This is a genomic window from Kitasatospora sp. NPDC030952 (genome assembly GCF_055571335.1).
Genome location: NZ_JBVIFM010000014.1, coordinates 1 through 112,601, shown reverse-complemented (window position 1 = coordinate 112,601; position 112,601 = coordinate 1). Strand labels below are relative to the sequence as shown.

The window sequence follows — 112,601 nt, the reverse complement described above, 5'->3', positions numbered from 1 at the left end:
CGGGTTGACCGTCATCGAGTAGAAGCCGCCGGAGTTCACCCGCTTGCCGTCGTCCCCGAAGTAGCCGCCGGTCTCGGTCCAACCACCCACCGAGATCAGGGTCTTGACGTTCGGGTACTGCTTCTTGAACTTCGTCAGCAGGTTGAAGTGGCCCTTGTACGGCAGCGTCGGGTCCAGCTGGGCGGCCGGCACCCCCGGGAAGTCGATCCCGGTGGCCTCGTTGGTCGGGCCGTCCGCACCGACGGACAGCTTGTTGTCGCCGCCGACGTGCCCGAAGGCGTAGTTGAGGTGGGTGACCTTGTCCCAGGGGATGTCGCTCACCAGGTAGGGCTGGTCGCCGTTCTTGCCGGTGCGCCAGCCGGTGAAGTACCCGATGATGCGGCGCTGGTGGTCCGCGCCCATCTTCTCGCGCCCGCCGGTGTCGTAGACCGAGCAGTACGGCACGTCCACCCCGGGCGTCCGGTACAGCCCGTCCGGACGACAGGCCGAGTTGTCGACGGCCGACGACGCCTCCGAGGGCGCCGCACCCAGCGTCGCCATCACCAGCCCGGCCAACGCGGCCGCCGCCAACGAGGCGGCACCCGCCCGGGCGGCGGAGCTCTTACGGATCAACACTCGGTCCTCCAGGAGAGAGTGTCGGCGCGTGCCCGTGGGGGAGCACGCACGTGGGGGATTCCAATTGGCGCCGAAGCTATGTGGTCTGAACCACATAGGTCAATAGGTCTGTACCAATTGGTCATCACTCGGCAAACCCGCGACCACCCGTGACCAAACCGCCGCCCGCTCGTTCTCACCGCGGGAGGAAGGGGCACGACAACTGCCCTAAGGAGACCGCCATGCCGGTCAAGTACACCCGCGAACTGCTGGCGAGCGCCGCTGCCACAGCCGACTCGCTCGACGAAACGCTGACCGCACTCGGCCGGGAGCCGAACCGTGACCGGCGCAAGTACCTGCGCCGCAAGCTCACCGAATACGGGATCGACACCTCGCACTTCCGCTCAGCCGGAACCGTCTACACCCGCGAACTCCTTCAGGAGGCCGTGGCGGCGTCCCACAGCGTGGCCGGGGTCGTGCGATACCTCCACCAGCGTCAGGCCGGCGGAACGCAGGCCCACATCGGGCGCCGCATCAAGGCGCTCGGCATCGACACGTCGCACTTCACCGGACAGGCCCACGCCCGAGGCAAATGGCTTCCCACTCGCATCCCGGCCGCACAGCTCCTCATCCAGCGCCCTACGGAAGCCAAGCGCCTCCCGGGCTCGCGGATCCGCAGCGCGCTGGCCGAACTCGGCCGACCCGAGCTGTGCGAGGAGTGCGGCACGGGCCCCGAGTGGCGCGGACGGCCGATGACCCTGGAGGTCGACCACATCAACGGCGACTGGTCGGACAACCAGCCGGACAACCTCAGGTTGCTCTGTCCGAACTGCCACGCCATCACCCCGACCTACTGCAGGCAGAAGAAGAGCGGCCCCACCGCTCGGCAACAAGCGAAACGAAGGTGCCAGCCGTTCGGCGCGCCCAGTAACATGATGGCCAGCAGGACAGGCGGCCGTGGCGCAGAGGCGACGCAGACGGTTTAGGTCCGTTGGCCCGTGAGGGCTTGAGGGTTCGAATCCCTTCGGCCGCACTGGTTCTACCTTCAAATCGAAGGCCGCGACCGGACATATTTCGGTCGCGGCCTTCGCCCTTCTCAGCCGATGAGCTCCTTGACCACCGGCACCAGCCCCCGGAACGCCTGGCCCCGGTGGCTGATGGCGTTCTTCTCCTCCGCCGTCAGCTCCGCGCACGTCCGGGTCTCGCCGAGCGGCTGGAGGATCGGGTCGTAGCCGAAGCCGCCGTCGCCCGCCGGGGCGGTCCGCAGGGTGCCGAGGAGGCGGCCCTCGACGACGCGCTCGGTGCCGTCCGGCAGGGCGAGGGCGGCGGCGCAGAAGAAGTGGGCGCCGCGGTGCGGTTCGGCGATGTCGGAGAGCTGGGCGAGCAGCAGGTTGAGGTTGGCGAGGTCGTCGCCGTGCTTGCCGGCCCAGCGGGCGGAGAAGATGCCGGGGGCGCCGTTGAGGACGTCCACGCAGAGGCCGGAGTCGTCGGCGACGGCGGGCAGGCCGGTGGCGCGGGCCAGGGCGTGGGCCTTGAGGAGGGCGTTCTCGGCGAAGGTGACGCCGGTCTCGGGGACGTCCGGGATCTCAGGGTAGGCGTCGGCGCCGACGAGTTCGACGTCGAGGCCGGCGTCGGTGAGGATGGCGCGCAGTTCGGCGACCTTGTGCCGGTTGCGGGTGGCGAGGATCAGACGGGTGGACATATCACCCACCCTATCCAGAGGCCGGAGGCCACAACCGGCTAGCCGGTGCAGACCGAGGTGAGGTTGCCGGCCGCGTCGCCGAGCGGCTTGAGGTCGGGGGCCTGCTTGCGGTCGACGGCCTGCTGGACCTTGTCTCCCTGCTTCTGGAGGTCGGTCACGGCCTTGGCGACGTCGGTGTTCTTGGCGTTCTTGCCGACCTGGTCGAGGTCGCCCTTGAGCTTCTGCAGTGCCTTGCCGGCGGCCACCGAGTCGTTGCTGGAGTCGTCGTAGGCCTTGGTGAGGTCGGCGAGGTCGCCGGTGATCTTCACGGCGGTGTTGCCGCAGTCGACGGCCTTCTGGGCGGCGGAGCAACTCACCATGCTGAGCGGGAGGATCGCGATCAGTGCGGCCGCGGCGAGGGCGGCGGGGCGGGCGATGCTCGAGGCCATCCGGTCCTCCTGGGGGCGCGGGTTCCGCTTGGGGGGACGCGCGCCGCCGGGGGCGCGGTTCCCGCAGCGGGGTGCTGCGGGAACCGTACGGGCTGGGGGCCGGGCGTGTACAGCGGGCCGCCCGGATGTCCGGGGAGGGGTCAGCCCTCCAGCACCTTGCGCTGGATCTCGTCGAGTTCGGCGCAGCCGAGGGTGCCGAGGTCGAGCAGCCGGTTGAGCAGGTCGCGGTCGAAGGGGGCGCCCTCGGCGGTGCCCTGGACCTCGACGAAGCGGCCGTCGGAGGTGCAGACGATGTTCATGTCGGTCTCGGCGCGGACGTCCTCCTCGTACTGGAGGTCGAGCATCGGGACGCCGTCGATGATGCCGACGCTGACGGCGCTGACGCCGCCGGTGATCGGCTGGCCCTTGGCGCGCAGCAGTTTGCGGTCGCGGGCCCAGGAGACGGCGTCGACGAGGGCGACGTAGGCGCCGGTGATGGCGGCGGTGCGGGTGCCGCCGTCGGCCTGGAGGACGTCGCAGTCGAGGACGATGGTGTTCTCGGCGAGGGCGCGGTGGTCGATGACGGCGCGCAGCGAGCGGCCGATGAGCCGGCTGATCTCGTGGGTGCGTCCGCCGATGCGGCCCTTGACGGACTCTCGGTCGCCGCGGGTGTTGGTGGCGCGCGGGAGCATGGAGTATTCGGCGGTGACCCAGCCTTCGCCGCTGCCCTTGCGCCAGCGGGGGACGCCTTCGGTGACGCTGGCGGTGCACAGCACCTTGGTGTCGCCGTAGGAGACGAGGACGGAGCCTTCGGCGTGCTTGCTCCAGCCCCGTTCGATGGTGATGGGGCGGAGCTGGTCGGGGGTGCGGCCGTCGATACGTGACATAGCCACTGAGCGTAGCCGCTCGGGTGGGTGGCTTCCGGATGTGCCTCGGCCCGCCGTCCCCCTGAGCGGGTCGGCGGGCCGTGGGTGTTCGAGCCCGGGTGGCTCAGCTCACATCATGTCCTCGATGTCGGCGGCGATCGGGTCGGCGTCGGTGCCGATGACGACCTGGATCGCGGTGCCCATCTTGACGACGCCGTGGGCGCCGGCGGCCTTGAGGGCGGCCTCGTCGACCAGGGCGGCGTCCTTGACCTCGGTGCGCAGGCGGGTGATGCAGCCCTCGACCTCTTCGATGTTGTCGATGCCGCCCAGACCGGCGACGATCTTCTCAGCCTTGCTGGCCATCTGGTTCTCTCCCTCTGTCTCGGCCCTTCGGCGGCTCTGCCGGGTGCCGTCGTGCGCTGTGCTGGGTGGGTCCTCGACCGTCGGGTGGTGAGGTCCGTGCCGGTGGCTGACGCGGGTTCAGCTGTGGTTGCGCTGCCGGGCAGCGCGACCAGCATGACCCGAGCCGGTCCGGTCTGCCACGTTAGTCCACTTTTGGCCCATTCCGACGCGCAGGCTCCCGACCGCCACCCGAGGATGACGATCAGCGGGGGCTCGCGTCCCGGCGTCCGGCCTGCGTCCCGAAAAGTGGTCTACACCAATATATGTGTACTCCGATGAACGCAGGAAGGACCCCGGGTGTTCCTGTACCCCGCCCGAGGGTCCCGCAGGGGCTCGCCGGTCGGCAACTGCTCTCGGAGGGCGAAGGATGAGTTCGGCAGGCGCCACGGCCCCGCAGACCACGTGGTGGCACACCTTCTACGGCGGCCTCCAGAAGATGGGCCGCTCGCTGCAGCTGCCGGTCGCGGTGCTCCCCGCGGCGGGCATCCTCAATCGGCTCGGCCAGCCGGACGTCTTCGGCAAGGACGGCCTGGGCTGGAACAACGTCGCCAAGGTCTTCGCGGCGGCCGGCGGCGCACTGCTCGACTCCTCGCTCGGCCTGCCGCTGCTGTTCTGCATCGGTGTGGCGATCGGCATGGCGAAGAAGGCGGACGGCTCGACGGCGCTGGCGGCGGTGGTCGGCTTCCTCGTCTACTACAAGGTGCTGCACGCCTTCCCGGAGCACTGCAAGGCGGGCACCGTGCAGGTCCCGGACGCCTGGACCGCCCAGTGCGTGGACTACTCCTCGGCGAAGGTCGCGGCGGCGACGTACCAGAACCCGGGGGTGCTGGGCGGCATCCTGATCGGCCTGATGTCGGCCTGGCTCTGGGTGCGGTTCCACCGCGTCAGGCTGGTCGACTGGCTGGGCTTCTTCAACGGCCGCCGCCTGGTGCCGATGATCACCGCCGTGGTCGGCCTGGCCACGGCCTGCGTCGCGCTGTGGGTGTGGCCGCCGATCGGCCGCGGCCTGAACGACTTCTCGCAGAACCTGGCCGATCTGGGCGCGGGCGGCGCGGGCATCTTCGGCCTGTTCAACCGCGCACTGCTGCTGATCGGTATGCACCAGTTGCTGAACACCTTCGTCTGGTTCCAGTTCGGCGAGTTCACGAAGCCGGACGGCAGCATCGTGCACGGCGACATCCCGCGTTTCCTCGCGGGCGACCCGACGGCCGGCCAGTTCCAGTCCGGATTCTTCCCGATCATGATGTTCGCGCTGCCCGCCGCGGCGCTCGCGATCGCCCACTCGGCCAAGCCGCACCGCCGCAAGGAGATCTACGGCCTGATGCTCTCGGTCGGCCTGACCTCCTTCGTCACCGGTGTCACCGAGCCGATCGAGTACTCCTTCGCCTACATCGCCCCGGCCCTGTACGGCGTGCACGCGCTGCTGACCGGCGCCTCGATGGCCGTCACCTGGGGGCTGGGGGTGCACGACGGCTTCAGCTTCTCGGCCGGCCTGATCGACTACGTGATCAACTGGGGGCTCGCCACCAAGCCGTGGCTGATCATCGTCATCGGGCTCTGCTTCGCCGTGGTGTACTACGCGCTCTTCCGGTTCATCATCGTCAAATTCGACCTGAAAACGCCGGGCCGGGAGGACGAGGCCGAAGTGGAGGACGTCAGCAAAGCCTGATTCACCCACCGCCCGGAAAACCACCCTTGAGACCGCCCGGAACACCGCCCACAAAAGGCCCTCGGACCCACCGGTCCGCGGGCCTTCGGCATTTCCGGAAAGGACGCAATTCCCTACCCGGGAGTCACCGAAAAGGTCATTCGGTCGTGATCCGGCCGGACGACCGGCGCTCGGAACGGGCCCCGACCGCGGGTGGGGACCGTCCCGCCGGGCACGTCCGCGACCCTCCGGTCACTCTCAGCAGCCGCCGCAGACGCCCGGGAGCGGCCGGATCGTCCGGGCCCGACCCGGTCGGCACCCCCGGCACCGACCTCGACCCGGGCGCCCCAAGGGCTCCGCGCTTTTTGTTGCGCAAATAGCCAAAATCCCAATCGCGACTGAAATCATGATCGTCGTTCCGCATCCAGGTTTCGATTTCATAGCGCTTCCCGGCGGCAGCGCTATCCGGGGTTCCCCGACTTCTCCACCCGTGCTACAAAACTGGTCTACACCACGTGTGGTGTAGACCAGTTCGCGGTTGGCCCCCTGTGCCTTCCCCCGACCGACCGCCATGCCGTTAGGAACCCACCCCCATGAGTCAGTCTGCGCAGGCACCGGCGCCCGCCAAGGCTCCGACGCCGATCAAGAAGTTCGGCAACAGCGTCCTTCCCGGACTCCAGAAGGTCGGCCGCAGCCTCCAGCTGCCCATCGCCGTGCTTCCGGCGGCCGGTCTGCTGGCGCGTCTGGGCCAGCCCGACGTCCATGAGAAGTGGCACTTCCCCGCGAAGCTCGTCGAGGTCTTCGGCGCCGCGGGTACCGCCATCACCGGCGCGCTGCCGCTGCTGTTCTGCGTCGGCATCGCGATCGGCTACGCCAAGAAGGCGGACGGTTCCACGGCGCTGGCAGCGCTGGTCGGCTACCTCGTGTTCAAGAACGTGCTGACCGCCTTCCCGGCGGACGGCACCGTCACCGCCGCCCTCCCCGCGGGCAAGCCGCAGGACCCGGGCGTCCTCGGCGGCATCGTGGTCGGTCTGCTCGCGGCCATCCTGTGGCAGCGGTTCCACCGCACCAAGCTGGTCGACTGGCTGGGCTTCTTCAACGGCCGCCGCCTGGTGCCGATCATCATGGCCTTCGTCGGCACCGGCCTGGGCGTCCTGTTCGGCCTCGGCTGGCAGCCGGTCGGCGACGCGATCTCGCACGTCAACAACAGCCTGGTGGGCGCGGGCGCGGTCGGCGCCGGCATCTTCGGCCTGATCAACCGCGCGCTGATCCCGATCGGCATGCACCAGTTCGTCAACACCTACGCCTGGTTCCAGACCGGTGACTTCACCAAGCCGGACGGCACCATCGTGCACGGTGACATCAACCGCTTCCTGGCGGGCGACCCGACGGCCGGTCAGTTCCAGGCCGGCTTCTTCCCGATCATGATGTTCGCGCTGCCGGCCGCCGCCCTCGCGATCGCCCACTGCGCCCGCCCCGAGCGCCGCAAGGCCGTCATGGGCATGATGATCTCGATCGCGTTGACCAGCTTCGTCACCGGCGTGACCGAGCCGATCGAGTTCACCTTCCTCTTCATCGCCCCGGTCCTGTACGCGATCCACGCGGTGCTGACCGCCGTCTCGATGGCCGTCACCTGGGGCCTCGGCGTCCACCACGGCTTCAGCTTCTCGGCCGGCCTGATCGACTACACGATCAACTTCAGCCTGGCCAAGAACCCGCTGCTGATCATCCCGATCGGCCTGGTCTTCGCGGCGATCTACTACTTCACGTTCCGCTTCGCGATCACCAAGTTCAACCTCAAGACCCCCGGTCGCGAGGACGACAGCGAGATCGAGGACGTGACCAAGGCCTGAGGCCCCGTCCGTCCCGTCGTCGAAGGCCCCGCCCGGCCGCTGCTCCCCCAGCGGCCGGGCGGGGCCTTCGGCGTGCCCGGCCCACGACGACGACGGTTGACGAACCGCCGGAACCCCTGGTCAACTGAAGTCGTGTACCCCTCGTGCCCGCTGGTGACCCGCAGCCACATCGACTTCGGTCGCGTGTGGTCCGCGGCGTGTCGCGGCTGAGCCGACCCCTCCCCCCGCCGCCGCCCGGCTGAGTCCCCGCCCGGCGCCGGCCGCCCTCTCCCCGCCCGTCGCGGGCCTCCGCCTGCCCACGGGCCGTCACCGCGCACCCGCGTGCGACCGCGCACCGCCGTACCCGTACGGCGCCGGCCGTCCGCGTCCGTCCGCACGAGGAAAGCCAGGCTCGCCATGCCCCGCCCGTTGCACCTCTCCGCCGCCATCGACACCGCCATAGACGCCGCCACCGGCCTCGCCGCCGACAGTTCCGACAGTTCCGACCGCCTCGACGCCGCCCACTACGCCGGCCTCGCCCGCCTCGCCGAGCGGGCCGGCCTGGACTTCGTCACCCTCGACGACTCCTTCGCCGCCGAGCCGCGCCGCCCCGACGCGCTCGCCACCCTCGCCCGGATCGCCCCACTGACCGAGCGGATCGGGCTGGTGCCCACCGTCACCACCACCCACACCGAGCCCTTCCACACCTCGATCTCGCTCAACACCCTGGACTGGGTGAGCGAGGGCCGGGCCGGCTGGCTGGTCGGCGTCTCCGGGACCGAGGCCGAGGCCCGGGCGTTCGGCCGCCGCCCGGTCGCCCCCGAGGACGAGCTGTGGGCCGAGGCCGCCGACGCCGCCGAGGTGGCCGCCCGGCTCTGGGACAGCTGGGAGGACGACGCGGAGATCCGCTCCACCGCCACCGGCCGGTTCATCGACCGCGACAAGCTGCACTACGTCGACTTCGCGGGCCGGCACTTCTCGGTCCGCGGCCCGTCCATCACCCCGCGCCCGCCGCAGGGCCGCCCGGTGGTCGTGGTGCCGGTGGCCGCCGCCGACCTCGCCCGGGACGCCTCCCCCGGCGGACGGGCCCGGGTCGCCACCGCGATCCGGTACGCCGACGTCGTCCTGCTGGACGCCCCCGACCGGGCCACCCGGCTGACCGCCGCCACCGAACTGCGGCTGCGCTCCGGCGAGCAGCTGCGCATCCTGGCCCGGCTCGCCACCGACCTGCCCGACCGCGCCGCCGAACAGCGGCTGCTCGCCGAACTCACCGCCATCGGCAGCGGCGTGGACGGCTTCCACCTCGTGCCCGCCGTCCCCGAGCGCGACCTCGCCGCCCTCGCCGAGCGGATCGCCCCGGCCCTGCGCGCCACCGGGCTGCTGCGCACCGGCTACCGCGGCCGGACCCTGCGCGACCACCTCGGCCTGGCCCGCCCGGCCGGCCGCTACGCCGCCGTGCCCGTCCCCACCGCCGACGCCCCCACCACTGACTCCCCCGCCGCCGACGCCCCCACCACTGACTTCCCCGCCACCGACTCCCCCGCCCTCGCCGAGGTGACCCGATGACGGACCGTCCGCTCAAGCAGATCCACCTCGCCGCCCACTTCCCCGGCGTCAACAACACCACGGTGTGGAGCGACCCGGCCTCCGGCAGCCACATCGAGTTCGCGTCCTTCCGCCACCTCGCGCAGACCGCCGAGCGCGGGAAGTTCGACTTCTTCTTCCTCGCCGAGGGCCTGCGGCTGCGCGAGACCAAGGGCCGCATCCACGACCTGGACGTGGTCGGCCGCCCCGAGTCGATCACCGTGCTGAGCGCCCTGGCCGCCGTCACCGAACGGATCGGCCTGGCCGCCACGGTGAACGCCACCTTCAACGAGCCGTACGAACTCGCCCGCCGCTTCGCCTCCCTGGACCACCTGTCCGACGGCCGGGCGGCCTGGAACGTGGTCACCTCCTCGGACGCCTTCACCGGCGAGAACTTCCGCCGCGGCGGCTACCTGGCGCACGCCGACCGCTACACCCGGGCCGCCGAATTCGTCGAACTGGCACGGAAGTTCTGGGACTCCGGGGACGACCCGGTGGAGCACTCCGGCCCGCAGTTCACCGTCCGGGGGCGGCTCTCCCTGCCCCGCCCGCCGCAGGGCCACCCGGTGGTCATCCAGGCCGGCGACTCCGATGAGGGCCGCGAGTTCGCCGCGGCCGCCGCCGACGTCATCTTCAGTCGGCACTCCACGCTCGCCGACGGCCGGGCCTTCCACGCCGACGTCAAGCGCCGACTGGCCGCCCACGGCCGCAAACCGGACGAGCTGAAGATCATGCCGGCCGCCACCTTCGCCCTCGGCGACACCGACGCCGACGCCCAGGAGCGCGCCGCCGAGGTCCGCCGGGCCCAGGTCGGACCGCACACCGCGATCCACTTCCTGGAGCAGGTCTGGGGCATCGACCTGTCCGACCACGACCCGGACGGTCCGCTGCCCACCGTCGATCCCGACCCGGACGGCGCGCTGGTCCAGGGGCGGGTCCGGTTCGGCGACCCGCTGGCCGTCGCCGAACGGTGGCGGGCGGTGGCCGCCGAGAAGAACCTGACCAGCCGCGAACTGGTCATCGAGGTGACCGGCCGGCAGTCCTTCATCGGCTCCCCCGCCACCGTCGCCGGGCAGATCGACCACTTCGTGCAGAGCGACGCCGCCGACGGCTTCGTCCTCGTCCCCCACCTCACCCCGGGCGGCCTGGACGAGTTCGTCGACCGGGTCGTCCCCCTGCTCCAGGAACGCGGCGTCTTCCGCACCGACTACAGCGGCCCCACCCTGCGCGACCACCTCGGACTGCCGGTCCCCGGCCGGCGCTGAGCCGACGGGGCGTCAGGAGCGGCTCAGAGCTCGTAAACGGCGCCGGCGCGGGCCAGTTCGACCGGGCCGGGGTAGGCGGCGGCGGCGTCACGGCGGTTGCGCTCGGCGTCGGTCCACGGCGGGATGTGGGTGAGGACGAGCCGGCGGGCGCCGGCGGCGGCCGCGTGCTCGCCGGCCTCCCGTCCGTTGAGGTGGACGGCCTGGTAGGTGTCGCGGCCGTCCAGGTACGCGGCCTCGCAGAGGAACAGGTCGGCTTCGCGGGCGAGTTCGACCAGTTCGGGGCTCTCACCGGTGTCGCCGGAGTAGACCAGCGAGCGGCCGTCGTGTTCCAGCCGGAAGGCGAAGGCGTCGACCGGGTGGTTGACCTGCGCGACGGAGACCCGGAACGGTCCGAGCCGGAAGCTGCCCGGGGTGAGCGTGCGGAACTCGAACACCTCCTTCATTCCGGGGTTCTCCGGCATGTCGTACGCGCGGGCCAGCCGCTCGGCGGTGCCGGCCGGGCCGTACACCGGCAGCAGCTCGGGGCAGCCCTCGGCGCGGTAGTTGCGGGCGACCCAGTAGGCGCACAGGTCGACGCAGTGGTCCGCGTGCAGGTGGCTGAGCAGGACGGCGTCGACCTCGTACAGGCTGGTGTACTTCTGCAGCGCGCCGAGCGCGCCGTTGCCGAGGTCCAGCACCACGCGGTAGCCGTCGGCCTCGACCAGGTAGCTGGAGCACGGCGAGTCGGCGGACGGGAAGCTCCCCGAGCACCCCACCACGGTCAGTTTCATCCGAGCCCCTCCGCCCCGACACGTCCTGGCTGCTGTTGGAAAACGGCATCGAAAACAGCATGGAAACAGCATGGAAAACCGCAGGCCGGGCCGGTGGACCGGCCGGTGGTACTGCGTTGGTGTGTTGAGGGTAAGGGCGAACCGGCACTTTGCCCCCGTCCCCGTGCCGGGCTGTGGCTGGAATCACCCAGACCGCCGGGGCGGGGGCAGCGCCGTGGGATCAGCGGTGCCGGGGCCGGTTGCGGGCCCAGGTCCGGATGGTCCCGGGGTACCAGCGGGGGTGTCCGCTGCCGTCGATCACGTCCGGTTCCGGCAGCAGCCCGTGCCGCCGGTAGTTGCGCACGGTCTCGGGCTGGACGTTGATGTGCCGGGCGATCTCGGCGTACGACCAGAGTTCGTTCCCGCTCACGAAAGCACCTCCGGGGGGACGGGGGCGGACGTTCGTGAGGCAGCCTTTACGGGCGGCACCGGGGCGCAGGCCGCAGAACGGGCGTCGTGGCGGATCCGTGACGAACCGGGAGCAACATACGGACAAATGCTCAACTGTCACAGCCGCCACGGTGGTGGCGTTCACCCCCGGGCCGGTACGGTTCGCCGCATGACTGGCATCTGGGTTGTCCTCCTGGTGGCGGCCGTCGCCGTGCTGGCCGCCGTCGCGGGCGCGCTGCTGCGGCGCACCCGTCCGGCGCCGCGCCCGACGAGCCCGACCGGCCCCACCGGGCCGCGGCCGCGCCCGAGCACCAAGGCCGGCCCGGAGCCGCAGGAGATCTGGTGGGCCGAGGTGCCGTTCGAGGACGGTCCGGGCTCCAAGGACCGCCCCTGCCTGGTGCTGCGGGTGCACGGCCGGACGGCCACCGTCGCGAAGATCACCAGCAAGCACCACGCCGAGCGCCCGGGCGTGCTGCCGCTGCCGCCCGGTTCGGTGGGCGACCGGCAGGGCCGGGCCAGCTGGCTGGAGACCGACGAGTTGCGCGAGGTGCCGCTGTCGGCCTTCCGCCGCCGGACCGGCACCGTGGACCGGCAGGTCTGGGCCCGGACCCAGCGTGCGGTGCAGGGCAGCTAGGCCCAGAGCTGGCCCTGCAGGGCCTCGACCGCCGCCTCGGTGGACTCGGCGGTGTAGATGCCGGTGGAGAGGTACTTCCAGCCGCCGTCCGCGACCACGAAGACGATGTCCGCGCGTTCCCCGGCGGCCGCCGCCTTGCGGCCGACCCCGATCGCGGCGTGCAGGATGGCGCCGGTGGACACGCCCGCGAAGACGCCCTCCTGCTGGAGGAGTTCGCGGGTGCGGCGGACGGCGTCCGCGGAGCCGACCGAGAAGCGGGTGGTGAGCACCTCGGCGTCGTAGAGCTCGGGCACGAAGCCCTCGTCGAGGTTGCGCAGCCCGTACACCAGGTCGTCGTAGCGCGGCTCGGCGGCGACGATCCGCACGCCGGGGACCTTCTCGCGCAGGTAGCGGCCGACGCCCATCAGGGTGCCGGTGGTGCCGAGGCCGGCCACGAAGTGGGTGACGGTCGGGAGGTCGGCGAGGATCTCGGGGCCGGTGGTGGTGTAGTGGGCGCCCGCGTTGTCGGGGTTGCCGTACTGGTAGAGCATGACCCAGTCCGGGTGCTCGGCGGCGATCTCCTTGGCCATCCGGACGGCGGTGTTGGAGCCGCCGGCCGCCGGGGAGGAGATGATCTCGGCGCCCCACATCCGGAGCAGTTCGCGCCGTTCCTCGCTGGTGTTCTCGGGCATCACGCAGACCATCCGGTAGCCCTTGAGCTTGGCGGCCATGGCGAGCGAGATGCCGGTGTTGCCGCTGGTGGGCTCCAGGATGGTGCAGCCGGGGGTGAGCCGGCCGTCGGCCTCGGCGCGCTCGATCATGTGCAGCGCCGGGCGGTCCTTGATGGAGCCGGTCGGGTTGCGGTCCTCCAGCTTCGCCCAGAGGGTCACCAGGCCGCCGTCGTTGCCCGGTACGGCGGCGGACAGCCGGGGCAGGCGGACCAGCGGGGTGTTGCCGACGGCTTCGAGCGGACTGTCGTATCGCAAGGGAGGCCTCCGGCCACGGCGGTGAGGGTGAAGAGGGCGGCTCCCGCGCCCCCGCCGCCTGACAGCAGGGGCGGGGGAGCCGGGAGCCCAGGGCGTCCTAGCGGGCGCCGCCGGCCACGGCGGGCAGGATGGTGACGCTGTCGCCGTCGGCGAGGGCGGTGGAGATGCCCTCCAGGAAGCGGACGTCCTCGTCGTTCAGGTAGACGTTGACGAAGCGGCGCAGCTCGCCGCCGTCGAGCAGCCGGGCGGCGATGCCGGGGTGGCGGGCGTCGAGGTCGGTGAAGAGTTCCCCGAGGTTGCTGCCGTTGCCCTCGACGGCCTTGGCGCCGTCGGTGTAGGTGCGGAGGATGGTCGGGATGCGGACCTCGATGGCCATGGGTGCGCTCCTGTGCGAGTCGTGGAGATGGGTGGGCCGCAGCGGGCGCGGCGGGGCGGAGGGTGTCCGGGGCTCGGCGCCGCCGGGGAGGTGGCGGGGCCCGGGTGGGGCGGGGCGGCTCTCAGCGGGAGCGCGCGGGCGTGCCGGGACAGATCGCGCCGGCGTGCCGGCACAGGTCGATGTGCAGGCGCGCCACGAGGCGGGTGCCCGGGGCCTGGTTGCTCACATCGACGGAACGCATGGGCTCATCGTATAGATTCCCGGGCCCGCTTCGACATGCCCGTCTCGGGATCCGGATGTTGTTGTTTCGGGTGTTGGGATTCCGCCGGGACGGCACGGGCCCGCCGACCGCTCGCGGCGGGTCGGCGGGCCGCGCCCAGGTGGGTGCCGGTCAGGCCGGGTAGGCCTCGACGACCTGGACGTCTTCCTCTGTGATCGCTCCGTCCACGATGCGGAACGAGCGGAACTGGTAGGGGTCGTCCTCGCCGTTGCCCTCGGCGGTGGAGACCAGGACGTAGTGGGCGAACGGCTCGGAGGCGTAGCTCACGTCGGTGCGCGAGGGATAGGCCTCGGTGGCGGTGTGCGAGTGGTAGACGATCACCGGCTCCTCGTCCAGGTCGTCCATCTCGCGGTAGAGCTTGAGCAGGTCGCCCGAGTCGAACTCGTAGAAGGTGGGCGAGCGGGCCGCGTTGAGCATCGGGATGAACCGCTCGGGCCGGCCGCTGCCGGCCGGTCCGGCGACCACGCCGCAGGCCTCGTCCGGGTGGTCGGCGCGGGCGTGGGCCACGATCCGGTCGCGGAGTTCTCGGGTGATGGTCAGCATGGTGGTCAGGATGCCACGCCCCGGCAGGCGTCCGCCGGGGCGTCCGAGGCCCGGTCACCGGGTGTCCGCCACCCGGTCGCGGGCCCGGGGTTCAGCCGCCGCTGCCCGCGTGCAGGTGGTCGTGGGCGGGGCCGTGGACGGACTGCGGATTGCGGCGCTTGAGGACCTGGTAGCCGATCACCAGCGCCAGCGCCCAGACCGGGAAGACGTACAGCGAGATCCGGTTGTCCTTGTCGAGGGCGATCAGCACCACGACCATGGCCAGGAAGGCGAGGGCGGCCCAGCTGACCCAGGCGCCGCCGGGGGCCTTGAAGGTGGGCGGCGGCAGGTGGCCGGCCCGCCAGGCCCTGCGGTAGCGGATCTGGGAGATCAGGATCATCGCCCAGGTCCACAGCCCGCAGACCGTGGCGACCGAGGTGATGTACTCGAACGCCCGTGCCGGGACGAGGTAGTTGAGCACCACGCCGGCGCCCATCAGCAGGCAGGAGAAGGTGATCGCGACGGCCGGGGTGCGGCGGGTGTTGAGCTTGGTGAGCCGCCCGGGGGCCTGGCCGCGCAGGGCGAGGTCGCGCAGCATGCGGCCGGTGGAGTACATCCCGGAGTTGCAGGAGGAGAGGGCGGCGGTGAGCACCACGAAGTTGATGATGCCGGCCGCGGCCGGGATGCCGATCTTGCCGAAGGCGGCGACGAACGGGCTGACGCCGGGCTGGAACTCCCGCCACGGGACCAGCGACAGGATGATGACCAGGGCGCCGATGTAGAACAGCGCGATGCGCCAGGGCAGGGTGTTGATGGCGCGCGGCAGGGTCTTCTCGGGGTTCTCGCTCTCGCCCGCGGTGACGCCGACGAGTTCGACACCCAGGTAGGCGAACATGACGATCTGCAGGGTCATCACGGTGGCGCCGATGCCCTTGGGGAAGAAGCCGCCGTCCTGCCACAGGTTGGTGATCGACGCGGTGTCACCGGCCTTGCTGAAGCCCAGGGTGAGCACGCCGATGCCGATCAGGATCATGCCGATGATGGCGGTGACCTTGACCATGGAGAACCAGAACTCGATCTCGCCGAACAGCTTCACCGAGATCAGGTTGGCCGCGTAGAGGATGACCAGGAAGGTCAGCGCGCTGGCCCACTGCGGGATGCCGGGCGCCCAGAACTTGACGTACACGGCGGCGGCGGTGGTCTCCGCCATGCCGGTGACGACCCAGAACAGCCAGTACGTCCAGCCGGTGACATAGCCGGCGAAGGGGCCGAGGAACTCCCGGGCGTACTCGGCGAAGCTGCCGGAGACCGGGCGGTAGGTGAGTAGTTCGCCGAGGGCGCGCATGATCGCGAAGATCACCAGGCCGGCCACCGCGTAGGAGAGGATCAGGCTCGGTCCGGACTTGGAGATCGCGGTGCCGGCGCCGAGGAAGAGGCCGGTGCCGATCGCGCCGCCGATCGCGATCATCTGGATCTGGCGGCTGCCCAGCCCCCGTTCGTAGCCCTCTTCGTCCGGTTTCGCGTCGACCACCTGGTCGTATATCTGCTCGGCCATGGTCACCGTCCTGGGTGGGTCTCGTTTGTGGGGAGAAGTCGTACCACGCCCGATCCGGATACCGGTGTTCATCTGAGCGATATTTGAGCATGTCCTGCTAGCTTTTGCCCGTTTTATGGAAAAATGCCCCGGCCGATCGTCCACATACTGGACGGAGTGGCCGGGGCTTGCCCGAAAGCGGGCAGGATCGACGGGCAGGGCACGCCGGGCGGGGCGCACGGGCAGAGCACGCCGAGCGGAGCGCACGGACGGAGCACGCCGGGCAGGACGGTGGAAGCCGCCCGCGGTCAGTCGGTGATCGCCTCCAGCAGCGACTCCTGGAGCGCCCCCAGCCACAGGTAGGCCATCACCAGCGGCTTGCGCTCGTCGCCGTCCGGCAGCCCGTAGAGGCTCTGCTCGTCCTCCTCGGCGATCTCCAGCCGCGCCCCGAGGGTCAGCCGCAGGTCGTTGAGCGCGCCCAGCCAGCGCAGGCAGTCGGGGGCGGCCAGCTTGAGCACCCCGCCGCCGCCGAGGCCGTCCAGGCTCCGGACCACCTGCAGCGCGTCGTCCCGCTTGCGGGCCCGCAGGTCCAGCTCGGTGTAGCGGCGGAACTCGGCGGCCGCGGCCCGCGTCTCGTCGTCCTCCGGCGCGCCCGGGCCGCCGTAGGCGTCCGGGAAGAGCCGGGCCAGCGCCGGATCGGCGGGGGCCTCGGACGGGCCCTCGGCGAACAGCGCCGCCAACGGGTCGTCGCCCGTCCCGCCCGGGCCGGGGCCGATCAGCTCCAGCATCTGCACTTCCAGCGAGCGCAGGATGGAGGCCTCCACCTCGTCCAGCGCGATCGCCGCGCCACCATCGCCGGTGCTCTCGAACAACCCAGCCATCTGTATCGGTCAGCCCGTCTTCGTCGTCTTCGGCCGCGCCGCCGGGCCGGCGGGCGGTCAGTCAGCTGTGCACCGCTGGGCGGTCAGTCGTGCTGCAGCGTCGCCCACAGGCCGTAGCCGTGCATCGCCTGGACGTCCCGCTCCATCTCCTCGCGGGAGCCGCTGGAGACCACCGCCCGGCCCTTGGTGTGCACGTCCATCATCAGCTTCCGGGCCTTGTCCTTCGGGTAGCCGAAGTAGGCCTGGAAGACGTACTGGACATAGCTCATGAGGTTGACCGGGTCGTTGTGCACGATGGTCACCCACGGCGTGTCCGGTTCCGTCACCGGCTGTCCTTCGACCTCCGGGCGCTCGATCTCCACGGGCGCGACACTCACCGCGGGGCCTCCTCGCTGCACACTCGTCCGTTGCTCCTCAAGCCCCATGCTGCCATCCGGGGGACACCCGGGCGATTCCGACCCGGGTCACACCGCGAGAAATCGTCACTCTGACGCTAAGTGGTAGTAGCATCATCCGCATGGACGCCACTTCAGTGCGCGCGGCCGGTTCGACCGCGCTCCTCACCGACCGCTACGAGCTCACCATGCTGCAGGCCGCCCTGCGCAGCGGGGCCGCGCACCGCCGCTCCGTCTTCGAGGTGTTCACCCGGCGCCTGCCCAGCGGCCGCCGCTACGGCGTCATGGCCGGCACCGGCCGGGTGCTGGACGCCGTCGAGAACTTCCGCTTCGACACCGCCCAGCTGGACTGGCTGTCCGACCAGGGCGTGATCGACGAGGACACCCTGCGGTTCCTCGCCGACTACCGCTTCCGCGGCGACATCCACGGCTACCCCGAGGGCGAGGTCTACTTCCCCGGCTCGCCGGTGCTCACCGTCGAGGGCAGCTTCGCCGAGACGGTGATCCTGGAGACGGTGATCCTCTCGATCCTCAACTTCGACTCCGCCGTCGCGGCCGCCGCCTCCCGGATGACCGCCGCGGCCGGCGGTCGACCGGTGATCGAACTGGGCGCCCGCCGGGCCCACGAGCAGGCCGCCGTCGCCGCCGCCCGGGCCGCCTACGTGGCCGGCTTCGCCGCCACCTCCGACCTGGAGGCCGGCTACCTCCACGGCATCCCCACCACCGGCACCTCCGCGCACGCCTTCACCCTGGTTCACGACAGCGAGCGGGACGCCTTCCGGGCCCAGGTCGAGTCGATGGGCAAGGGCACCACCCTGCTGATCGACACCTTCGACCTGCGCGAGGCCGTCCGCACCGCCGTCGAGGTCGCCGGGCCCGAACTGGGCGCGGTCCGGATCGACTCCGGCGACCTCATCCTGGCGGCCCACCGGGTCCGCCGTCAGCTGGACGAACTGGGCGCCGACCAGACCAGGATCATCGTCACCTCCGACCTCGACGAGTACGCGATCGCCGCCCTCGCCGCCGCCCCGGTGGACGGCTACGGCGTCGGCACCAGCCTGGTCACCGGCAGCGGCCACCCGACCTGCGCGATGGTCTACAAACTGGTCGCCCGCGCCGAGACCCCGGACGGCCCGCTGGTGCCGGTGGCCAAGCGCGCGGCCGGCGGCAAGACCAGCATCGGCGGCCGCAAGTGGGCCGCCCGCCGGCCCGACGCCGAGGGCGTGGCCGAGGCCGAGGTGGTCGGCACCGGGCCGGTCCCCGAGGAGCTGCGGCCGCACCTGGTGCAGGTGCCGCTGGTGCTGGCCGGCGAGGCCGTCGGCCGCGAGCCGCTGGCCGCCGCCCGCGACCGGCACGTCCGGGCCCGGGCCGCGCTGCCGCTGTCGGCCACCCAGCTCTCCAAGGGGGACCCGGTCATCCCCACCGAGCTGATCGACTGATCCGCCCGGGGCCGGGCCGGGCCGCCCCGGGCCGGGCCGCCCCGGGCCGGGCCGCGCCGCTCCGATGCACCCTGCTCCGGTCCGCCCCGGGCCGCCGTCCGCGCCGGCCGGCGGCGGTCCGCGCGGCCCGTCCCGGACTCCCGTCGCACCCGCCGCGTCGGGAGTCCGAAGACGGACCCCAAGCCTTCCGCACCCGCGCGCCACTCCCTAGAGTCAGCCGTAGAGTTCCCCTGGAGTTCCTCCCGAGCCATCCGGCGTTCGCGAGGACCCCGCCACCGGGGCGCACCGCCCCCACAACCGAGGATGCGAGCCATGCACCGGGCACTGATCGTCGTCGACGTGCAGAACGACTTCTGCGAGGGCGGCAGCCTGGCCGTCGCCGGCGGCGCCGAGGTGGCCGCCGCCATCACCGACCTGATCGCCGAGTCCTCCCCCGGCTACCAGCACATCCTCGCCACCCGCGACCACCACATCGACCCGGGCGGGCACTTCTCCACCGAGCCGGACTACGTCACCAGTTGGCCGGTGCACTGCGTGGCCGGGACGGAGGGGGTGGGCTTCCACCCCAACTTCGCGCCCGCGGTGATCTCCGGGGCGGTCGAGGCGGTCTTCGACAAGGGCGCCTACTCGGCGGCCTACAGCGGCTTCGAGGGACTGGACGAGAACGACCGCGGGCCGGTGGAGTGGCTGCGCGAGCGCAAGGTCGACGAGGTCGACGTGGTCGGCATCGCCACCGACCACTGCGTACGGGCCACCGCCCTGGACGCCGCCCGGGCCGGCTTCACCACCCGGGTGCTGCTGGACCTCACCGCCGGCGTCGCGCCGGAGACCACCGCCGCCGCGCTGGAGGAGCTCCGGGCGGCCGGGGTCGAGCTGGTCGGCGCGCCGGTGGTCCGTCCCACCTGAGCGTTCGTACGGAATGCGGAGCGCGGACGAGCGTTCAGCAAAGGCCCGGACGCACGTTCATCCGGAGCGCGGACGAGCGTTCGTACGGAGCGCGGACCGACCTCAGGCCACCATCAGCTCCACCACGTCCGTCCCGCCGACCCGGTAGGCCTCGCGCAGCTCGCCACCGACCGCGTCCGGGTCGGCGGCCAGCCGGGCCCCGGAGACGTACACCACCCGGATGCCCAGGTACTCCATCCGGTGCTGGCCGCCCCGCACCCAGGCGGCCTCGCCCTCGCTGACACAGCGAAGGTCCGAGTCCACCTCGACCGCGACGCCCTGCTCCGGCCAGTAGAGGTCCGGGACGCCGATGTAGGTGCCGCCGCGCATCCGCAGCTCCGGGGTGGCCAGCGGGGCGGGCAGCAGCCACTCGTCCACCAACCGGTCCACCTGCTCCAGCACGAAGTCCCGCTCGGCGGCGAGGAGTTCGTCCAGCGCGGCGCGCACCCGGGGCTCCCCGGTCAGCCCGGACTCGACCAGCTCGGTGGCCAACTCCCGTACCGTGCACCGGGCGTCCGGTCGGGACACGGCCTCCCGCAGCAGCTCACGGACCGGCACCGGGGCGCCCGCCGGAGCGCCGTCCACCGTCCACTCGGCCAGCGCGTCGGCAACCGCCCGGGCGACCGGCGCGCAGGCCAGGCCGTGCACCGAGCGGGCCTCCAACTCCCGTTCGGTGCGCCGGATCCGCACCTCGCCGGCGTCCTTGAGCCGGCGCTGCCGGGGCACCAGGACGTCCACCCCGGTCACCGCGGGCAGCCGGGGCACGGCCGCGAAGCCGTACAGCGCCAGCGCGGCGGCGCCGGTGATCACCGCGCCCTCCCGGCGGCCCTCCTCCCGGCCGTTCTGCGCCGCGTACAGCAGCGCGGCCCACATCCGCTGCTCCGGGGTGGGCTCGCCGGACTGCAGCAGGTAGACCCGGGGCAGCAACCGCTGCCAGGGGCCGCCCCGGCGGCAGTGCTCGGTGATGACCCGGGCCGGCACGCCCCGGGCGCGCAGCTGGCTCGCGGTGACGACGTTCTGCTGACGCTGCGCCAACTCCTCGAGGGACGGCGGCGGCGAGGGGATCCGGTAGCTCATGCGCTCACCATCCCCAACCCCCGCGACCCGCGTGCGGCAGCCTGACGCACCGTTACTCAACCGTCGCCAAAGCGGGATCAGCCTGCACTAAAGTCCTCATACCCTCACTCATTTGGAGTAAATGACGTTCATATGGCTATCGGATCTGATCGAAAACGACTGCCGACCTGGCCGCCTGACCCAGAGTGATCAAGGGCATACGGCGAGGGACCCTCCGGGCGTCAATCACACCTCTCGGATTGCCTAGGCTTACGTCATGTCACGTGACGAGACCGCCGGCCTCCGCGCGGCCCAGCTCCGCCTCGGCCGTCTGCCCGGATACGTCCGCCGCCCGGACCCGGCCCGCCGTAGCGGTGAGAAGGGCCATACGTACAAGAAGGGCTGGGAGGTCCGCTTCACCGCCCGGAGCGAGGCCGAGATAGCAGAAATCCGCGACCTCGTGGTCGCCGCCGGGTTCGCCCCGGCCAGACCCTTCTTCAAGGGGCACCAGCTCATCCAGCCGGTCTACGGCATGGCCGCCGTGCAGGCCTACCTGGCCGCTAGACAGGCGGCCGAGGAACACGCCGAGCGGGTCGAGCTCGGCCGCCGGCGGCGCGCGGCCGGGGCGCGCTCCGGCGCGACGCACACCGGAGGGGCGCACCCGGGCGGCGGGCACGCCGCTGGGGGGCACGCGACCGGCCCGCACACCACCGGCCTGCACGCGACCGGTGGCCATGCCGCGGGCACGCACCCGGGCGGCGGGCACACCACGACCGCCCACGCACCCGGAACGCCCGGCACCCACCGGTGCGAGCGCGAGGAGGCCGCCGCAGGAGCCGCCGCGGCGGCGGCGGCCGCGGCCGCCGCGGCCGCCCAACTCGCCCGGCGGCGGGCCGTCGAGGCCTTCCCCGCCCAGGTCGAACGCGGCCACACCGCCGACGACCGGATCTCCCCGACGGAGGCGCTCCCGAACTCCTGACCGGGCGGCCCCGCGCCGCCCCGCCCCGCGCCCCGGTCGCCGCAGGCCGCCGGGGCGCGTTCGACGCCCCCACTCCCACCCGCCCCGGCGCAACCCCCGCCGTGAGTGCGGTTGCACAGGTGGTAGTGCGGACGCGACTTCGCGCCCTGGGCGTGGACGCCGGACCCGGCAGGCCCTACGGTGGCACCTCAACTGCCGTGCGACCACCGCCGTCCCACACCCTCTGACCAGCCGCGACACGCTCCGAGCCGCACTCCCGGTCGCATCCCAGCCACGCCCCCAGCAGCACTGCGCAGCACTCCCCCGACCGGTCCCGACCGGCAGTACCGCCGCCACACCGCACCGACCGCCACCGGAACCGGACGAGCGGCGGCGGGTTCCGGGCATTCCATCAGATTGGTCACCCAGCGCACCGAGGGCCTACCGTAGAGTGAGCACAGACGATCGACCGTCAGAAACCCATCTCCCTTGCCGAGAAGACGAGATGACCAACCGTCAAACGAGCGCCGCCGACCCTCCCCCGATGGTCGACGAACCGGAGGACGTACCGCTGGAGTTCGCGGCCTTCTGCGAACTCCACCGCCCCCGGTACCTCAGCTACGCCCGGGTGTGGCTGACCGAGCACGCCGACGCGGCCATCGCCGTCCAACACGCCTTCGCGGAAATCGCCGTCCAATGGCGGGAGTTGCTCACCAGTCCGAACCCCACCGCGCTCGCCTGGCAGATCCTGCGCGGCACCGTCGCCGACCACACCCGGCAGGCGGCCGCCGCCGAACCCGACCACCACCCCGCCGACGACGACCTGGCGATCCTCCACTACGTCGTCGGCCTCGCCGCCCCCGAGATCGCCGACGTCATCGGCACCGACACCGCCAGCGTCGCCGGCCGGCTCCGCCGCACCATGCTCCGCGAGGCCTCCGGCTGGTGAGCCGCGGCGCCAGGCCCGGAGGCGGCCCCGGAGCCGGTCTCAGTCCCGGCATCAGACCCGGCCTCAGGCCCGCCCGCCGGTCACATCGACCAGGTGGTGCACCGGGTCGTGGATCAGGTAGCGGGCGAAGGACTCGACGGTGAACCGCGCCCCGTCGCTACGGGCCCCGGTCCGCCGCCACTGCTCCCCCGACACCCCCTCGAACGCCACCGCCAGCGCCTCCCCGGCCTCCGCCAGCTCCACCGCCACAAGCTGCGGCCGCTGCTCGCGGTAGCGCTCGGCGACCGCCGTCTCGTCCTGGTCCCAGTTCGGGAACAGCGGGCCGTCCTGATCGAGCATCAGCCGCAGCCGGACCAGGAAAAGCCGGAAGACGTCCCGGACGTGGCAGGCGTACTCCAGATCCGACCAGACCTCCGGCCGCGGCCGGCGCCGCAGCCCGTCCTCGTCGCCCGCCAGCACCGTCAGCCAGGCCGCCGCATTGGCCCGGATCATCCCGGCGACGTCCGCGGGCACCACCCCGGGGGTGTCCAACCCGCAGTCGACGCAGGGGCGTTCCAGCACCCAGGTCCAGTCCTTGGTGTCGGGGGCGATCGCGTCGGCGGGGCTCACGAGGTGCTCAGGAGTGCTCATGGGCCCAGCATGGCCGCCCCGTGGACCGGCCCACCAGCGGCAAGGGCGCCAGCGAGCGCCGAAATGCTGCCAGGCCGGGCCGTCCTCGCGGTCAGGCCTGTCGCCCTGGTCAGGCCGGTCGGTCAGGCAGGTCAGGCCGGTCAGGCCGAGTCGCGCTCGTACTCCGGCCGGGCCGCCAGCAGACCGCCCAGGTTCTCGCGGCTCCACTCGCACACCGCGTCCATCGGCCCGAGCAGCGTCCGCCCCAACGGCGTCAGCGCGTACTCGACCCGCGGCGGATTCCCCGGGTACTCGGTGCGGACCACCGCGCCGTCCCGCTCCATCGAACGCAAGGACTCCGTCAGCACCTTCGCGGTGATGCCCGCCAACGGCACCCGCAGCTCCGAGAACCGGCGCGGCCCGCCCTCCAGACAACGGATGATCCGCCACGCCCACTTCCGGCTGCCCAGCACCGGCACCGACCGCACCGGACAGTCGGCCGGGAAGAAGTCCGCCGGCAGCGGCGGCGGCACGGTCTGCGTCATGCTACCGACCGTACCCGGGCGACCGGGTACGGCGAGGACGGTTCCGTTGAAGTAACCGGCACCCTCCGGTCTACCGTCACCGCACCGGCGGACGACAACGCCCGCCACCGGCCCACCGGAGACCCCCATGAACAGCACCGCACCCCAGCAGCACCGCGCGGACGTCATCGTCTACGGCGCCGGCGGACAGGTCGGCCGCGCCGTCGTCGCCGAAGCCCGCCGACGCGGCCTCACCGTCACCGCCGCCGTCCGCGACCCCGAACGCCACGCCGACCTCGCCGCCGACGGCGTCACCCTGGTGCGCTGCGACGTCACCGACCCGTCCGCCGTCGCCGCCACCGCCCCCGGACACCCCGCCGCCGTCAGCTCCGTCTACGCCCCCGACACCCCCTCCGCCGAGTTCTACCGCGCCGCCACCAGCGCCCTCGTCACCGGCCTCGGCCGGGCCGGCGTACCGCGCCTGCTCAGCGTCGGCGTCGCCACCACCCTGCAGACCGCCCCCGGCGTCGCCGTCCACGACGACCCCGAGTTCCCCGAGGCCTACCGCACCTTCTCACTCGGCCACACCGCCGCCCTCGACCTGCTGCACGCCTCCCCCGCCACCCTCGACTGGGTCGTCGTCACCCCGCCGATGGACCTCGACCGCACCGCCCCCGGCACCGGTCACTACCGGGTCAGCGGCCCCCGCGTCCTCGGCCCCCGGATCGCCCAGGCCGACCTCGCCCTCGCCATCGTCGACGAACTCACCACCCCCACCCACCACCGGGAGCAGATCGCCGTCGCCGAATAGGCCCCGCGCCGAAAGTCCCGGCACCCTGGGCGCCCGCCAGGCCCACCACTGGGACGACCGCCACCGGGACGTCCCCCACTTGACCGCCGCCTTACGCGACGACCGGCTCGGCACCACTCACCGACCCGGCCCCCCGTAGGGCGGCTGCGGCGGATACGGCGGCGCCGCGGCCACCGCCCGCTTCCGCCGCCGCGACATCACCACCGCAGCCGCCGACGCCCCCACCACCACGGCCCCGGCCGCCACCGCCGCGACCACCAGCCCGGTCACGTCACCACCCCCACCACCGGACCCGGCCTCGGGGGCCGGTGGCACGGACGGCTGGTCCGTCGCATCGGTGTCGTCGTCGCTCGGCGGCGTGCCGTGCGATTCCACCCGCTTCAGCAGCGGATTCTCACGGGGTCCGTCGTCCACGGCCGGGTTCGCCGCCAGCGCCTTCGCGGGCGAGACGGTCCCGTAGCCGTAGTGGTTGTTGGGCACCACCGTCCCGTTGGTGGGAGGGGTAGCCGTCTTGATCATCCGATTGATCACCTGCCCGGCAGACAGGTTCGGGTACTTGGAGCGGATGAGCGCGGCGGTCGCGGAGACGTACGCGGTGGCTTCGGACGTACCGTCTCCAGCGCCATAACTCGTCGACGATTTGGCCGTGGCGAGGTAGATGTCCACACCAGGCGCGACGAGTGTGGTCTCCGGACCTGGGGTGGAACGGTCCCATACACCCCCATTGGAGTCCACGGCTCCTACGGCCACAACCCCTGGGAAGGCTGCCGGGTACCGAATGCCGTCCAAGTCCTCGCCGAAGTTTCCGACGGCGGCGATCAGCACGACGTCCTTCGAGACTGCGTAGTTGACGACCTTTCGCAACTCCGAATCGAGGCGGAACTTCCCTCCGAGAGACAAGTTGACGACCTTCGCACCATGGTCGACCGCAAAACGGATCGCGTCCGCGAACCCGGTCTGCTGGGGGTTGGAGCCATCGTCTTCCGTCCCCACCTTCACCGGAAGGATCTTGGCCTTCGGGGCCAACCCCATGACCCCTGCTTGCGTCCCGTGCCCGTGCCCCGCAATCAGGCTCGCAATTCCGGTGCCGTGGCCCTTGTTGTCCACGCGACCGTCAGAATTTCCACCCGAGTAGTCGGCTCCGGGCAGGACCTGCCCGGTCAGATCCTGGTGATCCTGATTCACCCCGGAGTCGATCACTCCGACGACAACCCCGTCGCCCTCACTGACCGACCAGATGTCCGACTCAGCGCCGAAGGTCTTCAGTGCCCACTGATGGTCTCTGATCTGATCAGCTGACGCTCCTGGTGCGGCAGCGGCCCAGACCAATGCCCCCGCGGCGAGAACCGCAGTGCCGCGCGCCAACAGGCGGCTCGTCAAACCCGGTCACCCCAACTCAACATTCAGATCACCAGTCCGTCTACGGACCGGCTTCATTCCACCACGTTCGGGTTGGCCGGCTTGTCCGACGCCCAGGTCGCCTCGTCCTCGACGAGGAAGTCCGGGCGCTTGCCGCCGTTCCCCCGTTCCTTCTTGCGGCGCTGCGCTTCACTCATCGGGATGCCAGGAGACATGACGCCAGTCCCGCGGGCCCCCGGTTCGGCGCCGACCCGGCTACGAGCCCCCAGCCCGGACCCGCCTTCGGTGAAGGACTGTTTGCCGGCTCCAGCGCCCGGCGGCATCGTCTCCCGGACAGCGCCACCGGGCCGGGCCATGGAGCCGCCTGCCTGCTGGGCTCCGGACACTTCACGGCCACCGGAGCCGATGCCCGGATACGCGCCGACGGGAAGCTCCTTGCCACCGAAGCCGGTCTTGCTCTGACCGAAGTCAGGCCCGATCAGGGTGCTCTGCACGGTCGGCGCCGCAGGAGTGGCGAGCGGCTGACCCCCGCCGGCCGCTATCGGCCCGTTCGAAGGGCCCGTAAGCGCGGTGGCACTCAGGCCGGACGTCTGGGTCCCGGAGGTGACGGGAGCAGACTCGCTTCCGCCGGGACGAGAGGCCGGAGTTCCTGAGATACCCGTACCGGGGGCACCGCTTGTCATCGTCGACGACTTCTGCGGGGCTTGTGCCGTCCCGCCCTTGATCCCGGAATCCGTCGGGGCAGCTGCGCTCCTCGGCGAAGAGCCGGAAATCGCCGATGGCGTGGAGGACCTCGACCGCTGCGACGCAGGACCGGACACCGACCTCACCGACGTTCCCCCAGCGCCGAACGAGGTTCCCGAAATCACCGCAGCTGCCATGGCCGCCGCCCCGCTCGGGTCGTTCTGTGTTCCGACGTCACGGGTGTCGTCCCCGTACACTCCCGGCTTCGCCGGCGGCTTGGAGCCCGGCGGCGTCGGAGCCTTCAGGGCCGGCGTCGCGATGCGGTAGTGCATCGCGAGGGTCTGCATGACCGCCGCCGCCTCGGCCTTCTTGCGGTCGGTGATCTGGATGTGGTCGTCCTCGCTGCTGAAGAAGTCGCCGACCTTGTCCTTGAACTGGTCCCAGTTGCCGGGTTCTTCGGGCATGTCGCGCTTGGCCTTGGCCATCGCCTCGGACATGTTGTGCAGCGTGTTGGCCGCGTCGTTGGCGTAGGCGGCGGCCTCGTTGATGTTGCCGGCGAGGGTGAGCATCGCGGTGTGGAAGGAGTCGCTGGAGGTGCCGTCCCAGGAGGTGGCGGCCTCGGTGCTGGCGTTGGTGAGGGTCTTGCGGATCTCCTTGAGGGTGGTCGCGGCCTTGCGCCAGGGGTCGCCGGCGGCCATCACCGCGCCGGGGTCGAGGGCCTGTGCCATCTTGCGGAGATCGGCGTGGCTGTACTTGGTGAAGTCGGTGTAGACCACGGGTGGTTCACCTCCGGTCGGTGGTGGGTCAGATGGTGGCGTTGCCGCGCTTGGCCGGGACCTGGTTCGCCTGGTAGGCGACTTCGCTGGTGGCGGAGGGCTGGGCGACGGACCAGCCGTCGCCGGACAGCGTGAGCTTGCGGCTCACGTGCTGGTCGTGCTCCTCGTAGTTGGTCGCGGTGAGGTCGGCCTTCTTCTGGGCCTCGTCGATCGCCTGTTGGAGTTGGTTGAGCACGTCGCGCAGGGCGTCCCGCATGGTGCTGTAGCGGCCGTGGATCTCGGTGGCCTCGGCGAAGGTGCCGAAGGCGGTCTTGCCGAGGCCGCTGCGTCCGTGGGTGGCGCTGCCGTTCGCGTCCTTCTCGAATTCCTTGAGCAGGATCCGTACTTGGCCGGCGAAGGTGCGCAGTTGCTCGATCTCGACCCGGTAGCCCTGGTTGGCTCCCCCGGTCGATCCGGTCCCTGATCCCATGGCGGCGCCCCCCGTGCGTCCGTTCCTGGCGGTCGGGGCCGGGCCCCGGTTGTCTCATGTCTAACACACCGGGCCCGGATCCCGCCGGGGGCGGGGTCAGTTCGCAGGCGTCCCGGCGTCGAGGGCGGCGGTGAGGGCGCGGCGGCAGAGGGAGTCGGCGTGCCGGGTGGTTTCGGGCAGCCGGTAGCGGTCGGCGAGGTCGAGGGTGGTGCGGACGGCGGTGTCGAGGCCGATGCGGTGGCCGACGGAGACGTAGACGGGTTTGACGCCGGGCCGGGTGCGGACGGCGCGGCCGACCTCCTCGCCGGTGGCGGGGTCGGTGAGCGGGGTCCAGGAGCCGCGTTCCGGGGCGGGGTCGTGGTGGTCGAAGGTGAAGGGGGTCTTGGCGACGCCGAGGGTGCGCAGTCCGGTGAGGACGCCGAGGTGGCTGGCGAGGCCGAGGCGGCGCGGGTGGGCGAGGCCGTAGCCGTCGCAGACGACGGTGTCGGGGGTGCGGGTGAGGGCGGCCAACGCGTCGAGGACGGCGGGGAGTTCGCGGAAGGCGAGCAGTCCGGGGACGTAGGGGAAGGCGATCCGGCCGACGGCGGTGGCCTCTTCGACGACGGCCAGGGTGTCCCGGTCGAGCAGGACGGCCGCGGCGGCGACGAGGTCGTGGTCGTCGTCGTAGGCGACGTCGACGCCGGCGATCAGCCGGTACGGGGTGTCGTCGTCCTGGGCGCGGACGAGCGGCCGCAGCCGTTCCTGTTCGGCGAGCGCCTGGGCCTCGGCGGTGGGCCAGTCGGCGGGGATGGGCACGGTCGGTTTCCCCCGGTCTGCTTGGTGTGGGTCGGGCTCCACCGTACCGAGGGGTGTGGACGACCCCGGGGTGAGTCCGTGCGCCCCCTGTGCCCCCGGGCTCGCGGTCTAGCCTGGTCGTACCGAACTCCCTTGCCGGGTACGACTTCTGGCAATCGGCACCATTCCCGCCCGTTTCCCCCGACGTGCGAAGGACCCCCGCCATGCCGCGTCCGTCCGCTGCCCAGTTCTGCCTCGGCTCGTTCACCGTCGTCGCCACCACGGTGGCACTGCTGGCCGTTTCCGGCGCCTCGGGCGTCCTGGAGGTCGCGGTGCTGGTCGGGTTCGCGCTGGCGCTCGGCACCGTGGTGACGGTGCTCTCGGTGTCGGTCTCGGCCCGTTCGGCCGCGCCGGCCGGCCGGTCCGGAGCCTCCCCGCCGGCGGCCGGGCGCGAGTACGCCCGGCAGCGCTGATCCGCCGCCGGGCGCCGTCCCGCTGCCGGGTTCAGATCTCGGTGGTGACGACCACGGTCTTCGCCGCCTTGTCGTGGATGCACTGCCGGTAGGGCTTGTCGAAGACGCCGAACAGGCCGTCGACGACCCACCACAGGGCGGCGCAGCACACGACGGCCGGGAGGATGTAGACGGCGGCCCTGGTCCAGGCCGCGGCCGGGGTGGGCGGGTTGCCGTCGATCAGCATGGCGACGCGGATCTTCATCGCCTTCTTGCCGAGGGTCTGGCCGTCCCGGCTGAGCATCAGGGCCTCGTAGACGAGGTAGATGGCGCAGCCGAGCCAGAAGGCCTCGGTGGTGCCCTGGCGGGTGCTGAGGTCGACGAAGGGGCCGACGATGATGACGCCGACGGCCTGCATGAGGGCATAGTCGATGAGGCGGGCGAGGATCCGCTTGGGCCAGGTGCCGATCGGCGGCATGCCGGGGACGGGCCCGCCGCCGGGGGTGTCGTACGCGCCGGGGCCGTAGCCGGGCGGGGGCTGGTCGTACGGCTGGTGGCCGCCGTAGGGGTTCTGACCGGGGGTCGGCCCGCCGTAGCTTCCCCGGTAGGCGCCGGGGCCTTCGGTGGGGGTGCCGGACGGGGTGGGGCCCGGCGGTTCGCCTTCCGGTGTGCTGCCGCCCGGGGGCGGGGGCTGCTTGTCGAAGGAGGGCTGACCGCCCCCCTCCGACTGGGGGCCTGAGGGGTCGTGGGTGCTCATCCCCCGAGTAGAACATCACACATTCGCAAGGTTTGGGACATTTTGTCCCGTTTTGAGCCTTGGCCGACGGTCGGCCTCGGTCGCGACCCGCCTCGGTCGCGGCCCGCCTCGGTCGCGGCCCGCCTCAGCTGCGGACCACCCGGGTGCGAGCCGCCCGGTCCTGCCAGCCGCGCCGCGCCGGACGGTCGAACAGCGGCCAGACCAGGCCGAGCAGCAGCACCACGCCGAGCTGCCGGACCACCCACCGCAGCAGTGAACGGCCGAGGCTCAGCCCGCTCCGGGCGCCGGCGGCACCGGCGTCCACCACCCGGATCCGGGCCAGCCGCTTGCCGAAGGTCTGGCCGGTCCGGGCGATCGGCAGCACCTCGTAGACCAGGCTGACGAACACCAGGATGCCGATCAGGGCGGCGAGCTTGCCCAGCACCACGTCGTCCACCAGCCAGACCTGGACGTGACGGCGGGTGAGGGAGCTGGCCATCCTGGCCTGGTCGAGCTTCTGCTGGAGGTGCTCGGAGACCGAGCTGCCGAGCGGGATCCCGGCCGCGACGGCGACCACCAGCAGCGCTCCGGTGTCCACCGCCCGGGCAGCGAGTCGCCGCCCCAGCCCGGCGGGCACCGGGGCCGCGGCCCGGCGGCGGGCGGGGGCCTCCCGGGCCGGCCGCACCACGGGCAGCGCGGCAGCGGAGGACGCGACCGTCGGCACCGGCGTCGGTGCCGGCCGGGGCGCCGTACGGGCCGGGGCGGGCGCGACCTCGGCCTCCGGTGCGGCCACGACCTCCACGGGCGCGGGCACCTCCCGAACCGCCACCGCCACAGCGGGCGCGACGGCCACGGCAACCTCGGCGGCGGCCCCCACGACGCCCTCCGCGACGGCCTCTGCCGAAACCTCCGGGGCAACCTCCACAGCAATCGCAGCGCGCTCCCCCTCCGCACGCCCCTCCTCGTCTTCGAGCGCCTCCGGAAGCGCCCCCCAGGAGACCCAGCGCTGCGCCCCGCCCGTCTCCATCAGCCCGCGCTGCGCCTGCGGATCGACCTGCCAGCCGGACGCCTCGGCCGCCCCCGGCACCCCGGGCGCCTCCTCCACCGCGGGCTCGACGGTCCGGAAGACCGGCCCGCCGATCGCCTCCGCCACCCTCGGCCCGATCACGAAGGACGCCCCGCCCGTGGTCTGGTCGAGGTACACCGGCCCGGTGTCCCCGCCACCCGGCGCCTCCCCCGCCTCCCGGAGCTCGACCGCGGCCACCGGCACCGGCATCGACACCGACAAAGGCACCGGCACCGGCATCGACAGAGGCGCCAGCACCGGCGACTCCGAACGCGCGGGCGGCACCGGCACCACCGCCGGTGGCACCGTCCGCGCCGCCGCCACGTCGGGGGCGGCCCGCCGGGTGGCGAACCGGGGCGGCTGCAGCGCCTCGCCCTCGGCGGGCGCGGGCCGGCTGGTACCGGGGACCCAGGCCGAGCCGCCCCAGTACCGGACGAACCCGGGGATGGAGGGGTCGGGGTAGTAGCCGGGCTCGGCTGCGACGGCCGGGTCGCCGTCGACGGCGAAGGGGCGGTCCGTCATGGGGGTCTTCTCCTGTCAGGTCCCGACGAGGACCGGTGGGGGGCGGGCCGGGCCTCGGCGGGTCGAAACGGGTTCGCAACGGGTCGGCCCTGTCGGGCCGGGTCTGGGCAGGTCGGAACAGCTCGGAACGGTTCGGACGTCGGGCTCACGGCGGGCCGCTACGGCGCGCCCGCGCACGCCCCGGAGCGCTCGGCGCGCGTGGGGGCAGCACCGAAGGCGGACAGTCGTCGGACAGTCACAAAGGGTAGTGCCTCGCCGGAGTGCCGACGGGAAGTTGGCGATTCCCCGGACAGCGGACGGCCGCCCGGGGTAAAGAACCGGGCGCGCGACAGGTGGTCGCGCGCCGCAGTCCCGGCCGTTCACCACCCCACCCGAAACTTCCGGGAGAAGTCCCGGAAACGTGTGTAAGAACCCGCGTGGACCGCCCTCTCAAAGGTCATCGGGCCCGGAACCGGGCACGAACCGAAGGCAGAGAGGAAGACGATCATGGACCGCCCCGTCAGCGTCGTGGAGCACGAGCTGGAGCTGAACCTGGTGCTCTCCCCCGAGCACAGCGTCCCCGTCCCGGCCCGGCTGACCTACGGCAGCCACGACCCGTACGCGGTGTACATCACCTTCCACCTGGACAGCGGCTCCCCGGTGACCTGGGTGTTCGCCCGCGAGCTGCTGGTCGAGGGCACCTTCCGCCCGTGCGGCCAGGGCGACGTGCGGATCTGGCCGACCCGCTCGGGCCGGCGCAGCGTGCTGTGCATGGCGCTGAGCTCGCCCGCCGGGGACGCGCTGCTGGAGGCGCCGCTGCCGGTGGTCGCCGCCTGGCTGGAGCGGGCGCACCGGCTGGTCCCCCCGGGCAGCGAGCTGGCCGCCCTGGACATGGACGGCTCGCTCGCCGAGCTGCTCGCGTAGGCGTGCGGGTCGTGCGCCGCAGCGTGCACTGGGCCGTCCAGCAGCACCGGACCGACCAGCGGCACAAGGACGGACGGACCGACCGGCGGCACGAGGAGGGACGGGACCACGGGACGCCGGAGGGCGGGCCCGCGCGGGAGCGCGAGCAGGCCCGGGACCGGATGACCCAGGAGAGCAGGAGCGACGGCGCCCCCGCCGGCTCAGCGGGCCGCGGGGGCCTGCTGACGACCGCGGGCGGCATCGGGGCCGCCGCCGTCGCGCTGTCCGGGCAGCCGGACCAGCGGGGCGCCGGCGGAGAGCCGCCGGGCCCTTATCCGGATGGCGGCGGCGAGCAGGAAGCAGATTCCGACCCACGGATAGATCGAGGTCGGCAGCTGGCGCAGGGCCGACATGTGGAGCACCGCCGCGCCGACCGGCTTCGCCGCCCACATCGCGAAGGACAGGAAGGCCAGCAGGGTGGCCCAGAACGCGGCCCGCCAGCGCAGCCGGCGGACGCCCGCCGGGCGGGCGTGCTCGACGGAGGCCTCGGCGGCGAGCAGCACCAGCACCGGTACGCACCAGACCCAGTGGTGGGTCCAGCTGATCGGCGAGATCAGCACGGCGGTCACGGCCGTGACGCAGAAGCCCCAGGCCTCGGCCCGGGGCAGCCAGCGGCCGCTGCGGGCGGCCCAGGCCGCGATGGCGAGGCCGGCCAGCGCGGCCAGCCCGGCGCCGAGGGTGGCCAGGGTGCCGGGGTCGGAGCTGTGCAGCAGTCGGGCGAAGGCGCCGCGGAGCGACTGGTTGTCGACGATCTCGGTCTTGCCGACCCGGGAGGAGTCGTAGAGGTACTTGGTCCAGAAGCCCCAGGTGGCGTCGGGCAGGAAGAGCGTGCCGATCAGGAAGGTGCCGAGGAAGGTGAGGCCGGCCGTGAAGGCGGCCCGGACCCTGCCGGTGATCAGCAGGTAGACGGCGAACAGGCCGGGGGTGAGCTTGATGCCGGCGGCGATGCCGATCGCGATGCCCTTGCTGCGGTGGCCGTCCGAGCGGGTGAGGTCCCAGAGGACCAGGCAGGCGAGCGCGAGGTTGATCTGGCCGTACCGGAGCGTGGTGAAGACGGGTTCGAGCCAGACGCCGAGGCCGGTGATCAGGACGACGCCGATCGGCCGCAGTTCGCGGCGCGGCCAGCCGACCAGCTTGAAGGACAGGTGGGCCAGCAGGGCGAGCAGTCCGAGGTTGCCGAGAGTGATCACCACCCGGAGGACGGGGATCGGGAGCCAGGTGGTCGGGACGAACAGCATCGCCGCGAACGGCGGGTAGGTCGCGGGCAGGTTCCACTCGGTGACGCGCAGCGCGTACAGGTCGGTGCCGTTGGCCACGGCGGCGCCCTCGGCCCGGTAGACGACCATGTCGACCATCGAGGTGTGCACGAAGTGGCGGACCACCGCGTACACGAGCAGTGACAGCAGCGCCACGGACGAGGCGACCAGCATCGGTCGGCGGGGGGCCTCACGCAGTGCGCGCACCGGGGCCCCGACCGCGATCCGCACCCGGTCCGACAGGGGGGCGGGCGAAGGGGCGGGTACGGTCCCCACCGGGCTGCGCTCGTCTTGCACCGCTGTCACTGTCCACTCCGTCCACCGCTCGGCCAACCAGCGACGATACCGGATGCGGCCCGTCCCGGCCTGGGCACGTTCGACTACGTACGGTGACGAAGGGGCCCCGGCCGACCGTGCTCGGCTGCGGGCTGAGCACGGGCGGTCGGGGCGGTCGGGGGCCCGCGGGCGGGTTCGGGCCCTCGGGCGGGCGCGGGGCCCTGGCCCGGTGAGCCGGTACGGTCTCGGCCTGTGGAAGCCACGGCCTCGGCCGGCGGGCCCGGTACGGCCTCAGCCGGTGTAGCTCCCGAGGGCCCGGGTGAACTCCAGCGGCTGCTGGACGATGCTGCTGCAACTGGCGTCCGCGGAACCCTTGGCCCCGCCCTCGCAGGCCTTGTCCCGGGTGCCGGACCACATGGCCAGCCAGGCGAGGTGCCGTCCCGCCGCGAAGTCGGCGAGTTGCTTGGCGTCGGCCACCGTGAAGACCTCGCTGGCGACGTCGTTGACGCCGATCATCGGGGTGACCGCGACCTTGCGCCAGGCGGCCGCGTCGTCCAGCCCCAGGACGCTCTTGACCTGGGCCTGGGTGGCGGTGGCCGCGGCGATCGCGTACGTGCCCATCCGCCCCTGCGGGTCGGGGGCGACGCCGTCGCCGAAGTCCATGGCCATGATGTTGACGGCGCCGATCGCGACACCGTTCGCCTTGGCGCCGGCGACCAGGTCGACGCCGTCCTGGGTCAGGCCGGAGGGCAGCGCGGGCAGGGTGAAGGAGACGTCGAGGGCCTTGCCCTTGGCGGCGGCGGCGCGCTGCAGCTGGGCGATCGCCTGGGCCCGCCGGGTGTTGGCGGCGGTGTCGGCGGTCGCGGCGCCCTCGACGTCGAAGTCGAGCCTGGTCACCCCGTACGCGTCGACGACCTTCTGGTACGCGGCGGCCAGGTCGGCGGTCGAGCCGCAGGTGAGGGCCAGCTCGCTGCCGTTGGCGCCGCCGAAGGAGACCCGGACGTCGCCGCCGACCGCCCGCAGCGCGCCGATCTGGGCGGCCACCGCGTCGCTGGAGAGGTCGCTGACCCCGCCCCACTTGGGCACGCAGCCGCCGCCGGAGACCACGAAGGCGAGGGTGAAGTTCTTCACGCCGGTGGCCTTGGCGGTGGCGACCAGGTCGTAGGGCGGGTAGAGCGAGGTGTCCACGTACGGCGCGAAGCCGCCCCCGGCGCCGACCGGCGGTACGGGCACACCGGTCGCCGTGGGGGTGGCGGGCTGGCCGGGGCCGGTCGTCACAGGGGTCGGCGCCGGGGTGGTCGGCTTCGCGGTGGTGGTCGGGCTGGGCGCCGCGGTGGCGGTCGCCGTGGCCGTGGCGGTGGCGGTGGCGGTCGGCGAGGCGGTGCCCGTCGGCGCCACCGTCGGCCGCCCGGAGGGGGTGGGCGCGGGGCCTTCGCCGGCCTTGCAGGAGGTGTCGTTGATCAGGCAGTTGCCCGGCTCGGCCTGCGCCGCGCCCGCGCCGTGGGCGACGAAGCCGACGACCACGCTCCGGCCCGGTTCCAGCCGCTTGTTCCAGGACTCCGGCTTGACGGTGACGTGCTGCCCGTCGGCGGTGAAGGTGGCGTTCCAGAGCGAGTCGATCTTCGCATCGGCCGGGAGGTCGAAGCTGAGCGTCCAGTCGTCGATCGGGTCGGCGGCCGGGTTGGTGACCAGGTACTGGCCGGTGTAGCCGGCGTCCCAGCTGCTGGTCCGGCTGTAGACGGCTCCGAGCGAGGCGGCGCTGGCCGAGGAGGCGAGCACCACGACCCCGCCCGCGACCAGCACGGCGGCGACCGCCGAGGCCCCGATGATCGTCCCCTTGCGACTGCGCCGGCGGTGGCCGGAACGGCGGGTGGGCTGGGTGGTCATGGCGCGTTACCTCCGCGGCTGCCTGCGGTCGGCACCGGTGCGGTGCCGTCAGTCGGCCGCCGTCGGACGGGCTTCGTACAGACCTCGTACGGCTTCGTACCGCTTCGTACGAGTGGGTACGAGTGGGTACGGGTGGGTACGGACGTCCCGGGCGGCCGGCCCGGCTCGGTCGGGTGACCGGCGCGACCGACGCTAGCGGCGCCCGGGGGGCCGGACGGGCGGGCTGAGCGAGGGGTGAACCTCCCTTAGGCCGCCGTTAAGGAAAGAGCCCCCGACGCGCCGTCACCTCCGGCGGGCGGGACCGTCCCGGCCCGCCGTCACTTCGGGAACAGCGCGCCCCGCGTCCGCCGGCGGCCCGTGCGCGCGGGCGGGGCCTCGTCCGGGCGGGTGCGCAGTCGCAGCCGGGTCTCCGCGCCGCCGAGCACGGCGGAGCGGCCGAGGGCGAGGTCCCCGCCGGTGGACTCGGCGAGTTTGCGGACGATGTCCAGTCCGAGGCCGGTGGAGCCCTCCCCGCCGTGGCCCTCGCCGCGTCTGAGCGCGGCGCTCGGGTCGCTGTAGCCCGGTCCGGCGTCGCCGACCAGCACGATCACCGAGCTGTCGGTGGCCAGGACGTCCACCGAGAAGGCGGTGCCGATGGCGGTGTGCCGGAAGACGTTGCCGAGCAGCGCGTCGACGGCGGCGGCGAGGTCGCCGCGCTGGACGGGCACCGGTGCGGCGCCCTCGGCGCCGGCCAGTTGCCAGCGGCGGCCCTCGTCCTCGGCGAGCGCGGACCAGAAGCCGACCCGTTCGCGGATTACCTCGGCGGCGTCGCAGCCGACCGTGACGGCGGGCGCGTCCTCGGGGGCGCGGCGGGCGGAGCGGATGATCTGGTCGACCTCGCGCTCGAGTTGGGCCACCGCGTGCCGGGTGGCGTCGGCCGCGTCGCCGTTGCCGAGGGAGGCCGCGTTGAGGCGCAGCACGGTCAGCGGGGTGCGCAGCCGGTGCGACAGATCGGCGGCCAACTCACGTTCTGCGGCAAGGAGTTGGACGACCCGGTCGGCCATGGTGTTGAACGCCTGTCCGGCTTCGCGCAGTTCCTCGGGACTGCCGTCGACCTGCTTGCCCTCCACCGGGACGCGCACCGCGAGGTTCCCGGCGCCGAGCGAGCGGGCGGCCGTGGCGAGCCGGCGGGCGGAGGCGACGATCCGGCCGCCCATCCGGTCGGCGACCAGCACCGAGATGGCGACCAGGCCGAGCGCGACCGCGGAGAGCACCAGCCAGGCGGTGGAGACGCCCCGGGTGAGGTCGCTCTCGGCGACGAACACCTCGACCACGGCGCTCCGCCCGGTGTCCACCGCGACCGGCTGGAGCAGCGCGTAGCCGCCGGGCACCGCGACGGTGAAGGCCCGGCCCTGGCCGCCGGCCGTGGCCACGTCGGCCGCGGTGGCGCGGGCCTCCCCGAGGGTCGGACCGTCGGGGGCCGCTCCGCCGGCGGCCGGTGCTCCCACGGCGGCCGGTGCTCCTCCCCCGGCAGCCGGACCCGCGTCGGCGGCCGGCGCCGCGCCGGCCGGAGCCCCCGCGGCCGCCGGCAGGTGCACCGCCATCCGCCCCTGCGTCCCCGCGTCGGTGCTGGCCAGCGCCCGGTTGACGGCGTCCTGGTCCGTGGTGATCGCCAGCGCCGGCCCGAGCGCCGCGGCCTGCCGTTCGGCGGCGGTGAACGCCCGGTCCCGGGCGGTCTGTTGGACCATCAGGCCGAGCGGGATGAGGAAGGCCAGCGCGACCATCGTGGTCCCGGCCACCGCGGCCTTGATCATGGCCCAGCGCAGCGAGTGCGCGAACCGCTTCATGTCCGGTGCTCCGCGGGCCCCGCGGTGGCCTCCAGCCGGACCCCGACGCCCCGGACGGTGTGCAGGTAGCGGGGGTTGGAGGCGGTCTCGCCGAGTTTGCGGCGCAGCCAGGAGAGGTGGACGTCGATGGTCTGGTCGCCGCCGTAGGTCTGCTGCCAGACCTCGGCGAGGATCTCCTTGCGCGGCACCACCACGCCGGGCCGGGCCGCCAGGAAGGCCAGCAGGTCGAACTCACGCCGGGTCAGGTCGAGCAGCCGCCCGTCCAGGACGGCCTCGCGTCGCTGGAGGTCGATGGCCAGGCCGCCGACCCGCAGCACCTGGGCGACGGGGGCGGCGCCACTGCCGAACCGGCGCAGCACGGCGGCCATCCGGGCGCTCAGGTGTTCTCCGGAGAAAGGTTTCACCAGATAGTCGTCGGCCCCGTCGTTCAGCAGCCGGACGATCTCCGCCTCGTCGTCCCGCGCGGTGGAGATGATCACCGGGACGTCGGTCAGGCCACGGATCATCTTCAGCGCCTCGCTGCCGTCCAGATCGGGCAGGCCCAGGTCCAGGATCACCAGGTCACAGCCGACCTGGGCGACCTCCCGCAGCGCCTCCAGGGCCGTGCCCACACTGCGGACCGCGTGACCGGTGTCGGTCAGGTGGCGGATGAGCGCGGACCGTACGAAGGGGTCGTCCTCGACCACGAGCACTGTTGCCATGGCCCTGCACGGTACGCCATCGGCGGGCAGTGGTCTGTACCTCGGGGGTCGGTCCGGGCGGGGCCCGGACATCGGGCAACTGCCCTGCCGAACACCAGGGGTGCCGGTCCCCGCCGACCGGGAAGTACGGCAGGATGTGCGGACGATGCGGAACGGACTGGTACAGCTCTGCGCCTGGGCGGCGGCCACCGGGGCGGCGGTGGCGCTGTCCTGGCTCGGCGTGCACGCGGTGCTCACCGGAGCCGCGTTCGAGCAGCCCACCGCGCTGCCGCTGCCCTCCCCGAAGGCCGGGAGCACCCCGTACGGCACGAGCGCCACCCCCGGCCGGACGCCGACGACCGACACCCCGGACCTGCCGCCCGCACCGTCCCCGACCACGAGCGCCACCGCCACCACCACCGCGGCGCACGCCCCGGCCGGCCCACCGGCCGCCACCCCGCCCAAGCGGCCCGCGCCCACCGCCACCACCACGTCCACGGTGCGGAGCTACCCGATCCCCGGCGGCCGGGTCGCCCTCGACATCCGGGCCGACAGCGCCTCACTGGTCTCCGCCACCCCGGACCCGGGCTGGCAGATGCAGGTGTGGGACGGCGACCGCTGGTTGCGGGTGGACTTCACCAAGGACGACCAGGCCAACTCGGTGTTCGTCTACTGGAACGGCCACCCGCCGATCGTGGAGACGGCGATCCGCTGAGCCGGGCCCGTCACCAACGGACGGCTCGGCCGGCGACACCGCGCCCCGGTCGACGGCGTAGTCGTACGCGTTCCGTTTCCTCCTGGTCAAGGTGCGCCCCGGGGCGGGAGAATCGGCGGCACCGCTGTACAGAATGCCCACCGGAGGACGGCCCCGCGATGCCCCCCGCCCACGCCCCGAGCTCCCCCGGCTCCCCCGATTCGCCCGCGCCCCAGGGCGCCCCCCACGGCACTCCCCAGGGCACTCCCCCGGCCCCGGCCGGCGGCGGGAACGACACCATCGACGCCCTGGACGGCCGGCTGATCCGGCTGCTGGCGGAGGAGCCCCGGATCGGCGTGCTGGAGTGCTCGCGCCGGCTGCAGGTCGCCCGGGGCACCGTGCAGGCCCGGCTGGACCGGCTGCAGGCCAAGGGGGTGATCAGCGGCTTCGGCCCGGAGGTGGACCCGGCCGCGATCGGCTACCCGGTGACGGCCTTCGCCACCCTGGAGATCTCCCAGGGCCAGGGCGCGGACGTACGGGCGCACCTGGCGCGGGTGCCGGAGGTGCTGGAGCTGCACACGATCACCGGGATCGGGGACATGCTGGTGCGGATCGTGGCCCGCTCCAACGCGGACCTCCAGCGGGTGATCGACCGGGTGGTGGGCTTCGACGGGATCGTCCGCTCCTCCACCGCGATCGTGCTGGAGAACCCGGTGCCCTACCGGATCCTGCCGCTGGTGGACCAGGCGGCCGCCGAGTAGGACGGTCCGTCCGGCACGATGTGCCGATTCGGCATAGGCATGAGGCCCCGTCAGCCCCAAGATCTATACATGAACGTTCCACCACTGCCCGCGCCGCGCGTCGGTCCGCCGATACCCGCGTGCCACCCCCGTCCTCCCCCAGAACGGCCCTCGGGACGGCCCTCGGACCGGCCCCCGGGACGGCCCCCGCATGACGACCTCGGTCGCGGCCGACGGCACCGCCCCCACCCTCATCGCCTCCGCCCAGCGCGCCCTGCGCCTGCTGGAGGCGGCCGCCCGCTACCCCAAGGGCGCCACCGCCAAGCAGCTCGCCCGGGACATCGGTCTCGCCCTGGGCACCGCCTACCACCTGCTGCGCACCCTGGTGCACGACCACTACCTGGAGCGGCGCTCCGGGCACTACCTGACCGGCCCGGCGGTGGCCGGGCTGGTCCGGCCGGACGCTCCGGAGCCGGGCCGGGTCCGGCTGAAGACGCTGCTGGACACCCTCGCCGAGGAGCTCTCGGCCGCCGTCTACTTCACCTGGTACCGCCACGGCGAGGTGGAGCTGGTCGGCGCCGCCGAGGCTCCCGGCGCGCCGCTGATCGACCGGCACCGGTGGCGGACCGGCTCCCACGCCCACTCGGCCGGCAAGACCCTGCTGGCCCTGATGACCGCCGAGGAGCGCCGGGACCACCTGGCCCGCTACCCGATGGTGCCGTTCACCGGCCCCACCCTGCGGGACCCGGCCGACCTGCCGCTGCTGCCGCGCCAGGGCCAGCGGCGCGCCGTCCCGATCACCCAGTTCCTGGGGGCACCTCCCGGCCGAAGGCTGGGGGAGAGTACTCGCTCGGGACCGCGGGCGCGGCGGTGCCGATCGTCGCGGGCGACGGCATCGGCGCGGTCTCGATCTCACTGCCGATGGCCCAGGCCCACCGGCTGGCCGGGGTCGCCGCCCAGCTGCGGACCAGGCTGGGCGACGACTTCGCCTCGGTGGCCTTCGGCCTCTGAGCCGCAGGGCTGGCGGCTCAGGACGGCCCAGGGCGGCCTACCCCGGCGGGCGGCCCAGGGCGCGAGGGCGGCCCGAACCGGATGGGGGTCAGCAGCTGGGAACGCTACCGCCGCTCCGCAGCGCGTCCAGCGCGGCGACCGACTCGGCGAGCGTGCCCACCGGCACCAGCCGCAGTGTCTTGGGGGTGTTCACCTTGGCGTCCGCGCACTCGTCCTTGGGGAGCAGGAAGACCGTCGCGCCGTCCCGGGCCGCCGCCTGGGTCTTCAGCGGGACGCCGCCGACCGGGCCGACGGTGCCCTTGTCGTCGATGGTGCCGGTGCCGGCGATCTTGAGCCCACCGGTGAGGTCTCCGCCCTTGCCGTCGCCGGCGAGCTTGTCGACGATGCCCAGCGCCAGCATCTGTCCGGCGCTCGGGCCGCCCACGTCGCCCAGGTCGACCTTGACCTTCACCTGGTCCGGCGAGAGGTGGAGGTAGCCGAGCGCGGCCGCGGTGGCGCTGTCCTGCGACTCGGCCATCTGCTGGGCCGTCACCTGCTCGGCCCTGGTCGGGTTGCTCTGCGGGTACACCGTCTCGGTCGGGCGGACGGCCTCGTCCGGGTCGAACCAGGCCCGCAGCGCCCGCCAGAAGGTGGTCTTCTGCCCCGGGTTGGTGGCCGAGATGGTGACCATCCGCAGCTCTCCGTCGGTGCTGCGCAGCGGCGCCCCGGTGATGGTGAGCACCGGCCGGTCCTGGTACGTGCCGAGGGTGTCCGCGGTCAGGCCCGGCCAGGTGATCGTGTACGGCAGCGGGACGAAGGCCGCCACGCCGAACAGCGCGGCGACCAGCACCCCGCAGAGCGCGAGCGAGCGGGTCCGCGGGGACGGGAGGGCCTTGGGCAGCTTGGTGTCGGACACAAGGGGAATCCAAACACACCGGGCGCCGTGATTCGCCCGCTCGTCCCCGGGCGCTCCGGTCCGGGCCCTACCTCAGCGCGTCGGCCACCTCGGTGGCCGCCTCCACCACCCGCGGGCCGACCCGCTCGGGCACCAGCCCGTTGAGCATCACCACACCGACGCTGCCCTCGATGCCGCTCAGTCCGAGCAGCGCGGCCGCGGCCCCACTGGCCCCGGACTGCTCCTCCGCACGGGTGATGACGAACCCCTGCTCGGGCCGCCGCTGGCTGGGGAAGGCACGGGCCTCCAGGATCGCCCGCCCGGCCGCGCTCTCGCCGAGCGGGTGGCGCAGGCCGGTGCGGTAGGCGACGTGGAAGTCGGTCCAGCTGGGCTCGACCACGGCGACGGCCAGCGCCTCGTTGCCGTCCACCAGGGTCAGGTGGGCGGTGGCGCCGAGGTCCTCGGCGAGGCTGCGCAGGGCGGGCAGCGCGGCCTCGCGCAGCAGCGGGTGCACCCGGTGGGCCAGCCGCAGCACGCCCAGGCCGACCCGGGCCCGGCCGCCGATGTCGCGGCGGACCAGGCCGTGCTGTTCCAGGGTGGCGAGCAGCCGGTAGACCACGGTGCGGTTGACGGCCAGCCGGGCGGCCAGCTCGGTGACGGTGAGCCCGCGCTCGGAGTCGGCGAGGAGCTTGAGGACGCGGACGCCGCGGTCCAACGTCTGGGAGGTCTCTGCAGTCACGACGGGCAGTCCTTTCCGCGGCGCTCGCGGGGCGGGCGGCGCCGGGCCAGAAGGTCGGTGTCGCGCGCAGGTGGGGGTGGCCGCGCTCGGGCCGCGCGGCGTCGTCCTTGACGACCGCACGGTCCTGCGGAGCCCGTCCCTCGGGGGTTGCCCGGCGGAAGAGCGTGGGGGAAAGGTAGTGAAGGAAATGTCGCGGCGGAAGTGGTTGTCCAAAATTCGGTCGTGATCGTCATCGGCGCCGCCGGGAAATCCGGACGAAACCCATCAATCCACCGGGCGGGTTCGGGCGTCGGTTCGAGCCCGGTCCGAAGTCCGGACACCCCGGGCGGGCGGGGTCCGGGCCGGTCGGCCCGGATCCGCCCGCCGGACCGTTACTTCGCCCACTCCCGGATCTTGGCGATCCGCGCCTTCAGCTGGTTGGCGGTGGCCTGGGCGGTCAGCGGCCCGCCGCACTGGCGGCGCAGCTCGTTGTGGACGGTGCCGTGCGGCTGGTTGGTGCGGTGGTGCCAGGCGGCGACCAGCGCGTTCAGCTCCTTGCGCAGCTCCCGGAGCTCCTGGTGGGTGACCACCGGCCGCTGCTCGGCCGGCAGCTCCAGCAGGTCGGCCTCCTCGGCGGGCTTGGTCTTGCTGCGCTGGATCTGCCGGTGCTGGCGCTTCTGCAGCAGCATCTGCACCTGGTCCGGCTCCAGCAGGCCCGGGATGCCGAGGTAGTCCTCCTCCTCCTCGCTCCCCGGGTGGGCCTGCATGCCGAACTCCATGGCGTTGTACAGCACCCGGTCGAAGACCGCCTCGGAGCCCAGCGCCTCGTAGGAGAACTCCTCGCCGCCCGCGCCGTCCGGCCCGTCGTTGGCCCGCTCGGCCTCGGCGAGCAGCCGGTCCTCCTCGTCGAAGAGGCCGTCGCCCTCCTTCTTCGGCCGGTCCAGCACGTGGTCGCGCTGGAGCTCCATCTCGTTGGCGAAGCCCAGCAGCATCGGGATGGTGGGCAGGAACACCGAGGCCGTCTCGCCGCGCTTGCGGGCACGCACGAAGCGGCCGACGGCCTGGGCGAAGAACAGCGGGGTGGAGATCGAGGTGGCGTACACCCCGACGCACAGCCGGGGCACGTCGACGCCCTCGGACACCATGCGGACCGCGACCATCCAGCGTGAGGTGCCCTCCGCGTAGTCGGAGATCCGCTGGGAGGCCTCGGCCTCGTCGGAGAGCACCAGGGTGACCTTCTCGCCGCTGATCTCGCGCAGCATCTTGGCGTAGGCGCGGGCCACGTTCTGGTCGGTGGCGATCACCAGTCCGCCGGCGTCCGGGATGGCCTTGCGGACCTCGGTCAGCCGCCGGTCGGCGGCCTGGAGGACGGACGGGATCCACTCGCCCTGCGGGGACAGCGCGGTGCGCCAGGCCTGGGCGATCAGGTCCTTGGTCATCGGCTCGCCGAGCCGGGCCTCCAGCTCGTCGCCGGACTTGGTGCGCCAGCGCATGTTGCCGCTGTAGCTGAGGAAGATCACCGGGCGGACGACGTGGTCGGCGAGCGCGTGCCCGTAGCCGTAGGTGTAGTCGGCGATGGACTTGCGGATGCCGTCGCTGCCGGCGTCGTAGGCGACGAACGGGATCGGGTTGGTGTCCGAGCGGAACGGCGTCCCGGTCAGCGCGAGCCGGCGGGCGGCCGGCTCGAAGGCCTCGAAGCAGGCCTCGCCCCAGGACTTGGAGTCACCGGCGTGGTGGATCTCGTCCATGATCACGAGGGTCTTGCGGGCCTCGGTCCGGTTCCGGTGCAGCATCGGGTTGACCCCGACGCCCGCGTAGGTGACCACGATGCCGTGGTAGTCCCGGGACAGCGGACCGGAGGAGTACGCCGGGTCCAGCCGGATGCCTATCCGCGCGGCGGCCTCGGCCCACTGCTTCTTCAGGTGCTCGGTCGGTGCGACGACCGTCACCTGCTGCACCAGGTGGTTGTGCAGCAGGTACGAGGCCAGGGTGAGGGCGAAGGTGGTCTTGCCTGCGCCCGGGGTGGCGACCGCGAGGAAGTCGCGCGGCTGGGTCTCGATGTACTTGTCCAGCGCACCCTGCTGCCAGGCCCGCAGCTTGCCCGCGGTGCCCCAGGGGGCACGGCCGGGGAAGGCCGGGGAGAGGTGGTGCGAGGCGGCGGGCGCGGCATGGCCGACGGCCCGGACGGGCTCCTGCGGCTCCGGTGTGTCGGAGAACAGCGGCATCGAGGAGGCGGCGGCAGTACTCACGGTCTCCGAGGGGGATCATCGCAGGTCAGGGGCGGTTTTGCGGCCCCGTCCCGCGGTCGGGCGGCGATCGGACAACCCGCCCAGCCTACCGGCCCGGGGCCGTTCGGGCCTCCAGGACGGGCCCCGCGCCGGGCCCGGACGGCCGGAAATCGATGTGACGCAGGTCACGTCGTTTCACTCGCGTAACCGGGTAATCCCCACCGGTCACGGGACTCTCACCAGGGTGAGGCCGCCCCAACCCCACCTGCCGTCGGGCGGCCGCCGAACGAAGGGCCCACCCTTGCACTCCGTCGTCGAAGAGACCGTCCAGGCCCGCCTGATCCTCTCCCCGCACCGCTCCGCCCGGCTGCGCGTGGTGCTGTCCTACCTGCCGGAGGACCCGTTCGCGGTCCGGATGGCGTTCCCCGCCGAGTTCTCGCTGGACGACGCCGCGGACGGCCAGGACGCCGAGTCCATCGTCTGGGTGTTCGCCCGCCGGCTGCTCTCCTCCGGCCTGGAGCTGCCGGCCGGCGTCGGCGACGTGCACGTCCGGCCCGCGCCCGGCCGGCGCACCATGGTCGAGCTGCGGGCCCCGGAGGGCACCGCGCTGCTCCGGTTCGACAGCGCCGACCTGCGGCGCTTCCTGTGGCGCAGCCGGCTGGTCGTCCCGGAGGGCGAGGAGCACCTGTACCTGGACGCCGACCGCGCGCTCGCCCAGCTGCTCGGCTGACGGCGCTGACCACACAGGCCCCCCGGACCCCGCGAACCGCACCGACCGCACCGACCGCACCGACCACGCGGAGGGCGTCCGGAAGCGCCCCCGCGCCTCCGGGGCCCGCGGGATCAGCCGGACAGCTTGCGCATCAGCCGGACGCCCTGCGCCGCCGTGAGGTGCGGCAGGTACGCCTTGCCGATCGCCCTGGTGATGCCGGGCAGCGCGGCCGGGTCGGGGTAGGCCATGTACATCGGCCGGTACTCCGGCTGGAACTTCGCCTTGAACGCCAGCAGCGAGCGGAAGCCGTACACCGGCTCCATCACCTTGCCCATCCAGTCCAGCATCCGCTGCAACCCGGTGGGCTCCTCGTCCTGCCGGGCGCGGGCCAGCGGCGCCCCCGACAGCGAGAGGAAGCGGGCGCCCTCGCCCTTGAAGCCGAGCGCGGCCGAGGCGATCAGGAACTCGTTCACGCCGCGGAAGCCGTCCGAGCGCCGGCGCATGAAGTCCAGCGTCCAGCCGACCGGCTCGCCGTCCTCGTACACCGGCATCCAGCTGGTCAGCCCGTGCACCACCCGGTCCTGGTCCACCGCGACCAGCACCCGCACCGCCGGGTCGTCCAGCTCCTCCAGCCCGCCGAGGGTGAAGCCCATCTCGGGCAGGCCCTTCTCGGAGACCCACTCCTCGGAGATCGCCCGGATCTGCTCGCGCAGCGCGAGCGGCGCCTCGTGGTACGCCCACCACTCGGCGGTGATGCCCTGCTTTCCGGCCTTGTTCAGGGCGGTGCGGATGTCCTGCCACTTGCGGCCGGTGAAGGCCAGCTCGGGCAGCGGCACCACGGTGTCCTCGGCGACCTGCACCGAGCGCCAGCCCAGCTGGGCGGTCGCCGCCCGGGTGTCGGCGCAGACGCTGTAGAAGCACGGCGTCCAGCCCCGGGCGTCGCAGTACCGGGCGAAGCCGGCCACCGCCCGGGCCCGGTCCTCCGGGGCGCCGAACGGGTCGCCGGTGGTCAGCGCGACGGTGCCGACCACCCGGTAGGCGACGGCCGCGCGGCCCCCCTCGTCGAACCAGTAGTGGTTGCCGTCCCAGGTGGTGATGAAGGACAGCGTCCCGCCGCCGTGCTCGGCCAGCAGCGCCCGGGCCCGGGCGACCGCGGCCGGGTCGGTGCGCAGCACCGGCCGCCGGAACGCCGTCAGCAGCGCGACCAGCGCGACCGCCCAGAACGCCAGCCCGCAGTACGTCTCCAGGAACAGCGCCACCGGGCCGACCGCTATCGGGTAGTCCGGCAGCAGGTCGTTGTACGCGGGCGGCAGGAACTGGGCCGGCAGCCCGTTCACCAGCCCGCGCAGGCCCGCGCCCGGCTCGAACTGCCCGGCCACCACCCGCCCGAGGCCCACGTACGCCGCCGAGGCCACCAGCGCGGCCCCGCCGACCACCGCGGCCAGTCGGCGCACCGCCCGGCCGGACAACCGCAGCCGGAACCGCTGCCGGGTGGCCAGCAGCAGCGCGGTGGTCAGCAGCGGCAGCAGCATCGCCTCGACGAAGTACTGCACGACGTCCCCGCTGACCGGCCCGGCCTCGAAGTACAGCCAGGCCAGCAGCACGGCCCAGAGGAGCTCGGTGGCGACGCTGATCCGCCAGGCGAACCGCAGGCCCCGGCGCAGCCCCTCGGCGAGCACCAGCAGCAGCGCCGGGAACAGCGCGGCCATCAGCCGGCCGGGGGTGTCGAATATCCGCTCGACGGCGTGCGCCCGGGCGCAGTCGTGCGCCGAGACGGCGCAGAAGTCGGCCACCTCCTCCGGGCTGAGCCGGTGCGAGAAGTACAGCTCGGAGAAGGTGTTGAACGGCCCGCTGGCGTTGTCGTACAGCGAGGCGATCAGCGGCCCGCAGGCGGCGGCGACCAGGCAGAGCGCGACCAGCACCCGGGTCTCGGTGTGCGAGGAGCGGTGGCTGCGCAGGTACGGCCGCCCGCGGCTGAGCAGCGCGCCCAGGCCGAGGCCGACCAGCGCGGCGGCGCACCGCTGGACGCTCTGCAGGTGGCCGACGTACAGCGTCATGACCAGCGGGACGAGCAGCACCAGCAGGTGCAGCCGGCGGCGCCAGAGCACGGTGAGCCGGTAGCCGAGCACGCCGGCCAGGGCGAACAGCCCGATGGCGGGCCCGACCGCGGTCTGGTCGGCCACCGAGGCGGTCCACTGCTCCCCGGCCGAGGAGCCGATGGCCACCAGCGCGGTGCCCAGCAGGGTGCCGGCCAGCTGCCCGCCGGCCAGCACCGCGAGGGTGCGCAGTCGGCCGAGCCGGCGCTCGGCGCCCGGGCCGACCAGGAGCAGCAGCAGGCTGGTGAAGACGTACGAACCGATGCCCGAGCACCAGAACAGCGAGGTGACCGGCGTCCACCAGCGGCCCTCGCCGAGGGTGCCCAGGCCGACGCCGACGCGGGCGAGCAGCCGGGCGGACGGCCCGCCGGACAGGCTCCCGGTGGCCGCGCCGAGCGTCCAGAGCCCGGCCAGCATCGCCAGGGTCAGCGGCGCCGAGCGCAGCCGGTCGCGGAGCGCCCGGGCGGCCCGGCGGATCCGCTGGGGGCCGGGTTCCGGCGTCCGGGTGACCGGGGCGAGGTCGCCGCCCGGCCCGGCCTCGGCGGCCGGCGGTGGTGCGGTCGGGGCCGCGAGCAGTCGGGTCACCGGATCAGGCCCATCTGCTGGGAGAGCCAGGGCAGGTTCTGCTCCAGGGCCTGCCGGAACACCACCCAGCTGTGCCAGCCGGGGATGGTCTGGAAGCCGACCTTCATCCCGGCCTCCTGGGCGGCGGCGTGGATCTTCTCCTGGCCCGGCCGGAACCACGGGTCGTCGGCGCCGACCACGATCATGCCGGCGGTGTCGGGGAACTTCTTGCGGGCCATCACGTGCACCGGGTCGACGGCGGCGAAGGCCGCCTCGTCGCCCCCGAAGGCCTTGGCGACGGTCTCCTGGTGGCTGCCCAAGGTCGGCTCCTCCTGTCCGGAGATGTCCAGGAAGGTCCCGTACACCTCGGGCGCGTTGACGGCCAGCTGCAGCGCGCACGTCCCGCCGAGCGAGAGCCCGCCGATGGCGAGGGCACCGCGGCCGGTGGCGGTCTGCAGGTTGTGGTGGATCCAGTCCGGGATGTCGTCGGCCAGGTAGGTCTGCGACTTGGCGATCTGGGAGTCCATGCAGAGCGGGTTGGCGAAGTTGCCGCCGGTCTGGTCGGCGACCAGCACGATCGGCGCGAGGCCCTGGTGCCGGGCGGCGAAGGCGTCCAGGGTCTCCCGGACCGCGCCGGAGTTCACCCAGTCCTCGGGCGCGCCGGGCTGGCCGGGCAGCAGCACCACGACGGGCAGCAGCGGCCGGGGGTTGGCCCGGTAGGCGGGCGGCAGGTAGACGTACCCGGGGCGCGGCGAGAAGCCGGACTTGGTACCGGGGACGGTCACGGTGGACAGGGTGCCCTTGGCCGGCAGGCCGGGCGGCGCGTGCCAGACCTCGGCGAGCGGGCGGTCGGGCGTGCCCTGGACGGTGGCGGCCGCCCGTCCGGTGGTCAGTTCGTCGGTCTGCGGCGCCAGCATGGCCCGGGCCGTCGGGTACTGGTCGAAGCCCCGGTTGACCTGCGAGGCGGCCATCAGCACCACCAGGACCAGGCCGCCGACCGCGAACAGCCGGCGGCGGACGGTCAGCAGCGGGGCGCGGAAGCAGAGCAGGGCGATGGCGAACAGCGCGACGCCGATCCAGCGCAGCACGAAGTCCGGGGTGCCCTCCGGGAAGGGGCGCCACCAGTCGTCGACGGCGATCTTCACCAGGACGGTCAGCACCCCGCCGAGCAGCAGGGCGCCGAGCATGCGCGGGGCGCGCCAGCGCTCGTGCCGGGAGAACGCCAGCAGGGCCAGCGCCCCCCAGCCCGCGGCGAGCACGGCGTACGGGATCGGGCCGTGGGTGAGCGGCCAGTCGATCGGGTTCCAGCGGGTGGCGAGGGTGAGCGTGGTCATGCGGCTTTGCCCGGCGGTGTGGTGTCGGCCAGGAATCCGTAGGCGACGACGTTTCCCTCGTAGCCCTGTTCCTCGCTGTACGCGCCGCCGCAGGTGATGACCCGCAGCTGTGCGTCGGCGGCCTGGCGGTAGACCCGGTCGTCCGGGAAGTCCTTTCGGTCGTGCACTTCGATGGCGTACAGCTGGTAGACGGCGGTGGCGCCGTCGGCGCGGGCGATCTCGATCCGGTCGCCGCGGTGGAGCGCCCCCAGGTGGTAGAAGACGGCCGGCCCGGCCTGGTTGTCGACGTGCCCCGCCAGGATGGCGGTGCCGCGCTGGCCCGGGGTGGCGCCGCCGCGGTACCAGCCCGCGAGGTTGCGGTCGGTCGCGGGCGGGGCCTGGAGGTGGCCGTCCGGGTCCAGGCCCAGCTCGGTGACCGGGGCGTCCAGGCGGACGGCCGGGATGCGGATCCGGGTCGGGGCGGACGGGCCGAGCGGGGGGACGACGGAGACCGGGGCGAAGCCGGACAGCGCCTGGCCGGTCGGCGCGGGCGGCAGCACGGGCGAGCCGCCGTCGTGCAGCAGCCAGGCGCCGAGCACCAGCGCGGCGCCGGCCGCGAGGGTGCCCGGCCAGGGGCTCCTGCTCTGCTGGTCGGCCACGGGTACTCCCTCCTGCCGGCCCGGATCCCATTCCTGAGAGTTTCCTGGGAACTCATTCAATCGGATCGGACCCTATGGCACGTCCCCACGACGGTCGTATCCGCACCCGCCGATCGGCAGGGATCGCGGCCCCGATCCTGCGCCGGGTGCCCGTGTCACCACGGACCGTGATTCCACTGTCGCGCGGGCGGCCGCGGCCCTACCACCCGTCGAACAGCATCGACGTTCCGGCCCGCCGGTTCGGTTGCGTCAATCGGGCGATCGATCCCGACCGTCCGCTGCGCCTCTCCGACCGTTCCGGACCGCATGCCATGCTGACCCGGTCACGGGCTCCCTCCTCCTCCGGTCGGCCCGGACATCCCCCTCCGGTCGGACCGGACTTCCGCACGCCGCGCGCACCCGGCACCCGAGCCGGCCGCCTGCCGATCGCCTCACGAACGGAGTGACCATGGACGCGCTCTCCCGCCGAACCCTGCTGGCCGCCGGAGCGGCCACCGCCGCGACCCTGGCGGCCGGCTGCGGCACCGACCGGGCCGACGGCGGGGAACACGCGGCCGGCGGGCAGAGCGCCACCCCGGCCGGCCCGCCGGGCGGGCAGAGCGCCACCCCGGCCCCGGTCCCGCAGAAGCCGCAGGCCGTACTGATCGGCGACGGCTCCACCTCGGACACCGGCGCCCAGCCCCACCAGCCCGTCACCGAGCGGCTCCAACCCGGCCAGCGGCCCCCGCAGTTCGTGGTCTTCTCCTGGGACGGCGCCGGCGAACTCGACAACGGCCTGTTCGCCCGCTTCCGCCGGCTGGCCCAGGAGCACAACGCCTCGATGACCTTCTTCCTCAGCGGCCTGTACCTGCTGCCGGAGTCCAAGAAGGACCTCTACCGCCCCCCGCAGCACAAGGTCGGCGCCTCCGAGATCGGCTACCTGAGCGACCAGCACATCCACGACACCCTGGAGAACGTGCACGCCGCCTGGCTGGAGGGCCACGAGATCGGCACCCACTTCAACGGCCACTTCTGCGGCTCCACCGGGGTCAGCGCGTGGTCCCCGGAGGAGTGGGACAGCGAGATCCAGCAGGCGATGGACTTCGTGACGAAGTGGCGCACCAACACCGGCTTCACCGACCTGCCCGCCCTGCCCTTCGACTACCGCAAGGAGCTGATCGGCAGCCGCACCCCCTGCCTGGAGGGCCAGCGCAACCTGCTGCCCACCGCCGTCAAGCGCGGCTGGCGCTACGACAGCAGCGGCAACGGCACCCAGGTGTGGCCGCAGAAGATCCAGGGCGGCGCGCTGTGGGACCTCCCGCTGCAGGCCATCCCGTTCCCCGGGCACACCTTCCAGGTGCTGTCGATGGACTACAACATCATGTTCAACCAGTGCGGCTCCAACACCAAGGCCGATCCGGCGCTCTACCCGGGCTTCCAGGCCCAGGCCCGGGACTCCTACCTGATGGGCTTCGACCGCACCTACAACAGCAACCGGGCGCCGTACATCATCGGCAACCACTTCGAGGAGTGGAACGGCGGCATCTACATGAACGCCGTCGAGGACGTGCTCAAGTCGATCGCGGGCAAGCCGGAGGTCCGGCTGGTCTCCTTCCGCCAACTGGTGGACTGGCTGGACGCCCAGGACCCGGCGGTGCTGCGCAAGCTGCAGGGCCTCGGCCCGGGCCAGTCCCCGGCCGGCGGCTGGGAGAGCTTCCTCGGCACCCCGGCGGCGCCACCGGTCCCCTCCCCCGCCGCCACCGCCACGGCCGGCTGAGCTTCAGTCCCTGGTACGGATCCGGCCGGACAGCAGCGCCCCCAGCGCCGCCACCGCGGCCATCACCAGCAGGATCACCGCGAAGGCGCCGGGCGAGCCGTCGGCCCCGGCGCCCTCGTGGGCGGCGGCCAACGAGCCGCCGCCCAGCGCCGCGAACAGCACCCCCGCCAGGCCGGTCAGCAGCACGTTGCCCAGCGCGTCGCTCATCTGCAGCGCGGCCGAGTTGGCCCCGGCGTCCTCCGGCGCGGAGAGCTTCATCATCAGCACGCTGACGCTCGCGACCGTCAGCCCCATTCCGATGCCGCCGACGCCCCAGGCCACCGACGCCGTCCAGGCCGGCACCGCCGGGACCAGCACCAGCGCGGCGCCCGCGATCGCCACCGCGGTCAGCACGAAGCCGCCCCGGATCATCGCCCCGCGGTAGCGCTCGGCCCCGGGCCGGCCCTGCAGCCAGGAGCCCAGCGCCCAGGTGAGCCCGCCGCTGGTCAGGGTGAGCCCGGAGAGGGTCGGCGAAAGGTCCCGCTGGGTGGTCATCATCAGCGGGACGAAGGCCTCCGCGCCGAGGAACGCCCCGGCCGCCAGCCCGCGCAGCAGGATCACCGTCGGCAGTCCGCGCCCGGCCCGCAGGGTCCGCTTCGGCAGCAGCCCCAGCACGGCCGGCACCAGCAGCGCCGCCCCGGCGATCCCGGGGAGCAGCCCGACCAGGTCGCGCCGCTGGCCGGCGTACTGCAGCAGGCCGGCCCCGACCGCCGCCATGGCCGCCAGCAGGGTGCGGCGGCGGTCGAACTCGGCGCCCCTGGGCACCGGGTGCTCCCGCTCGGAGCGGGCCAGCGCCGGCCCCATCACCGCCAGCGGCAGCAGGATCAGCACCGGCACCGCGAGGAAGACCCAGCGCCAGCCGAGGTGCTGGGTGACCGCCCCGGACACCAGCGGTCCGACGATGGAGGGCAGCACCCAGGCCGAGGAGAAGGCGGCGAACACGGCCGGCCGCAGCCGCTCCGGGTAGGCCCGGCCGACCACCACGTACAGCGCGACGATCACCAGCCCGCCGCCCAGCCCCTGGATCGCCCGCCCGGCCACGAACACCCACATGCCGGGCGCCGTCCCGGCCACCACCAGGCCGACGCCGAACACCGCGATGCCGGTGAACAGCGGCTGCAGCGGGCCGCGCCGGTCGCACCACTGGCCGGAGACGACCAGGGCGAACAGCGTGGTGGTGAAGTAGCCGGAGAAGGCGAAGGCGTACAGCCCGAGGCCGTTCAGCTGCCGGGCCGCGGTCGGCATCGCGGTGTTGACGGCGGTCGCCTCGAAGGCGATCACCAGGACCACCGACACGATCCCGAGCGTCAGGGCGCGGTAGCGGCCGCTCATGACTCCCCCGCCGGGGTCGGTTCCTGAGCCGGAGGGTATCGAGGGGGAGTCGACCGAGGTGGGGGAGGCAGTGGTCATACGTAACATCGTAAGAGCCGTCCGCCTCGGTGACTCCTGACCGCGGTCCCTGACCGGATCCGTCGTAGGCCCTAGGACCAGCTGCCCCCGGGTGTCAGTGCAGCACCTTGAGCCCCACCACGCCGGAGACGATCAGCAGCAGGCAGCCGATCCGGGCCATGGTCACCGCGTCCCCCAGGACGGCCATGCCGTAGAGCGCGGTGCCGACCGCGCCGATGCCGACCCAGACCGCGTAGCCGGTCCCGATCGGGATGGTGCGCATCGCGTACGCCAGCCCGCCCATGCTGAACAGCAGCGCGACGCCGAAGACGAGGCTGGGAACGGGGCGGGAGAAACCCTTGGACGATTCCAGGGCCACTGCCCAGACGGTCTCCAGGAGACCCGAGACGATCAGAACGAGCCAAGCCATGACGGCCGTACCTCCGCAGTCCACAGCGGTCGGATTACCGCTGAACTGCGTCGTCTTGTCGTCACCGGGTACGACGCTCTCGTCCGGGGTGGCGGGAAAACAGCCACCGCTTCCGACGGTAGCACACATTGCCGCACAGAATTTACAGAAGTTCGTTGACCCCGTTCCGGCGATCGGCCATTCTGAATTCACTGGCCGTGTGCCCGAGTGGCTCAGGGAACCGTCTGCAAAGCGGTGTACGCGGGTTCAATTCCCGCCACGGCCTCGGAAATGGGAATTGCCGGTCGACTCCGAGAAGTCGACCGGCAATTCGGCATTCCAGCATTCCGGCATTCCGCTTTCCGGCCGGTCCCGCTCAGGCGGTGACGGCGTCCTCCGGCCGGATCGGCAGCCGGCCGACCGGCAGGCCGGTGGCGGCCCGGACGGCGGCGGCGACGGCCGAGGGGGCGACCACCGCGGGCACCGCGCTGACGGCCTTGGCGCCGAAGGTGGCGACCACGTCCCGCTCCTCCAGCAGCGCGGCGATCCGCACCTCCGGGGTGTCCAGCGAGGTCGGCAGCCGGTAGCCGGTGAGCGAGGGGTTGCCGAGCACCCCACCCTCCGTGCGCAGGTCCTCCAGCAGCGCCAGGCCCACGCCCTGGGCCACGCCCGCCTCGATCCGGTCCTCGATCTGGCGCGGGTTCAGCGCCCGGCCGACGTCCTGGGCGACGGTCATCTCGACCACCCGGACGGCCCCCAGCTCGATGTCCACGTCCACCACCGCGCGCATCGCGCAGAAGGAGATGGAGACGAAGGCGTCGCCCTGCCCGGACTCGTCCAGCGGCTCGGTCGGGTGCGGGCGGCACTGGGCGGTGGCCCAGAGCTCCTTGCCCTCCAGCGCCTCGGCGACCGGCATCCCGAGCACCCCGTCGTAGGAGGTGATCTTGCCGTCGGCGATCTGCAGCAGCTCCACCGACATCCCGAAGTTGGCCGCGATCGGCTGCAGCAGCTGGTGGCGGACCATCAGCGCGGCCCGCTCGACCGCCCCGCCGGAGACCCAGGTGTGCCGGCCCCGCGCGGACGGCCCGGCGATCGACTGGTCGCTGTCGGCCGGCGCGATGTAGACCTCGCTGACGCCCAGCACGCTCTGCACGATCTGCCGGGCCAGCGTGGCGAAGCCCTGCCCGGCGTCGACGGCCGCGCAGATCACCGTGGCGTGGTCGCCGCTGACCCGCACGGTGGCGGTGGAGACCTCGTCCTCGCCCTCGGCGCCCAGCATGTGCACCATGCCGACGGCGTAGCCGATGCCGCGGCGCACCGCCGCCGGGTCCCCGGCGCCGCCGGGCCCGCCGGGCAGCAGCCACTCGGCGTCCGGGTCGTCCACCGGCAGGGCCGGCAGCGGCTCGGCCGCCACCGCGTCCAGCAGCGCCTTCACCGGCGCGGGGCAGGTGACGGCCTGTCCGGTGGGCAGCGGGTCGCCGGTGGACATCGCGTTGCGGCGGCGGATCTCCACCGGGTCCACGCCCACCCGGGCGGCCAGCTGGTCCAGCTGGGACTCGTACGCGAAGCAGGCCTGCAGCGCGCCCTCGCCGCGCATCCGCCCGGCCGGCGGGTTGTTGGTGCGCACCGCCCAGGCGTCCACGAACACGTTGGGGCAGACGTACGGGCCGACCGAGAAGGCCGTCGCGGCGGCCAGCGCCTCGGCGGAGACGTCCGCGTAGGCGCCGCCGTCCAGCAGGATCTGCGCCTCCACCTTCACCAGGGTGCCCTCGGCGTCGGCGTGGTGGCGGTAGCGCAGCAGCGCGGGGTGGCGCGAGGTGTGGGTGTGGAAGGACTCCTCGCGGGTGAGGGTCATCTTCACCGGGCGGCCGGTGCGCAGCGCCAGCAGCGCCAGGGTGACCTGGAAGGAGATGTCCTCGCGGTCGGTGGTGGCGCCGGGCACGCCGGTGACGACCAGTCGGACCCGGTCGGGCTCCAGGCCCAGGCAGGCGGCGGTGCGGTCGCGGTCGCCGTGCGGGTCGGTGGAGGACAGGTGCAGCTCCACGCCGCCGTCCGGGCGCGGCACGGCCAGCCCGGCCTCGGCGCCGAGCGGGGCCGGGTCCTGCCGGCCGACCTGGTAGAGGCCCTCGACGACGATCTCGCCGACCGCGTCCGGGTCCCCGGTGCGCAGCGGCAGGTGGCGGAACAGGTTGCCGTCCGGGTGCAGCGCCGGCGCGGTGAAGGCCTGCTCGGGGTCGGTGACCGCCTCCAGCGGCTCGTAGTCGACCGCGATCAGACCGACCGCCAGCCGGGCGGTGTCCGGGTGGTCGGCGGCGACCGCGGCGATCGGCTCGCCGTGGTGGCGCACCACGCCGGCGGCCAGCACCGGGCGGTCGGCGACGATCGGGCCGGCCGGGGCGCCGTCCGGCAGGCCGTCCGGGCCGGGCGGCAGGTCGGCGGCGGTGACCACGGCGTGCACCCCGGGCAGGGCGAGCGCGGCCGAGGTGTCGATGCCGCGGATCCGGGCGTGCGGGTGCGGCGAGCGCAGCACCGCGCCCCACAGCAGCCCCTCGGCCCACAGGTCGGCCGCGTACGGGTAGATCCCGAGCGCCTTGGGCAGCGCGTCGCTGCGCAGCGGGGAGGTGCCCAGGCCGAAGGGCTCCGGTGCGGCGCCGCCCTCGCCGCCGTCCTGCTGGAGTGCTGCGCCGATGTCGGTAGGCGACGTCATGATGCGTGGTCGTCCTCGGGGAGCCGGATGCCGTGGGCGGGGGTGGCGCCGTACGGGACGCCGGTGGCCGGCATCCCGGCCTCGACCGGGGCGCCGTGCGGGTCCGCGTACGGGGTGCCGTGCGGGGGCGTGCCGTCGTGGACGGCGCCGGGCAGCGGGGTGCCGTGCGCGGGGGTGGGCTCGTAGACCGGGGCGTCGTAGCCGGTGTCGTAGCCGTGGTGCTGCTGGTGGCCGTCCGGGTAGCCCGCCGGCACGTAGGTGCCGTGCGCCGGGGTGGCCTGGTACGGCTGCTCGGGGTAGCCCTGCGGCGGGTAGTACACCTGGTCGCCGGTGGCCTGGGCGGGGATGCCGGGCTGCATCGCGGTCAGGGCGGAGGTGTCGTACACGCCGGTGTCGTAGCCGCCGTCGCCGTACGGCTGCTCGGCGGGGGCCGGAGCCGGGGCGGGGGCCCGGACGGGTTCGGCGGCGGCCTCGACGGGCGGCTGGGGGACGTGCTCGATCCAGGCCTCGTCGGAGTAGACCGGCGGCTCGACGGCCGCCTCCGGCTCGACGGCGGGCTGCTGCCCGGCCGGGGAGGCCTCGGCGGTCCGGGAAGCCCCGGTGGCCTCCTCGGCGGCGGCCGCGGCGGCCTCCTCCGCCTCCTCGGCCTCCAGCGCGCGGGCGTCCGCGACGGTCTGGACGGCGGCCAGCACGCCGCGGTAGCCGGTGCAGCGGCAGAGGTTGCCGCACAGCGCCTGCCGGGCCTCGACCTCGGTGGGCCGGTGGTTGCGCTGGAGCAGGTCGTGCACGGCCATCGCCATGCCGGGGGTGCAGTAGCCGCACTGCACGGCGCCGGAGGTGGCCAGCGCCTGCTGGACGTCGCTCGCGCCGCCGGCCGCGGACAGGCCCTCGACGGTGTTGATCTCGCTGTCGGCGGCCAGCGCGGCGGGCACCAGGCAGCCGGCCACCAGCTGGCCGTCGACCTGCACCGAGCAGGCGCCGCACTCGCCCTGCTCGCAGCCGTCCTTGGCGCCGGCCAGGCCGAGCCGCTCGCGCAGCACGTAGAGCAGGCTCTCGCCGATCCAGGCGTCGGTGACGGGCCGTTCGAAACCGTTGACCCGCAGCGTGTAGGAGGCGCACGGGCGCAGCTCCCGGCTGACCTGCGGGGTGGGGCCGAGCGGGTCGGCTTCGAGGGTCTCGATGGGGTCTGTGGTCACTTCAGCGCCCTTCCCAGTGCCCGTCGGGCCAGCACCGATACGGTACGCCGCAGCCGAACGGCGGCCGCGGTCGGCCCCTCGGTCACGGCCTCCCAGGCGCCCTCGGCGCCGTAGTTGTCGGGGACGCAGGCGGCGGCCACGTACTCGCCGAAGGCGGCGCCCGCGGCCGGGTCGATCTCCCGGCTGCCGTCCCAGTCGATGCAGCCGGCCACCCAGGCCTCGGCCTCCAGCGGGCGCAGCGGGACGGGGGCGACGGCCCCGACGGCGCAGCGCACGGCGCGCCGGGCCGGGTCGAGGACGAGCGCGACGGAGGCGGTGGCGCGGGCCGGGCCACTGCGGCCGGTGGCCTTGAGGAAGACCTGCGGCGCGTGCAGCAGCGGGACGCGCACCCAGGTGAGCAGTTCGCCGGGGCGCACCGGGTCGAGGCCGGTGAGCAGGTGACTGACCGGCACCTCGCGGCTGCCGCCGGCCCGGGCGAGGGTGACGCTGGCCTCCAGGGCGGCGAGCACCGGGAGGGTGTCGCCGGCCGGGGCGGCGGTGACGATGTTGCCGCCGAGGGTGCCGACGTTGCGGACCTGCGGCGGGCCGGCGGTGCGGGCGGCGTCGGCGAGGGCGGGGATGAGCGCGGCGAAGTCGGGGCGGTCCATCCGGGCGTGGGTGAGTCCGGCGCCGAGCACCGCGGTGCCGCCGTCCTCGTAGCGCCAGCCGCGCAGTTCGGTGATCCGGCCGAGGCCGATCAGGGCGGCGGGGCGCAGCCGTCCGGCGTTGACGGCTTCCATGAGGTCGGTGGCTCCGGCCACCGGTACCGCGGCCGGGGCGGCGGCCAGCGCGTCGACGGCCTCGTCGAGCGAGGCCGGCAGCATGATCGTCCGGTTCACCTGGGTCCCACCGTGCTCCACTTGCTCATCGATCGTCTGCCGCCCGCGGCCGTGGCCGCACTGTCCGCGTCAGCAGCCCGGCCTGGCCGTAGGGTACGGGCGATCGGGCCGGGTTGGGCAACTCTGGCACACAATGCTCGATGATCATTTCGGGACCGGTGAACGGGACTGCCCGTTTGGGACGGATACCGGGCGGTATCTGCCCCGACCCGAACAGGCCCGGGGCAGATGTTCATCTCTTCTTGACGTCAGATGACCGTCCATAAGTTCCCGACGGACACATCAGCACACCGGCGGCACCGCCTCAGCGCACCGGCGGCGGCCCCTCGATCGGCCGCCCCGCCACCCCGGGCCGGCGCTGCCAGGGGTGCGGCCCGTCGACCGGGCGGTACTCGACGCCCAGCGCGTCCAGCACCTCCAGGTGGGCGCGCAGCCGCCGCTCGAAGCCGGGGTAGTCCCGCTCGGCCGGCTGGGCGGGCAGTTCGGACCAGGCGACCTCGGCGAAGGCGACCAGCCGGGGGAAGGCCCGGTAGTCGATGTCCCGGGCGCTGTCCATGAACTCGGTCCACAGGTTGGCCTGGGTGCCGATGACGTGCCGGGCGGCGGCCTCGTCCAGCTGCTCCGGGACGGGCTCGAAGCGGTAGACGTCCTCCAGCGTGCGCACGAAGCCCACCGGGATCGGCTCGTCGGGCCCGTCCGCCTGCCGGTGGTCGAAGTAGACGTGCTGCTCGGGGCACATCACCACGTCGTGCCCGGCCTTGGCGGCCGCGATCCCGCCGCCGAAGCCCCGCCAGGACGAGACCGCCGCACGTGACCGCCCCCACGCCTCCGGGCGCTCGGTACCCGACGCCGACGCTCGCCCTCCTTGCCCGCCCTCGGGCAGGAGGGGCCCACCCTCCGGCGCTCCCTCCTCGGTCGGTCGCTTGTCGCTCGTCGCTTTCGGCGTCGGCGCGCCCTTCGGCGTGGTGGCGATGGCCAGCCCGCCCTCCAGGATCTCGTCCCAGCCGATCAGCCGGCGGCCGCGCTCGGCCAGCCAGCGGTCGAAGTGCCGGATGAGGTGGCTCTGCAGCTCGTCCTCGTTGGCCAGGCCGAGCTCGCGGATCCGGGCCTGGGCGGCGGCGCTGTCCTTCCACTGCTCCTTGGGGCACTCGTCGCCGCCGAGGTGGACGAACTCGGACGGGAACAGCTCCAGGACCTCCTCCAGCACCCCCTCGAAGAACCGCAGGGTCTCCTCGGAGGCGTTGAGCACGTTGTGGCTCACCCCCCAGTCCGTCCAGACGCCGAGCTCGGCGGTGTCCACCACGTCGGTGTTGCCCAGCTCGGGGTAGGCGGCGACGGCGGCCTGGGTGTGGCCGGGCAGGTCGACCTCCGGGACGACGGTGATCCCGCGCGCGGCCGCGTAGGCGACGATCTCGCGCAGGTCGTCCTGGGTGTAGTAGCCGCCGTGCGGCCGGTCGTCCCGGCGCTGCCCGGCCCGGTAGCCGACCATCGAGCGCTCCCGCCAGGCGCCGCGCGCGGTCAGCCGCGGGTAGCGCTTGATCTCGATCCGCCAGCCCTGGTCGTCGGTCAGGTGCAGGTGCAGCACGTTGAGCTTGTGCGCGGCCAGCAGGTCGACGAAGCGCAGCACGTCGGACTTGGGCAGGAAGTGCCGGGCGACGTCCAGCAGCGCGCCGCGCCAGCCGAACCGGGGCGCGTCGGCGATGTCCGCCCCGGGCAGCACCCAGGCCTCCCGGCGCAGCGGGGAGCGGCGGTACGCGTCGGGCCCCAGCAGCTGCCGCAGGGTCTGGGCCGCCCACAGCGCGCCGGCCGGGCCGCCCGCGGCGAGCAGGGCGTGGCCGGGGCGCACCGTGATCCGGTACGCCTCGGCGGCCAGGGTGTCGTCCAGGACCAGCTCGATGCCCGCGCCCGGGCGGCCCGGGGCGAGCGGCAGCCCGGTGGCGGCGGACAGCGTGCCGCGCAGCCAGCGCTCGGCGTCGGCCAGCCCGGGCGGCGCGGTCAGCGTGGTGGTGGCGTCGAGCGGGAAGTCCTCGTCCGGGCGCCGGACGGCACTCGAAGGTGCGGGAATGAGGTCCATTCCGACATCCTGCCCAGACCCGGAACGATTGGCATAGACCACCTCGGAAACGCGGTGCTATGCAAAACGGCGTTCCGAGGACGCCAGCGGACTACTTGTCGCCCTTGTCCCCGTCGCCGCCCTGCGGCTTGCCGATGCCGTCGTAGATCTCCTTGCACATCGGGCAGACCGGGTACTTCTTCGGGTCGCGACCGGGCACCCACACCTTGCCGCACAGCGCCACGACCGGGGACCCGGAGAGCGCGCTCTCCATGATCTTGTCCTTCTGGACGTAGTGCGCGAAGCGCTCGTGGTCGCCGTCCCCGTGGGACACCTGGGGGACGGGCTCGACCAGGGTGCCGGTGCCGAGGCCGCGCTCGGGCTCAAGAGTGCTCATAGGTGCCAAGTCTATGGGCGCCCCCGGAAACCGGGCCAGTGTCGCGCGGCGACCCCGGGTCCGCGGGCGGCGGCTCAGTTCATCGTCGGGTCGTCCGGGTAGGTCGCCAGCAGGGCCAGCGGGCCGCGCTGGCGGCGCAGCACCGAGCGCCACAGCCGTTCCGGCTCGGGGCTGGAGACGTCCCCGGGCTCGCACTCCACCAGGTACCAGGCGCCGCTCTCCAGCTCGGCCTCCAGCTGGCCCGGCGACCAGCCGGCGTACCCGGCGAAGATCCGCAGACTGCCCAGCTCCCCGGCCAGCACCTCGGGCGGCGCCTCCAGGTCCACCAGGCCGATCGCGCCGTGCACCCGCCGCCAGCCGAGCGGCTCGCCGATGCCCGGCTCCCCCGGCGCGACCGCCAGACCGAGCGCCGAGTCCAGCGCCACCGGCCCGCCCTGGAACACCACCGCGGGCTGCCCGACGAGTCTGCCCCAGCCGTCCAGCACACTGCCCACCTCGACCGGCGTGGGCCGGTTGAGCACCACGCCGAGCGCCCCCTCGACGTCGTGGTCGAGGAGCAGCACCACCGCCCGGGCGAAGTTCGGGTCGGTGAGCATGGGCGTCGCGACGAGCAGACGGCCGGTGTGGGACCGGCCTCCGTGCGATTGGGCCGCCGTCATGCCACACATGATCCCGCAGAACGGCACCGGTCGGACACCGCAACACCCGAAACCCCGCCACGCCGGAGGAACACCCGTACGGCCGTACCGGCGGGCGGGAGCGCGGCCGGAGAGAGCACCATCACGGGAGAGGCTCACGGGAACCATCGGCACGCCCACTACCATCTACGGATGGTGGACGCCCCTCTACGGTGCCGACTCGGATTCTCCGGGGGCCCGAACGCGCCCGTACGCCCGTACCACCGGTCCACCTGCGGCTCCGTACCGGAGCCGTTCCCATTCCTCTGGCACCCCGGATTGCGAGAACGATGACCGACGACGTCCTGCTGGTCCACGGCGGAAACCCGCTCGAAGGCGAGATCCGTGTCCGCGGAGCGAAGAACCTGGTCCCCAAGGCCATGGTCGCCGCCCTCCTCGGCCAGGGCCCCAGCAGACTGCGCAACGTCCCGGACATCCGCGACGTCAAGGTGGTCCGCGGCCTGCTGCAGCTGCACGGCGTGACCGTGCGCACCGGCGACGAGGACGGCGAGCTGATCCTCGACCCCTCGCACGTCGAGAGCGCCAACGTCGCCGACATCGACGCCCACGCCGGCTCCTCGCGGATCCCGATCCTGTTCTGCGGCCCGCTGCTGCACCGCCTCGGCCACGCCTTCATCCCGGGCCTGGGCGGCTGCGACATCGGCGGCCGCCCGGTCGACTTCCACTTCGAGGTGCTGCGCCAGTTCGGCGCCACCATCGAGAAGCACCCGCAGGGCACCTACCTGGTCGCCCCGCAGCGGCTGCGCGGCACCAAGATCGAGCTGCCCTACCCCTCGGTCGGCGCGACCGAGCAGGTGCTGCTCACCGCCGTCCTCGCCGAGGGCGTCACCGAGCTGCGCAACGCGGCCATCGAGCCGGAGATCGTCGACCTGATCTGCGTGCTGCAGAAGATGGGCGCGATCATCACCCTGGGCACCGACCGCACCATCCTGATCACCGGTGTGGACGAGCTGAACGGCTACACCCACCGCGCCCTGCCGGACCGCCTGGAGGCCGCCTCCTGGGCCTGCGCGGCGCTCGCCACCAAGGGCGACATCTACGTCCGCGGCGCCCGCCAGCTGGAGATGATGACCTTCCTCAACACCTTCCGGAAGGTCGGTGGCACCTTCGAGGTGGAGGACGAGGGCATCCGCTTCTGGCACCCGGGCGGCGAGCTCAAGGCGATCGCCCTGGAGACGGACGTCCACCCGGGCTTCCAGACCGACTGGCAGCAGCCGCTGGTGGTCGCGCTGACCCAGGCCACCGGGCTGTCCATCGTGCACGAGACGGTGTACGAGTCGCGGCTGGGCTTCACCGGCGCGCTCAACCAGATGGGTGCGCACATCCAGCTCTACCGCGAGTGCCTGGGCGGGACCCCGTGCCGCTTCGGGGCGCGCAACTTCCTGCACTCCGCGGTCGTCTCCGGCCCGTCCAAGCTGATGGGCGCCGAGCTGGTCATCCCGGACCTGCGCGGCGGCTTCTCGTACCTGATCGCGGCGCTGGCGGCCGAGGGCACCTCGACCGTGCACGGCATCGACCTGATCAACCGCGGCTACGAGAACTTCATGGAGAAGCTGCGGGACCTCGGCGCCCACGTCGAGCTGCCCAGCGAGCAGCTGGTCGACGCGTAACGACCGCGCACACGGCGAGAGGCCGGGCTCCCCGCGGGGAGCCCGGCCTCTCGGGCGTTCAAGGGGTGACTCAGGCGCCCTTGGCGGCTTCCTTCAGCTTGGAGCCGGCGCTCACCTTGGCGCTGTAGCCGGCCGCGATCTGGATCGGCTCGCCGGTCTGCGGGTTGCGGGCGGTGCGGGCAGCGCGGTGGGTGCGCTCGAAGGTCAGGAAACCGGGGATGGTGACCTTCTCGTCGCCCTTGGCGACGACCTCGCCGACGATCTCGGCGAAGGCGGCCAGAACGGCGTCGGCGTCCTTGCGGGTCACCTCGGCGCGCTCGGACAGCGCGGCCACCAGCTCACTGCGGTTCATGTGTACTCCTGTGGTCTGTTCGCTTGCGGTGTGCGGGGGCCCATCGGTGCTCCCACCGGGGGGCACCCGGATGGGCCGCAGGTCCGCACACTGTGCTCATGCAAGGCAATGCGTGGTCGCAGGCCGGGTCCGTACCCGATGCCGCGCGCCGGAGCCGTCGAAGAGGCCCGCCGCCTGCCTGGGAACGAATCCTGCCCCGACCGGCCCCGAGAAAGCCAATCGGGCCCCAGTCGAGCCACCCGAATATCGCCCGCCCGTTGGAGGTGTGACGCTCCGTCGGCTCCGGCGGACCGGGCGCGGACGGCGGTCGGGACGACACGCCGGAAGACCAGGGGGACGTTCCGTACTTGTCGGACACGCCTGCCCCGTGCAGGGCTACCGTACGCCCTAGGCACGACAAGCCCAAACACGCCCCTCGCCCTTGTGTCGCAAGGGTTCGGGGCGAGCTCGGGCGGGTATGGCCGCTAATCGGACATTTGACCGATCGGTGAACCGTCGTCGGAACGGCCCGGCGCGGGCCCGTCGGCGGCCCTCAGAGCCTGATGGTCGGGAAGGCCGCGGTGTCGAGCGTGCCGACGATGCCGGGGGTCGGACGGGCCGGAGCGGCCTCCTGGGCATCGGCCAGGGCCGCCTCGCGCACCGCGGAGGCGACGGTCTTGGCGACGTCCTTGTGGAAGACGCTCGGGATGATGTAGTTGGCGTTCAGCTCGTCGTCGCCGACGGTGGTGGCCAGCGCGCGGGCGGCGGCGATCATCATCTCGGTGTTGACCGTGCGGCTCTGGGCGTCCAGCAGGCCGCGGAAGACACCCGGGAAGACCAGCACGTTGTTGATCTGGTTCGGGAAGTCGCTGCGGCCGGTGGCGACCACCGCGGCGGTCTGCCGGGCCACCGCCGGGTCGACCTCCGGGTCCGGGTTGGCCAGCGCGAAGACGATCGCCTGGTCCGCCATGGTGGCCAGGTCGTCGCCGTCCAGGACGTTCGGGGCCGAGACGCCGATGAAGACGTCCGCGCCCGCCACGGCCTCCTTGAGGCTGCCGGTGCGGCCCGAGCGGTTGGTGTGCTCGGCGATCCAGCGCAGGCTGTCGTTGAGGTCCTCACGGCCCAGGTGGACCACGCCGTGCACGTCGGCGACGGTGGCGTGCTCGACACCGGCGGCCAGCAGCAGCTTGAGGATCGCGGTGCCGGCGGCGCCGGCGCCCGACATCACCACGCGGATGTCGCCGATCTCCTTGCCGACCACCTTCAGCGCGTTGGTGAGGGCGGCCAGCACCACGATCGCGGTGCCGTGCTGGTCGTCGTGGAAGACCGGGATGTCCAGGGCCTCGCGCAGCCGGGCCTCGATCTCGAAGCAGCGCGGCGCGGAGATGTCCTCCAGGTTGATGCCGGCGAAGCCCGGGGCGATCGCCTTGACGATGGCCACGATCTCGTCGGTGTCCTGGGTGTCCAGGCAGATCGGCCAGGCGTCGATCCCGGCGAAGCGCTTGAACAGGGCCGCCTTGCCCTCCATGACGGGCAGCGCGGCGGCCGGGCCGATGTTGCCCAGGCCCAGCACCGCGGAGCCGTCGGTGACCACCGCGACGCTGTTGCGCTTGATGGTCAGGCGGCGGGCGTCCTCGGGGTTCTCGGCGATCGCCATGCAGACCCGGGCCACGCCCGGGGTGTAGATCATGCTCAGGTCGTCACGGTTGCGGATCGGCAGCTTCGAGGACATCTCGATCTTGCCGCCGAGGTGCATCAGGAAGGTGCGGTCCGAGACCTTGCCGATCGACACGCCGTCGATCGCCCGCAGCTTCTCGACGATCTCCTCGCCGTGCGCGACGGAGGAGGCCGCCACGGTCACGTCGATCCGCAGCGCCTCCAGGCCGGAGGCGGTGACGTCGAGACCGGTCACCGATCCGCCGGAGGACTCCACGGCCGTGGTGATCGCGCTGACCGCGTTGCCGCGGGCCGGGACCTCCAGTCGCACCGTGATCGAGTTGGAGACACTGGGCACCGTCGCCATCGACGCTTCCTTCTTCCGTCTGTCCCGCAGGCTCAACATTTTGTTGAAGGCATCGCCTGCGCATGCTAGACCTCGATCGTCGCACCTTCCAAGCGGTTGCCAGAAATAACGTTCATTGAGTGTGCGGATCCGACAACCGGACCGGGTCGCCCACAGTCTCCGGCCGCACACTCCTTGCCTCTCCCGGCCGATGCGTTACATTGGACGGGACACCGGCTCGATCCAAGCCCCCGGGCCCAACCTTCGTCCCTTAGAGGGACCACTTGCCGCGAGGCGAGCATGGCGGGTCGGTGTTCTAAACGTCCGAAGGCCCCTCACCACCGGTGAGGGGCCTTCGTCGTGGGCGGGTCAGCCGTGCAGCAGCGCGGGCACGCCGGCCGCGTCCGGCAGGTCGTCAGGACCGGACAGCACGGTCAGCCGCTGGGTCGCCCGGGTCAGCGCCACGTACAGCACCCGCAGGCCGGCCTCCGACTCGCCGGCGATGCCGGTCGGGTCGGCGACCACCGTCGCGTCGTACTCCAGACCCTTGGCCTCCAGGCTGCCCAGCACCACCACGCGCCCGTCCAGGCCCTCGGCCCAGCCGGCCGCCTCGGCCCGGCGGTCCATCGGCACCACGATCGCCACGGTGCCGTCCACCTCGCCCAGCAGCCGCTCCAGCTCCACCCGGGCGGCCCGGCCGAAGGCCTCCGGCGCGGGGTCGGTGACGGCCGCGAAGCGCGGCTCCACGCCGACGTGGCGCACCGCGCTCGGCGAGGGCGTGCCCGGGGCGGCCAGGGCCAGCACCTTGGCGGCGACCTCGGCGATCTCGGCCGGGTTGCGGTAGTTGACGGTCAGCGTGAAGCGGCGGCGCGGCTTGCCGGCCAGCACCTCGTCCAGCGCGGCCTGGGCCTCCTGCGGGAACGGCCAGGAGGACTGCGCCGGGTCGCCGACGATGGTCCAGGTGGCCATCCGGGAACGCCGGCCGATCATCCGCCACTGCATCGGGGTGAGGTCCTGGGCCTCGTCCACGATGACGTGGGCGTACTCCTTGCGCTCCACCGGCTGGCGCTCCCGCTGGCGGGAGTTGCGGTCGGCGAAGGTGGTGACCTCCTCCAGGCCGCTCAGCAGGTCCACCGCGTCCACCTCGCGGACCTTCGGGCGGGCCGGCTCGCCGAGCAGCACCTGCAGCTCGTCCACCAGCGCCACGTCGTGCGCCGACAGCGCACCCTCGCCCTGCGGGGACAGGTGCCGCCAGGAGGCGGCCAGCACCCTGGCCTCGTCCGGGGTGACGGCACGGCGGGCGATCCGGTTGGTGTGCCGGGTCTGCTTGAGCGTGCCGAGCACCCGACGCGGGCTCAGCGGGGGCCACCAGGCGTCCAGGAAGTCCAGGAACGACGACTCGTCCGAGACGTAGTCGTCGAAGGACTCCTTCTCCTCCTGGCGCTGCTCCCGGGCGTAGTGGTCGGCCGGCTTGGGCAGGTGCCGGGTGGCCTCCTGCCACAGGGCGTCCAGCAGCAGCCTGCGGGCGCGCGGGCGCAGCAGGTTCAGCGGGGTGCCGCCGGAGCCCACCACGTTGCCGCGGACGGCCCTCAGCCGGCCCGCGTCCAGCTTCAGCACCTCGCCGCGGGCGACCACCTTGAGCTCCTGCGGGGCGCCCAGCTCCAGGGCCGCCCGGGCGGCCCGGCGCAGCAGCTGGACCATCCGCGCCGAGCCCTTGATCCGGGCCGCCTCCGGACTGTCGTAGGTGCCCGCCTCGATGCCGTCCACCAGGGAGCCGACCGCGCGGATCGCGACCTGGCCCTCCTCGCCGAGCGAGGGCAGGACGCCCTCGGTGTAGGAGACCAGCAGCGCGGTGGGCGAGACCACCAGGATGCCCCCGGCGTAGCGGCGGCGGTCCTGGTAGAGCAGGTACGCGGCGCGGTGCAGGGCGACGGCGGTCTTGCCGGTACCGGGGCCGCCGGTGACGAGGGTGGCCCCGGCCGCGGCGGCCCGGATCACCTCGTCCTGCTCCTTCTGGATCGAGGAGACGATGTCCCGCATGGAGTGGCTGCGGGCGCGGCCGAGCGAGGCCATCAGCGCGCCGTCGCCGACCACGGCCAGTTCCTCGCCGCCCAGGGTCGGGGTGAGGTCGGGGCGCAGCAGGTCGTCCTCGACGCCGATCACCTTGCGGCCCTTGGAGCGGATCACCCGGCGGCGGATGACCCGGCCGGGCTCCACCGGGGTGGCGCGGTAGAACGGCGCGGCCGCGGGGGCCCGCCAGTCGATCACCAGCGGGCCGTACTCGGCGTCCAGCACGCCCAGCCGGCCGATGTGGAGGGTCTCGGCGACGGCCGGGTCGGCCGGGTCGAGCGGGGTGTTCGACGGGATGCCGTGTTCCTCCGGGGCGTCGGCCTGCTGGAGGTCGATCCGGCCGAAGAGGAAGTCCTCGAACTCGTTGTTGAGCCGCTGGAGGTGCGCGCCGGCCCGGTAGACCTGGGCGTCGCGCTCGGCGAGGGCGCCGGGGGTGCCGACCTGGACCCGCTTGGCGGCGTCCTCGAGGATGTACTCGGCCTCGGCGAGCTTCTCCTCCAGCCGGTGGTAGACGGTGTCGAGGTGCTGCTGCTCACCGGCGATCTCGCGCTCGCGGACGGTCTCGTGATCGGTGGCGGGGGTGGTGTCCGTGTTGCTCTGCATGGCCTCGGTGGTTGCGACGGAATCCGGCTCCGGAAAACGAGCGGACGGATGATCCTACGCCGCGACCCCCCGCACGCGCTGCTCCGGAACGTACAAAATCGAAGGCCGCCCTCCGCATCAGCGGTGGACGGCCTTCGGTGTGAACATGGGGTGGTGGAGATGCCGGGAATCGAACCCGGGTCCAGTGGAGTTAATTCAGGGCTTCTCCGAGCGCAGTCCGCTGTGCTTTTCTCGGCCCTGGCGGTCACACGGACAAGCCGCCAACAGGCCCAGCTGCTGTTTGATTTCCCATCCACCCCCGCAGCCCGGGCGGACGGTTGAGTTCCCTAGATTATGCCAGGGTCCGGGTCGGGAACTCCCCGGTCTGACACCCAAGCGCTATCGGTGCTTATTAGGCAGCGAGAGCGAACTGCTGGGAATCGCGCTTAGAGTTGGCGATTATTTTTTTGCGACACGTGGTTAACGAGATCATTGCCGCGTTCCTCGGCTCGCTTCCCCTGTTTCAACATCCCCTGTCGAAACCGATCATCCCCATGTTTTTTTGAGAAACAGCTCGGACGATGACCGTCCGTGTTGCTTGCGCCATAGTACGCGAGGCGACGGGTGAGGGTCCAGCGGATTAACGCTGGCGCCGCCGGGCCGCCGCCACCGCGCGGGCCGTCTCGCGGGTGTCCTGCTTCTCCCGCAGCGTCTGGCGCTTGTCGTACAGCTTCTTGCCGACGGCCAGTGCGAGTTCGAGCTTGACCCGGCCGTCCTTGAAGTACAGGGACAGCGGGACCAGGGTGTGGCCCGCGTCGCGGACCGTGCTCTCGATCTTGCGGATCTCCAGCCGGTGCAGCAGCAGCTTGCGCTTGCGCCGGGCCGCGTGGTTGGTCCACGTCCCCTGGGTGTACTCGGGGATGAAGACGTTGTCGATCCACGCCTCGTGGTTCTGGATGTAGGCGTAGCCGTCGACCAGGTTGGCCCGCCCCTCCCGCAGTGACTTGACCTCGGTGCCGGTGAGTACGAGGCCGCACTCGTAGGTGTCGAGGATCGTGTACTCGTGCCGCGCCTTCTTGTTCTGCGCGATCAGCTTGTGTCCGGTTTCCTTTGCCATAGCGCGGTCATTCTCGCACTTCGAGGCCCGGTCGGGCAGCTGCTTTAGGCGCGGGCGGCCGGGTCAGGACTGGGTGCCGAGGCCGGCGAGCACCCGCAGAGCGAGCGCGTCGGCGTCCTCGCCGGCGCCGGCCGGGACGTCCGGGGTCAGGCCGGTGCCGTCCAGGGAGCGCCCGGCGGGGGTGTAGTAGCGGCCGACGGTCAGCTCCAGCACCGCGCCGTCGGCGAGCCTGCTGGGCTGCTGGACGGTGCCCTTGCCGAAGGTCCGCGAACCCACCACGACGGCGCGGCTGCGGTCCTGGAGGGCCCCGGCGAGCAGTTCGGCGGCGCTCATCGTGCCGCCGTCCACCAGCACCACCAGCGGGGTGCGCCGGTCGCCGCCCGGCGGGGCGGTCAACTCCCGCTTCTCGCCGCGCTCCTGGTACGAGCCGACCGCACCGCCGTCCAGGAAGCTCCCGGCGGTGCCGACCGCCTCGTCCAGCAACCCGCCGGAGTTGGCGCGCAGATCGAGCACCACGCCGCTGTGCGGGCTGCGCAGCGCGGCGCGCACCTGATCGGCCACGCCGCTGGTGAAGGCCCGGACGGTGATCCGCAGCACGCCCCGCTCCAGGTGCTCGGCGGTGACCTGCCGGCTGTCCAGCAGCACCCGCCGCAGCCGCAGTTCGCGCACCTCGCCGTCGCCCCGCCGCACGGCCAGGGTGACCTCGGAGCCGGCCCGGCGCTCGTCGCCCTGGCCGCGCAGCCGGGCCACCACCTCGGTGACCGGCAGCCGGTCGGCCTGGTCCCGGTCGATCCGCAGCAGCCGGTCGCCGGGGGCGATCCCGGCCTCGGCGGCGGGCCCGGCCGGGGTGACCTGGGAGACCTCGGTGACGCCGTCCTCGCCCCGGTCGACCGACAGCCCGACGCCGGGGTAGCGGCCGTCCAGGCCCTGGCTGAACTCGGCGTACTCCTGGGCGCTGTAGTACGCGCCCCAGCGGTCGCCGCCGGCCGCGAGCAGGTGCTCGGCCTGCTGCTCGGACAGCGCGGCGCCGGCCGGGTCCGCGGGCGGCCCGGCGGCGACCGGGGCGTGGTCGGCGGAGGTGCGGCGCGGCGGGCCGCCCGGGTCGCCCCAGGCGCCGGTCGCGGCGCCGACCAGCAGCACGGCGCCGAACACCAGGCCGAGGGCGGCCACCTGACGTGCCCCGCGCGGAGTTTGCAGCATGGCACCGGAGTGTAGACACCGCGCCGCGGGCGGCGGGCCGGAACGGCGGAGCGCGGAACGGCGACGGCCCCGTACGGCGCAGTGCCGTACGGGGCCGAAGGAGCCTGCGGGGATCAGACCTTGAGGTACTTGCGCAGCGTGAAGAACGCCGCGATACCGGCCATGCCCATACCGACCACGACCAGCAGCGGGATCACCGCCAGCACCGAGCCGAGGCCGATGAAGTGGATGAACTGCACCCGGTCGGCCAGCCAGTTCTGGACGAAGAAGTGTCCGCCGATCAGCAGACCGGAGGCCAGCGCCGCACCGAGCAGCGCGGAGAACGCGGCCTCGGCGATGAACGGCATCTGGACGTAGAAGTTCGAGGCACCGACCAGGCGCATGATGCCGGTCTCGCGCCGCCTGCTGTACGCCGACACCCGGACGGTGTTGACGATCAGCAGCAACGCGACGAAGAGCATCAACACCATGATCACGAACGCCGCCGTCTGCAGGCCGTTGAGCAGGCCGAACAGGTTCTCCAGGATCTTCCGCTGGTCCTCGACCGACTTGACGCCGGGCTTGCCCGCGAAGGCGCTCTGGATGACGTCGTACTTGGTCGGGTCGTTGAGCTTCACCCGCCAGGACTGCGGCATGGCGTCGGGGCCCAGGACGGAGATGAGCGGGTTGTCCGGGTTCATGTCCTTCCAGTGCTTGTACGCCTCCGCGGAGCTCTCGTACGTGGAGGACTGGACCACCGAACTCATCTTGTCCAGCTGGTCCTTGATGTCCTGGACCTGCTGGTCGGTAGCCGCACCCTTGTCGCACTGCGGCGAGTTGCGGGCATCCGCCTTGGTACAGAAGTAGATGCTCACCTCGACCTTGTCGTACCAGTACCCCTTCATGGAGTTCACCTGGTCGCGGACCAGGAGCGAGGAACCGGCGAGGGCGAGGGAGAGCGCGACGCTGACCACGACCGCGATGGTCATGGTCAGGTTGCGTCGGAGACCCACACCGATCTCCGACAGGACGAACTGGGCACGCATGCGGGAAACAACTCCAGGGTCGGTACTGCGCGGTCGGGCGGTCCGGGCCGACGGCCCTACGGGGTCAGCGCTGGTCGGTCAGTGCTGGTATCCGTAGACGCCGCGAGCCTGGTCGCGGACGAGCAGCCCCTTGTCGAGTTCGATGACTCGCTTGCGCATCTGGTCGACGATGGCCTGGTCGTGGGTGGCCATCAGCACCGTGGTGCCGGTGCGGTTGATCCGGTCGAGCAGCTTCATGATGCCGACCGAGTTCTGCGGGTCGAGGTTACCGGTGGGCTCGTCCGCGATGAGCAGCATCGGGCGGTTCACGAACGCCCGGGCGATCGCGACGCGCTGCTGCTCACCACCGGACAGCTCGCCCGGCATGCGGTCCTCCTTGCCGCCGAGGCCGACCAGCTCCAGCACCTCGGGCACCACCTTGCCGATGGCGCTCTTGGGCTTGCCGATCACCTCCAGCGCGAAGGCGACGTTCTGCGCGACCGTCTTGTTCGGCAGCAGGCGGAAGTCCTGGAAGACGGTGCCCAGCTGGCGCCGCATGTGCGGCACCTTCCAGTTGGACAGCTTGCCGAGGTCCTTGCCCAGCACGTGCACCGCGCCCGTGGAGGGACGTTCCTCCCGCAGGCACAGGCGCAGGAAGGTGGACTTGCCCGAGCCGGACGAGCCGACCAGGAAGACGAACTCACCCTTCTCGATCTCCAGCGAGACGTTGTCCAGGGCGGGACGGTTCTGCTTGGGATAGGTCTTGGAGACGTTGTCGAATCTGATCACGGCTGCATCACGGAGGCCATCCTAGGCGGCGCCAGTCCTCGGTCGATCCGCCCCGGCGGCCCGGCCCGGGAGCGGGCGACGGGAGCGCGGAGGGCCGCTCCCGGTCTGGGACCATACGCGAACCGGCGACCGGCTCGCAGGGACAGCCCAGGACGGACCTCCGAATCTGGGGGAGAATGTCCGGCTGTGCCCCGATAATTGCGAGCCATCTCACAGCCCGGGAGCCGGAAGCGCCAGAACCTGGCAGAGTGGAGGTGGCGACCGTGTTCGGTCGCTCCCCCGTACAGGGCAGACTCCCCCGTACAGGTAGGAAGAGGGAACCAAAGCCCCGTCCGGTGCGTTGGCTGTAGCAGCGAGGAGGAGATCGCATGACGTGCGACCATCTGGTGTGCGCCAACTGCAACGGCCGCGTCAGCGACGGGCGTTGCCCGGTGTGCCGCGCCAACCGGGCCCGGCTGCAGGAGCAGCAGGGGCCGTTCGCCACGCTCTCCCCCGCGATGCTGCTGGCCCTGCTGGCCGGGCTGCTCGCGGTGGCGCTGATCGCGCGGCAGGCGCTGGGCTGAGACCCCGAGGTGCGACGAAGGCCCCCGACCACTGCGGTCGGGGGCCTTCTCGGTGTCTGTCCGGGTGCCTACTCGGCGCGTGCCACTCGGCGCCGTGCTTACTCGGCGCTGGTCTCGCGCTGCTTGCGCCAGCGGATGCCGGCCTCGATGAAGCCGTCGATGTCGCCGTCCAGGACGGCCTGCGGGTTGCCCGCCTCGTACGCGGTGCGGACGTCCTTGACCATCTGGTACGGGTGCAGGACGTAGGAGCGCATCTGGTTGCCCCAGGAGCTGCCGCTGTCCTTGAGCGCGTCCATCGCGGCCTTCTCCTCCTGGCGGCGCCGCTCGAGCAGCTTGGCCTGGAGGACGTTCATCGCGGACGCCTTGTTCTGGATCTGCGAGCGCTCGTTCTGGCAGGAGACCACGATGCCGGTCGGGAGGTGCGTGATGCGCACCGCCGAGTCGGTGGTGTTGACGCCCTGGCCGCCGGGGCCGGAGGCGCGGTAGACGTCCACCCGCAGCTCGCCCTCGTCGATGTCGACGTGGTCGGACTGCTCGACGACCGGGAGCACCTCGACACCGGCGAACGAGGTCTGCCGGCGGCCCTGGTTGTCGAACGGCGAGATGCGGACCAGGCGGTGGGTGCCCTGCTCGACCGAGAGGGTGCCGTAGGCGTACGGCGCCTTCACGGTGAAGGTCGCCGACTTGATGCCGGCCTCTTCGGCGTACGAGGTGTCGTACACCTCGGTGGGGTACCCGTGCCGCTCGGCCCAGCGCAGGTACATGCGCATCAGCTGCTCGGCGAAGTCGGCGGCGTCCACGCCACCGGCCTCGGCACGGATGTTGATCAGGGCCTCACGGGCGTCGTACTCGCCGGAGAGGAGGGTGCGGACCTCCAGCTCCTCGACGGCCTTCTGCAGCGAGACGAGCTCGACCTCGGCCTCGGCGCGGGTGTCCGCGTCGTTCTCGGCCTCGGCCAGCTCGAACAGCACGCCCAGGTCGTCGATGCGGCCGCGCAGGCCCTCGACGCGGCGCAGTTCGCCCTGGAGGAAGGAGAGCCGGCTGGTCACCTTCTGCGCGTTCGCGACGTCGTCCCACAGGGTGGGGGCGGCTGCCTCCTCCTCCAGGACCGCGATGTCGGCCCGGATCTTGTCCAGGTCGAGGACGGCCTCGATCGACCCCATGGTCGTATCGAGGTTCTTGAGCTCTTCGGAAGGATCGACGGCTGCCACGCCCCCCAGGGTAATGGTTCCGGGGGTGGTCATGACGACACCCCCGGTTCCCCCGGGGTCACGGCGCCCGCGGGGCGGTCCCGTGCACGGCCGGACGGGACGGGTGGCCGCCGCCCGGCTCGGTGGCCGCGAAGGCCGTCCAGGCCGCGGCGGCACCCGCCAGCAGCAGGACGGTGGCCAGCAGGACGGCCAGCAGCCGGCGGCGGCGCAGCAGGGCCGCGCGGTCCCGGCGGTGGCCCGGGGCGGTGCGCTGGGCGCGGGACTCGGCGGCGTACGCGGCCAGTTCGTCGGCCGAGGGGCGACGCAGGCTGGTGTGGGTGTCCCGGGTGGAGTCCGGGGCGACGCCGGGCACCAGCGGGACGGCCGGGCCGCGGCGGCGCTTGTGGACGCCCGGGCCGGCGTCGACCTCCGCGTAGACGGCCTCGCCCGGGGTCAGCTGCTCCTCCGCCGGGGGGCGGCCCTGGGTGGGCACGGCCAGCACCGGCAGGCCGGCCAGCGAGGGCAGCTGCTCGCGCAGCCGGGCGGCCAGCTCGGCGGCGCGCAGCCGGGAGGCGGGGGCCTTGGCCAGGCACTCGGAGATGATCCGCCACAGCCCGTCCGGCAGGCCGGGGATCGGCGGCACCTGCTCGGTGACGTGCCGGCGCAGCACCGCGCCGGTGTGGCCGCCGCCGAACGGGGTGGAGCCGGCCAGCAGCTCGTACAGCACGGTGGCGAGGGCGTAGATGTCGACGGCGGCGCGCGGCTCCAGGCCCTCGATGATCTCGGGGGCGAGGTAGTCGGGGGTGCCGATGATCCGGGTGGCCCGGGTGCGGCGCGGGGCGTCGACCAGGCGGGCCACCCCGAAGTCGGTGAGCTTGGCGCGCGGGGCACCGCCTGGGCCGGGGGCGGCGGCGAGGTCGAGCAGCACGTTCTCCGGCTTGACGTCGCGGTGGACGATCCCGGCGGCGTGCGCGGCCGCGAGGCCGTCGGCGACGTCGGCGATGACCGAGGCGGCGATCTGCGGCGGGAGGGCGCCGTCCCGCTCCAGCCGGGAGCGCAGGTCGGTGCCCTGGACCAGTTCCATCACCAGGGCGAGGTCGCTGCCGTCCACGACCATGTCGCGCACGCCGACCACCCGGGGGTGGTCGAGGCTGGTCAGCGCGGTGCGCTCCTGGACGAAGCGGCCGACCAGCACCTGGTCGGCGGCGAGGTCCTCGCGCAGCAGCTTGACCGCCACCGGGCCGTCGGGCCCCTCACCGAGCCAGACCGTCCCGGCCGAACCCCGGCCGATGACCTGGTGGACGGTGTACCGGCTGCCGATCTTGCGTGCCAATGCTGCTCCGTGGGCGGCGCGGGAGCGCTCCGGGGGTCCGGGCGCGCTCGGTGGGGCGGGACAACAGCGACCAACCTACGCGCCCGGACGCCCCGCGCGGGCCGCCTGGGGGCCGTGGAGCGGGACTCGGGGGCGATAAATCTCGCGGATTGTCGACAAAGCGTCAATCCTGGCTTCCGGAACCGGTCCGGACCCCCGGTCAGCCGTCGGGGCGGCCCGCCCGCGCCGTCCCGCCGCCCGACGCCGCGCTACGAGCCGGAACTGCCGAAGACGCTGCTCACCCAGGACCGTGCGCTGTCGTACCAGCTCACGACGTTGTCCCAGTAGTGCGGCAGCGAGGTGAAGTTCCACAGCGCCAGCGCGGCCACCGCCAGCACCAGGAGCACCATCAGACAGCCCTTGAGGCAGCCCAGCCCCGGGATGTACATCCGGTTGCGGCTGCGCGGACGGCGCTCGCGCGGCGGCGCGCTCTCCCGGCGGGACGGCTCGCGCGGCTCCTCCCGAGGCGGCCGGGGCTCCCGGTACTGCGGCGCGGGCGGCTCGGCCCGGCGCGGCACCGGGGTGGGCGGAGGCGGCGGCGGGTAGCCGCCCTGCGACTGGCCGTACCCGCCCGGGGCCTGCCGGTAGCCGCCGGGCGGCTGCGGGCGGTCGCCGCCCCGGCCGCCCTGGCCGCCTTGAGGCCCCTGGCCCCGCTGATTGGCCTGGTAGGGCGGCGGGGCGACCGGCGGGCGCTGGGCGTAGCCGGGCGGCGGCCCCGGCCGGCGCGGGTCCGGCTGGTAGCCGGCCGGCGGCTGCGGCTGGTGGCCCTGGCCGCCCGGCCCGCCCGGGCCGGCCTGGTACGGCGCCGGGGCGACCTGCGGGTCCTCGAAGTCCTCCGGCCCGAAGTAGCCGACCTGGGTCTGCTGGTTGCGGTCGCGCGCCGCCCGCAGCTGGGTCTGCCACGGGTGCGGCGTCTCCTCCGGCGGCCCCGGCGGCCCGGCGGGCGGGGGCGGCGGCACGGCGGTGGGCGGCATCACCTGGGTGCGGTCCTGGCCGCCGTGCGGGGGCGCGGGCGGCGGCTGGGTGCCCATCACCCGGGTCGACGCGGCCGGGTCGTACTGCGGGCCGCCCGGGGCCGGCGGCAGCACCTGGGTGCGGTCCTCGGTGCCGTACGGGCCGCCGGGCGCGGCCGGCACGCTGCCGGGGACGGCGGTCGGCTGCGGGTCCGGCAGCAGCAGGGTGCCGACCGCGAGCGCCTCGTCCACCGCCGCCGGGGAGGCGTGCACCCCGACCCCGGCCGCGACCACCCGCAGTGCGCGGGCCAGCGTGGTGGCGCTCGGCCGGTGCGCCGGGTCCTTGCGCAGACAGCGCTCGATCACCGTCCAGAGCGGCTCGGGCATGGTGCTGGGCCGCTGCGGCTCCTGCGCCAGGTGGGCCTGGAGCACGGCCAGGGCGCTGTCGCCCTGGAACGGCTGGCGGCCGGTGACCAGCTCGTACAGCATGATCCCGGCGCCGTAGACGTCCACCGCGGAGGTCTGCGGGCGGCCCTCGGCGGACTCCGGCGCGACGTACGCGGGGGTGCCGACGAACTCGTGGGTGCGGGTGACGCCCGGGGAGTCGGCCAGCCGGGCGATGCCGAAGTCGGTCAGCATCGGGTGCATCTGCTCGGTGCCCTGCACCACGGTGGAGGCGAGCAGCACGTTGGCCGGCTTGAGGTCGCGGTGGACGATCCCGTCCGCGTGGCTGGCCGCCAGCGCGTCCGCGACCTGGGCCATCAGCAGGGAGCCGGCGATCGGGCTGAACGGGCCGTTGGCGCGCAGGTAGCGGGCCAGGTCGGGGCCCTCCACCAGGTCCATCACCAGGGCCAGCAGCTCGCCCTCGACGACCAGGTCGCGGACCCGGACGATGTTCGGGTGGTTCAGCCGCAGCAGCAGCGAGCGCTCACGCAGGAAGCGCATCACGACGTCCGGGTCGGCCGCCAGTTCCTCGCGCAGCACCTTGATCGCCACCTGCTGGCCGGGCTCGCTGCCCGGCACCTGGACGTCCTCGCGGACCAGGCCGCGCCAGACCGTCCCGGTGGCCCCCCGCCCCAGGGTCTCCTCAAGCAGATACTTGCTGCCGACTGGCCGCACCTGTCGCACTCCTCGCCGTGCCGCCCGCGCGGGGCGCTCCCCCGCAGGTGTGCGGTGAGCCTGCCGGGCCCGTGTTCGGGCCACTCTAACGGTGTCCGTACTGGTTTTTGAGGTGCCCGGCAGGCCATCCGAGCGGGGTTGGGGGACATCCCCTAGGGGACTGCCCGGAGGCGCCCGCCGGGGCCCGCCGCCGGTCCGCCACCGGTCCGCCGGGGCGGCGGTTGACCTGACCCTCCGTCGCCTCCACCATGGCGATGATCGCAAGATCGTCAAATCCGGTACCGGGCGCGGACTGTCCACGCCGGATGGCAGGATGGACACTCGCCACTCGTGTGGCCCAACGGGTCGCCGAGACCGCCCCGCGTGTCCGCGACGACACCGGGCAGCGGTACCAGGCATCACACCAGCAGAAGGGACCCGCGGGCGAGATGCAGATCCGGCTGACCGTCCTCCGACCGCGCAGCGGCCCGACCGCCGCCGGCTCCGCCATCCCCTACGTGGACGTGCTGGTCACCGCGCCCGTCGGCACCGCGCTCGGCGCCATCGCGGGCGCGCTCGCGGGCGCCGTCGGCGTGCGCGGACCGCGGGCCGCCACCCACGTGCACCTGTACGCCGGGGCGCACCGGGTGGACGAGCACACCCTGCTCGGCCACCCACCGCTGCTCGACGGCGCCGTGCTCAGCCTCAACGAGCCCGACCCGACCGCCGACGACCCCGACGACGCCCCCGCCGCCGCCGAACTCCGGGTGGTCGGCGGCCCGGACGCCGGCGGCGTGCACCGGCTGCACGGCCGGGAGATCCGGGTCGGCCGCTCCGGCGAGGCCGACGTCCCGCTCGACGACCCGGACGTCTCCCGGCTGCACCTCACCCTGCACCTCGACGACGACGGCCGGATCGCCGTCCGCGACCTCGGCTCCACCAACGGCACCACCCTGGACGGCCGGATCGTCCCGCCGCTGCCCCCCGAGGCCGCCGTCCCGCTGGAGAACGGCGCGCTGCTGCGGATCGGCGAGTCCACCCTCCAGGTCGTCGAACCGGCCGACCAAGCCTCCGTCCGGGCCGCCCTGCCCGACGGCAACGGCCACCTCCAGCTCGCCGCCCCCGGCCCGGCCCGGCCCGCGCCGCCGGTGATCGAACCCCCCGCCGCCCCCGAGCCCGCCCCGGGCCGCGGCCGCGGACTGTTCTCCCTCCTGCCCGGCCGCGCCGCCGAACCCCCCGGCCAGGAGAGCGCCGAACGCCACCACGCCGCCGTACGGCTGCGCCAGGCCGCCGCCCAGCGCGAACGCTGGCCCGACCTCGCCACCGTGCTGCTCAACGCCGTCGGCCCCGGCCCCCGGCTGTGGGAGCGCGGCCCCGGCCACCCCGACGCACTCACCCTGCGCCTGGGCACCGCCGACCGCCCCGGCGGCCCCGGCACCACGCCCGGCACCATGCTGCCCGCCGTACCCGTCACCCTCGACCTCCAGACCGCCGGCAGCCTCGGCCTCAGCGGCCCGCGCGAACGCCTGGACGCGCTCACCCGCGCCGTCGTCGCCCAGCTCGCCGCGCTCCACCCGCCGACCGGGCTGAGCCTGGTCGTGGTCGACGCCGACCCGGTCCGCAGCCCCGAGGAGCGCGTCGACACCTGGGCCTGGGCGCTGTGGCTGCCCCACCTGCGCCCCCTCGACGGCCAGGACTGCCGACTGCTCCTCGGCCTCGACGACGACCAGGCCACCGCCCGGCTCACCGAACTCACCGCCCGACTCAGCGGCCCCAGCGGCCTCGGCGGCCACCCCGCCACCGTGGTCGTGGTGGACGGCCGCCCGGCCACCGAGACCGCCCGGCAGGCCCTCGACCTGCTGCTCCGCCAGGGCCCGGCGGTCGGCATCTTCCCGATCTGCCTCGCCGAACAGCCCGAACTGCTCCCCCGCGGCCTCGGCGCCACCGGCCTGATCACCGGCGAGGTCGGCACCCAGCTCTCGCTGGACCGCCCGGTCGCCCGCGGCCGGGAGACCCTGCACGAGGTCTCACTGGACGCCGTCTCCGACGCCTGGGCCGAACGGCTGGCCCGCGTCCTCGCCCCGCTGAGGGAGGCCGCCCCGGCCTCCCGCGGCCCGCTGCCGGACGCGCTGCGACTGCTCGACCTGCTCCAGCTCGACACCGTCACCCCGGCCAAGCTGTCCGCCCGCTGGGACGCCCACGCGGGCGGCATCGGCGCCGCCACCGGGCTGCTCGGCACCACCCGGGACGAGCTGTGCACCCTCGACCTGGCCGACCCCGAGCTCACCCTGCCCTCCCCCGACCCGGGCGGCCCCCACCTGCTGATCGGCGGCGCCCGCGGCTCCGGCAAGACCGAGCTGCTGCGCACCCTGGTCGCCTCGCTCGCCGTCTCGGAGCGGCCCGAGCGCCTCGCCGTCACCATCATCGAGGGCCGGGCCACCGGCGAGGGCCAGGACGGCCTGGACGGCTGCACCGAACTGCCGCACGTCACCGGCCGGGTCAACGCCGCCGCCGACCCGCGCGCCGCACTCCTCGCGGCCGAGGCACTGGAGGACGAACTCGCCCTGCGGGAGCGGCTGTTCGACGGCCTGGACTTCGCCTCCTGGCACGCCACGCGGATCTTGGACGAGCACAGCCTGGACGAGCACAGCCTGGACGGCCACGGCGCGAACGCCGTACCGGTGCCCGCCACCGTCGGCGCCGGCCCGGCCTCCGCCGTGCCCCGGATCATCCCGCCGCGCAGCGCCGACGGCCCCCGGGCCTCCGCCGCGCCCGCCGCTCCCGTCCCGGCCCGGCTGATCGTCGTCGTCGACGACTACGACGCGCTGCTCTCCCCCGTCTCCCCGGTCGGCCGCCCGCTGGCCCGCGCACTCGCCGCCGTCGCCCGGCGCGGCGGCCCGCTCGGCATCCACCTCGCCGTCGCCACCGGCAGCCCGGAGGAGAGCGCCGGCACCGAGGTCGACGAGGCCGCCCTGCTGCGGATCGCGCTGCGCACCGAGGACCCGGCCGACTCCGACCTGCTGATCCACCTCGGCGACGCGGCCGCCCTCCCCGAGGACACCCCCGGCCGCGGCTACCTGCGCCGCCCGGACGGCGGCGTCACCGCCTTCCAGACCGCCCGGATCAGCGGCCGCATCCCCCGCACCGCCACCCTGCGCCCCACCGTGGTCGCGATAGACCCCCTCCAGCTCGGCGCCCCACCCGCCCGCCGCCCGGTCCGCGAACTCGGCAACGGCCCCACCGACCTCGCCCTCCTCGCCAGCGCCCTCCAACGCGCCGCCGCCCGCTGAGCCCCCGCAGAGCGCTCTTCACGGGCGGCCCAGCCGAGTCGGCCGGCCCGCCGAAGCCAGCGGCGGGACCTACCCTCCCGCCCTCCTCATCTCTTGTTCTGCGCAGGAAGTCGGTCAGACCGACTTCCTGCGCAGAACAAGAGGCGACTGGACCTGGCCACTACGGGGGAATGCGCGAGCACGGAAAACACGGGGCCGGCCTTCGCAAGCGGTTGGCACCCAGCGTAGTGACTGTGCTACTTTCCGCATCATCAACAGAACATAGAAGACCCCGGCGGTGGTGGAACACCCCGGGGTCCGGCACAGGAGCAGCAACTCCCAATGCAGATTCATCGTAGCGCCCACGCGCGCTGTTTCACCGTACTTCCGAACGGCCTCCTCCAGGACCGTCGCCTCAGCTACACCGCCCGGGGCCTGCTCACCGATCTCCTCTCCCGCCCCGACGGTTGGCGCGAGGACGGGCGGCACATGGCCGACACCAGCACGCAGGGGCGCGGCGCAATCCGGCGGGCGCTCAAGGAGTTGAAGGACGCCGGGTACTACCGGGTCGAGACGGTCCGGCAGCCCGACGGCACCATCCGCTCCGAGGCGCACGTCTTCGACACACCCCGACCGGCACCAGCTGTCCCCCCCCCCCCCCCCCCCGGCTTCCGGTGAGCCCGAGACCGGTCCGCCTGACAGCCCTGTAGTAAAGAACCCGGGAGAAGTACCCACCCTCCCCACCCAGTTGACGCCGGCGAACGAGCAGACCCGCAGGGCGGTGGCCGTCCTGTTCCGCGCGATCCGCCCCGAACCCCGACTGCGCCTGGGCGAGGCCGAGGCGCAGCAGCTCGCGCCCCTCGTGTCGCAGTGGCTGGAACGCGGCAGCACCGCAGCCGAGTTGGCCAACGCCCTGCTCCCCGGCCTGCCCTCGCCCGTGCACTCCCCGGTGGCGATCCTGCGCGACCGCCTCCAACGCAAACTGCCACCCGTCCAAGCGCCTCCGGCCACCCCCGCCGAGTGCGCCAAGTGCCACGACCCGGTGCCCCACCCCGGCATCTGCCGCCCCTGCGCGGGCCTCGGCGGCACCAGAACGCTCGCGATCGGCACCGGCGCCACCGCCACACCCGACGGCGCCGCCCGTGCCCGCGCAGCGCTGCGCGGGCACGGGATGCCTGCCCTGGCGGCCGGCCACTGAGAAGATCAGGCGCACTTGATGTCGCGGTCGGCCACGGCCATCCCGACGACCTTGCCGCCATTCACCGTGAACTCGTACTTCCAGCCCTGCCGGCCCTCGACCGGCAGCTCGTACTTGCCGCTCTTGGCCAGTTGGAGGCCCTTGCCGCCGTACGCCTGCTGCAGCGCGTCCACGGTGGAGCCGGCGCCGATGCCCTCGGCGGTCCTCGCCTCGGCCGGGGCGACCAGCTCGCGCAGCACCACCGAGACGGCCGCGCCCACCGCGCGGATCGGTCCCCGGTACTTCCCCATGTCGTTCCCCCAGAAAGATCGTCCGGGAGCACCGTACCGAAGGTGCGCCCACGATCCGAACCGGTTTCCGGCCGGGTACGCGGAAGGGCCCGCGTCCGAGGACGCGGGCCCTTCCGAACAGCCGTCCGTCAGCGCATCGAACCGGTGCGCAGCAGGGTGCGGATGACGCGCATCGCGACCGAGAGGCTGGACAGCTCGTAGTTGTCCGAACCCCTTATGTCGTCGAGGGTGGCCTTGGCGCGGTTCAGCAGGGTGGAGTTGAGGTCCGCCCAGGCGTTGTAGCGCTCCTCGGGGGTGGCGCCGTCGGGGCCGCAGGCCAGGATGTCGGCGGTCAGCGCCGCGTGCGCCGCGAAGAGGTCCTCGCGGATCGCGGCCCGGGCCATCGACGACCAGCGGTCGGTGCGGGGCAGGTCGATGATGCGGTCGAGCAGGTGCGAGATCTGCAGCCGGTCGCCCAGGTCGTAGTACAGCTCGGCGACCTCGGCGACGTCCTTGCCGGAGCGGTCCGCGACCTCGGTGATGTCCAGGGTCGGGAAGACCGAGGACAGTCCGGCGATCCGGGTGGCCAGCTCGTCGGGCACGCCGGCCGCGGCGAGCTCGCCCTGGATCGACTCGAACCAGGTGAGGTCCTCACCGCGCAGCGGCTTGGGCAGCGAGCCCCAGACCTGGCGGATCCGGTCGTGGAAGAACTCGATGGTGCCGGCGATGTCGAGCGGCTGGCGGCGGTTGTTGAGCATCCACCGGGTGGCGCGCTCGACCAGGCGCCGCGAGTGCAGCCGCATCTTGGTCTGGATCCGGGCCGGGACCTTGTTGTCCAGGCCCTCGATCTCGGCCCAGATCTCCTCCAGGCCGAAGACGGCCCGCGCGGCGGTGTGCGTCCGGGCGATCTCCTCGTAGGTCGCGCCGGTCTCCTCCTTCAGGCGGAAGGCGAAGGTGCAGCCACCGCGGTTGATCGTGTCGTTGACGATCAGCGTGGTGATGATCTCGCGGCGCAGCGCGTGGTTGTCGATCGCGTCGGCGAACTTCGCCCGCAGCGCGCTCGGGAAGTACTCGTGCAGCGCGGTGCGGAAGTACGGGTCGTCCGGCAGGTCGGTGGCCAGCAGCTCGTCGGCCAGGATGATCTTGGTGTAGGCGAGCAGGACGGACATCTCCGGCTGCGAGAGCCCGCGGCCGTTCTGCTGGCGCTCACGGATCTGGCGCTCGGCGGGCAGGAACTCCAGCCCGCGGTCGAGCCGGCCGGCGCCCTCGAAGCGGTTGATCATCCGCGCGTGGACGTTGACCATGCTGTGCGCCTGGGCGACGGCGTTGGCCAGCACCACGTTCTGCGCGTAGTTGTTGCGCAGCACCAGGTGGCCGACCTCGTCGGTCATCTCGGCGAGCAGCACGTTGCGCTGCTTGACCGTCATGTCGCCCTCGGCGACGACCTGGTTGAGCAGGATCTTGATGTTGACCTCGTGGTCCGAGGTGTCCACACCGGCCGAGTTGTCGATGGCGTCGGTGTTGATCCAGCCGCCGCGGCCCTCGGGGCCGCCGGTGGCCGCGTACTCGATGCGGCCGAGCTGGGTGCAGCCGAGGTTGCCGCCCTCGCCGATGACCCGGGCCCGGACCTGCTCGCCGTTGACCCGGATGGCGTCGTTGGCCTTGTCCCCGACCTCGGCGTTGGTCTCGGTGGAGGCCTTGACGTAGGTACCGATGCCGCCGTTCCAGAACAGGTCGACCGGCGCCTGCAGGATCGCCTTCATCAGCTCGGCCGGGGTCAGGCGGGTCTCCTGGATGCCCAGGGCGGCCCGGACCTGCGCGCTGACCTGGATCGACTTGGCGCTGCGGGGGAAGACCCCGCCGCCGGTCGAGATCAGCGACTTGTCGTAGTCGTCCCAGGAGCTGCGCGGCAGCTCGAACAGCCGGCGGCGCTCGGCGTACGAGACGGCCGCGTCCGGGTTCGGGTCCAGGAAGATGTGGCGGTGGTCGAAGGCCGCGACCAGCCGGATGTGCTCGCTGAGCAGCATGCCGTTGCCGAAGACGTCGCCGGACATGTCGCCGATGCCGATGACGGCGAAGTCCTCGGACTGGGTGTCGACGCCGAGCTCGCGGAAGTTGCGCTTGACCGACTCCCAGGCGCCGCGGGCGGTGATGCCCATGCCCTTGTGGTCGTAGCCGGCCGAGCCGCCGGAGGCGAAGGCGTCGCCCAGCCAGAAGCCGTACGACTCCGCGACGCCGTTGGCGATGTCGGAGAAGGTCGCGGTGCCCTTGTCGGCGGCGACGACCAGGTAGGTGTCGTCCTCGTCGTGGCGCACCACGTCGGCCGGGTGGACGACCTCGCCGGCCACCAGGTTGTCGGTGATGTCGAGCAGCGCCGAGATGAAGGTCTTGTACGAGGAGATGCCCTCGGCCAGCCAGGCGTCGCGGTCCACCGACGGGTCCGGCAGCTGCTTGGCGACGAAGCCGCCCTTGGCGCCGACCGGGACGATGACGGTGTTCTTGACCATCTGGGCCTTGACCAGGCCGAGGATCTCGGTGCGGAAGTCCTCGCGCCGGTCGGACCAGCGCAGACCGCCGCGGGCGACCTTGCCGAAGCGCAGGTGCACGCCCTCGACCTGCGGCGAGTAGACCCAGATCTCGAACGCCGGGCGCGGGGCCGGGAGGTCCGGGATGGCCTTCGGGTCGAACTTCATCGACACGTACGAGTGCCACTCGCCGGCGCCGTCGTGCTGGAAGAAGTTGGTCCGCAGGGTGGCCTTGATGAGGTGCAGGAAGGAGCGCAGGATGCGGTCCTCGTCCAGCGAGACGACCTCGTCGAGCGCGCCGGCCAGCTCCTCCAGGATGCCCTCGGTCAGCTCGGCGGCGCCCAGCTGGTGGCTGGGGCTCAGCCGGGCCTCGAACAGGTTGACCAGCAGCCGGGTGGTGTGGGTGTTGTTGCGGAGCGCGTCCTCCATGTAGTCCTGGGAGAACGTGGAGCCCGCCTGGCGCAGGTACTTGGCGTACGCGCGCAGCACCATCGCCTGGCGCCAGTTCAGCCCGGCGGTGAGGACCAGCTCGTTGAAGCCGTCGTTCTCGGCCCTGCCGGTCCAGGTCGCGGCGAAGGTGTCCTGGAAGCGCTCGCGGGCCTCCTCGGTGAGCTCGGTGGCCTCGCGCAGCTTCAGGCCGAAGTCGTACACCCACGCGGTGGTGCCGTCGGAGCGGCGCAGCGCGTACGGGTGCTCGTCCAGCACCTCGACGCCCAGGCGCTGGAGGACGGGCAGGACCTCGCTGAGCGAGATCGGGCCGCCGACCCGGTAGATCTTGAAGCGGCGCTCGTCGTCGCCCGCGCCGACCGGCTGGTACAGGTTCAGGCGGAAGTCGCCCTCACCGTGCAGCGACTCGATCTGCTTGATGTCCGAGACGGCGGTGCGCGGCGGGAAGTCGGCGCGGTAGCCGTCGGGGAAGGCGTTGGCGTACTTGTGGCCGAGCTCGGCGGCCTTCTCCTCGCCCAGCTCGGTGTGCAGCTGGTCGTGGAAGCCGTCCATCCAGAACCGGGCGGCCTCGGCCAGCCGGTTCTCGATCCGCTCGATGTCGGAGTCGGTGAGCCGGGGCAGCTCGGTGCCCGGGGCGACCCGGACCACGTAGTGCAGGCGGGTCAGCACCGACTCGGTGGCGTACACCGTGTAGTCGATGGTGGCGCCGTTCAGCTCTTCCTTGAGGATGTCGGTGAGCAGCAGCCGGATGCGCGTGGTGTAGCGGTCGCGCGGCAGGTAGATGAAGGCGGAGAAGTAGCGCCCGTACTCGTCCTGGCGCAGGAAGAGGCGCAGCTTACGGCGCTCCTGCAGGTAGAGCACGCTGGTCGCGATGGAGAGCAGTTCGGAGGCCGCGGTCTGGAAGATCTCGTCCCGCGGGAAGGTCTCCATGATCTGCAGCAGGTCGCGGCCGTCGTGGCTCTCGCTGGAGAAGCCGGAGCCGTCCAGCACCTCCTGGACCTTGCGGCGCACGACCGGGATGCGGGTGACCGACTCGGTGTACGCGGCGGAGGAGAACAGGCCGAGGAAGCGGCGCTCACCGGTCGGCTCGCCGGCGGCGTTGAACTTCTTGACGCCGACGTAGTCCAGGTAGGAGGGGCGGTGCACGGTGGAGCGGCTGTTGGCCTTGGTGAGGACGAGCAGCTTCTTCTCGTGGGCCTTGGCGCGGACCGGGGCGGAGAGCCGGCCGAAGGCCTCGGAGACCGAGTGGTGGCGGTCGTCGTGGCTGTGCGGGTCGGAGCGCAGGATGCCCAGGCCGGTCCCGGCGACGGCCTTGAGGACCTCTTCGCCCTCGTGCTCGACCAGGTCGTACTCGCGGTAGCCGAGGAAGGTGAAGTGGTCGTCGGCGAGCCAGCGCATCAGCTCCCAGGCCTCGCCGACCTCCTGCTCGGCCAGGCCGGCCGGGGGCTCCTCGGCCAGCTCGTCGGCCAGGCGCAGCGCGCTGTCGCGCATCTTGCCCCAGTCCTCGACGACCTCGCGGACGTCGCCGAGCACCCGGCGCAGGTTGGTCTCGATGCCGCGCAGGTCGTCGCGGTCGGTCTCGCGGTCGATCTCGATGTGCATCCACGACTCGACGGTCGCGTCGGCGGGCCACTCGGCGCCGGCGGCCTGGCTGCGGGAGCAGGCGTCGACGTCCAGGATCTCCAGCAGCTTGCCGGTGATGTCACGGCGGACGACCAGCTGGGGGTGGATCACGATGTGGATCGCGCGGTCCTGGCGGGACAGCTCGTTGGTGACGGAGTCGACCAGGAAGGGCATGTCGTCGGTGACGACCTCGACCACGGTGTGGCCGCAGGACCAGCCGTTCTCCTCGACCGAGGGGGTGTGGACCCGCACCTCGGCGGTGCCCTGGGGACGCTTGAGCCCCAGGCGGTAGTGGGAGGCGGCCGCGCCGTACACGTCGACCGGGTCGCGGTCGACCAGGTCCTCGGGCGCGGTGTGCAGGTAGTAGTGGTGCAGGTACGCGGTCAGAGCGCCGTTGCTCAGACCCTCCCCGGGCGCCGCTCCCCCCACCTGGCTGTTCTCAGCGGCTACGGCTGCCTTCTTGAGCAGTTCGGCCTTGGCTGCGTCCAGCTTGGTCTGCATGACTTCTTGGCTCCTGTCGCGCGCCGTTGCGTGACTCGGTGGTGTGTGGGTGTACACCGACGGGTCGCTCGCAATCCTGCCGCACCGTCCGACTGAAAGGGGCTCATGGCACGCATGAAACGCCCTCCCAGCGGGTAGGACGACTCGTTCGTCCTGCAAGCCACCCGACGACGCCAGCCAGCCTAACCGGATCATTCGAAGGTGGACAGGGACAGGGAGGCGCAAACCCGCAGGATGTCGGGTCCGTCCTGGACACCATGTCCAAACCGGAGTGCCGTGTTCGCTTTCAGCCCATATGTGGGTAACCGTGCTGGGTCGGTGGGACGAAGGTCTCCTTGATCGCCCGGGCCGAGGTCCAGCGCAGCAGGTTCTGGGCGGCGCCCGCCTTGTCGTTGGTCCCGGAGGCCCGGGAGCCGCCGAAGGGCTGCTGGCCGACGACGGCGCCGGTGGGCTTGTCGTTGATGTAGAAGTTCCCGGCGGTGAAGCGCAGCGCCTCCACGGCCTGGGCGATGGCGTAGCGGTCCTGGGCGATCACCGCGCCGGTCAGTCCGTACGGGGCGCCCGAGTCGACCCGCCTCAGCACGTCGTCCCAGCGGGAGTCCTCGTAGACGTGGACGGCGAGGATCGGGCCGAAGTACTCGGTCCGGAAGATCTCGCCCCGGTGGTCGGAGGAGACCAGCACGGTCGGCCGGACGAACCATCCGATCGCGTCGTCGTACTGGCCGCCGGCCACCAGTTCGACGGTCGGGTCCGCCTTCGCCCGCTCGATCGCGTTGCGGTTCTTCTCGAAGGCGCGCCGGTCGATCAGGGCGCCCATGAAGTTCGACAGGTCGGTGACGTCGCCCACCGTCAGGGCGTCCACCTCGGCCAGGAAGTCGTCCTTGATCTTCAGCCAGAGGCTGCGCGGCAGGTAGGCGCGGGAGAGCGCCGAGCACTTCTGGCCCTGGTACTCGAAGGCGCCGCGGATCATCGCGGTCCTCAGGATGTCCGGATCGGCCGAGGGGTGGGCCAGCAGGAAGTCCTTGCCGCCGGTCTCCCCGACGATCCTCGGGTACGTGCGGTAGCCGCCGATGTTCGCGCCGATCGTCTGCCAGAGCGACTGGAAGGTCGCGGTCGAGCCGGTGAAGTGCAGCCCGGCGAAGGCCGGGTCGGCGAGTGCCACCGGGGAGACCTGCAGGCCGTCGCCGGTGACCAGGTTGATCACCCCGGGCGGCAGGCCGGCCGCCTCCAGCAGCCGCATCAGGTGGTACGCGGCCAGGGTCTGGGTCGGCGCGGGCTTCCAGACCACGGTGTTGCCCATCAGCGCGGGGGCGGTGGGCAGGTTGCCGGCGATCGCGGTGAAGTTGAACGGGGTGATCGCGTAGACGAAACCTTCCAGCGGGCGGTGGTCGACCCGGTTCCACACCCCCGGGGAGGAGATCGGCTGGTCCGCCAGGACCTGCCGGGCGAACCCGACGTTGAACCGCCAGAAGTCGATCAGCTCGCAGGCGGAGTCGATCTCGGCCTGCTGGGCGGTCTTGGACTGGCCGAGCATCGTCGCCGCGTTGAGCGTCTCCCGCCACGGCCCGGCCAGCAGGTCGGCGGCACGCAGGAAGACCGCCGCCCGGTCGTCGAAGGAGAGCGAGCGCCACTGCGGCCCGGCCGTCAGCGCCGCGTCCACCGCCAGCCGGGCGTCCTCCCGGGTGGCGTTGCCGAGCACGCCCAGCTTGGCCGCGTGGTGGTGCGGCTGGACGACGTCGACCCGCTCGCCGCCGCCGAAGCGCTGCTCGCCACCGATGGTCATCGGCAGCGGGATCTGCTCGGCCGCCAGCTCGTCCAGCCGCCGGACCAGCCGGCCCCGCTCCGGACTGCCGGGCGCGTACCCGCGCACCGGCTCGTTGACCGGGGTCGGCACCTCGGTGACTGCGTCGATGGGCATGGCGGCTCCGTCCTGGCGGCGGCTGGGGGGGCGGGCTGGGCTTCGGGCTGGGGTTCGACACCAGCCTGACCAGGCCCGGACGGATCCGCCCGTCCAGACACGCCAACGGCGGACGTGGCGCCCGCCACGTCCGCCGTCGCGACGCTCCGGTTCGGTCGCCGGTTCAGTCGCCGGCTCAGCCCGCCAGCCGGCCCGCCAACTCGACCGCCTCGGCCAGGCTGTCCACCACCGGGACGCCGACCGGCTCCAGCTTCTCCCGGGTGTGCGAGCCGCCGGTGTACAGCACCGCGTGCGCCCCCGCGTGCAGCGCCGCCAGGGCGTCGTCCGCGGCATCGCCGATCAGCACCGTACGAGCCGGGTCGACCCACTCGCCGAGCTCGGCCAGGTGCCGGGTCAGCTGCTCCGCCTTCTGGCCGCCGGAGGGACCGCTGCGGCCGTCCACCCGCAGGAAGCTGCCGGTCAGGCCGAAGGCGCCGACCAGCGGGACGAGCTTCTCGTGCTCGTACATCGACAGCAGTGACTGGCTGTGCCCGGCCGCCCGCCAGCCCGCCAGCAGCTCGGGCACGCCCTCGGTCAGGCCGCAGGCCGGGCTGAGCTCGCGGTAGCGGTCCTGGAAGGCGTCGTCCAGCCGCAGCCACTCCTCCTGGGAGGGCATCCGGCCGAGCAGCCGCTCGTAGAAGCGGGGGATCGGGATCTCGTACTGCTCCCGGTACTCCTGCATGGTCATCGGGCCGACGCCGATGGTCGCGAACGCGGCGTTGCTCGCGCCGAGGACCGCGTCCATGTCGTGGAAGAGGGTCCCGTTCCAGTCCCAAACGATGTGAGTGCGCACGGGGGCAAACGGTAACCCGAACGGCCGACACGCCGGTAGGACGATCCCCACTCCGGCCGCGCCGGGCCCGGCGCGGCCGGAGTGCGGCCGGGCGCGGCCTCAGGCCAGCAGCGCGGGGATCTCCTGGGTCGCGTACCAGAGCAGGTCGTGGTCCTCCGCGCCGTCCACCGTGAACTGGGCGTCCTGGTCGCCCGCGTCGGCCGCGGCCACCGCCGCGACCGCCGCCGCGACGTCCTCGACCACCTCGTCGTCGGCCACGTCGGCGTGCACCGAGGCGGCCTTCGCCAGCTTCACCGGGCCGGCCAGCACCACCCGGCCGAGCGAGGCCTGGTCCTGGTACTCGTCGCCGGGGAAGGGCCGCACCGCCGTGTCGGCCACGTCCAGCGCCACCACGACCCGCCGGCGCGGGGAGTCCGGGTCGGCCGCCAGCAGCCGCAGCGAGGACTGCGCGGCCCGGTTCAGCGCCGCGTACTCCAGCTCCTCCAGGTCGTCGCTGACGTACCACTCGCGCAGCGCGGGCGTCACGGCGTACGCGGCGGACTGCTCCAGGGCGCCGCCCTCGTGCGCCGCCGCCAGGCCGGTCAGGGTGGTGGGCACGTACACGCGCATCGGTGGCACTCTCCGGTTCGTCCAGCGGGGGTTCGTCCGGCAGGGGTTCGCCCTGCGGGGGTTTCGTCCAGCGGCACAGCATCCAGCGCCCCAAGAATAAGCTCCGCCGGACCGTCCGTGATCACCTCGGGCCGGGCCCGCTCCCGGCGCCCAGCGCCTCCCGGCTGCTCCGCAGGGCGCTCTCCAGCACCTCGCCGCGGCGGGCCGGGTCCATCAGGTTCGGACCGATCACCGCCAGGTCGGCCAGGTTCGGCGCGAGCAGCCGCACCCGGACGCCCTCGGCCCGCAGCAGCGCGGCCTCGCGCAGCAGCTGCCGGGTCACCGCGCGGCGGTAGCGGCTGACCAGCTGGGCCAGCACGCCGCGCGGGCGGTCCCGGTCCCGCCACTCGCGCAGCGCGGCCAGGGTGCCGCGGTCCGCGCGCTCGGCCCGCGGGCCCAGCCGCAGGGCCATCGGGGCGAGCACGTACACCTCGTCCAGGCCGCGGCCGAGCAGCAGGTCGGCGTTGGTGGCCGACCAGCAGCCGCCGTCCACGTACGCCGAGCCGTCCAGGCGCACCGGGGCGAACCAGCCGGGGATCGCGCAGGAGGCCATCACGGCGTCGGCCACCGGGACGGCCGGGGCGTCCGGGTCGCCGAAGACCACCCGGTGGCCGCTGCGGTAGTCCACTGCGGCCACCCGCAGCGGCGCGGCGGCGGGACTGGGCGCCACCGCGCCGGGGTCCGCCGCGACCTGGGTCGGCCAGCCGCCCGGGCCGAGCAGCCCGCGCACCAGCTCGCCGACCGGGGCCAGCGAGCCGCGGCCGTGCGGCGCCATCGCCGAGACCATGGTCAGCAGCGGGTACTCGCGCGGGTGCCGGACGGCGTCCCGCAGCAGGTCCGGCGAGCCGATCCCGGCCCGTGGGCGGGACGGCAGCGCGCCGCCCACCGCCGTGTCGTAGTCGAAGGCCACCCCGGCCAGCGGGCCCTCGGTGATCGGCAGCCCGCGCTGGTGGTCGCCCAGCTGCTGGGGGTGCACGCCCCCGGCCAGCAGCGCGGCCAGGATCGCGCCTGCCGAGGTGCCCAGCAGGACGTCCGCCTCGCCCGGCGGGTGCCCGGTGGCCTCCTCGACGGCGCACAGCGCGCCGATCGTCCAGGCCGCGCCGAGCATCCCGCCGCCGCCCAGCACCAGCCCGCGCCGGAGTGCGCCCCCGGCGCTCGGGCTCGGCGAGGCCACCGCCCGTGTGGTCGTCCCGGCTGTCGTCATCCCGGCCGCCCGTCGTCGTGGGGATCGGGTCAGGCTCCGATGGTGCGCGTGAACGGCTGTGCGGTGCAACGGGAGCCCCGGCCCCGGGCCACCCGGTCCGCCGTACCGGGGCGTCCCCTTTCGGGCCGTACCGCCCGTCCCCGCACGTCAACCGGGCGCCGCGGGAGCGCTCGCCAGGCCCGTCGCCGCACTGGCCGACTCACCCGGATAGGTGAACTTCGCGCGGGGCCCCGAGGCTTCCGAAAACGCGTTGCCACCCGGTGATCGCCACCGCCAGCCTGGGCCCGTCCGTACCCGCACCACCCTTGCCGGGAGCCACCGTGACCGTCCGTCCCACCGTCCAGCACAGCGCTCACCACAGCACTCACCACGGCACTCACCCCAGCGCCGCCCAGCACGGCGCCGCCCGCGGCGCCGACCACACCGCCCGTCTCGCCGCCCGCCCGCACCGCCGGGTCCATGCCTCCGGCGGCTGCGACCCGGCCGGGCGCCGGCCGCGCCACCCGCGCGCCGCCTGTGCCCGGGCCTCCGGGGCCGTCGGCACTCCCGGCACTCCCGGCACCGCCGCGCCCGACCGGCACGACGCCCGGGCGCTCGCCGCCCGGTTCGCCCACCAGCTGGTCGAGGTGCTCACCGGCGCCCGGCCCTCCGGCCAGCTGATGCGGCACACCAGCCTGGACGGCTACGGGCAGCTCGCCTCCCTGGTCCGGGCCGGTGCGCTGCGCCGCGGCGGCCCCGCCGGTCGGCCCCGGCTCGGCCCGGTGCACGACCGGTCACCCTCTCCCGACGCCGTCGAGGCCTGTGTACGGGTCGACCTCGGCCGCCGACACCACATGGTGGCCTTCCGACTGGAGCAGCGCGGCCAGGCCGGCCAGTGGCAGTGCACCGCCGTGGAGGCCCGATGACGACCGTGGCGCAGGGGACGGCGAAGGGCGCCGCCCCGGTACGGGAGCGGCGCCCTGCGTGGCGTCCTACGGCGGGCTCAGCCCTTGCGGCGGCGGCCCTTGGCGGACTTGGCGGCCTTGCGGCGCTCGGCGCGGGTCATCCCGTCACCGTCGTCCTCCGGCGCGAGGTCCTCGAAGTCGCCCTCGATCACGCCGCCGCCGACCTCGTCCGAGGGGGCCGTGTAGTGCAGCCGCTGCGGCTTCGGGGCCTCCAGGCCCTTGGCCTTGATCTCCGGGCGGGCGGCGTCCTTCTCCAGCTTGTCGAGCATCACCTCGGCGTCCGCCACCGGGACCTCCTCGACCTGCTGCTCGACCTGGACCTCCAGGTTGAACAGGTAGGCGACGGACTCCTCCTTGATGCCCTCCATCATCGCGGTGAACATGTCGAAGCCCTCGCGCTGGTACTCGACCAGCGGGTCGCGCTGCGCCATGGCCCGCAGGCCGATGCCCTCCTGGAGGTAGTCCATCTCGTAGAGGTGCTCGCGCCAGCGGCGGTCCAGCACCGAGAGCACCACGCGGCGCTCCAGCTCGCGCAGGATCTCCTCGCCGAGCTGGTCCTCGCGGGCGCCGTACTGCGCCTGGACGTCCTCCTGGACGACCTTGATCAGGAACTCGGGGGTCAGGCCGGCCGGACCGCCGACCTCCTCCTCCAGCTCCGCCAGGTCCAGGGTGATCGGGTAGAGCTGCTTGAAAGCCGTCCAGAGCTTGTCGAGGTCCCAGTCGTCCTCGAAGCCCTCGCCGGTGGCCGCCTTGACGTAGGCCTCGACGGTGTCGTCCATGAAGTGGCCGACCTGCTCCTGCAGGTCCTCGCCCTCCAGCACGCGACGGCGCTCGCCGTAGATGACCTCGCGCTGGCGGTTGAGCACCTCGTCGTACTTCAGGACGTTCTTGCGGATCTCGAAGTTCTGCTGCTCGACCTGGGTCTGCGCGGAGGCGATCGCGCGGGTGACCATCTTGGACTCGATCGGCACGTCCTCGGGCACGTTGGCCATCGAGAGCACGCGCTCGACCATGCCGGCCTTGAACAGGCGCATCAGGTCGTCGCCCAGCGACAGGTAGAAGCGGGACTCGCCCGGGTCGCCCTGACGGCCGGAGCGGCCGCGCAGCTGGTTGTCGATCCGGCGGGACTCGTGCCGCTCGGTGCCGAGGACGTAGAGGCCACCGGCCTCCTTGACCTCGTCCTGCTCGGCCTTGACCGAGGCCTTGGCCTTCTCCAGCGCGGCCGGGAACGCGGCCTCGTACTCCTCCGGGTTGTCGACGGCGGAGAGCCCGCGCTGGGCCAGCTCGGCCGACGCCAGGTGGTCCGGGTTGCCGCCGAGCATGATGTCGGTGCCACGGCCGGCCATGTTGGTGGCGACGGTGACGGCGCCCTTGCGGCCGGCCTGGGCGACGATCTGCGCCTCGCGCTCGTGGTGCTTGGCGTTCAGCACCTCGTGCGGGATGCCGCGCTTGCGCAGCTCCTGCGACAGGTACTCGGACTTCTCGACCGACACGGTGCCGACCAGCACCGGCTGGCCCTTCTCGTGCTTCTCGGCGATGTCCTCGACCACGGCGGCGAACTTGGCCGGCTCCGACTTGTAGATCAGGTCGGGCTGGTCGATGCGCAGCGGCGTCTTGTTGGTCGGGATCGGCACCACGCCGAGCTTGTAGATCTGGTGGAACTCGGCGGCCTCGGTGGTGCCGGTACCGGTCATGCCGGACAGCTTGTCGTACAGCCGGAAGAAGTTCTGCAGGGTGATGGTGGCCAGGGTCTGGTTCTCGTTCTGGACCTCCACCCCCTCCTTGGCCTCGATCGCCTGGTGCATGCCCTCGTTGTAGCGGCGCCCGGCCAGGATGCGGCCGGTGTGCTCGTCGACGATCATGACTTCGCCGTTCATGACGACGTAGTCCTTGTCCTTCTTGTACAGCTCCTTGGCCTTGATGGCGTTGTTCAGGAAGCCGACGAGCGGGGTGTTCACCGACTCGTAGAGGTTGTCGATGCCGAGGTAGTCCTCGACCCGGGTGACACCCTCCTCCAGGACGCCGACGGTGCGCTTCTTCTCGTCGACCTCGTAGTCGCGGTCGATCTTCAGGCGCAGCACCAGCTTGGCGAAGTCGGCGTACCACTTGGTCGCCTGGTCCGCCGGGCCGGAGATGATCAGCGGGGTGCGGGCCTCGTCGATGAGGATCGAGTCGACCTCGTCGACGACCGCGAAGTTGTGCCCGCGCTGGACGAGTTCGTCCTTCGACCAGGCCATGTTGTCGCGCAGGTAGTCGAAGCCGAACTCGTTGTTCGTGCCGTACGTGATGTCCATCGCGTACTGGCGCTTGCGCTCGGCGGGCGTCATGTTGGCCAGGATCACGCCGACTTCGAGGCCGAGGAAGCGGTGCACCCGGCCCATCCACTCCGAGTCGCGCTCGGCGAGGTAGTCGTTGACGGTGATCAGGTGAACGCCCTTGCCGGTCAGCGCGTTCAGGTACGCGGGCAGGGTGCCGACGAGGGTCTTGCCCTCACCGGTGCGCATCTCGGCGACGTACCCGTGGTGCAGCGCCGCGCCGCCCATCAGCTGGACGTCATAGTGCCGCTGGCCGAGCACGCGCTTGGCGGCCTCACGGACGGTGGCGAACGCCTCGGGGAGGATGTCGTCCAGGGTCTCGCCGTCCGCGAGTCGCTGCTTGTACTCGTCGGTCAGCGCGCGCAGCTCAGCGTCGGTGAGGTTGACGAAGTCCTCTTCGATGGAGTTGACCTGGGCAGCAATCCGCTGCAGCTTGCGAAGGATCTTGCCTTCGCCGGCGCGCAGGATCTTGTCGAAGACGGACACTTGAGCGGGCTCCTTGCCTGTATTGGCACTGGACTACTGCACGGGGGGTCCACCCCACCGCACGGGCCATCGTATGCGAGGAGTCCAACGCGCCGGGAGGTGCGTCAGCACGGTATTCCCGTGTCACCCGCGCGTGCACATGGACCGATAGCACCGTCCACCGGGGCAAAACGGTCGGCGGACCGGGGAGTTGGCCGCATATTCGGATGCCCGCCTTCCCACTGGGGGCGAATAATCCGCCCATGGAAGAACAGCCCGGCGAACCCGCCGTCCTCCCCACCCTCACCACCGACCGCCTGGTCCTGCGGGCCCCGCGGGAGTCGGACGTCGACGCGATCCTCGCCGCCTGCCAGGACGCCGAGATCCAGCGCTGGACGGTCGTCCCGGTCCCGTACCGCCGCGAGGACGCCGAGTTCTTCGTCCGCACCCTGGCCCCCGGCGGGCTGGCCGGCGGCACCGAGTTCATCTGGTGCGTGGTCGAGCGCGGGACGGACCGGCTGGTCGGCACCCAGGCGGTCACCCGCAAGCCGGGCGACCCGGCCGCCGCCTCGGTCGGCTGGTGGACGGCGAAGGAGCAGCGCGGCCGCGGCCTCACCGTCGAGGCGGCCCGGGCGGTCGCCCGCTGGGCGCTCACCGACCTCGGCCTGCGCCGCCTCCAGTGGCTCGCCTACGTCGGCAACGAGGGCTCGCGCGCGGTCGCCGAGCGGATCGGCTACCGCCACGAGGGCACGCTGCGCTCGTACGCCGAGCAGCGCGGGGTCTTCCGTGACGCCTGGGTCGCCTCGCTGCTCCCGTCCGACCTGGACTGAGCCCGCGCCGGACCCCGGAGCCGTACCGAGCCCCGGAGCCGTGCTGAGCTCCGGAGCCGTACCGGGCCGGAGCCCGGCACCGGCACGGCTGTCGGTCCCCCCGGCTACGCTCGCCGGCATGACCGCCGCCTCCGCCGACCCCGCCTCCGCCCACCCCGCCCCCGTCACCGTCCTGAGCGCCGACGACGCCCGCCGGATCGCCCTGCGCGCCCAGGGCCTGCTGGGCACGCCCGACCGCCGGGCCGGAGTGCGCGGGGTGCTGCGGCACCTGGGCGCGGTCCAGTTGGACACCATCTCGGTGCTGGCCCGCTCGCACGAGCTGGTGCCGTACGCCCGGCTCGGCGCGGTCGGCCGCCCGGCGGTCGAGGCGGCCTACTGGGGTGCGGGCACCAGCTTCGAGTACTGGTCGCACGCGGCCTGCGTCCTGCCGGTCGAGGAGTGGCCGCTGTTCGCCTTCCGGCGCCGCCGCTACCGCGACCGCGGGAACCTCTGGAGCCACCAGGTCTCGCCGGAGGCGTACCGGGCGGTGCTCGACAGACTGCGCGCCGAGGGGCCGTTGACCTCCACCGAGCTGGGCGGCGCCAAGCGGACCTCCGAGTGGTGGGACTGGTCCGACGCCAAGATCGCGGTGGAGCGGGCGCTGGCCTTCGGGGACGTGGTCTGCACCGAGCGCCGGAGCTGGAAGCGGGTCTACGCGCTGGCCGAACAGGCCGTCCCCGACGCCCTGTTCGGCCAGGACCGGTCCGATGAGGAGTGCGTGCGCACCCTGGTCGCCCAGGCCGGGGCCGCGCTCGGCGTGGCCACCCGGGCCGACCTGCTGGACTACCACCGGCTGCGCGCCGAGGAGTTGGACGCGGTGCTGGCGGACACCGGGCTGGTCCCGGTCGAGGTGGCGGGCTGGGGCCCGGGCGGCACCGGGGCGCCGGCCTGGGCCGACCCGGCGGCGCTGGCCACCGCCCCGCGCGGGCGCCACCGCACCACGCTGCTCTCGCCGTTCGACTCGCTGATCTGGGACCGCGCCCGCACCGAGCGGATCTTCGGGATGACCCACCGGCTGGAGGCCTACACCCCCAAGCACAAGCGGGTGCACGGCTACTTCGCGATGCCGCTGCTGGCCGGCGGCCGGCTGGTCGGCCGGGTCGACCCGGCCCGGGAGGGGCGCACCCTGGTCGCCCGGCAGGTCTCGCTGACCGACGAGCGCGGGCGCGACCGCGGGCCGGGCGCCCGGCCCGTCGAGGCGCTGGCCACCGCACTCCGCGAGGCAGCCACCTGGGTCGGCTGCGACGGAGTGCGGATCGAGGCGCTGCACGACGAACGGCTGCGCCCGGCCCTGGAGAAGCTGCTCGCCGCCTAGGTCCCGTCCGGCCGGGCCGGGCCGAGGGAGGCGGCGAGCGGCGGTCACCCTATCTCGAGGATCTTCTCCCGCATCGCGTACACCACGGCCTCCATCCTGGAGTGCAGTTGCAACTTCTCCAGGATGTTGCGGACGTGGTTCTTCACGGTGTTCTCGCTGATGAACAGCTCCTTGGCGATCTCCCGGTTGTTCATTCCGGTGGCCACCAGTTTCAGCACCTCCAGCTCCCGGTCGGTGAGCCGGGGAGCCGGCACCAGGTCCCGGTCGTCGGAGCGCCGCTGGATCATCGACTTGAACTCGGTGAGCAGCTTGGAAGCCATCGACGGGCTGATCTGCGACTGCCCGTCGGCGACCGCCCGGATCGCGGTGGCGACCTCGTCGGTGGAGATCTCCTTGAGGAGGTAGCCGGTGGCCCCCGCCTTGATCGCCTCGTAGAGGTCGGCCTCCTCGTCGCTTATCGTCAGCATGATGATCTTGGTGCTGGGCGCCACGTCCTTGATCGCCGTGCAGGCCTCGATCCCGCTGCGGCGCGGCATCCGGACGTCCATCAGGATGATGTCGGGCAGCAGGTCGGCGGCCTTCAGCACCGCCTCGGCACCGTCCCCGGCCTCTCCGACGACCTTGATGTCCGGCTCCTCCGCCAGGACGATCTCCAGCCCTCGGCGGAACAGGGCGTGGTCGTCCACCACCAGGACGCGGATCGGCTCACCCCGGTGCGGCGCGTACGCGGGTTCCTCCTCCGGCCCCGGTGGCAGCCCGGTGACCGGCCCCGCAGCGGGCCCCAGCCCGAAGTGATCCCCCATCCGCTCCTCCCCCTTCGCGGGTCGACGTGCGCCCAATCATTCCACGCCCCGCCACCGCCGCGGTCACCCTCCGCCGCCGATTCCCCCGCATCGGGTGACCCCGGGCGCAACGGGCCCGAGCACCGTTCGAACCCGTCCCACCGGGCGGTGTCCGGTACGGGCGGAACGCCCCGGAACGCCGGTGACCCCGGCGGCCGCTGCCGCCGGGGTCATCCCTCGATCGTCACTGCCGGGACGGTCAGTCCTCGTCGTCGAACCGGCCGATCGCACCGCCCGCGCCACTGGCCACGCCGGCCGCCATGTCCGGCTGCACGTGGATGACACCGTAGTGGTAGCCGTGCCGGCGGTAGACGACGCTCGGCAGGCCGCTGTCCTTCTCCACGAACAGGTAGAAGTCGTGGCCGACCAGCTCCATCTCGTAGAGCGCCTGGTCCAGCGCCATGGGGGCGGCCGAGTGCGTCTTCTCCCGGACCACCAGCGGGCCTTCGCCCTCCACTTCCAGGGATCCCATCATGGTCTTGCGGACGGCCCCGTTGGTCTCGCCCTCCGGCGCCGTCGTTGCGGGCAGCGCGGCCAGGGCCGCGGTCGCCTCGGCGACGCTGATGGGGGTGCGGCCGTTCGCGCCGCCCTTGTGCACCCGGCGCCGGTCCGCGGACTTGCGCAGTTGCGCGTCGAGCTTCGCCGAGGCGAGGTCGAGCGCCGCGTACGGGTCGCCGGCCGCGGCTTCGGCCCGGATCACCGGGCCACGGGTACGAAGAGTGATCTCCACGCGGTCCGACCGGTCGGCCTGCCGCGGGTTGTGCTCCTTGGACACCTCGACGTCGAGGCTGATCACCTTGCCGTCGAACTTCTGGACCTTCTCCAGCTTCTCGGCCACGTGCTCGCGGAACCTCTTGGGCACCTCGGTCTTGCGGCCCTTGACGACGATGTCCACGCAGAACTCCGATCCCTCGTGCTGACGCCGATCCGGGTGCTACCGGACCGGACTGAGCTCCAGCTGGACCAGCCCATCCACTGCCGGCCCCCCGCCCCCGCCACCGGCGGGAACGACTGGCCCTCATCTCACTTCCTCCCCATCAGGGACGGTTGAAACCCCCTGGAGCCTTATCGAACACCTCGCGCGGGGTTTTCGCCTCCCCGGGCGGAACGGTGGGCATGACCCGATACTTCGGGCGGTGCTGGGGGCGGGCGGTCAAACTGCTGCACCCTGTTTACCCTCCTGAGGGTGAAGTAAGGGTAAATACCTGGACAACGCCCCCCATACGGCGGATCCTTTGCTGACTCTCCGTGCCTGCCGCCGCCAGGAGCAGCCGTGCCGCCGTCCCCCTCCCCCGACCGTCCGCCGTCCCTACGGACACCGTTCGACCACGCACTGGCCGGGCTGCTGGACGTCCTGCTCCCCGCCGACTGCGCGGGCTGCGGGGCCCGGCGCAGCCAGCTCTGCCCGGCCTGTCGGCACGCCCTGGCCACCGCCCGCCCCGGCCCCACCCTGCTGCCCTGGGCGCACGCGGCCGCGCCGTACACCGACCCGGTGCGCCAACTGCTGCTCGCCCACAAGGAGCGGGGCGCGCTGCGGCTGGCCGGGCCGCTCGGCGAGGTGCTCGGCCGGGCGGTGCGCTCCGCCCTGGGGCCCCGGGCCGGGGCCGCGCCGCTGCTGCTGGTGCCGATGCCCTCGGCCCGTTCAGCGGTGCGCGCCCGGGGCCACGACCCGACGCTGCGGCTGGCCGGGGCCGCCGCCCGGTCGCTGCGCCGGGCCGGTCTGGACGCCCGGGCCGCGCCGCTGCTGCGGCACGCCCGTCCGGTCGCCGACCAGACCGGGCTGAACGCCGCCGAGCGGCGGCGCAACCTGCACGGCGCGCTCACCGTCCTGCCGCGCGCCCGCCGGGGCCTGGCCGGCCGTCAACCGGTGCTGGTGGACGACCTGGTGACCACCGGGGCGAGCCTGGCCGAGGCGGCCCGGGCGCTGGCCGACGCCGGGCTGCCGGCCCGGGCCGGTGCCACGGTCGCGGCCACCGAGCTGCGACCGGTGGACAGGGCCTAGCGCGCCGGTCCGGCCTCAGCCCGCGTAGAAGTACGAGCGGGCCTTGTCCACCAACTGGGCTTCCCGCCACTGGTTGTTGACCAGCCGGTAGACGGTGCCGGCCGCCACCGCGAGCACCGGCGAGGGCTGGGCCAGGATGTACCCGCGGGACTCCGCGGTCGAGATGGACTGCGGGGAGGACGGCAGGCCGTTGCCGGTCTGCAGCTGACTGTCCGTGCCCTGCGAGCCGTCGGTGCTGATGTAGTACAGCTGCTGGGGGCGGTCGGCCTCCTTGCCGAGCACCAGCAGCTGGTCGGTCTCCGCCCAGGACACCGACGCGACGTCGACCAGCGACGGCGCCGCCGGGCGCACCCCGGTGATCCGCACGGTCGGCGCGGACGGCGTGCCGCCGTGCTCCACCAGTCCGAACATCAGCGAACTTCCGTTCACCCCGGGCGACTTGACCACCAAGGCGATCCGGGCGCCGTCCGAGGAGAGCTTCAGCGCCTGCACGCCCTGCACCGGCTGCCCGGTCTGCGCGGTCACCGACACGGTGTACGTCTTGCCGCCGCGCACCATCACCACCCGTGGGGCCTGCGGATTGCGGTCCACCACCCAGAGGTCGCCGCGGCCGTCCCAGCTGGGCGAGGTGAGGCCGTCGTCCTTGGCGCCCGCCTTCGCCGGGGAGCTGAGCACCGGTTCGGGCAGCGTCGCCGTACCGGGCTGCAGCGGCACCGAGTAGAGCTGGTGGCCGTCGTCCGAGATCGCGGCGGCCTGGGAGCCGTCCCGGCTGACCGCGACGGCGCCCAGCTGGGACGCGCCGTTCGGGTGCGGCTTGCCGAGCACCCCGGGCACCGGGTCGCCGCTGCGTCCCTCGTCGGCCGCCATCAGCACGCCGTTGTCGGCGCGCTGGTAGTACTGCTGCACGGGCAGCCGCCCGGCCAGCGCGCCGGGGCCGACGGCCGGGTCGTCGGTGCGGCCGGCGGTGCAGGAGCCCCGCTGGCCCTTGAGTTCCAGCCGCTCGACCTGCCCCTTGCCCTGGTCGGCGAAGGTGTAGAAGAGCTGGGTCGCCATCCGGCGGCAGGCGACCGCGTCGCCGAGGTCCGCGCCGCCGAGCTGCACGTGGGCGATCCGGCTGTCGTCGATGGTCACCTTGTCGACCGTGGTATCGCTCGGGAAGGCCGTCCGGGCCACCGGCGAGAGCCAGTTCGAGGGCCCGGCGACCAGCGCCTTGGCGGCCGAGGCCAGCGGATCGATCCGGCGCCGCAGGTAGATCGGGTCGGCTATCAGCACTTCCTGGCCGCCGCCGCCCGCGGGGGGCGCGGACGGGTCGGGGGCGGTGTAGAAGAAGCGCTCGACCTGCCGGAAGCTGTTCCGGAAGTTGGTCTCGTTCATGATCACGCCGGGCGGCAGCTTGGCGATCCGCCACTCCCCGTCCTCGCGCGTGAAGGTGAAGTCGAAGGCGTTGTTGTTCTGCCCGGTGACCAGCAGGTACGAGTGCCTCTCGTCGACCTTGGCGACCAGCTGCCCGGACACCGTCTCGGAGTACTCGGTGTCCTTGTCGCCGACCACCTGGTCCGACGGGATCTTCGTGGCGGAGAGCACCTGGATGCCCGCGTCCGGGTTCCAGGTCGCGGCGGCGTGCTCGGTGAGGTACTTGCGCGCGGTCTCGTACCCCTCGTCCGCGGTCACCGCGTCCAGGAACCCGGTCAGCAGCTCGCGCGGCTTGGCGCCCTTGCCGGGCGCCACCGGGAACACCCTGGCCTGCAGGTTCTTGTCGGCCGAGCCCTGGGACAGCTCCACCTTGGTGATGCTGCCGGAGTCCGGCATGGCCGCGCAGCCGCTCGCCACCAGGGCGCCGAGCACCGCGCCGGCCACCGCCACGAGCCGCGGCTCAGTCCTGTTGCTCGTCCTTCGCACGCTGCGACCCCTCCAGGTCCGTCCCACCCGTCGCGTCCGGTTCCGCCGTCCGCTGTGCCACCGACGGCCGTCCGGGCGTCGGGTCCACCATGACCTGGGCGCCGGTGGCGCCGTAACCGGCCCCCACGGTCCGGACGTCCGAGGGGTCCGAGCGCGGCCCCTCGGGCATCCGGCGCGGGCCCAGCCCGGGGCCGATGTTCAGCACCCCGCCGAGCCCGCTGCCCAGCCCGCTGCCCGTCCCCTCCGGCGCCTCGTTCTGCTCCTCGGCGGCGGTCATCGCCGTGGAGCCGGCCGGGGAGATCGCCCGCCGGTACGGCGTGCCGTACGCGCCCAGGCCCCGGTTGTTGCGGGAGTCCTCCGGCTCCAGCCGGAACGGCGCCCGGTTGATCTCGCCGCCGCGGGTGCGCGGCAGGGTGAGCCGGAAGTGCGAACCGCCGCCGGGCTCGCCCCAGGCCTGGAGCCAGCCACCGTGCAGGTGGGCGTCCTCGACCGCGATGGACAGGCCCAGACCGGTGCCGCCGGTGGTGCGCACCCGGGACGGGTCCGCCCGCCAGAAGCGGTGGAACACCCGGGACGCCTCGCCCGGCTTGAGGCCGATGCCGTAGTCGCGCACGCCGACCGCGACCGCGCCGTCCGCCGAGCCCAGCCGGACCACCACGTCGCGGCCCTCGCCGTGCTCCAGCGCGTTGACCACCAGGTTGCGCAGGATGCGCTCGATCCGGCGGGAGTCCACCTCGGCCAGCACCGGCTCGCCGTCGCCGCGGATCACCACGGTGCTGCCCTTCGCGTCGGCCAGCGGGTCGGCGGCCTCCACCACCCGGGCGACGATCTCGCGCAGGTCGACCGGTTCGGCGTCCAGGATCGCGGCGCCGGCGTCGAAGCGGCTGATCTCCAGCAGGTCGGCCAGCAGCGACTCGAAGCGGTCCAGCTGGCCCTGCAGCAGCTCCGCCGAGCGGGCCGCCATCGGGTCGAGGTCCTCGCGGCTGTCGTAGATCAGGTCGGCGGCCATCCGGACGGTGGTCAGCGGGGTGCGCAGCTCGTGCGAGACGTCCGAGACGAAGCGCCGCTGCACCCGGGACAGCTCCTCCAGCTGGCGGATCTGCGCCTGCAGGGCGTTGGCCATCCGGTTGTACGACTCCCCGAGGCGGGCGATGTCGTCCGTCCCGGTCACCTTCATCCGCTCTTCCAGGTGCCCGTCGGCGAGCCGCTCGGAGATGCCGGCCGCCATCCGGACCGGGGTGACGACCTGGCGCACCACGACCCAGGCGATGCCGCCCATCAGGATCACCACGAAGACGCCGGCGGTCGCCAGGGTGCCGGTGATCAGGTTGAGGGTGTCGGTCTCCTGGCCGAAGGAGAACACGTAGAACAGCTGGTAGCTGGTGTCGGCCGGCCCGACGAACTGCATGCCGAGGGCCAGTCCGGGCTCGCTCTTGCCGCCCGCCTCGGGCGAGCGGTGGATCCGGGTCGGCTGGTCGAACATCTGCCCGGGCTCTTCGATGAGCTTGGCGCGCAGGGTGTCCGGGACGCTGCTGGGCTGGATGTCTCCCGAGTAGCGCGGCGCGAAGCCGGCGCTGTCCGGGACGACCGCCCCGGTGCCGGGGGCCATCGCGATCACCGAGTAGACCGTCTGCCCGCTCGCGGCCAGGTCGTTGACCTGGCGCAGCAGCCAGGTGCCGGCCTCACCGGTGCTCGGGTCGACGGCGCCGCGCAGGGCCTGGTCCCGGGCCTCGTCGATCTTCTTCTGCTCGACCTGGAAGCCGATCCGGGCCTGCGCCCGGGCCGCGTCGATCTTGGTGTCGAGCAGGCCGTTGCGCACCTGCGCCACCACGACCACGCCCAGCACCAGGACCACCGCGATGGAGGCCAGCAGGGACACCGTGACCACGCGCAGCTGGATCGACCGGCGGTACAGCGCGCTCACCCGGCGCGCGGGCCGCCGCAACTGTCGCTTCATCAGACCGAACACTCCGGACGGGCCGCGACGGCGGCGGGTGGTGGAACTCAGCACGTCCCCGCGCACGGCCCCCGCCCCGTCGGTCGCGGTACCCGACGGGGTGTCCTCAGCCCGGTCCGTCACCTCAGCTGGGTCCGGCCTTGTAGCCGACGCCGCGGACGGTCACCACGATCTCGGGGCGCTCCGGGTCCTTCTCGATCTTGGAGCGCAGACGCTGCACATGGACGTTGACCAGGCGGGTGTCCGCCGCGTGGCGGTAGCCCCAGACCTGCTCCAGCAGCACCTCGCGGGTGAACACCTGCCAGGGCTTGCGGGCCAGCGCGACCAGCAGGTCGAACTCCAGCGGGGTCAGCGGGATGCTCCGCCCGTCCCGCTTCACCGAGTGGCCGGCCACGTCGATCACCAGATCGCCGATGGTCAGCTGCTCGGGCGTCGGCTCCTCGGCGCGGCGCAGCCGGGCTCGCACCCGGGCCACCAGCTCCTTGGGCTTGAACGGCTTGGTGACGTAGTCGTCGGCGCCGGACTCCAGGCCCACCACGACGTCGACCGTGTCGGTCTTCGCGGTCAGCATGACGATCGGCACGCCGGACTCCGCCCGGATCTGCCGGCATACGTCGATGCCGTCCCGACCGGGCAGCATCAGGTCGAGCAGGACCAGATCGGGCTTGCTCTCCCGGAACGCGGCTAGCGCCTTGTCCCCATCCGCGACGAAAAACGGCTCAAAACCCTCACCACGCAGCACGATGCCGAGCATCTCGGCCAGTGCGGAGTCGTCATCAACGACGAGGACGCGTCCCTTCATGGGTCCATCTTCTCATTACCGGATTGTGACCTGCCGCACAGCAGTGCCAATGCTCCACAACGGCCAACTCGCCCGCCGTCGAATTCCGGCCATACCGGGCGAATAGCCCCCGTCGAAGCGCCTCCGAACCGTCCGGAACCCGCCGTCCGACCCCCCGGCGGCCCCCGTTGCCGATCAGCAACCGGATACCCCTGGGGCGTCTCCGGGCCCCATGGCACGATGGGCGCTGCGCGCGGGCGAAAGATCCGCCCGGAGCCGCGCCCAGTGACGCCCCTCCGAGGAGCAGTGATGACCGACACTCCGGGCTGGGCCTCGCCCAGCTCGTCCGAGCCGCCCCGCGACGGCGCCCGGCCCCCGGCCGACGCGCCCGCCGCCGTGCCCGGGCCGTCGGCACCCCCTCAGGCCACCCCCGGCTGGGACGCACAGTACGGACAGCCGAACCGGGGCGCCCAGCCGCCCGGCCGCGGCCCGTACGGCTGGGACGTCCCGCGCAGCCCCCGGCCCGGCGTCATCCCGCTGCGCCCGCTCAGCGTCGGCGAACTGCTCGACGGCGCCGTCACCACCGTCCGCCGGCACTGGCGCACCGCGCTCACCCTCTCGCTCGGCATCGCCGTGCTCGACCAGGCCGGCGCCTTCGTCGCCGCGCTCCTGGTCAGGGGCCGCACCGGCGCCTCCACCCAGCTGCTCACCGTGCTCGTCAGCATGCCGCTGACACTGCTGCTCGACGCGCTCGCCGTCGCCCTGCTCACCATCGTGGTCAGCCGCGCCGTCCTCGGCCGGTCGGTGACCGCCGGGGACGCCTGGCGCGACGCCCGCCCCCGGCTGCTGCAGTTGCTCGGGCTCACCGTGCTCACCACCCTGATGAGCGCCGGTGTGGTGCTGCTCGGCTTCACCCCGCTGCTCGGCTACAGCGCCGGCGGCGCCGACACCCCCGCCACCGTCTCCCTGCTGTTCCTGGTCGGCCTGCTGACCGTCCCGGTCGCCCTCTGGCTGCTGATCCGCTACAGCCTGGCCGCCCCCGCGCTGATGCTGGAGAAGCAGGGCGTGCTGACCGCGCTGTCGCGCTCCCGGCGGCTGGCCCGCGGCTCCTGGTGGCGGATCCTCGGCATCGTCCTGCTGAGCCGGGTGCTGGCCGGGATCGTCGCGGTGACGTTCGCCGTCCCGTTCCGCTTCATCGGCCTGGTGCTGGGCTTCGGCTCCCTGGACCGGCTGAGCGACACCGCCCACGAGTCCATCGGCATGATGGCGATGACCGCGATCTCCGGGATCATCTCCTCCGCGCTGTCCACCCCCTTCCTGGCCGCCGTCAGCGTGCTGGTCTACATCGACCAGCGGATCCGGCGCGAGGCCCTGGACATCGAGCTCGCCCGCGCCGCCGGACTGGCCGAGCCGGGCGGCCCCGGCTGGAACGACCGGGCCGACCAGACTCCGGCGAGGCGCTGAACCGGATGCCTATCTGGGGGGACAGGCTCCTCGCCGCCGGCGGCGCCCCGGTCACCGTTCCGCGTGACCCGGCCCGTGACGCCGCCCGCGACGAGCTGCTCAACGCCGAGTACCACAAGAACGACCCGGGTGTCCTGGAACGCGTCGTCGACTGGATCTGGGACCACATCGACCGCGCCGTGGGCACCGTCTCCGCCGGCGGCACCGACGGCAGCACCGGCCTGGTGCTCTTCCTGATCGTCGCCGTGGTGATCGCCGCCGCCGTCTGGTGGCGCCTCGGCGCGCCCAAGCGCGCCGCCCGCACCGTCGTCGGCGTGTACGGCGCCGAGGGCCCGCGCAGCGCCGCCCGGTACCGCGCCGACGCCGCCGGACACGCCGCCGCGGGACGCTGGGCCGAGGCCGTCCGCGAGCAGATGCGCGCGCTGGTCCGGGCCCTGGAGGAGCGCACCCTGCTCGACAACCGGCCCGGCCGCACCGCCGACGAGGCCGCCGCCGAAGCCGGCCGGGCCCTGCCGGAGCACGCCGCCGAACTGGCCGCCGCGGCCCGCGTCTTCGACGACATCGCGTACGGCGAGCGCACCGCCGACCAGGCCGCCTACCGGCTGCTGCTGGACCTCGACCGGACGCTGGAGCGCACCCGTCCGGTCCACACCCCCGTCACGGCCACCGCCCCGGCCCCGACCCCGACCCCGGGAGGAGCGGCATGACCAGCACCGCCCCGGCTCCCCCCGCCGCCGAACGACCTGCCGAGCCAGCTGCCGAGCGACCCGCCGAGCAGGCCACCGACGCCACGCCGACCAGCCTCGCCCCCACCGGGCGCGGCCTGCTCCGCCGGGCCCGCTGGTACCTGCTCTTCCTCGCCGTCCTGCTGGTCGCCGCCATCGGCCTCGCCGTCATCAACCAGGGCCACCGCTACCCGCCGAACGACCCGCGCTCCTACGACGCCGACGGCTCGCACGCCGTGGTCGCGCTGCTCGAACGCCAGGGCGTCAAGACCGACCTCAGCACCGACCCCGCTGCCCCCGCGAACGGCGCCGACACCCTGCTGCTGCCCGAACCCGACCTGCTCAGCCCGGCCCAGCTGCGCGCGGTCGCCGCCGCCCGGCACCAGCGGCTGGTCCTGATCAACCCGGGCCCGGCCGCCCTCAACGAGCTCGCCCCCGGCATCCGCGTCGCCGAGGACGTCAGCGGCGGTCCGTTCGCGGCCGTCCGCAGCACCCGCCCGGGCTGCGAGCTGCCCGAGGCCGTCCGGGCCGGCACCGCCTCGATGGGCGGCACGCTCTACACCAGCGGCAGCCGCGGCGACGGCTGCTACTCGCACGGCCACGGCTACCCGCTGGTCAGCACCCCCAGCGGGGGCGGCGACGTCATCGTGCTCGGCAGCGGCCAGTTCCTGGCGAACGGCCACCTCGCCGAGGACGGCAACGCCTCGCTCGCGCTCGGCCTGCTCGGCGCGCAGCCCCGCCTCACCTGGCACCTGCCCGACTACTCCGCGCCGGTCGCCGCCGGCACCCAGCACAAGACCTTCGGCGACTTCATTCCGAAGGGCTGGCACTGGGCGCTCTACCAGCTCGCCGTCGCCGCCGTGCTCGCCGCCCTCTGGCGCGCCCGCCGACTCGGGCCGGTGGTCAGCGAGAACCTGCCCGTGGTGGTCCGCGCCGCCGAGACCACCGAGGGCCGCGCCCGCCTCTACCGGCGGGCCAGGGCCCGCGGCCGCGCCGCCGACGCCCTGCGCCGGGCCGCCGCCCACCGCCTCGCCCCCGCCCTCGGCGTCCCGCTCCAGGCCGGCGCACCCGAGCCGGAGGCACTCTGCGCGGCCGTCGCCGGCCGCCTCCCCGAACGACCCGCCGGGGACGTCCGGGCCCTGCTGTACGGCCCGCCCCCGACCGACGACGCCGCGCTGCTGCGACTCGCCGACGATCTCGACGCCCTCGAAAGGCAGGTACGGAACCCGTGACCGAACAGGCAACCGCCCAGCTCCGCATCACCCCCGGCACGGCACCCGCTACCCCCGCCACCGACCCGCGCGCGGCGCTGACCGCCCTGCGCGCCGAGATCGGCAAGGCCGTGGTCGGCCAGGACGCCGCCGTCACCGGCCTGGTGGTGGCGCTGCTCTGCGGCGGCCACGTGCTGCTGGAGGGCGTCCCCGGCGTCGCCAAGACCCTGCTGGTCCGCACCCTGTCCACGGCGCTCAGCCTGGAGACCAAGCGCATCCAGTTCACCCCCGACCTGATGCCCGGCGACGTCACCGGCTCGCTCGTCTACGACGCCCGCACCGCCGAGTTCTCCTTCCAGCCCGGCCCGGTCTTCACCAACCTGCTGCTGGCCGACGAGATCAACCGCACCCCGCCGAAGACCCAGGCCTCCCTGCTGGAGGCCATGGAGGAGCGGCAGGTCACCGTCGACGGCGAGCCCCGCGCGCTGCCCGTCCCGTTCCTGGTCGCCGCGACCCAGAACCCGGTCGAGTACGAGGGCACCTACCCGCTGCCCGAGGCCCAGCTGGACCGCTTCCTGCTCAAGCTGATCCTGCCGCTGCCCGACCGCGACCAGGAGTTCCAGGTGCTGTCCCGGCACGCCTCCGGCTTCGACCCCAAGGACCTCGCCGCCGCCGGCGTCCGCCCGGTCGCCGGGCCCGAGCACCTCGCCGCCGCCCGCGAGCAGATCGCCCGACTGACCGTCTCGCCCGAGGTCCTGGCGTACATCGTCGACCTCTGCCGGGCCACCCGGCAGTCCCCGTCGCTGTCCATCGGTGTCTCCCCGCGCGGCGCCACCGCGCTGCTCGCCGCCTCGCGCGCCTGGGCCTGGCTGGCCGGGCGGGACTACGTCACCCCGGACGACGTCAAGGCCCTCGCCCTGCCCACCCTGCGGCACCGGGTCGCGCTGCGCGCCGAGGCCGAGATGGAGGGCGTCACCGCCGACTCGGTCATCCAGGCCGTCCTCGCCCAGACGCCCGCCCCCCGCTGATCCACCACCGGTAGGCGTACCGGGTCCTCGAATCCACCGGGCTTCCGAAGGAGCGCACCCCGCATGGCCCTCACCGGGCGAACCGCCCTGATCGCCGCGCTCGGCGCGCTCTTCGTGGGCCTGCTGCTGCCCTCCTGGACGGGGATCGGGGCCGTCACCGGCGCGCTGCTGCTCGCCGTCCTGGTCGACCTGGTGCTCGCCGCCCCCGTCCGCAGTCTGCGGATCGTCCGCAGCGGCGACACCACCGTCCGGCTCGGCGACGACGCCTCGGTCGAACTCACCGTCACCAACCCCTCCGGGCGGCCGCTCCGGGCGCTGATCCGGGACGCCTGGGCCCCTTCCGCGTGGCGCCCCGGCACCGCCGAGACCGCCTCCCGGCACACCCTCGCCGTCCCCGGCGGCGAACGGCGCCGGGCCGTCTCCGTCCTCACCCCGGGCCGGCGCGGCGACCACCGTGCCCACCGGGTGACGGTCCGCTCGCTCGGCCCGCTCGGCCTGGCCGGCCGCCAGGGCTCCCACCACGTCCCCTGGACGGTCCGCGCCCTCCCCCCGTTCAACAGCCGCAAGCACCTGCCCTCCCGGCTCGCTCGACTGCGCGAACTCGACGGCCGTACCTCGGTGTTGACCCGAGGCCAGGGCACCGAGTTCGACTCGCTTCGGGAGTACCTGCCCGGCGAGGACGTCCGCTCCATCGACTGGCGCGCCAGCGCCCGCCGCAACACCGTCGCCGTCCGCACCTGGCGCCCCGAACGCGACCGGCACATCCTCGTCGTCCTCGACACCGGCCGCACCTCGGCCGGCCGGGTCGGCGACGCCCCCCGCCTGGACGCCGCCCTCGACGCCGCCCTGCTGATCACCGCCCTCGCCACCCGGGCCGGTGACCGGGTCGACCTGCTCGCCCACGACGCCCGCAAGCGCGCCTCGGTCATCGGCAGTTCGCCCAGCGAGATCCTGCCGGCCTTCACCAACGCGATGGCCCTGCTGGAGCCCGCGCTGCACGAGACCGACATGCGCTCGCTGGTCTCCACCGCGCTCAAGATGGCCCCGCACCGCTCGCTGATCGTCCTGCTCACCGGCCTGGACGCGGCGCCCGTCGAGGACGGCCTGCGCCCGCTGCTGCCGCTGCTGACCAAGCGCCACGAGGTCGTCCTGGCCTCCGTCGCCGATCCGCACCTGGACGTGCTGGCGGCCGGCCGCGGCACCGTGGAGGCCGTCTACGGGGCCGCCGCCGCCGAGCAGACCCGCGCCGACCGGCGGCAGACCGCCGACCGGCTCACCCGGCACGGCGTCACCGTTCTCGACGCGCCGCCCGCCCGGATCGCCCCGGCCCTGGCGGACGCCTACCTGGCGCTCAAGGCGGCAGGCCGACTCTGAGCCGGTCGGCCGGCGTCAGTCACCGGGGTCAGCCGCCGGGGTCAGCCGCCAGGGTCAGCCGCCGCCGCGGGCGTTGAGCCGGGCATTGAGCCGGGCGGCCTGGCGCGTCAGGTGATCGCGTTCGGCGAGGTTGGACGCCTGGCGGGCCGCCTCGGCGTACAGCCGGGCCGCCATCGCCAAGTCCCCGTCACGCTCGTGGAGGTAGGCCGCCGCGGCGGCGTACCGGGGCAGCGAACCGTCCAGCTCCCCGAGCGCCACCAGTCCGGCCCGCGGCCCGTCGGCCTCGCCCACCGCCACCGCGCGGTTCAGCCGCACCACCGGACTGTCCGTCAACCGCACCAACTCGTCGTACCACTCGACGATCTGCACCCAGTCCGTCTCCCCGGCGGTGGGCGCGTCCGCGTGCAGCGCCGCGATGGCCGCCTGGACCTGGAACTCGCCCAGCCGGTCCCGGGCCAGGGCGGTCTGCAGGATCACGACGCCCTCGGCGATCAGCCCGGTGTCCCAGCGGCCGCGGTCCTGCTCGGCGAGCGGGACCAGACTGCCGTCCGGCGCGGTCCGGCCGGCCCGCCGGGCGTGGTGCAGCAGCATCAGCGCCAGCAGCCCCGCCACCTCCGGGTGGTCGATCGCCGCCGCCAACTGCCGGGTCAGCCGGATCGCCTCGGCAGCGAGGTCGACGTCACCGGAGTAGCCCTCGTTGAAGACCAGGTAGAGGACGCGCAGCACGGTGGCGACATCGCCCGGCTGATCGAACCGGACGGCCGAGACGGTCCGCTTGGCCCGGCTGATCCGCTGCGCCATGGTCGCCTCGGGCACCAGGTAGGCCCGGGCGATCTGCCTGGTGGTCAGCCCGCCCAGCGCCCGCAGGGTGAGCGCCACCGCCGAGGACGGCGTCAACGACGGGTGGGCGCACAGGAAGTAGAGCTGCAACGTGTCGTCCCGCTCGGCCGTCGGCCCGGGCTCCGGCTCCCGCTCGACCTGGTCCTCCCGCCGGCGGCGGGCGGTGTCCGCCCGGGCCGCGTCGAGGAACTTCCGCCAGGCGACGGTGACCAGCCAGCCCTTGGGATCCCTCGGCCGATCGCGCTCCCAGACGCGGACCGCTTCCACCAACGCCTCCTGCACGGCGTCCTCGGCCGCCGCGAAATCGGCTCCGCGGCGGACGAGAACACCGAGCACACCCGGGGTGAGGCTCCTGATCAGGGCCTCGTTCATCGGGGAGGTCACTCCGTGATGGTCGGCGGCATGGCCAGGAACGGACGGAGCTCCAGCCACTCGTGGATCGGCTCGCCCCCGGCTCCGGGGGCCGCGGACAGCTCGCCGGCCAGCTCCAGCGCGCGCTCGTAGCTGTCGACGTCGATCACCATCCAGCCGGCGATGAGGTCCTTGGTCTCGGCGAACGGACCATCGGTCACCGGCGGACGCCCCTCGCCGTCGAACCGGACCCACGTCCCCTCGGGCGCGAGCGCCTGGGCGTCGACGAACTCGCCGGTCTGCTCCAGCCGGGCCGCGAAGTCCTGCATGTACTTGATGTGCGCCGTGACCTCCTCCGGCGTCCACTGGTCCATCGGTGCGCAGTCGATCGGCGCCGGGCCACCACGGTAGTGCTTGAGCAGCAGGTACTTGGCCATCGTGCTTCTCCTTCGGTGCTGGTGCGACCCATTGTGGCCGCGTCCACCCCGGGGACGGAGCAGGCGACGGGTTCTCGACATGGCCGGCCAAGATCTTTCCCGGGCTCCCCCGCTCCCTAGATCCCGCCCCCCGGGTGCCGCTTTCCTGGATCCGGTTTCCCCCGGGAAACGCGAAAAGGCCCACCCGGAAACCCGGGTGGGCCTTTTCTGAAGAATTGTTCGGCGGCGTCCTACTCTCCCACAGGGTCCCCCCT

95 protein-coding genes, 2 tRNA genes, 1 other RNA gene, 3 pseudogenes and 1 riboswitch (1 of these 102 running past the window's edge) are annotated in these 112,601 nt (G+C 73.2%); of the genes and pseudogenes, 35 read left to right on the top strand and 66 right to left on the bottom strand.

Annotated elements, in window-relative coordinates; translation table 11 throughout:
* A protein-coding gene (locus ACZ47G_RS23935) for a chitinase C-terminal domain-containing protein (RefSeq protein ID WP_465745939.1) crosses the window boundary here: on the bottom strand, positions 1-540 show its start. 1,824 nt of this gene lie to the left of the window's left edge; the window shows 540 of its 2,364 coding nt (coding positions 1-540); its start codon is at positions 538-540; the stop codon falls past the left edge of the window.
* A gap of 296 nt (positions 541-836) precedes the next feature.
* Between ACZ47G_RS23935 and ACZ47G_RS23930 the strand changes: the two genes are divergently transcribed.
* Together ACZ47G_RS23930 and ACZ47G_RS23925 are read left to right on the top strand one after the other, a co-directional pair.
* A complete protein-coding gene (locus ACZ47G_RS23930; RefSeq protein WP_465745751.1) occupies positions 837-1,580 on the top strand; it encodes an HNH endonuclease signature motif containing protein in 744 nt (247 codons plus the stop codon).
* A tRNA-Leu gene (locus ACZ47G_RS23925) sits at positions 1,546-1,627 on the top strand. Before ACZ47G_RS23930 ends, ACZ47G_RS23925 begins: the two co-directional genes overlap by 35 nt.
* A 63-nt stretch (positions 1,628-1,690) precedes the next feature.
* Here ACZ47G_RS23925 and rdgB read toward each other — a convergent pair.
* The 4 genes and pseudogenes from rdgB to ACZ47G_RS23905 form a co-directional block, all read right to left on the bottom strand.
* Positions 1,691-2,296 carry an RdgB/HAM1 family non-canonical purine NTP pyrophosphatase gene (gene rdgB / locus ACZ47G_RS23920; protein ID WP_465745749.1) on the bottom strand — a complete coding sequence of 202 codons (606 nt, stop codon included), beginning with the start codon at positions 2,294-2,296 and terminating at the stop codon, positions 1,691-1,693.
* 38 nt (positions 2,297-2,334) lie between these two features.
* Complete coding sequence (locus tag ACZ47G_RS23915; protein ID WP_465745747.1) at positions 2,335-2,724, bottom strand: hypothetical protein; 390 nt, start codon at positions 2,722-2,724, stop codon at positions 2,335-2,337.
* A 140-nt stretch (positions 2,725-2,864) separates the two neighbouring features.
* Positions 2,865-3,590, bottom strand: coding sequence for a ribonuclease PH (gene rph, locus ACZ47G_RS23910; RefSeq protein WP_380458696.1), 726 nt, complete (start codon positions 3,588-3,590; stop codon positions 2,865-2,867).
* 108 nt (positions 3,591-3,698) lie between these two features.
* Positions 3,699-3,962: pseudogene (locus ACZ47G_RS23905) on the bottom strand (PTS sugar transporter subunit IIB); the annotation flags it as partial.
* A 376-nt stretch (positions 3,963-4,338) separates the two neighbouring features.
* On the opposite strand from ACZ47G_RS23905, the gene ACZ47G_RS23900 reads away from it, so the two are divergent.
* The 4 genes from ACZ47G_RS23900 to ACZ47G_RS23885 all read left to right on the top strand — a co-directional run bounded on the left by ACZ47G_RS23900 (position 4,339) and on the right by ACZ47G_RS23885 (position 10,300).
* A complete protein-coding gene (locus ACZ47G_RS23900; RefSeq protein ID WP_465745744.1) occupies positions 4,339-5,640 on the top strand; it encodes a PTS transporter subunit EIIC in 1,302 nt (433 codons plus the stop codon).
* A gap of 572 nt (positions 5,641-6,212) precedes the next feature.
* Positions 6,213-7,472, top strand: coding sequence for a PTS transporter subunit EIIC (locus tag ACZ47G_RS23895; RefSeq protein WP_465745742.1), 1,260 nt, complete (start codon positions 6,213-6,215; stop codon positions 7,470-7,472).
* A 396-nt stretch (positions 7,473-7,868) separates the two neighbouring features.
* On the top strand, positions 7,869-9,017 hold the full coding sequence (locus tag ACZ47G_RS23890) for an LLM class flavin-dependent oxidoreductase (RefSeq protein WP_465745740.1): 1,149 nt from the start codon (positions 7,869-7,871) through the stop codon (positions 9,015-9,017).
* Positions 9,014-10,300 carry an NtaA/DmoA family FMN-dependent monooxygenase gene (locus ACZ47G_RS23885; RefSeq protein WP_465745738.1) on the top strand — a complete coding sequence of 429 codons (1,287 nt, stop codon included), beginning with the start codon at positions 9,014-9,016 and terminating at the stop codon, positions 10,298-10,300. Before ACZ47G_RS23890 ends, ACZ47G_RS23885 begins: the two co-directional genes overlap by 4 nt.
* A gap of 23 nt (positions 10,301-10,323) precedes the next feature.
* Here the strand turns inward: ACZ47G_RS23885 and ACZ47G_RS23880 are convergent, their stop codons facing one another.
* Positions 10,324-11,070 (bottom strand): MBL fold metallo-hydrolase, encoded by a 747-nt coding sequence (locus tag ACZ47G_RS23880; protein WP_465745736.1) that lies wholly within the window; start codon positions 11,068-11,070, stop codon positions 10,324-10,326.
* Positions 11,071-11,290: 220 nt separating this feature from the next.
* The gene (locus tag ACZ47G_RS23875) at positions 11,291-11,479 is read right to left on the bottom strand and encodes a MerR family transcriptional regulator (RefSeq protein ID WP_380463708.1); all 189 of its coding nucleotides are present in this window, start codon (positions 11,477-11,479) and stop codon (positions 11,291-11,293) included.
* Positions 11,480-11,668: 189 nt separating this feature from the next.
* On the opposite strand from ACZ47G_RS23875, the gene ACZ47G_RS23870 reads away from it, so the two are divergent.
* Complete coding sequence (locus ACZ47G_RS23870) at positions 11,669-12,133, top strand: type II toxin-antitoxin system PemK/MazF family toxin (protein WP_465745734.1); 465 nt, start codon at positions 11,669-11,671, stop codon at positions 12,131-12,133.
* Here the strand turns inward: ACZ47G_RS23870 and ACZ47G_RS23865 are convergent.
* The 7 genes from ACZ47G_RS23865 to clpS all read right to left on the bottom strand — a co-directional run bounded on the left by ACZ47G_RS23865 (position 12,130) and on the right by clpS (position 17,068).
* Entirely contained in the window at positions 12,130-13,098 is a 969-nt protein-coding gene (locus ACZ47G_RS23865; protein ID WP_465745732.1) for a PLP-dependent cysteine synthase family protein, read from the bottom strand. The genes ACZ47G_RS23870 and ACZ47G_RS23865 overlap by 4 nt on opposite strands.
* A 97-nt stretch (positions 13,099-13,195) precedes the next feature.
* Entirely contained in the window at positions 13,196-13,474 is a 279-nt protein-coding gene (locus tag ACZ47G_RS23860) for a MoaD/ThiS family protein (protein ID WP_360496886.1), read from the bottom strand.
* Positions 13,475-13,595: 121 nt separating this feature from the next.
* Positions 13,596-13,715, bottom strand: coding sequence for a putative leader peptide (locus tag ACZ47G_RS23855; RefSeq protein ID WP_317621128.1), 120 nt, complete (start codon positions 13,713-13,715; stop codon positions 13,596-13,598).
* A gap of 150 nt (positions 13,716-13,865) precedes the next feature.
* Positions 13,866-14,297, bottom strand: a complete 432-nt coding sequence (locus ACZ47G_RS23850; protein ID WP_465745730.1) for a M67 family metallopeptidase — start codon at positions 14,295-14,297, stop codon at positions 13,866-13,868.
* Positions 14,298-14,388: 91 nt separating this feature from the next.
* Positions 14,389-15,831, bottom strand: a complete 1,443-nt coding sequence (locus tag ACZ47G_RS23845; RefSeq protein WP_465745728.1) for an amino acid permease — start codon at positions 15,829-15,831, stop codon at positions 14,389-14,391.
* 287 nt (positions 15,832-16,118) lie between these two features.
* Complete coding sequence (locus tag ACZ47G_RS23840; RefSeq protein WP_465745726.1) at positions 16,119-16,691, bottom strand: DUF2017 domain-containing protein; 573 nt, start codon at positions 16,689-16,691, stop codon at positions 16,119-16,121.
* Positions 16,692-16,774: 83 nt separating this feature from the next.
* Entirely contained in the window at positions 16,775-17,068 is a 294-nt protein-coding gene (gene clpS / locus ACZ47G_RS23835) for an ATP-dependent Clp protease adapter ClpS (protein ID WP_030284071.1), read from the bottom strand.
* A gap of 140 nt (positions 17,069-17,208) precedes the next feature.
* On the opposite strand from clpS, the gene ACZ47G_RS23830 reads away from it, so the two are divergent.
* Positions 17,209-18,525 (top strand): nicotinate phosphoribosyltransferase, encoded by a 1,317-nt coding sequence (locus tag ACZ47G_RS23830; RefSeq protein WP_380463720.1) that lies wholly within the window; start codon positions 17,209-17,211, stop codon positions 18,523-18,525.
* 312 nt (positions 18,526-18,837) lie between these two features.
* Positions 18,838-19,431, top strand: coding sequence for an isochorismatase family protein (locus ACZ47G_RS23825; RefSeq protein ID WP_465745723.1), 594 nt, complete (start codon positions 18,838-18,840; stop codon positions 19,429-19,431).
* 102 nt (positions 19,432-19,533) lie between these two features.
* On the opposite strand, the gene ACZ47G_RS23820 is transcribed toward ACZ47G_RS23825, so the two are convergent.
* A complete protein-coding gene (locus ACZ47G_RS23820) occupies positions 19,534-20,547 on the bottom strand; it encodes a hypothetical protein (RefSeq protein ID WP_465745721.1) in 1,014 nt (337 codons plus the stop codon).
* 256 nt (positions 20,548-20,803) lie between these two features.
* Here ACZ47G_RS23820 and ACZ47G_RS23815 point away from each other — a divergent pair, with 256 nt between their 5' ends.
* The gene (locus tag ACZ47G_RS23815; RefSeq protein ID WP_465745719.1) at positions 20,804-21,505 is read left to right on the top strand and encodes a hypothetical protein; all 702 of its coding nucleotides are present in this window, start codon (positions 20,804-20,806) and stop codon (positions 21,503-21,505) included.
* Positions 21,506-21,989: 484 nt separating this feature from the next.
* The gene (locus ACZ47G_RS23810) at positions 21,990-22,433 is read left to right on the top strand and encodes an RNA polymerase sigma factor (RefSeq protein ID WP_465745717.1); all 444 of its coding nucleotides are present in this window, start codon (positions 21,990-21,992) and stop codon (positions 22,431-22,433) included.
* A gap of 63 nt (positions 22,434-22,496) precedes the next feature.
* Here the strand turns inward: ACZ47G_RS23810 and ACZ47G_RS23805 are convergent, their stop codons facing one another.
* Together ACZ47G_RS23805 and ACZ47G_RS23800 are read right to left on the bottom strand one after the other, a co-directional pair.
* A complete protein-coding gene (locus tag ACZ47G_RS23805) occupies positions 22,497-23,063 on the bottom strand; it encodes a DinB family protein (RefSeq protein WP_465745715.1) in 567 nt (188 codons plus the stop codon).
* Positions 23,064-23,203: 140 nt separating this feature from the next.
* Entirely contained in the window at positions 23,204-23,587 is a 384-nt protein-coding gene (locus ACZ47G_RS23800) for a winged helix-turn-helix transcriptional regulator (RefSeq protein WP_465745713.1), read from the bottom strand.
* A 127-nt stretch (positions 23,588-23,714) separates the two neighbouring features.
* Between ACZ47G_RS23800 and ACZ47G_RS23795 the strand changes: the two genes are divergently transcribed.
* Complete coding sequence (locus ACZ47G_RS23795; RefSeq protein WP_465745711.1) at positions 23,715-24,377, top strand: NAD(P)-dependent oxidoreductase; 663 nt, start codon at positions 23,715-23,717, stop codon at positions 24,375-24,377.
* 117 nt (positions 24,378-24,494) lie between these two features.
* On the opposite strand, the gene mycP is transcribed toward ACZ47G_RS23795, so the two are convergent.
* The 4 genes from mycP to ACZ47G_RS23775 form a co-directional block, all read right to left on the bottom strand.
* Entirely contained in the window at positions 24,495-25,757 is a 1,263-nt protein-coding gene (gene mycP, locus ACZ47G_RS23790; RefSeq protein WP_465745709.1) for a type VII secretion-associated serine protease mycosin, read from the bottom strand.
* A 53-nt stretch (positions 25,758-25,810) separates the two neighbouring features.
* Positions 25,811-27,196: a PPE domain-containing protein gene (locus tag ACZ47G_RS23785; RefSeq protein ID WP_465745707.1), complete on the bottom strand. Its 1,386-nt coding sequence runs from the start codon at positions 27,194-27,196 to the stop codon at positions 25,811-25,813.
* Between the two features lie 28 nt (positions 27,197-27,224).
* A complete protein-coding gene (locus tag ACZ47G_RS23780) occupies positions 27,225-27,665 on the bottom strand; it encodes a hypothetical protein (protein WP_465745705.1) in 441 nt (146 codons plus the stop codon).
* A gap of 96 nt (positions 27,666-27,761) precedes the next feature.
* On the bottom strand, positions 27,762-28,460 hold the full coding sequence (locus ACZ47G_RS23775) for an endonuclease V (protein ID WP_465745703.1): 699 nt from the start codon (positions 28,458-28,460) through the stop codon (positions 27,762-27,764).
* 203 nt (positions 28,461-28,663) lie between these two features.
* On the opposite strand from ACZ47G_RS23775, the gene ACZ47G_RS23770 reads away from it, so the two are divergent.
* The gene (locus tag ACZ47G_RS23770) at positions 28,664-28,912 is read left to right on the top strand and encodes a hypothetical protein (RefSeq protein WP_465745701.1); all 249 of its coding nucleotides are present in this window, start codon (positions 28,664-28,666) and stop codon (positions 28,910-28,912) included.
* Between the two features lie 31 nt (positions 28,913-28,943).
* Here ACZ47G_RS23770 and ACZ47G_RS23765 read toward each other — a convergent pair whose 3' ends face one another.
* On the bottom strand, positions 28,944-29,648 hold the full coding sequence (locus ACZ47G_RS23765) for an RDD family protein (RefSeq protein WP_465745699.1): 705 nt from the start codon (positions 29,646-29,648) through the stop codon (positions 28,944-28,946).
* Positions 29,649-29,772: 124 nt separating this feature from the next.
* Positions 29,773-31,215, bottom strand: a complete 1,443-nt coding sequence (locus ACZ47G_RS23760) for an RDD family protein (RefSeq protein ID WP_465745697.1) — start codon at positions 31,213-31,215, stop codon at positions 29,773-29,775.
* Positions 31,216-31,701: 486 nt separating this feature from the next.
* Between ACZ47G_RS23760 and ACZ47G_RS23755 the strand changes: the two genes are divergently transcribed.
* On the top strand, positions 31,702-32,118 hold the full coding sequence (locus tag ACZ47G_RS23755) for an SsgA family sporulation/cell division regulator (protein WP_465745695.1): 417 nt from the start codon (positions 31,702-31,704) through the stop codon (positions 32,116-32,118).
* Positions 32,119-32,318: 200 nt separating this feature from the next.
* Here ACZ47G_RS23755 and ACZ47G_RS23750 read toward each other — a convergent pair whose 3' ends face one another.
* The 4 genes from ACZ47G_RS23750 to ACZ47G_RS23735 all read right to left on the bottom strand — a co-directional run bounded on the left by ACZ47G_RS23750 (position 32,319) and on the right by ACZ47G_RS23735 (position 38,103).
* Positions 32,319-33,719: a glycosyltransferase 87 family protein gene (locus ACZ47G_RS23750; RefSeq protein WP_465745693.1), complete on the bottom strand. Its 1,401-nt coding sequence runs from the start codon at positions 33,717-33,719 to the stop codon at positions 32,319-32,321.
* Positions 33,720-33,980: 261 nt separating this feature from the next.
* Positions 33,981-35,576, bottom strand: a complete 1,596-nt coding sequence (locus ACZ47G_RS23745; protein ID WP_465745691.1) for a glycoside hydrolase family 18 protein — start codon at positions 35,574-35,576, stop codon at positions 33,981-33,983.
* A gap of 317 nt (positions 35,577-35,893) precedes the next feature.
* On the bottom strand, positions 35,894-37,402 hold the full coding sequence (locus ACZ47G_RS23740; protein WP_465745689.1) for a sensor histidine kinase: 1,509 nt from the start codon (positions 37,400-37,402) through the stop codon (positions 35,894-35,896).
* On the bottom strand, positions 37,399-38,103 hold the full coding sequence (locus ACZ47G_RS23735; protein WP_465745687.1) for a response regulator transcription factor: 705 nt from the start codon (positions 38,101-38,103) through the stop codon (positions 37,399-37,401). The genes ACZ47G_RS23740 and ACZ47G_RS23735 overlap by 4 nt, the downstream gene beginning before the upstream one ends.
* 145 nt (positions 38,104-38,248) lie before the next feature.
* On the opposite strand from ACZ47G_RS23735, the gene ACZ47G_RS23730 reads away from it, so the two are divergent.
* The 4 genes and pseudogenes from ACZ47G_RS23730 to ACZ47G_RS23715 all read left to right on the top strand — a co-directional run bounded on the left by ACZ47G_RS23730 (position 38,249) and on the right by ACZ47G_RS23715 (position 40,527).
* Positions 38,249-38,797, top strand: a complete 549-nt coding sequence (locus ACZ47G_RS23730) for a hypothetical protein (protein ID WP_465745685.1) — start codon at positions 38,249-38,251, stop codon at positions 38,795-38,797.
* Between the two features lie 158 nt (positions 38,798-38,955).
* Positions 38,956-39,537 (top strand): Lrp/AsnC family transcriptional regulator, encoded by a 582-nt coding sequence (locus tag ACZ47G_RS23725; protein WP_465745683.1) that lies wholly within the window; start codon positions 38,956-38,958, stop codon positions 39,535-39,537.
* 190 nt (positions 39,538-39,727) lie between these two features.
* Positions 39,728-39,916, top strand: a pseudogene (locus tag ACZ47G_RS23720) (helix-turn-helix domain-containing protein); the annotation flags it as partial.
* Between the two features lie 470 nt (positions 39,917-40,386).
* A complete protein-coding gene (locus tag ACZ47G_RS23715; RefSeq protein WP_465745681.1) occupies positions 40,387-40,527 on the top strand; it encodes a hypothetical protein in 141 nt (46 codons plus the stop codon).
* 88 nt (positions 40,528-40,615) lie between these two features.
* Here ACZ47G_RS23715 and ACZ47G_RS23710 read toward each other — a convergent pair whose 3' ends face one another.
* The 3 genes from ACZ47G_RS23710 to ACZ47G_RS23700 form a co-directional block, all read right to left on the bottom strand.
* Positions 40,616-41,422, bottom strand: a complete 807-nt coding sequence (locus ACZ47G_RS23710) for a S16 family serine protease (RefSeq protein WP_465745679.1) — start codon at positions 41,420-41,422, stop codon at positions 40,616-40,618.
* Positions 41,423-41,489: 67 nt separating this feature from the next.
* Positions 41,490-42,140, bottom strand: coding sequence for an IclR family transcriptional regulator (locus ACZ47G_RS23705; RefSeq protein WP_270146684.1), 651 nt, complete (start codon positions 42,138-42,140; stop codon positions 41,490-41,492).
* 371 nt (positions 42,141-42,511) lie between these two features.
* The gene (locus ACZ47G_RS23700; RefSeq protein WP_465745937.1) at positions 42,512-44,344 is read right to left on the bottom strand and encodes a DEAD/DEAH box helicase; all 1,833 of its coding nucleotides are present in this window, start codon (positions 44,342-44,344) and stop codon (positions 42,512-42,514) included.
* A gap of 304 nt (positions 44,345-44,648) precedes the next feature.
* Between ACZ47G_RS23700 and ACZ47G_RS23695 the strand changes: the two genes are divergently transcribed.
* Positions 44,649-45,077 carry an SsgA family sporulation/cell division regulator gene (locus tag ACZ47G_RS23695; RefSeq protein ID WP_465745676.1) on the top strand — a complete coding sequence of 143 codons (429 nt, stop codon included), beginning with the start codon at positions 44,649-44,651 and terminating at the stop codon, positions 45,075-45,077.
* A gap of 113 nt (positions 45,078-45,190) precedes the next feature.
* Here ACZ47G_RS23695 and ACZ47G_RS23690 read toward each other — a convergent pair whose 3' ends face one another.
* The 3 genes from ACZ47G_RS23690 to ACZ47G_RS23680 are packed head-to-tail and all read right to left on the bottom strand — an operon-like array spanning position 45,191 to position 49,691.
* Positions 45,191-47,740, bottom strand: a complete 2,550-nt coding sequence (locus tag ACZ47G_RS23690) for a rhomboid family intramembrane serine protease (protein WP_465745674.1) — start codon at positions 47,738-47,740, stop codon at positions 45,191-45,193.
* Complete coding sequence (locus ACZ47G_RS23685) at positions 47,737-49,053, bottom strand: alpha/beta hydrolase (protein WP_465745672.1); 1,317 nt, start codon at positions 49,051-49,053, stop codon at positions 47,737-47,739. Before ACZ47G_RS23685 ends, ACZ47G_RS23690 begins: the two co-directional genes overlap by 4 nt.
* Positions 49,050-49,691, bottom strand: a complete 642-nt coding sequence (locus tag ACZ47G_RS23680; RefSeq protein WP_465745670.1) for a class F sortase — start codon at positions 49,689-49,691, stop codon at positions 49,050-49,052. The genes ACZ47G_RS23685 and ACZ47G_RS23680 overlap by 4 nt, the downstream gene beginning before the upstream one ends.
* 448 nt (positions 49,692-50,139) lie before the next feature.
* Here ACZ47G_RS23680 and ACZ47G_RS23675 point away from each other — a divergent pair, with 448 nt between their 5' ends.
* The gene (locus tag ACZ47G_RS23675) at positions 50,140-51,447 is read left to right on the top strand and encodes a hypothetical protein (protein WP_465745668.1); all 1,308 of its coding nucleotides are present in this window, start codon (positions 50,140-50,142) and stop codon (positions 51,445-51,447) included.
* 3 nt (positions 51,448-51,450) lie between these two features.
* On the opposite strand, the gene ACZ47G_RS23670 is transcribed toward ACZ47G_RS23675, so the two are convergent.
* Both ACZ47G_RS23670 and ACZ47G_RS23665 read right to left on the bottom strand, forming a co-directional pair.
* Positions 51,451-52,896 (bottom strand): MFS transporter, encoded by a 1,446-nt coding sequence (locus ACZ47G_RS23670; RefSeq protein WP_465745666.1) that lies wholly within the window; start codon positions 52,894-52,896, stop codon positions 51,451-51,453.
* A gap of 94 nt (positions 52,897-52,990) precedes the next feature.
* Positions 52,991-53,305 (bottom strand): DMT family transporter, encoded by a 315-nt coding sequence (locus ACZ47G_RS23665; protein WP_380453693.1) that lies wholly within the window; start codon positions 53,303-53,305, stop codon positions 52,991-52,993.
* 44 nt (positions 53,306-53,349) lie between these two features.
* Positions 53,350-53,415: riboswitch (guanidine-III (ykkC-III) riboswitch) on the bottom strand.
* An 83-nt stretch (positions 53,416-53,498) separates the two neighbouring features.
* On the opposite strand from ACZ47G_RS23665, the gene ACZ47G_RS23660 reads away from it, so the two are divergent.
* Positions 53,499-53,570, top strand: a tRNA-Cys gene (locus ACZ47G_RS23660).
* A gap of 90 nt (positions 53,571-53,660) precedes the next feature.
* Here the strand turns inward: ACZ47G_RS23660 and ACZ47G_RS23655 are convergent.
* The 6 genes and pseudogenes from ACZ47G_RS23655 to ACZ47G_RS23630 form a co-directional block, all read right to left on the bottom strand.
* A complete protein-coding gene (locus ACZ47G_RS23655; protein WP_380453691.1) occupies positions 53,661-55,991 on the bottom strand; it encodes a xanthine dehydrogenase family protein molybdopterin-binding subunit in 2,331 nt (776 codons plus the stop codon).
* Between the two features lie 664 nt (positions 55,992-56,655).
* Positions 56,656-57,112: pseudogene (locus tag ACZ47G_RS23650) on the bottom strand ((2Fe-2S)-binding protein); the annotation flags it as partial.
* 71 nt (positions 57,113-57,183) lie between these two features.
* Entirely contained in the window at positions 57,184-58,050 is an 867-nt protein-coding gene (locus ACZ47G_RS23645) for an FAD binding domain-containing protein (RefSeq protein ID WP_380453752.1), read from the bottom strand.
* 319 nt (positions 58,051-58,369) lie between these two features.
* The gene (locus tag ACZ47G_RS23640; protein ID WP_465745663.1) at positions 58,370-60,139 is read right to left on the bottom strand and encodes a beta-N-acetylhexosaminidase; all 1,770 of its coding nucleotides are present in this window, start codon (positions 60,137-60,139) and stop codon (positions 58,370-58,372) included.
* Positions 60,140-60,230: 91 nt separating this feature from the next.
* Positions 60,231-60,515 (bottom strand): DUF3039 domain-containing protein, encoded by a 285-nt coding sequence (locus tag ACZ47G_RS23635; protein WP_465745661.1) that lies wholly within the window; start codon positions 60,513-60,515, stop codon positions 60,231-60,233.
* A 74-nt stretch (positions 60,516-60,589) separates the two neighbouring features.
* Positions 60,590-61,183: a YqgE/AlgH family protein gene (locus ACZ47G_RS23630; RefSeq protein WP_465745659.1), complete on the bottom strand. Its 594-nt coding sequence runs from the start codon at positions 61,181-61,183 to the stop codon at positions 60,590-60,592.
* A 299-nt stretch (positions 61,184-61,482) separates the two neighbouring features.
* Here ACZ47G_RS23630 and murA point away from each other — a divergent pair, with 299 nt between their 5' ends.
* Positions 61,483-62,823 (top strand): UDP-N-acetylglucosamine 1-carboxyvinyltransferase, encoded by a 1,341-nt coding sequence (gene murA, locus ACZ47G_RS23625; RefSeq protein WP_465745657.1) that lies wholly within the window; start codon positions 61,483-61,485, stop codon positions 62,821-62,823.
* Between the two features lie 70 nt (positions 62,824-62,893).
* Here murA and ACZ47G_RS23620 read toward each other — a convergent pair whose 3' ends face one another.
* From ACZ47G_RS23620 to ftsE, 8 genes are all read right to left on the bottom strand, one after another.
* Positions 62,894-63,175 (bottom strand): HU family DNA-binding protein, encoded by a 282-nt coding sequence (locus ACZ47G_RS23620; protein WP_030059737.1) that lies wholly within the window; start codon positions 63,173-63,175, stop codon positions 62,894-62,896.
* A 532-nt stretch (positions 63,176-63,707) separates the two neighbouring features.
* A complete protein-coding gene (locus tag ACZ47G_RS23615) occupies positions 63,708-65,177 on the bottom strand; it encodes an NAD-dependent malic enzyme (RefSeq protein WP_380453679.1) in 1,470 nt (489 codons plus the stop codon).
* A gap of 348 nt (positions 65,178-65,525) precedes the next feature.
* Positions 65,526-67,829, bottom strand: a complete 2,304-nt coding sequence (locus tag ACZ47G_RS23610) for a HelD family protein (RefSeq protein ID WP_380453677.1) — start codon at positions 67,827-67,829, stop codon at positions 65,526-65,528.
* Between the two features lie 151 nt (positions 67,830-67,980).
* Positions 67,981-68,362, bottom strand: a transfer-messenger RNA (tmRNA) gene (gene ssrA / locus ACZ47G_RS23605).
* A gap of 86 nt (positions 68,363-68,448) precedes the next feature.
* A complete protein-coding gene (gene smpB / locus ACZ47G_RS23600; RefSeq protein WP_465745654.1) occupies positions 68,449-68,925 on the bottom strand; it encodes an SsrA-binding protein SmpB in 477 nt (158 codons plus the stop codon).
* A gap of 63 nt (positions 68,926-68,988) precedes the next feature.
* Complete coding sequence (locus tag ACZ47G_RS23595) at positions 68,989-70,125, bottom strand: S41 family peptidase (protein ID WP_465745652.1); 1,137 nt, start codon at positions 70,123-70,125, stop codon at positions 68,989-68,991.
* 113 nt (positions 70,126-70,238) lie between these two features.
* A complete protein-coding gene (gene ftsX / locus ACZ47G_RS23590) occupies positions 70,239-71,150 on the bottom strand; it encodes a permease-like cell division protein FtsX (RefSeq protein WP_465745650.1) in 912 nt (303 codons plus the stop codon).
* 78 nt (positions 71,151-71,228) lie between these two features.
* Positions 71,229-71,918 (bottom strand): cell division ATP-binding protein FtsE, encoded by a 690-nt coding sequence (gene ftsE / locus ACZ47G_RS23585; protein ID WP_188307673.1) that lies wholly within the window; start codon positions 71,916-71,918, stop codon positions 71,229-71,231.
* Positions 71,919-72,286: 368 nt separating this feature from the next.
* On the opposite strand from ftsE, the gene ACZ47G_RS23580 reads away from it, so the two are divergent.
* Entirely contained in the window at positions 72,287-72,481 is a 195-nt protein-coding gene (locus ACZ47G_RS23580) for a hypothetical protein (RefSeq protein WP_380453671.1), read from the top strand.
* 98 nt (positions 72,482-72,579) lie between these two features.
* Here ACZ47G_RS23580 and prfB read toward each other — a convergent pair whose 3' ends face one another.
* From prfB to ACZ47G_RS23565, 3 genes are all read right to left on the bottom strand, one after another.
* Positions 72,580-73,692: a peptide chain release factor 2 gene (prfB, locus tag ACZ47G_RS23575; RefSeq protein ID WP_380453669.1), complete on the bottom strand. Its 1,113-nt coding sequence runs from the start codon at positions 73,690-73,692 to the stop codon at positions 72,580-72,582.
* A 58-nt stretch (positions 73,693-73,750) separates the two neighbouring features.
* Positions 73,751-75,004 (bottom strand): serine/threonine-protein kinase, encoded by a 1,254-nt coding sequence (locus ACZ47G_RS23570; protein ID WP_465745647.1) that lies wholly within the window; start codon positions 75,002-75,004, stop codon positions 73,751-73,753.
* 248 nt (positions 75,005-75,252) lie between these two features.
* Positions 75,253-77,115, bottom strand: a complete 1,863-nt coding sequence (locus ACZ47G_RS23565; RefSeq protein WP_465745645.1) for a serine/threonine-protein kinase — start codon at positions 77,113-77,115, stop codon at positions 75,253-75,255.
* 428 nt (positions 77,116-77,543) lie between these two features.
* Here ACZ47G_RS23565 and ACZ47G_RS23560 point away from each other — a divergent pair, with 428 nt between their 5' ends.
* The 3 genes from ACZ47G_RS23560 to ACZ47G_RS23550 all read left to right on the top strand — a co-directional run bounded on the left by ACZ47G_RS23560 (position 77,544) and on the right by ACZ47G_RS23550 (position 81,561).
* Positions 77,544-80,384: an FHA domain-containing protein gene (locus tag ACZ47G_RS23560; protein ID WP_465745935.1), complete on the top strand. Its 2,841-nt coding sequence runs from the start codon at positions 77,544-77,546 to the stop codon at positions 80,382-80,384.
* 321 nt (positions 80,385-80,705) lie between these two features.
* The gene (locus ACZ47G_RS23555; protein WP_465745643.1) at positions 80,706-81,041 is read left to right on the top strand and encodes a hypothetical protein; all 336 of its coding nucleotides are present in this window, start codon (positions 80,706-80,708) and stop codon (positions 81,039-81,041) included.
* 70 nt (positions 81,042-81,111) lie between these two features.
* The gene (locus ACZ47G_RS23550) at positions 81,112-81,561 is read left to right on the top strand and encodes a hypothetical protein (RefSeq protein ID WP_465745641.1); all 450 of its coding nucleotides are present in this window, start codon (positions 81,112-81,114) and stop codon (positions 81,559-81,561) included.
* 5 nt (positions 81,562-81,566) lie between these two features.
* On the opposite strand, the gene ACZ47G_RS23545 is transcribed toward ACZ47G_RS23550, so the two are convergent.
* The 6 genes from ACZ47G_RS23545 to ACZ47G_RS23520 form a co-directional block, all read right to left on the bottom strand.
* A complete protein-coding gene (locus ACZ47G_RS23545) occupies positions 81,567-81,851 on the bottom strand; it encodes a hypothetical protein (RefSeq protein WP_465745639.1) in 285 nt (94 codons plus the stop codon).
* A gap of 128 nt (positions 81,852-81,979) precedes the next feature.
* On the bottom strand, positions 81,980-86,926 hold the full coding sequence (locus ACZ47G_RS23540; RefSeq protein ID WP_465745637.1) for an NAD-glutamate dehydrogenase: 4,947 nt from the start codon (positions 86,924-86,926) through the stop codon (positions 81,980-81,982).
* Between the two features lie 286 nt (positions 86,927-87,212).
* Positions 87,213-88,838: an L-glutamate gamma-semialdehyde dehydrogenase gene (gene pruA, locus ACZ47G_RS23535; protein WP_465745933.1), complete on the bottom strand. Its 1,626-nt coding sequence runs from the start codon at positions 88,836-88,838 to the stop codon at positions 87,213-87,215.
* Positions 88,839-89,019: 181 nt separating this feature from the next.
* Complete coding sequence (locus ACZ47G_RS23530; protein ID WP_465745635.1) at positions 89,020-89,676, bottom strand: HAD family hydrolase; 657 nt, start codon at positions 89,674-89,676, stop codon at positions 89,020-89,022.
* A 99-nt stretch (positions 89,677-89,775) separates the two neighbouring features.
* On the bottom strand, positions 89,776-90,285 hold the full coding sequence (locus ACZ47G_RS23525; RefSeq protein ID WP_380453656.1) for a DUF6912 family protein: 510 nt from the start codon (positions 90,283-90,285) through the stop codon (positions 89,776-89,778).
* Positions 90,286-90,406: 121 nt separating this feature from the next.
* Positions 90,407-91,498 carry a patatin-like phospholipase family protein gene (locus ACZ47G_RS23520; protein WP_465745632.1) on the bottom strand — a complete coding sequence of 364 codons (1,092 nt, stop codon included), beginning with the start codon at positions 91,496-91,498 and terminating at the stop codon, positions 90,407-90,409.
* A 350-nt stretch (positions 91,499-91,848) separates the two neighbouring features.
* On the opposite strand from ACZ47G_RS23520, the gene ACZ47G_RS23515 reads away from it, so the two are divergent.
* Positions 91,849-92,433: an Rv3235 family protein gene (locus ACZ47G_RS23515; RefSeq protein WP_465745630.1), complete on the top strand. Its 585-nt coding sequence runs from the start codon at positions 91,849-91,851 to the stop codon at positions 92,431-92,433.
* A gap of 77 nt (positions 92,434-92,510) precedes the next feature.
* Here the strand turns inward: ACZ47G_RS23515 and secA are convergent, their stop codons facing one another.
* On the bottom strand, positions 92,511-95,273 hold the full coding sequence (gene secA, locus ACZ47G_RS23510) for a preprotein translocase subunit SecA (protein ID WP_465745628.1): 2,763 nt from the start codon (positions 95,271-95,273) through the stop codon (positions 92,511-92,513).
* 242 nt (positions 95,274-95,515) lie between these two features.
* Between secA and ACZ47G_RS23505 the strand changes: the two genes are divergently transcribed.
* Both ACZ47G_RS23505 and ACZ47G_RS23500 read left to right on the top strand, forming a co-directional pair.
* A complete protein-coding gene (locus ACZ47G_RS23505) occupies positions 95,516-96,082 on the top strand; it encodes a GNAT family N-acetyltransferase (RefSeq protein WP_465745626.1) in 567 nt (188 codons plus the stop codon).
* A gap of 118 nt (positions 96,083-96,200) precedes the next feature.
* On the top strand, positions 96,201-97,436 hold the full coding sequence (locus tag ACZ47G_RS23500) for a winged helix-turn-helix domain-containing protein (RefSeq protein ID WP_465745624.1): 1,236 nt from the start codon (positions 96,201-96,203) through the stop codon (positions 97,434-97,436).
* Between the two features lie 44 nt (positions 97,437-97,480).
* On the opposite strand, the gene ACZ47G_RS23495 is transcribed toward ACZ47G_RS23500, so the two are convergent.
* Together ACZ47G_RS23495 and hpf are read right to left on the bottom strand one after the other, a co-directional pair.
* Positions 97,481-98,239: a response regulator gene (locus ACZ47G_RS23495; protein ID WP_465745622.1), complete on the bottom strand. Its 759-nt coding sequence runs from the start codon at positions 98,237-98,239 to the stop codon at positions 97,481-97,483.
* Between the two features lie 238 nt (positions 98,240-98,477).
* The gene (gene hpf, locus ACZ47G_RS23490; RefSeq protein ID WP_380453644.1) at positions 98,478-99,173 is read right to left on the bottom strand and encodes a ribosome hibernation-promoting factor, HPF/YfiA family; all 696 of its coding nucleotides are present in this window, start codon (positions 99,171-99,173) and stop codon (positions 98,478-98,480) included.
* Positions 99,174-99,632: 459 nt separating this feature from the next.
* Between hpf and ACZ47G_RS23485 the strand changes: the two genes are divergently transcribed.
* On the top strand, positions 99,633-100,280 hold the full coding sequence (locus ACZ47G_RS23485) for a ComF family protein (RefSeq protein WP_465745931.1): 648 nt from the start codon (positions 99,633-99,635) through the stop codon (positions 100,278-100,280).
* Between the two features lie 15 nt (positions 100,281-100,295).
* Here the strand turns inward: ACZ47G_RS23485 and ACZ47G_RS23480 are convergent, their stop codons facing one another.
* The 3 genes from ACZ47G_RS23480 to mtrA all read right to left on the bottom strand — a co-directional run bounded on the left by ACZ47G_RS23480 (position 100,296) and on the right by mtrA (position 104,938).
* Complete coding sequence (locus ACZ47G_RS23480) at positions 100,296-102,179, bottom strand: LpqB family beta-propeller domain-containing protein (protein WP_465745620.1); 1,884 nt, start codon at positions 102,177-102,179, stop codon at positions 100,296-100,298.
* Positions 102,154-104,136: an MtrAB system histidine kinase MtrB gene (gene mtrB / locus ACZ47G_RS23475; RefSeq protein ID WP_465745618.1), complete on the bottom strand. Its 1,983-nt coding sequence runs from the start codon at positions 104,134-104,136 to the stop codon at positions 102,154-102,156. Before mtrB ends, ACZ47G_RS23480 begins: the two co-directional genes overlap by 26 nt.
* 124 nt (positions 104,137-104,260) lie before the next feature.
* The gene (mtrA, locus tag ACZ47G_RS23470; protein ID WP_030283937.1) at positions 104,261-104,938 is read right to left on the bottom strand and encodes an MtrAB system response regulator MtrA; all 678 of its coding nucleotides are present in this window, start codon (positions 104,936-104,938) and stop codon (positions 104,261-104,263) included.
* Positions 104,939-105,226: 288 nt separating this feature from the next.
* On the opposite strand from mtrA, the gene ACZ47G_RS23465 reads away from it, so the two are divergent.
* From ACZ47G_RS23465 to ACZ47G_RS23445, 5 genes are all read left to right on the top strand, one after another.
* On the top strand, positions 105,227-106,381 hold the full coding sequence (locus tag ACZ47G_RS23465; RefSeq protein WP_465745616.1) for a DUF7847 domain-containing protein: 1,155 nt from the start codon (positions 105,227-105,229) through the stop codon (positions 106,379-106,381).
* A 5-nt stretch (positions 106,382-106,386) separates the two neighbouring features.
* Positions 106,387-107,088 (top strand): DUF4129 domain-containing protein, encoded by a 702-nt coding sequence (locus tag ACZ47G_RS23460; RefSeq protein ID WP_465745614.1) that lies wholly within the window; start codon positions 106,387-106,389, stop codon positions 107,086-107,088.
* A complete protein-coding gene (locus tag ACZ47G_RS23455; RefSeq protein WP_465745612.1) occupies positions 107,085-108,338 on the top strand; it encodes a DUF4350 domain-containing protein in 1,254 nt (417 codons plus the stop codon). Before ACZ47G_RS23460 ends, ACZ47G_RS23455 begins: the two co-directional genes overlap by 4 nt.
* A gap of 26 nt (positions 108,339-108,364) precedes the next feature.
* Positions 108,365-109,345 carry an AAA family ATPase gene (locus ACZ47G_RS23450; RefSeq protein WP_465745928.1) on the top strand — a complete coding sequence of 327 codons (981 nt, stop codon included), beginning with the start codon at positions 108,365-108,367 and terminating at the stop codon, positions 109,343-109,345.
* Between the two features lie 63 nt (positions 109,346-109,408).
* Positions 109,409-110,719 (top strand): DUF58 domain-containing protein, encoded by a 1,311-nt coding sequence (locus tag ACZ47G_RS23445; RefSeq protein WP_465745610.1) that lies wholly within the window; start codon positions 109,409-109,411, stop codon positions 110,717-110,719.
* 54 nt (positions 110,720-110,773) lie between these two features.
* Here ACZ47G_RS23445 and ACZ47G_RS23440 read toward each other — a convergent pair whose 3' ends face one another.
* Both ACZ47G_RS23440 and ACZ47G_RS23435 read right to left on the bottom strand, forming a co-directional pair.
* Entirely contained in the window at positions 110,774-111,931 is a 1,158-nt protein-coding gene (locus ACZ47G_RS23440; protein WP_465745926.1) for an RNA polymerase sigma factor, read from the bottom strand.
* 8 nt (positions 111,932-111,939) lie between these two features.
* Complete coding sequence (locus tag ACZ47G_RS23435; RefSeq protein ID WP_380453631.1) at positions 111,940-112,347, bottom strand: YciI family protein; 408 nt, start codon at positions 112,345-112,347, stop codon at positions 111,940-111,942.
* Positions 112,348-112,601: the final 254 nt, after the last annotated feature.

Bases quoted from the DNA above. Each gene is read 5' to 3' on its own strand.
- ACZ47G_RS23930 (WP_465745751.1), top strand. From the start codon at position 837: ATGCCGGTCAAGTACACCCGCGAACTGCTGGCGAGCGCCGCTGCCACA.
- rdgB (WP_465745749.1), bottom strand. From the start codon at position 2,296: ATGTCCACCCGTCTGATCCTCGCCACCCGCAACCGGCACAAGGTCGCC.
- ACZ47G_RS23915 (WP_465745747.1), bottom strand. From the start codon at position 2,724: ATGGCCTCGAGCATCGCCCGCCCCGCCGCCCTCGCCGCGGCCGCACTG.
- rph (WP_380458696.1), bottom strand. From the start codon at position 3,590: ATGTCACGTATCGACGGCCGCACCCCCGACCAGCTCCGCCCCATCACC.
- ACZ47G_RS23900 (WP_465745744.1), top strand. From the start codon at position 4,339: ATGAGTTCGGCAGGCGCCACGGCCCCGCAGACCACGTGGTGGCACACC.
- ACZ47G_RS23895 (WP_465745742.1), top strand. From the start codon at position 6,213: ATGAGTCAGTCTGCGCAGGCACCGGCGCCCGCCAAGGCTCCGACGCCG.
- ACZ47G_RS23890 (WP_465745740.1), top strand. From the start codon at position 7,869: ATGCCCCGCCCGTTGCACCTCTCCGCCGCCATCGACACCGCCATAGAC.
- ACZ47G_RS23885 (WP_465745738.1), top strand. From the start codon at position 9,014: ATGACGGACCGTCCGCTCAAGCAGATCCACCTCGCCGCCCACTTCCCC.
- ACZ47G_RS23880 (WP_465745736.1), bottom strand. From the start codon at position 11,070: ATGAAACTGACCGTGGTGGGGTGCTCGGGGAGCTTCCCGTCCGCCGAC.
- ACZ47G_RS23870 (WP_465745734.1), top strand. From the start codon at position 11,669: ATGACTGGCATCTGGGTTGTCCTCCTGGTGGCGGCCGTCGCCGTGCTG.
- ACZ47G_RS23860 (WP_360496886.1), bottom strand. From the start codon at position 13,474: ATGGCCATCGAGGTCCGCATCCCGACCATCCTCCGCACCTACACCGAC.
- ACZ47G_RS23855 (WP_317621128.1), bottom strand. From the start codon at position 13,715: ATGCGTTCCGTCGATGTGAGCAACCAGGCCCCGGGCACCCGCCTCGTG.
- ACZ47G_RS23850 (WP_465745730.1), bottom strand. From the start codon at position 14,297: ATGCTGACCATCACCCGAGAACTCCGCGACCGGATCGTGGCCCACGCC.
- ACZ47G_RS23845 (WP_465745728.1), bottom strand. From the start codon at position 15,831: ATGGCCGAGCAGATATACGACCAGGTGGTCGACGCGAAACCGGACGAA.
- ACZ47G_RS23840 (WP_465745726.1), bottom strand. From the start codon at position 16,691: ATGGCTGGGTTGTTCGAGAGCACCGGCGATGGTGGCGCGGCGATCGCG.
- ACZ47G_RS23830 (WP_380463720.1), top strand. From the start codon at position 17,209: ATGGACGCCACTTCAGTGCGCGCGGCCGGTTCGACCGCGCTCCTCACC.
- ACZ47G_RS23825 (WP_465745723.1), top strand. From the start codon at position 18,838: ATGCACCGGGCACTGATCGTCGTCGACGTGCAGAACGACTTCTGCGAG.
- ACZ47G_RS23820 (WP_465745721.1), bottom strand. From the start codon at position 20,547: ATGAGCTACCGGATCCCCTCGCCGCCGCCGTCCCTCGAGGAGTTGGCG.
- ACZ47G_RS23815 (WP_465745719.1), top strand. From the start codon at position 20,804: ATGTCACGTGACGAGACCGCCGGCCTCCGCGCGGCCCAGCTCCGCCTC.
- ACZ47G_RS23810 (WP_465745717.1), top strand. From the start codon at position 21,990: ATGACCAACCGTCAAACGAGCGCCGCCGACCCTCCCCCGATGGTCGAC.
- ACZ47G_RS23805 (WP_465745715.1), bottom strand. From the start codon at position 23,063: ATGAGCACTCCTGAGCACCTCGTGAGCCCCGCCGACGCGATCGCCCCC.
- ACZ47G_RS23800 (WP_465745713.1), bottom strand. From the start codon at position 23,587: ATGACGCAGACCGTGCCGCCGCCGCTGCCGGCGGACTTCTTCCCGGCC.
- ACZ47G_RS23795 (WP_465745711.1), top strand. From the start codon at position 23,715: ATGAACAGCACCGCACCCCAGCAGCACCGCGCGGACGTCATCGTCTAC.
- ACZ47G_RS23780 (WP_465745705.1), bottom strand. From the start codon at position 27,665: ATGGGATCAGGGACCGGATCGACCGGGGGAGCCAACCAGGGCTACCGG.
- ACZ47G_RS23770 (WP_465745701.1), top strand. From the start codon at position 28,664: ATGCCGCGTCCGTCCGCTGCCCAGTTCTGCCTCGGCTCGTTCACCGTC.
- ACZ47G_RS23765 (WP_465745699.1), bottom strand. From the start codon at position 29,648: ATGAGCACCCACGACCCCTCAGGCCCCCAGTCGGAGGGGGGCGGTCAG.
- ACZ47G_RS23760 (WP_465745697.1), bottom strand. From the start codon at position 31,215: ATGACGGACCGCCCCTTCGCCGTCGACGGCGACCCGGCCGTCGCAGCC.
- ACZ47G_RS23755 (WP_465745695.1), top strand. From the start codon at position 31,702: ATGGACCGCCCCGTCAGCGTCGTGGAGCACGAGCTGGAGCTGAACCTG.
- ACZ47G_RS23745 (WP_465745691.1), bottom strand. From the start codon at position 35,576: ATGACCACCCAGCCCACCCGCCGTTCCGGCCACCGCCGGCGCAGTCGC.
- ACZ47G_RS23740 (WP_465745689.1), bottom strand. From the start codon at position 37,402: ATGAAGCGGTTCGCGCACTCGCTGCGCTGGGCCATGATCAAGGCCGCG.
- ACZ47G_RS23735 (WP_465745687.1), bottom strand. From the start codon at position 38,103: ATGGCAACAGTGCTCGTGGTCGAGGACGACCCCTTCGTACGGTCCGCG.
- ACZ47G_RS23730 (WP_465745685.1), top strand. From the start codon at position 38,249: ATGCGGAACGGACTGGTACAGCTCTGCGCCTGGGCGGCGGCCACCGGG.
- ACZ47G_RS23725 (WP_465745683.1), top strand. From the start codon at position 38,956: ATGCCCCCCGCCCACGCCCCGAGCTCCCCCGGCTCCCCCGATTCGCCC.
- ACZ47G_RS23700 (WP_465745937.1), bottom strand. From the start codon at position 44,344: ATGCCGCTGTTCTCCGACACACCGGAGCCGCAGGAGCCCGTCCGGGCC.
- ACZ47G_RS23685 (WP_465745672.1), bottom strand. From the start codon at position 49,053: ATGACCACGCTCACCCTCGCCACCCGCTGGAACCCGATCGACTGGCCG.
- ACZ47G_RS23675 (WP_465745668.1), top strand. From the start codon at position 50,140: ATGGACGCGCTCTCCCGCCGAACCCTGCTGGCCGCCGGAGCGGCCACC.
- ACZ47G_RS23670 (WP_465745666.1), bottom strand. From the start codon at position 52,896: ATGACCACTGCCTCCCCCACCTCGGTCGACTCCCCCTCGATACCCTCC.
- ACZ47G_RS23665 (WP_380453693.1), bottom strand. From the start codon at position 53,305: ATGGCTTGGCTCGTTCTGATCGTCTCGGGTCTCCTGGAGACCGTCTGG.
- ACZ47G_RS23655 (WP_380453691.1), bottom strand. From the start codon at position 55,991: ATGACGTCGCCTACCGACATCGGCGCAGCACTCCAGCAGGACGGCGGC.
- ACZ47G_RS23645 (WP_380453752.1), bottom strand. From the start codon at position 58,050: ATGCTGCCGGCCTCGCTCGACGAGGCCGTCGACGCGCTGGCCGCCGCC.
- ACZ47G_RS23640 (WP_465745663.1), bottom strand. From the start codon at position 60,139: ATGGACCTCATTCCCGCACCTTCGAGTGCCGTCCGGCGCCCGGACGAG.
- ACZ47G_RS23635 (WP_465745661.1), bottom strand. From the start codon at position 60,515: ATGAGCACTCTTGAGCCCGAGCGCGGCCTCGGCACCGGCACCCTGGTC.
- ACZ47G_RS23630 (WP_465745659.1), bottom strand. From the start codon at position 61,183: ATGTGTGGCATGACGGCGGCCCAATCGCACGGAGGCCGGTCCCACACC.
- murA (WP_465745657.1), top strand. From the start codon at position 61,483: ATGACCGACGACGTCCTGCTGGTCCACGGCGGAAACCCGCTCGAAGGC.
- ACZ47G_RS23620 (WP_030059737.1), bottom strand. From the start codon at position 63,175: ATGAACCGCAGTGAGCTGGTGGCCGCGCTGTCCGAGCGCGCCGAGGTG.
- ACZ47G_RS23615 (WP_380453679.1), bottom strand. From the start codon at position 65,177: ATGGCGACGGTGCCCAGTGTCTCCAACTCGATCACGGTGCGACTGGAG.
- ACZ47G_RS23610 (WP_380453677.1), bottom strand. From the start codon at position 67,829: ATGCAGAGCAACACGGACACCACCCCCGCCACCGATCACGAGACCGTC.
- smpB (WP_465745654.1), bottom strand. From the start codon at position 68,925: ATGGCAAAGGAAACCGGACACAAGCTGATCGCGCAGAACAAGAAGGCG.
- ACZ47G_RS23595 (WP_465745652.1), bottom strand. From the start codon at position 70,125: ATGCTGCAAACTCCGCGCGGGGCACGTCAGGTGGCCGCCCTCGGCCTG.
- ftsX (WP_465745650.1), bottom strand. From the start codon at position 71,150: ATGCGTGCCCAGTTCGTCCTGTCGGAGATCGGTGTGGGTCTCCGACGC.
- ACZ47G_RS23580 (WP_380453671.1), top strand. From the start codon at position 72,287: ATGACGTGCGACCATCTGGTGTGCGCCAACTGCAACGGCCGCGTCAGC.
- ACZ47G_RS23560 (WP_465745935.1), top strand. From the start codon at position 77,544: ATGCAGATCCGGCTGACCGTCCTCCGACCGCGCAGCGGCCCGACCGCC.
- ACZ47G_RS23555 (WP_465745643.1), top strand. From the start codon at position 80,706: ATGCAGATTCATCGTAGCGCCCACGCGCGCTGTTTCACCGTACTTCCG.
- ACZ47G_RS23545 (WP_465745639.1), bottom strand. From the start codon at position 81,851: ATGGGGAAGTACCGGGGACCGATCCGCGCGGTGGGCGCGGCCGTCTCG.
- ACZ47G_RS23540 (WP_465745637.1), bottom strand. From the start codon at position 86,926: ATGCAGACCAAGCTGGACGCAGCCAAGGCCGAACTGCTCAAGAAGGCA.
- ACZ47G_RS23525 (WP_380453656.1), bottom strand. From the start codon at position 90,285: ATGCGCGTGTACGTGCCCACCACCCTGACCGGCCTGGCGGCGGCGCAC.
- ACZ47G_RS23505 (WP_465745626.1), top strand. From the start codon at position 95,516: ATGGAAGAACAGCCCGGCGAACCCGCCGTCCTCCCCACCCTCACCACC.
- ACZ47G_RS23500 (WP_465745624.1), top strand. From the start codon at position 96,201: ATGACCGCCGCCTCCGCCGACCCCGCCTCCGCCCACCCCGCCCCCGTC.
- ACZ47G_RS23495 (WP_465745622.1), bottom strand. From the start codon at position 98,239: ATGGGGGATCACTTCGGGCTGGGGCCCGCTGCGGGGCCGGTCACCGGG.
- mtrB (WP_465745618.1), bottom strand. From the start codon at position 104,136: ATGAAGCGACAGTTGCGGCGGCCCGCGCGCCGGGTGAGCGCGCTGTAC.
- mtrA (WP_030283937.1), bottom strand. From the start codon at position 104,938: ATGAAGGGACGCGTCCTCGTCGTTGATGACGACTCCGCACTGGCCGAG.
- ACZ47G_RS23465 (WP_465745616.1), top strand. From the start codon at position 105,227: ATGACCGACACTCCGGGCTGGGCCTCGCCCAGCTCGTCCGAGCCGCCC.
- ACZ47G_RS23460 (WP_465745614.1), top strand. From the start codon at position 106,387: ATGCCTATCTGGGGGGACAGGCTCCTCGCCGCCGGCGGCGCCCCGGTC.
- ACZ47G_RS23455 (WP_465745612.1), top strand. From the start codon at position 107,085: ATGACCAGCACCGCCCCGGCTCCCCCCGCCGCCGAACGACCTGCCGAG.
- ACZ47G_RS23445 (WP_465745610.1), top strand. From the start codon at position 109,409: ATGGCCCTCACCGGGCGAACCGCCCTGATCGCCGCGCTCGGCGCGCTC.
- ACZ47G_RS23440 (WP_465745926.1), bottom strand. From the start codon at position 111,931: ATGAACGAGGCCCTGATCAGGAGCCTCACCCCGGGTGTGCTCGGTGTT.
- ACZ47G_RS23435 (WP_380453631.1), bottom strand. From the start codon at position 112,347: ATGGCCAAGTACCTGCTGCTCAAGCACTACCGTGGTGGCCCGGCGCCG.